Here is a 111710-nt window from a genome sequence, read left to right on the forward strand (position 1 = left end):
GGCGGGAAGACTTCATCTTCCCTGGCGATGGTAGCTCGTCGTCCTCAGGACCATAACCTGAAGGCCGCAGGGTCTAAGCCTGACAACGCAACCAATCTTCTTATCTCCCAAAACACAACAGACATGAGCCCTGTCGGCTCGCGGACTTATCCTGTAATAAGATTGGCATGAGCACGTCCTTCCTGTTTACCGGTCCTGACAACGCACCCGTGACGATCCTTCTCGCGCACGGCGCCGGCGGGGCCATGGATTCGGCGGGCATGGAGCGGTTTTCCGAGGCTCTCGCTGCGGCTGGAATGCGGGTGGTTCGGTTCGAATTCGGCTACATGGCCGAGCGGCGGCTGTCCGATCGCCGTCCGCCGCCGCCCAAGGCGGAGATGTTGATCCCGGAATATCTGGCGGCGGTGCGTGATCTTCACGCCAGCGGGCCGCTTGTCATTGGCGGCAAGTCGATGGGTGGGCGGATTGCCAGCATGGTTGCGGATGATCTCTATCGCTCGGGCGATATCGTTGGCTTGCTTTGCCTTGGCTATCCGTTTCATCCGATGGGAAAGCCGGCGCAATTGCGCACGGCGCATCTGAGCGCGATCGAGACCCCGACGCTGATCTGCCAGGGGACGCGGGATGCGTTCGGGACGCGCGAGGAGGTCGCGGGCTATGCGCTTTCGCGCACGATCGACATCTTCTGGCTCGAGGATGGCGACCACGATCTGAAGCCGCGCAAGGCGCTCTCCGGCTTTTCGGCGGCGGATCATATGCACGCGATGGCATCGCGGGTCGGCGCCTGGGCGGCTGGCCTTGGGCGTTGATCCGGCTTTTCTAAAACACTCTACGCTTGACTAACCGCGCCCGCTTCTGCATCCTTGCGTTGAAATATCAGCATGCGATCCGATCAGTGTCTGCCGAGGGGGAACATTGTGAGAGATGGTGCCGGTTGCGGCGTGTTCGTCGTTTTATTGTCCGTCTTGGGGGCTGGGACGCCTGTCCTTGCGGATGACCTCAAGATCTCCATGCCGAACTGGCCGTCCGGTCAGGCAACGGCCTTTATCCTCAAGGTCGCGATCGAGAAGGAATTCAAGCAGCCTGCTCTCGTCCAGGAAATGGGCACGCTCAACGCCTTTGCCGGGCTGGAGAAGGGGAGCGTCGATATCCACCCGGAGGTCTGGCAACCCAATCTCGCCGATGTCATCGAGAAATTCGTGACCGAGAAGGGTGTGGTCGTTCTGGCCAAGCACATGGTTCCGGCATGGCAGGGCATCTGCGCGACGCCCGCGGCGGCCGAGAAGGGGATCACTGATATCGCCGATCTCAGCGATCCCGAGAAGACCAGCCTTCTCGATACGGATGGCGACGGCAAGGGGGAGATGTGGATCGGCGCGCCGACCTGGTCGTCGACGGGGATCGAGCGTGTGCGGGCGAACAGCTATGGTTACGCCAAGACGATGACGCTTGTGGAGGCCGAGGAAGAGGTGGCGATGGCCGGCATCGACGCCGCGGTTGCGACCGGCCAGCCGGTGGTGTTTGCCTGCTATGCGCCGCATTTCGTCTTCGATCTGCACAAGATCGTTCGGCTTGAAGAACCAAAGCACGATGCGGCCAAATGGTCGTTGGCAAGTGCGACCGATCCGCTCTGGATCAAGAAATCGTCGGCCTCGACGGCCTGGGATACGGCAACCTTCCGCATCGCCTATGCGACGTCGTTCGCTAAGCAACACCCCGAGATCGCGGCCTTCCTCGAAAAGGTCGACCTGACGCCGGAGGAGGCGACGGCGATGAGCTATGCGCTTGAGGTGGAGCGGCAGGCGCCGCTCGGCTATGCCAAGGCGTGGGTTGAGCGCAATGCGGCGCGGATCGATGGGTGGGCGAAGCCATGAGGGCGCGGTCTTCTTTTATGGCGACATGCGGTGGGGCGTTCGGTTGGGTGACCCGGCGCTTGCGCAAGGGGCTGCCGTTTGTGGCGGCGGCGGTGTTGCTGGCACCCGTCATCGTGCTGGCGCAGACGCAGATCTATGACGCCAAGACGCGGACATGGGTCGACTATGACAGCAAGAAGGCCCGGCAATACTACGCGCGCAACAAGCAATCGCCGGAGGCCTTTCGCAGGCAGATCGTGACGTTCCGCACCGCTGAGCCGCCGGGGACGATCATCATCGACGGCAACCAGCATTTTCTCTACCTCGTGCAGCCTGGCGGGCAGGCGATCCGCTACGGCATCGGTGTCGGCCGCGATGGGTTCGGCTGGGCGGGGATCGTCAGGGTCGGGCGCACGGCGGAATGGCCGGTATGGACGCCGCCCGCCGAAATGGTGGCGCGTGATGCGAACGCCGCCAAATGGGCGGCTGGCATGCCCGGCGGGCCGGAAAACCCGCTCGGGGCGCGGGCGCTTTATCTCTACGCCGGCGACCAGGATACGATCTACCGCATTCACGGCACGGCCGAACCCTGGACGATCGGGCTAGACGTGTCGTCGGGGTGCATCCGGCTCAACAATGACGACGTGACTGACCTGCATTCGCGGGTGCAGATTGGCGCCAAGGTCATCGTGCTGATGCAGGGTGCCGCGCTTTACAAGGGTATCTGATCGATGGTGCCGGCACTGGCCGGGGATTGATCAGGCCTGACATTATCAACGTCTGGAGGGGACAGATGTCGAGAGAAGAATTGAAGCGAGGCGGTTGGGCTCTTCTGGCCCTGGCGGGACTGTTGTCGTTGGGCGCCTGTACACCCGCGCCGCCGCCACCTGAAGCGATGGCGCGCACAACGCTGATGACGGCGCCGGCCGATCTGCAATTGCTTTGCGCCAATGCGGTGACGAGCAGCGCCGGAGCCGGTGTCAAGGTTCTGCCGACTGGCTCGCGGCTGCAGCCTGACGGGACGTTTGCCGTTGATCTCGACGCCGGGGGTAAGAAATTCTCCTGCATCGTCGACAACAACGGCAGCGTTCGCTCGGTGGCACCTGTCTGAGCGTGGTAGGGAACGCATCGAGCCTTGGCCTGTGAAGACCAAGGCTCCGACCGCTGTCAGACGGCAGCGATTGTCAGCGTGACTTTACCGAAGCGGGGGCAGGTGGCTTCCAGCGTGATCTCGCCGGTCAGGCCCGTGGTCTCGATCCAGAGACCGGCCGTGCCGCCCTGGAGCGGGATTGTGCTGGGGCCGACGATCTTTGCCGGGCCGGTGAGAGATATCGTCACCACTTCATTCAGGAAGGGCAGCCGCTGGCCCTGCTGGTCGAGCGCGCGCAATACGACGCGGGTGGTGTCGCGTTCGCGTGCCTTCAGCCGGGTGCTGTCGGCCACTACCTGCAGCGTCGTCGGCAGCGGATCGGCGACCAGCGTCAGTTGCGCCACGGCCGCGCCGTCGACATAGCCGGTGAAGCTGCCGTCGATCCACTTCTGGCCCCAGATGCCGAGTTCGTCGGCGGTAAAGTGGCGATGGTCGAAGACGACGGGCGGATGCGGCAGGTGTGGGAAGTTCTCGTAATCCGGGCCGACGCGCTTGGTCACCGAGCCATAGGTCAGCTCGACCTCGTCGCAATTGGTCAGCACGATCAGCGGGAGCACGCCGCCGATGTTGCGCTCGCCGCGCGCCCAGAAGGTCACCGGCTTCATGATCACCTCATCGGAGGGTTCGCACTGGCTGGCATAAGCGTAAGCGGCGAATTTCGGTTCGCGGAACATGTCCATGACGCCGTGGTAGCAGATGCGGTCACCGGAGCCGAAATCCTTGTGGGTGTTGTAGTCGAACATGCACCAGCCGATGGCGCCCGCTATGTCGGGATCGCCATAGGCGGCGTTCAGCACTTCGAGGTGGCGGCGCACATGTTCGGCCTGGCGCGCTTCCTGGTCGTAGATCTTGGTCGGGTACATGTGACCACCGAATTCGGTGATCATGTAGGGCACCTTGTAGGAGAGACCGGTGCTTTCCTGCTGCGGGCGCAGCGGCGTGCGCGGGCGGTTGGCGCCCGGCAGCTCCTCGTTGCCGAGGATGAAGTCGTTCATCGTGTAGACGTCCTCAAGCAATTCGCTATCGGTGATGTAGCGAACGCCGCCGGTCGGTCGGGTGGGGTCGAGCTCGCGGGCAAGCCGGTTGGTCTCGGCGTAGAAGTGGTGGCTGTCCTGGCTCTCGTTGATGCGCACGCCCCAGATGACGATCGAGGGATGGTTCCAGTCGCGCTCGATCATCCGGCGGACGTTGCGGATCGATTCATGCTGCCATTCCTGGTCGCCGATATGCTGCCAGCCAGGGATCTCCTCGAACACGAGCAGGCCGATCTTGTCGCAGCGGTCGAGAAACCACTTCGATTGCGGATAGTGCGAGGTGCGGACCATGTTGCACTTCAACACGGATTTCATGATGTCTGCGTCGCGTTCCTGGGCGGAGCGGCCGGCGGCGTAGCCGACATAGGGGAAGGACTGGTGGCGGTTGAGGCCACGCAGCTTCAGCGGTCGGCCGTTCAGCCGGAAGCCCTCAGGCGTGAACTCGGCGGTGCGGAAGCCGAAGCTGGTCGTCAATCTGTCGGAACCGTGGCTGGTCTTCAGCTCCACCGTCATCCGGTAGAGTTCCGGATTGTCGATATCCCAGAGCGCGATACCGGTGAGACCGTTGAAATCGAGCGTGGCGTCGTCGCCTGTCGTGTCTGATGATGCGGTGGCCAGCACATTGCCATCGATATCGGCGAGCGAGGCCGTCAGCGTTCCCAGGAAGTGCACATTGCGGGGGTTAGAAAGATGGACGCGCACGGAGGCGGACTTCTCTTCCGAGAGCACATCCGTGGTCTCGATCTTGACGTTATGGATCGAGACGGGATCGGTGACCTTCAGCCAGACTTCGCGATAGATGCCGGCGTAAGTCAGGTAATCGATCGCGCCGCCGAAGGGCGGGATGGCGGGGTTCTCGCTGCCATCGATCGTCACGGTGATCAGGTTGTCGCCGCGTTGCAGGCCGTTGGTCAGGCGCGCCTCGAAGGGGGTATAGCCATCCTTGTGGGCGATGATTTCCTCGCCGTTCAGATAGACCACGGCGTCGGCCATGGCGGCGTCGAACACAAGCGAGACCTCGCGGCCCTCGAATTCCGGCATCCAGCGCAGCAGTTTCTGATAGGTGAAAGCGCGCTGATAGCTCGCTTCATCGAAATAGTTGAACGGGAGTTCGACCGCCGTATGCGGCAGGTTGACGATGACGCGGCCGTCGAAATCGCGCAGCAGGTGCTGGCCGGCACCCTCATGGAAAGCCCAGGATTCGTTATAGGGAACGATTGAACGCATGTCAGTTTCTCACGGCAGTAACGGTATCAGGGACGGAGGCGCAACGGGACGCACAAGCGGCCCGGCGCGCGTTCAATGTCAGTTTTGGCTTACGGGTACTGGGCGCCGTTGGTCGTCGTGTAAATGGCGTAGACCGATTGCGTCGCGGTTATGAACAGGCGGTTTTTCTTCTGGCCACCGAAGGTGATGTTGGAGACTGTCTGCGGAACCTTTATCTTGCCGAGAAGGGTGCCGTCTGGCGCGAAGCAGTGAACGCCGTCGGCGGCACTGCTCCAGAGGTTGCCGGCAACGTCGAAACGGAAGCCATCGGGCACGCCGTTGTCGATCGAGCAGAAGTAGCGGCTGTTGGTCAGCTTGCGGTCGTCGATCACGTCGAAGACGCGGATATGACGCGGCACCTCGTGGTTCGAGGAGCCAGAATCCGCGATATAGAGCTGCTTTTCATCCGGCGAGAAGGCGAGCCCGTTGGGCTGGATGAAGTCGGTGGCGACTGCTTCGATTTCGCCGGTTCCGGCATCGATGCGGTAGACGTTTCTGGTTTCCTGCTCGGGCTCGGCCTTGTGGCCTTCATAATCGGACATGATGCCGTAGCTTGGATCGGTGAACCAGATGGAGCCGTCGGAGCGGACGACGACGTCGTTGGGCGAATTGAGCCGCTTGCCCTTGTAGCGATCGGCGAGCACGGTGATGCGGCCATCCGGCTCGGTGCGGGTCACGCGGCGGCCGCCATGTTCGCAGGATACCAGCCGGCCCTGGCGATCGCGGGTGTTGCCGTTGACATAGTTGGATGGGGAGCGGAAGACCGAGGCGCCGCCATCGGGCACCCAGCGCATGATGCGCTCGTTGGGGATGTCGCTCCAGAGCAGGCAGTTGAGATCGGAGAACCAGACGGGACCCTCGGCCCAGCGGCATCCGGAATAGAGTTCTTCCAGCCTGGCGCTGCCCGCGATCAGGCGATTGAAACGATCATCTCTGATGTCATAAAGCGCATCTTGCGACACAGGCTGCTCCTCCCAAAGCGATTTGATCTCCTTCGTAAACGTAAACGAAGCGGCGTGCCAGAGCCCGGCCGCGCAAAAGGCCGAGGCTCCCGTATTTTTGGACCTGGCATGTTTCAGAGCGGGGCTTGCGGGTGCGGCGAGCCGTCGTAGGCACCCCAGATCGATTGGTCGAAACAGATCATCGAGCCGGTCATCAGGCCGGATTCCGACGATGAGAGATAGGCGCAGGCGCGGGCCACTTCCTCGGGGTCGACAAGACGGCCGAAGGGCTGGGCAGCGGCGGCTTCGTCCAGCCAGTTGGCGGCGGCGCCGTGGAACTCGCGTTGAATGCGGTCCTCGCCTTCCGAGGCCATCCAGCCGATGTTCAATCCGTTGACGCGGATGCGGTTGCGCAGCAGCGCGTAGGCGGTGTTCTTGGTCAGCGTTTCGAGCGCGCCCTTGGAGGTGCAATAGGCGGCGATGAAGGGCTGGCCCGCCTTGGCCGACATCGAGCCGATATTGACGATGGTGCCTTCGGTGTTTTCGCGGCGCATGATCTTCACGCTTGCCTGGATCAGGAAGAACGGCGCGCGCACGTTGATCGCGAACATGGCGTCGAAGAGTTCGGGGCTGGTGTCGAGAATGGTGCCGCGATCGGTGGTGGCGGCGGCGTTGACCAGCGCATCGACACGGCCGAAAGCGTTGTCGCAGGCCTGCACGACCTTGCTGGCATCCTCCACCTTTGAGAGATCCGCCTGGACATAGACCACCTCCGCGCCGGTAGCGCTTGATATCTCCTCGGCCTTGGCGCGGCCCTTGTCGGCGTTGCGGCCGCAGATGACGATGCCCTTGGCGCCGCGCTCGGCAAAGAGCCGGGCGATGGTGGCGCCGAGGCCCTGCGTGCCGCCGGTGACGATGGCGATCTTGCCGTCGAGGCGGCTGTGGTCTGTGCTCATATATGTTCCTCCCTATGATCTGTGACTGATGATGCGCGAATGGCCCCTCGCGACGCGAGAGGCCTATTGTCGTTGTTGCTATTGAGTGCCGTGCTGCGTGCTCAGCTCAGCTTCTTCTCCGCCTGTTTCGCCAGGGCCTCGGCGAACATCTCGTCGCTCCAGCCTGCGGCCAATGCCTCGTGCATCAGCTGCGCCTGTGTCTTCGGCGCGAGGCCGCCGACCGGCGGGTCGCGGTCGAGATTGGTGGGGAAGGAATAGCCCTCGGCGCAGGCCGCCACCGCATTGGCGATTTCGGCTTTCGAGAGCGTGTCGGAAAGCCGCTTCAGGGCCGGGAAGAGGGTGGCGCTCATGCGCTGCCGATCGACCGTTTCCATGGCGCGGCCGAAGGCGGAGGAGACCTGCAGCAGGTTGGCGACGCGCTTGATATCGGCCGAGCGGTTTGTGCCGGCGGCATGGAAGAGCGCCGGGTTGAAGAAGACGACGTCGCCCTTCTTCAACGGTAGCTGCACGTGGTTCTTCTCGAAATAGTCGCGGAATTCCTGGCGCTTGAGGGCGAGATAGCCCGGCACGTAGGTCTGGCTGTTCGGCAGGAAGAGCGTCGGTCCGCTTTCGAGCGGCATGTCGCAATGGGCGACCGCGCCTTGCAGCGTCAGCACCGGCGAGAGCCTGTGGACGTGGACGGGAAACTGCTCGATCACCTGAGAGGACTGGAAGCCGAGGTGATAATCGCGATGCGCAGATTGCGCGGCGCCACCGGGGTTCACGCGGTTGACCTGCGCGGTCATCTGGTAGCTCGGGCCGAGCCATGCCTGGCTTGCCAGCGCCACGATCGGGTTGGCGTAGTATTCGGCGAAATTGTCGGGGTCTGCGAGGCAGTGCTTTTCGAGCGAGTTCCAGATGCGGTCGTTGGCGCCGGCCTTGGCGAAGTGATCGCCGCCGCCGGTCGATGTGCGGTGCTGCTCGGTGATGATGTCGTCGAAGATCTTGCTGGCGCGGTCGATGACGCCGGTGTCCTCATAGGCGCCGGTGAAGACCACGACGCCGGGGCCTTCGGCGAAGGCTTCGCAAATCTCCGCCAGCAGCGCGCGCTTGCCTTCAGGATCGGCGATGACAGCTCTGACATTGCGGCTGTCGTAGATCAGCACATTTTTCTCGACCGCGGCGGCGTTCGGATAATCGGCGAGCGATGTCGTCTTTTCGGCCAGCGCCCGGAAGTCGTCGAGATCGCAGGCATCCTCGGTGAGCCAGACGCGGTCGGCACGCAGCTTCTGCAGATTGTCGGTTTTCATCAGATGCTCCTCCATTCCTGATGAAGGCACTATACGGCGCGGCGAGGGTCGTGATAGATCAGGAATCCATCAAAAATACATCAGATTTGGATCGGAGCCTCACGACATGGCGCATGTCTTTCTCGTCAAGGATATCGCCTTTCAAGCAGGCTTGAGCACGGCGACCGTGGACCGGGTGCTGAACGGCCGGCCGGGCGTGCGGCGGCAGACGGAACTGCGGGTGCGGGCGGCGATGGCCGAGCTCGAGAAACAGCAGACGGAGGTGGCCGCCGGCGGGCGGACGATCGCGATCGATATCGTGATGGAGACGCCGGAGCGTTTCAGCACGACGGTCCGCGCCGCCTTCGAGGCTGAAGTCGCGACCTTTCTGCCGACGGTGTTTCGCTGCCGCTTTCACTTCGCCGAGGTGATGAAGCCGGCGGAGATCGTCCAGCTTCTCGACCGGATACGGCTGCGCGGCACCAAGGCTGTCGTGCTGAAGGCGCCCGACGTGCCCGAGATCGACGCCGCCGTGTCGCGGCTGGAGGAGGCGGGCATCCCCGTGGTGACGCTGGTGACCGACCTGCCCAATTCGGCGCGGATCGCCTATGCCGGGGCGGATAACAGGGCAGCGGGCGAGACCGCCGCCTATCTGATCGGCGAGCGGTTTGCCGGCGCTCCGGGACGGGTGCTGGTGACGCTGTCGAGCGGTCGGTTCCGCGGCGAGGAGGAGCGCGAGATCGGCTTTCGCCGCATCATTCGCGAGCGATACCGTGAGATCGGCATTACCGAGATCAGCGAAGGGCATGGAACGGACGCCGCGACCGGCATTCTGGCGGCGCGGGCGATTGCGGCCGACGAGACGATCGATGCGGTCTATTCAATTGGCGGCGGAAATCGCGCGGTGCTGGCGGCTTTCGAGGCGGCCGGTCGGCCGATCCGCGCTTTTGTCGCGCATGATCTCGATGCCGATAACCGCGCGCTTTTGAAAGCCGGCAAGATCGGCTTTGTGCTGCATCACGACCTGCGCTCCGATGCGCGCACGGCGTTCCGGGCGGTGATGAGCCGCGGTGTTTCCGGGCGTATCGCGCCGGCATCCTTGTCGGCGGTGGAAATCATCACACCTTACAATATGCCGGCATGAGATTGCGGCGGGACATGACGTTTGTCAGCTTTGCCGTTCCGTCAGCCGTCAAATCACGGTAAGGCTTGCGTATCAGACAAGGTGACTATGGCATGGAATACAGTGATATCGGTACGGTTGCGACGTGGCTGACGGAGCAGGGGCTGAATGGCGCGACTGAAACCGAGTTGCTGACCGGCTTCTGCGACACCTGCCGCAGGCTTGGCCTCCCGCTCGACCGCAGCCTGGCGCTGATGGACACGCTGCACCCGGTGCATGAGGGGCGCGCCTTTCGCTGGGATAGCGAGCAGGATGTCGAGCCCGAGTTTGCTTATGGCCCGATGGGCGGCGATGGAAACTCGCTCGAAAACTGGCAGCGCTCGGCCTTCTACCATCTCTGGACAGGCTCCGAGAACGAGGTTCGCCGGCGCCTGGCGTTCGGTGATCCGGCCGATTTCTACATGCTGGATACGATGCAGGCGGAAGGGCATACCGATTTCGTCGCGATGGTGCGCAAGTTCGACAAGGCCGGCACGATCGGCGAGATGGATTGCTTCTTCGTGCATTTCGCCACGCGCCATCAGGAAGGGTTTTCCGATCATCACATGATGGTCCTGCGCAAGCTGGCGCCGGTGCTGGCGCTGGCGATCAAGTGTATCGGGCTCGGGCGTATCGCCCGCACGATCGCCGAGGTCTATCTTGGAGAAGATGCGGCGCGCCAGGTGCTGGATGGCAAGATCAGTCGCGGCAAGTCGGAGCGGATTTCGGCGGTGCTGTGGTTCTCGGATCTCGTAAACTACACGAAGATCTCCGACAGCGCCTCGCCGGAGGAAATCCTGCCGATGCTGAATGCCTATAGCGATCTCGTCATTACGGCGGTGCATGAGGCCGGCGGCAATGTGCTGAAGCTGATTGGGGACGGGGTACTGGCGATCTTCAAGGCCGACGCGCCGGCGGATGCCTGTTCGGCGGCGCTGAAGGCCGAACGGGTGTTGCACGAGCGACTGGTGACGCTGAACGACGAGCGTGCCTTCGAGGAGCGGCCGACCACCGACGTCTATATCGGCCTGCATATCGGCGACGTCTTCTACGGCAATATCGGCAGCCAGGAGCGGCTCGACTTCACGGTCATCGGCCCCGCCGTCAACGAGGTCAGCCGCATCGCCTCGCTTTGCCGGTCGGTCGATTTCAACGTGCTGATGTCGTCCGATTTCGCCGCCGCCGTTCCCGAGGCCGAGCGCGGCGCGCTGGCCTGCGTCGGGCGCTATGCGCTGCGCGGCGTGCAGCGGCCGCAGGAACTCTTTACGCTGGAGACCGCCGGCACCATCCGCTGATCAGCGCAGCACTGAAGCAATCAAATTTTACAAGACTGTCGCCTTCCTGGATTAGAGACTTATATGCTCGGGCGAAGGGGTTTTCGCGCCTCTTGACCGGATGACGCGGCGGGTCGCTGCGTTGGAGAACACTCAGTCCAACAGGAGAACGGCATGCAGATCAATCGCACAGGTTCCGCACAGTGGTCGGGCGGCATCAAGGACGGCAAGGGTCAGATCTCGACGCAGAGCGGCGCGCTCAAATCCTACCCTTATGGCTTTGCCAGCCGCTTCGAAGGTCTCCCGGGCACCAATCCCGAAGAGCTGATCGGCGCCGCCCATGCCGGCTGCTTCACCATGGCGTTGTCGCTCATCCTCGGCGAGGCCGGCTTTACTGCAACCAGCATGGAAACGACGGCGAAGGTGACGCTCGAGAGCGTCGAGGGCGGCTTCGCGATCAGCGCCATCCTCCTGACGCTGCGCGGCACGGTTCCTGATTGCGACGAGAAGACCTTCATCGAGCTCGCCGGCAAGGCCAAGGCGGGTTGCCCGGTTTCCAAGGCGCTGGCCGCGGTGCCGATCACGCTGGATGCGCAGCTAGCGTAAGCGAGTAATTTATCGATGGTTTGAGATGCCGCGGTACTTTGTGCCGCGGCATTTTTCGTTTGTGAGTGTGATGAAGACCCCTCCCCAACCCCTCCCCACAAGGGGGAGGGGCTTGCTGGGCGCGATGTCCTGCCCAAAGCCGCAACCTCTCAACTGTCACGATCTTGAGTGTTGGGCGCTGTGGGTGCCACGCGCTAGCCCCTCCCCCTTGTGGGGAGGGGTTGGGGAGGGGACTTTCTTGATCAGAGAAACCTTTCCACCCCACTCACTCCCGCAACGCAAAAGATTGACTTTCACCTCCTGATGCCTTACGACTGACGAAATTCAAAAATCGTCAGTCGTAAATCAACACGGCAGAAATCATGAGCGACACCGCCGAAAGCATTCTCGAAGCGACAAGACAGGAGAATGCGACGCGCATTCTCGACGCGGCCGAGCGGCTGTTTCGGCACTATGGCTACGCCAAGACCACGGTCGCCGATATCGCCCGCGACCTCGGGATGTCGCCTGCCAATGTCTATCGTTTCTTCTCCTCGAAAATAGAAATCCATCAGGCGATCTGCGGGCGCATGCTCGCGGCCAGTTACCAGCAGGCCTACGAGATCCGCCATCTGCCGCTGAGTGCTTCCGAGCGGCTTGGCCGTTACGTGCGCGGGCAGTACCAGATGACGGTTGAGACCATGCTTGACCAGGAAAAGGTGCACGAGATGGTGGTCGTCGCCATCGAGCGCGACTGGCATGTCATCGAGAAGCACGTCGACAGCATTCAAGATCTGCTGGCCGAGGTGATCCGCGAAGGTATCGATGCCGGCGAGTTCGTCGATCAGGATCCTGCTACCGCGTCGCGCTGCTTTGGCGCCGCCACGGTGACGCTCTGCCACCCGATCATGGTGGCGCAATGTCTTGCCAAGACCAACCGAGCGACGGTGGACGAGCTGATCGACTTCTCCATCAGGGCTTTGAAGAGATAATCGGCCCGCACGGCCGCCAACAATTCAACACACAAACATACCGGGAGTGCGAAAGATGATTTCGCTGAAGACAGTCAAGTTGCCGTCCGTTGCCAGTTTCGCGCTCCTTGGCGCTGTTTCGCTCGCGCTTTCGGGCTGCAGCGAGGAGAAGAAGGCGGAGACCAAGGAGATCCTGCGGCCGGTCAAGGTCGTGGAAATCGCCAAGGCAGGCGAGACCCGCGCGCTTGATTATTCCGGTGCGGTGAAGGCGCGCGTCGAGATGAACCTCGGCTTCCGCGTGGCCGGCAAGATCACCGAGCGCCGCGTCAATATCGGCGACCGTGTCCAGCCGGGCGACGTGATCGCGCGCATCGACGCGACCGATTACGAGCTCGCGACGAAGACGGCGGAAGCCAATCTGGCGGCGGCCGAAAAGGGCGTCGGCACGGCGGATCTCGCCAACAAGCGCGCCCAGCAGCTGTTCGACAAGAGCGTGACGGCGAAGTCGCAGCTCGAGCAGGCATCGCTCAGCTATGACCAGGCCGTCTCTACCCGCGACGCGGCTCGCTCCTCTCTCGACCAGGCGAAAAACCAGGTGAGCTACGCCGAGCTGAAGGCCGACCAGAGTGGCATCGTCACCGCGATCAGCGCCGATACCGGCACGGTCGTTGCCGCCGGTACGCCGGTCGCCACCGTCGCGCTCGACGGCGAAAAGGAAGTGCAGATCGCGGTGCCGGAGAACGACATTGCCGAGTTCAAGCCGGGCAAGACGGTCAAGGCGAGCTTCTGGTCTTCGGCCAAGCTGGTGCTCGATGGCAAGGTGCGTGAAGTCTCCGGCAGCGCGGATGCGCAGTCGCGCACGTTCGCGGTTCGTGTGAGCCTGCCGCATGACGATCGCGTCCTGCTCGGCATGACGGCGACGATCGAGGCCAGTGTCAGCAACTCAAACACCCATGTCGCCATCCCGCTCGCGGCGCTTGCCGAGAAGGACGGCAAGAAGATCGTCTGGGTGGTCGATCGCGACCAGCAAACCGTGCATGCCCGCGACGTCACGATCGCCGATTTCACCGGTGACGGCGTCAATATCGCCGAAGGCCTGAAGACCGGCGATCTCGTGGTTGCCGCCGGCACGCAGTTCATGACCGACAATCTCAAGGTCAAGCTGCCGGGCCAGCAGTCGGCATCCACTGAGACTGTGGCCGAGACCGGCGACGTCGTTCGCTAAGCGGCCAGGAGAGGGAACGGGACAATGGACAACTCCACCACCGAGAAGAAGCCCTTCAACCTGTCGCGCTGGGCAATCGGCCATCCGAGCATCGCGCGTTTCCTGTTCGGGCTGATCCTCATCACCGGCGTGCTCGGGCTGATGCGCATGGGGCAGAAGGAAGACCCCGATTTCACCTTCCGCGTCATGGTCGTGCAGGCCGTGTGGCCGGGCGCCTCGATCCAGGAGATGCAGGACCAGGTCGTCAACAAGATCGAGCGCAAGCTGCAGGAAACCCCGCATATCGACTGGGTGAAATCCTATACGCGCGCCGGTTCGGCCGTCATCACGCTGCAGATCAAGGGCGATACCAACGGGGCTGACGTCGCCGACGCCTTCTACCAGGTGCGCAAGAAGGTCGGCGATATCTCCAACGAGCTGCCATCCGGCCTGCTCGGCCCCTATTTCAACGACGAATTCGGCGATACCTTCATCAAGCTGCAATCGATCAGCGGCGATGGCTACAGCTATCCGGAGCTCAAGAAATTCGCGATCCAGGCGCGCGACATGCTGTTGACGACGCCGGGTGTCGAGAAGGCCGTGATCATCGGCGATCAGCCGGAGAAGATCTTCATCGACGTGTCCTCGCAGGCGCTGGCCGAACGCGGCCTGACGATCGTCGACCTGCAGAACGCCATCAAAGGCCAGAACAGCGTCGACCCGGCCGGTTCCGTCGATACGGGTACGCGCTCGGTGCGCATCGCCGTCGAAGGCGACGTGACCAAGGCCGCCGATATCCGCGAGCTCCGGCTCAAGGCCGGCAACCAGGTGACGCGTCTCGGCGATATCGCCACCGTCTATTCCGGTCTCGAAGATCCCTATCAGCGCAAGTACCGCTTCAATGGGCATGAGAGCGTCCAGGTCGGCGTTGTCATGGCCAAGGGCTACAAGGTCACCGATGTCGGCAAGGATGTCGAAGCGACCTACAAGCGCTTCGAGGAGTCGCTGCCCTACGGTGTTTCGGTCGATCAGATTTCCAACCAGCCGGATGTCGTCACCGATGCGGTCAGCGAGTTCATGCATGCGCTCGGCGAAGCGCTGGCGATCGTTCTCGTCGTCTCGTTCCTGTCGATCGGCTGGCGTTCGGGTCTCGTCATCGCGGTTGCCATTCCGCTGGTGCTGGCTGCGACCTTCGCCATCATGTACGAGCTTGGTATCGACCTGCAGCGTATTTCGCTGGGCGCGTTGATCATCGCGCTCGGCCTGCTTGTCGACGACGCGATGATCGTGGTCGAACTGATGGAGCGAAAGCTCGAAGAAGGGCTCGTGAAGATCGAGGCGGCGAGCTTCGCCTATTCCTCCACCGCCTTCCCGATGCTGACGGGCACGCTGATCACCACGGCCGGGTTCATTCCGGTTGGCTTCGCGGCCTCCACGGCCGGCGAGTATGTCCGCACGCTGTTTTATGTCGTCGGCATCGCGCTCGTGGTCTCGTGGTTCGTCGCGGTCTATTTCACGCCTTGGCTCGGCTACATGATCCTGAAGCAGCGCCAGCATGCCGGCGGCGCGCATCATGATGCCTTCGACACCAGCTTCTATCGCCGGCTTCGGTCGACGGTCGGCTGGGCCGTGCGCCATCGCATCATCGTGGTCGCGATGACGCTGGTGACCTTCGCCACCAGCCTCTGGGCCTTCCAGTTCATTCCGCAGAACTTCTTCCCGCAGTCCTCACGCCCCGAGATCCTCGTCGATCTCTGGCTGCCAGAGGGCACCAGCATCAAGGAAGTCGAGACGCAATCGAAGGCGCTCGAAGCAAAGATCATGGACGACAAGGACAAGAAGTTCGTCGCCACCTATATCGGCGAAGGCGCACCACGCTTCTTCCTGCCGCTCGACCAGCAGCTTCCGAACCCGAACTTCGCGCAGCTCTTGATCATGGCAAACGACGAGCCGGCCCGCGAACGGCTGATCGTCAAGCTCAGGACCATTCTTGCCGAGGACTTCCCCGATATCCGCGGCAAGGTCGACCGTCTGTTCCTTGGTCCGCCGACCGGCTGGCCGGTGCAGATGCGCGTCATGGGTCCGGATCGCCAGGAAGTTCGCAAGATCGCTGACGAGGTGAAGGCGAAGTTCCAGGAAAATCCGCTGCTGGGCGCCATCCACGACGATTGGCTGGAGCAGGTGCCGGCGATGAAGCTGGTGATCGACCAGGACCGCGCCCGTGCGCTTGGCGTCACCTCGCAGCGCGTTCGCCAGATGCTGCAGACGGCAATGTCCGGCGCGCCGCTCGACGATTTCCGCGATGGCGAGGAGACGGTGTCGATCGTCGCCCGCGAGCCGGAAGCCAATCGCTCGCTGCTGTCAGCCGTCAACTCGGTCTACGTGCCGACGGATTTCGGCGGCTTCGTGCCGGTCTCGCAGATCGCCAAGGTGGTGCCGGTTCTCGAACAGGGCATCGAATGGCGGCGTGACCGCTTGCCGACGATCAGCGTGCGCGCAACGCTGCCCGACGGCGTGCAGTCGAACGACGTGGTCATGAAGATGTATGCCGATCTGCAGCCGCTGCGCGACAGCCTGCCTGCCGGCTACAAGGTCGAGATCCAGGGCGGAGCCGAGGATTCGGCCGAAAGCCAGGCCTCGATCGCCGCCAAGGCGCCGATCATGCTCGTCGTCATCGTGCTGCTTCTGATGGCGCAGTTGCAGCACTTCGGCAAGGCAATGCTGGTGCTGGCGACCGGTCCGCTCGGGATCATCGGTGCTGCAGCAGCCCTTCTGATCTCCGGCGCGCCCTTCGGCTTCGTCGCCATCCTTGGCGTCATCGCGCTGCTCGGCATCATCATCCGCAACTCGATCATCCTGATTGACCAGATCGACCAGGACATCAAGGCGGGCATGCACCGGCAGGAGGCGATCGTCGGCGCGGCTGTGCGCCGTTTCCGTCCGATCATGCTGACGGCTTTGACGGCTGTGCTGGCGCTGATCCCGATCTCGCGCGGCGTCTTCTGGGGCCCGCTCGCCTACGCCATGATGGGCGGCATCCTGGTCGCCACGGTGCTGACGATCCTCGTTCTGCCGGCGGCCTACGCGTTGTTCTTCGGCAAGGAGCCGAAGGGCAAGGAGGATGAGGCTGTATCATCCGGTGAGGATGACGCGGTGGATCACCGGCATCCGCCGGCGATTGCGGCGGAGTGAACATGCAGACGGCGCGGTGAGAACCGCGCCGTTTTTGTTTGCAGGGATGGATTTGAGAAGGTGAGGGGTTATGTTTGCCCTCAAGCGTGCGCCGATTCCCACCCCAGCATCGCCCGCTTGCGCGTTAATCCCCAGTGATAGCCCGTCAACGCCCCGCTCTTGCCAAGCGCCCGGTGGCACGGCACCACGAAGGAGATCGGATTGGCCCCCACCGCCGCCCCCACCGCCCGCATCGCCGTCGGACGGCCTATGTCGCTGGCGATGTCGCTATAGGTGACCGCCTTGCCAAAGGGGATCTTGAGCAGGCTCTCCCAGACCTGAACCTGGAAGTCGGTACCGATCAGCACCACGCGCAGCGGCTGCTCGGACGTCCAGCGTCCCGGCTCGAAGATGCGTGCCGCGTAAGGAGCCGTTGCCTCGCGGTCCTCGACATAGTCCGCGTTCGGCCAGCGACAGGTCATGTCTTCGAGGCAGGCCGCCTCGCCGCCGATGTCGGCGAAGGCAAGGCCAGCGAGGCCACGGTCGGTCGCCATGACCAGCGCGATGCCGAAAGGCGACGGGTGGAAGCCGTAGCGGATGGTGAGACCGCCGCCGCGCGCTTTCCATTCGCCGGGAGACATGGCCTCATGCGTGACGAAGAGATCGTGCAGCCGGCCGGGGCCTGACAGACCGACCTCGAAGGAGGTCTCCAGCAAGGGCAGCTCCTCCTTGCGCAGCAGCCGCTTGGCATGATCAAGCGTGACCGCCTGCAGGAAGGCCTTGGGTGAAAGGCCGGCCCAACGGGTGAAGGTCTTTTGCAGCTGCGTCGGTGATTGATTGAGACGCATGGCGATCGCTTCCAGCGACGGCTGCTCACGGTAATCCTCGGTGATCAGCTCGATCACCTGGCGGACGGTCTCGTAGTCGGGACCATCGGGCGTGATGTCTTGGTTCAGCTTGACTACCATGTTCATGATCTTTCTCCTTGTCACAAGGAGATAGTCAAGCGGCTTCGTTGAAGCCACCCGATTCTTGCGCCTGAATTAGATGATTATCAGATTCGCTGCTTGACCGTCGCCAGCGCCCGCTTGAACGCCTTGGCAAAGCTTTCGCGGTCATCGGGATTGAGAAAGCCGCCAATATCCGTCGCCCGCCCCTGTCCGTAAATATGCATGGACAGGATGCCGATTTCGTCGTGGCGGCGCACCGAAAAGCGCGTCCAGAACGGATTGAAGTGATGCTCGACCGTGCGCCCCGAGGGCGCGATCTTGCGAACCGCGATATCGGTGCGCGACACGGTCACCATCTCGCGCGCCCTGGCCGAGCGGTAATTCAGCCGGAAGGCGCCGTAGAGGAGCAGAAAATCGAGGCCGAAGAAGAAGCCGATCGGCCAGGCGCCGGTGGCGATGAAGAAGAGGCCGTAGAGCAGGCAAACGCCGCCCGACAGCAGCAGGAGCACCCTGAACCCCTTGCGGCCGAGAGACCGGTGGGGAAAGAGCTCGGCTGAAAATACCGGCTGGTCCAAAACCGCCGGCTGACCAGCGCTGTCGGCGTTGCTTTCCATCATGGCTGCCGAGTATAGATTGTCCATGTCCAGTCCGAAACTCAAATCCTCCGCCACATCGTCGCAGCCCGAAAAACCCGTCGTTCGCCGCAAGAAAAAGGCGAGCGTCCGCTCCGTCTATAGCGAGGCCGAGCGCGAGGAGATCTTCCGCCGCTTCTCCGTGCAGCGGCCGGAGCCGAAGGGCGAGTTGGAGCACTCCAACCCCTTCACGCTTGTCGTCGCCGTGGCGCTCTCGGCGCAGGCGACCGATGCCGGCGTCAACAAGGCGACGCGCGCGCTCTTCAAGGTGGCCGATACGCCCCAGAAGATGCTGGATCTCGGCGAGGAGAAGGTGCGCGACTACATCAAGACGATCGGGCTCTATCGCAACAAGGCGAAGAACGTGATCGCCCTGTCGCGCATGCTGGTCGATGTCTTCGGCGGTGTGGTGCCGCAGACCCGCGACGAGCTGGTGATGCTCCCGGGCGTCGGCCGCAAGACCGCCAATGTCGTGCTCTCCATGGCCTTCGGCCAGGCGACCATGGCGGTCGACACACATATCTTCCGCATCGCCAACCGCATCAAGCTGGCGCCGGGCAAGACGCCCGACGAGGTGGAGGAGCGGCTGATGAAGGTGGTGCCGAAGCACTACCTCTACCACGCCCATCACTGGCTCATCCTGCACGGCCGCTACACCTGCAAGGCCCGCCGCGCCGAATGCGAGCACTGCGTGATCGCCGATCTCTGTCGCTCGCCCGAAAAGAGCTGCGACATCCCGGCGCCGCTCGTCGAGCTACCGCCGCAGGTGATCGGCGAGGCCGTCGACTAGGAAGGATCAGACCCGAACACCGAGTTCCCTACGCGACAGCAGCTTGTGCAGATGCACCATCATGCCCGCGGCAAACAGCGGCGTCAGCAGGTTGACGATCGGGATGGCCAGGAAAGCGGTGATCATGAGACCGGCGAGAAACACCGTCGGCGCATGTTTCTGGCGGAAGAGCCGCGCCTCGGCCGGTGGGCGGAAACGCATGGCGGCGAACTCGAAGAATTCCCGGCCGAGCAGGTAGCCGTTGACCAGGAAGAAGGCGACGAGATTGACGCCGGGGATGAACAGCAGGAACAGCGCCACGATGTTGCCGACGATGACGACGCCGAGGAACTTGATCGAGCTGACTACGGCCGGGCCGAGCGGCATGGCGGTGCCGGGCACGTCGTCGGGATAATCGCGCTTTTCCACGACGTCGGCGACATCGTCGAGAAACAATCCGGCGATCAATGCCGTCACCGGCGACAGCAAAAGTGCCAACCCCAACGCTAGTCCAATCCCTGCCATGATGGCGAAGACGAAGCCCAGCCAGCCTGCCCAATCGGGCATCGCGGGAAAGAAGCTGGCGATCCAGGGAAAGACGAAAGCCATGAAGGCGCTGCGCAGCGCCAGCCACAGGCCGATCAGCGCCAGGATGGTCAGCCCGAGCACTTTCCAGAACACCGACCGCGTTTCCGAGGCAAAGAGATTGGTGATGGAAAGGCGCGCCGCTTCGAGGATCATGGTGACGTCTCCGGTTGTGGCGATGATGTAGGAATCTGATCTTTGAACGGCAAGGCTGAAATTATTTCGCCGGATTGAGGGAATTGTTGTTCGAAAGCCTTTCATAATATATATTTAAATCAGCATCTAAGATTACTTGCAGGGCGCTCCGAATATTTGCGGACGCAAGGATTTGTTTCAAGCAGACAGGAAACATCACCCAAAATCGGGACAGCTGCCGTGGAAGACTTTGTTCAGAAGCTCCGCCAATACGCGAAATCCGGCACGCCCGCCGAACGTCGCATCGCAAAATATTTCACCGAACACTTGAGTGATCTGCCGTTCGAAACCGCAGCCTCGGTGGCCGATCGGCTGGACCTGAGTCCTATGACCGTCGGCCGCTTTCTGCGGGCGCTTGGCTATCAGGGGTTAGACAGCGTAAAAGTCCAGATCCGCGACGTTGCCGGCGTCTCGGCCACGCAGATGCAGGCCTCGATGTCGGAACTGCAGGTCGATGCCGCCGACGGAAAGCCGCTCGCCGTGCTGGTCGCCGAGCAGATCCAGGCGCTGCATCACATTTATCATCTCACCGGACAGCAGCACTGGAGCGACGCGGTGGCGATGATCCGCACGGCAAGCGAGGTGTTCATCGCCACCCATGTCTCGCAGGCAAGCTTCGCCACGCATTTCAGCCAGCGCCTGACGCAGGCGCGTGATGGCGTGCATGCGCTCGACGGCAGCGGAAACCGCTTCGCCGAGCTCTTCGCGCGCGTCAGCGGCGAGGGCGCGCTGCTCGTGATCATCGACAGCCAGCGCTTCAAGAAGGCCCGTCTGCTCGCCCGTATCGCCCGGCGCTACGGATACAAGGTCGTGCTCATCAGCGCGCAAAGCGCCAACTGGGTGCTCGATCAGGCCAATCTCATCCTGCCGCTCCCTCCGACCCGGCCGGGCGAACAGGACAACCTGCCGCCGGTGATCGCGCTTCTCGACTGTCTGTCCTCAGCTGTCGTCAGCGCTGTCGGTGACGAAGCCGTCGCGCGTGCCAGCCGCATGACCGAATTCAGCGTCATGCTCGGCGAAGAGCCCAACCGCTAGCAATCGAAATCTATTCCATTGCCTCGAGCTCGGCGCGATGGCGATACATCGCGAGCAGCCGCCGGTAATCCCGGTCATAAAGCGCGCGCTTGCTTTCATCGGGAACATGCACGTCGCCGCCGGGATACATGGCCGAACCCGCCGTGGCGAGGTCGGCATGCAGACCGCAGGCGACGGAGGCCGCCATCGCGGTGCCGAGAAGCACCGCCTCGTTCATCTTTGGAACCACCACCTTGCAGCCGGTCGCATCCGAATAGAGCTCCATCAGCACAGGGTTCTTCACATGCCCGCCGGCCACATGCAGCGTGTCGGGCGCGTAGCCATATTCCTTCATCCGCTCGAGGATATGACGGATGCCGAGCGCGATCGCCACGCCGGTGCGCCAGTAGAGCGCACAGAGCCCGTCGAACGATGTGTCGAGCGTCAACCCGCTGACTGCGCCGACCGCGTGCGGGTCGGCAAGCGGCGATCGGTTGCCGTGAAAATCGGGCAGCACGAAAATCCGGGCGCCGAAGGCATCGCCCTCTTCCGCACGCAGCTGCGAGATCCGCGACACGATCTTCTGGTGCAACGCCGCCGTCGGCTCGCCGCCTGCCGCATGCATCCGGACGACATGGTCGAGCAAGGCCCCCGTCGCCGACTGCCCGGCCTCGACGAGCCAAGTGCCAGGAAAAACGGCCTCATAATAGGGGCCCCACATGCCGTGGCTCGGGCGCCGCTTGCGCGAGAACGAGACGATGCAGCTCGACGTGCCGGCGATCAGCGCCAGCTGCCGTTCCAGCCGTTCCGGATCATGCGCGTCGCCGCCAAGCGTTCCGAGCGCGCCGGCATAGGCGTCGATCATGCCGGAGGAGACGTGACAGGAAGTGGTCAGCCCCAGCGCCGAGGCGGCCTCCTTCGTCAGCGTGCCGACGCTGCCGCCGACCGCAACGGTGTCGTCGGGCAGCTGCCCGCGCGCCTGCAGGTCGTCGAGGCCGATCTGCTCGAGAAAATCCTTGCGCCAGCCATCCTTGAGGTGAGCGAGATAGTTCCACTTGGACGTCAGCGTGCAGCGCGACCGCGCAAGCGAGCCGGTGGATTTCCACGTCATGAAATCGGCGAGGTCGAAGAGATAGCCGGTATTCGCCCATGTGCCGGGCAGCTTCTTCTTCAGCCACATCAGCTTCGGCATTTCCATCTCGGGTGACATGAAATGCCCGGAATGCTCCAGCACCTCGTGGCCGGTCGCCGTGCAGAAATCCGCTTCCTTCAGCGCCCGGTGATCGAGCCAGACGATGGTGTCGAAACGACGCTCGCCGCCCGTCGACACGCTGATCTGCCCGCCATCGATATCCCGGACCACAAGCGAACAGGTGCCGTCGAAACCGATCGCGCCGACGCTCTCGGGTGCGACGCCCGATTGCTCCATCGCGCGGCGCACGGCGATGCACACCGCCGACCATATATCCTCGGAATCATGCTCGGCGTGGTTTTCGCGGGGCCGGTTCATGATGATCGGATGATCGGCCTTGCCCAGCAGCTGGCCGCGCGCATCGAAGACGCCGGCGCGTGCGCTGCCCGTGCCGATATCAACAGCAACCACATGCTGAGGCATTAAAGGTCGTTCCCGTCCCGCTGATGTTTTTTCATAAGGTGGATCAAATCCGGCATGACGTCAAACGTAGCGTCGGGGGAAAGGCGGTCAAGCTCGTCGCGATAGCCGGCGAAATTGGCATGCGAGCCGCCGGTGAAGGCAAATACGGTCATGCCCGCGGCCTTGGCGGCCTCGATGCCGGCCGGGCTGTCCTCGATCACCACGCAATTGACGGGATCGACCTGCATCTGGCTTGCTGCATGCAGAAAGAGGTCCGGCGCCGGCTTGCCGTTCTTCACCATCGAGGCGCTGAAGATATTGGGCAGCCGGTCGATCAGCCCCGTGACGGTCAGCGACAGACGGATGCGTTCGACCTGGCTGGACGAGGCGACGCAGCAGGGAATATCGAGGGCGTCGATCGTATCCGCGATGCCTGTGATCGGCTTCAGCTCGGTGCGAAAGCGTGCATAGAGATCGGTGCGGATCTGCTCAAGGAAAGCTTCGCCGGGATGGACGTTATATTCCGTCTTCATCGTCTCGATCACGGTCGCGAGGCTGCGTCCGAGAAAGCGGCCATACACCTCGTCCTCGGTGATCGGCACGTTGAGATCGTTCATGGCCTTGACGAGAACGGTGACGGAGATCGGCTCGCTGTCGACGAGGACGCCGTCGCAGTCGAAGATCACAAGCCGTGTTTCAGCATCAGCCATGACACATCCAATCAGGGTTCAAGACATTGCAGGCAGAGGTGGGTGGATAGCGGCGGGGAGCGCCCGCCGCCTGATGCTTATGCCGCGAGCTTGTTGTCGAGGTAAAGCTGCAGCGTCTCGCGCGTGCCCTTTTCCCACAGCGTCTTCAGCGCATGCGCGAAGCGCTTGCGGAAGAGCTCGGACTTGGCGACCTCGCCGAAGATGTCGTCGAAGGCAAGGAACGCCATCGGGTCGTCCTTGGCCTTGATCGCGGCGGCATGCAGCCGGTCGGCGCTGGCATCGTTGAAGACGATATCCTGGCCGGTATCGGTCTTGCCGGCGAAGTAGCGGCACCACAGAGCCGAAACCAGCGACAGGCCGATCACGTCGCGACCCTGGTTCAGGTTGTCGAGCGTCGACGGCAGGATGAACTTCGGCTGGCGGTTGGAGCCGTCCTGCGCCAAGCGCGGGATGGTGTCGGCGATCTTCGGGTTGAGCAGGCGGTGCTCGATCAGCGCGAAATAGTCCGTCAGCGAAGTGTTCGGCACCGGCGGCACGATCGGGATGATCTCGTCCTTCTCGAGCTTGGCGAGGAAGGCGCGGATCAGCGGGTCTTCCATCGAATCATGCACGAAATGGATGTCCATCAGCGCCGCCGGATAGGCGATCGCCGCATGGCCGCCATTCAGGATGCGGATCTTCATGTGCTCGTAGGGCGTGACATCGGGCACGAAGGTGACGCCGACATTCTCCAGCGCCGGACGACCGGCGGTGAACTTGTCTTCCAACACCCACTGCTTGAACTCTTCGCAATAGACGGGCCAGTTGTCCTCGATATCGAAGACGTCCTTGAGCAAGTCGATCTCGCGCTGGCCGGTGGCCGGCGTGATGCGGTCGACCATGGCGTTCGGGAAGGCGACATTGGCCTTGATCCACTCGGCAAAGGCAGGATCCGACAGCGCCGCCGTGCCGACCACCGCGTTGCGGGTGACGACACCATTGTGCGGAATGTTGTCGCACGACATGACGGTGAACGGCACGAGGCCCTTGTCCTTGCGCGCCTTGAGACCGGCGACGATCAGGCCGAAGACGGTCTTCGGATCGGCGGGGTTCTTTCCGTCGGCTGCGATTGCCGGATGATCAGGATTAAACTTGCCGGATGCGTCGATGAAGTAGCCGCCCTCGGTGATCGTCATCGAGACGATGCGGATTTCGGGGTCCGCGAGCTTGGCGATGATGGTCTTGGCGTCGCCCACGGGCAGGATATCGATCATCGGCGCGGTGACGCGCGCCGAGGTCTTGTTGTTGTCCTGCTCGACGACCGTCGTCAGGAAATCCTGGGCGGCGAGCTTGTCGCGCATGGCGGCATCGGACGGCAGAATGCCGGCGCCGATGATCGCCCAGTCGTGTGCCTCGCCCTTGTTGAACAGGTCGTCGAGATAAATTGCCTGGTGGGCGCGGTGGAAGTTGCCGACGCCGAAGTGCACGATGCCCGCCTTCAGCGACGCCCGCTCATAGGCCGGTACAGCGGCTGTCTTAGCCGCGTCGGAAAGCGTTGCCAGCGATAGTTTGCACGTCATGTCTCAGTCCTCTTGAAGGTCTTCAGGGTCTAACGACCCCGGTACTGGCGCGCCGGGCACCTCGTCCGGCACGCGCTCTCTTCCCCACCCCGGATGCCTCGCTCAGATGGCGAGGCCCTGCTCGTTGAACCTGTGAATGCGGGCCTTGTCTGCGGTCAGGTAGACGGTGTCGCCGGCCTTGGCCGGGAAGCTGCCGTCGCCGCGCGCCGTCATCTGGCCAATGCCCTCGACGTTGACATGCAGGAAGGTGTCGGAGCCGAGATGTTCGGCGACCACGACCTTGCCCTTCCACTCGCCGCTCTCCATCGAAAGCTGGATATGTTCGGGGCGCACGCCGAGCGTCTGCGAGCCCTGCGGCACGAAGTTCATCTTCGGCGAACCGATGAAGCCGGCGACGAAGAGGTTGCGCGGCTTGGAATAGAGTTCCATCGGCGAGCCCACCTGCTCGATATTGCCGCGGTTAAGCACCACGATCTTGTCGGCCATGGTCATCGCTTCGACCTGGTCGTGGGTGACGTAGATCATCGTCGTCTTCAGCTGCTGGTGCAGCTCGCTGATCTCGAGGCGCATGTTGACGCGCAGCGCCGCATCGAGGTTGGACAGCGGTTCGTCGAACAGGAAGGCCGAGGGCTGGCGCACGATGGCGCGGCCGATCGCGACACGCTGGCGCTGGCCGCCCGAGAGCGCGCGCGGCTTGCGGTCGAGATAGTCGGTGAGGTTGAGGACGCGGGCTGCGTCCGCCACCTTCTTGTCGATCTCGGGCTTTGCCATGCCCGCCATCTTCAGCGGGAAGGCGATGTTGCTGCGCACGCTCATATGCGGATAGAGCGCGTAGGACTGGAACACCATGGCGAGCCGGCGTTCGGATGGCGCGCTCTCGGTGGCGTCCTTGCCGTCGATGACGATCTTGCCGCCGCTGACATCCTCAAGGCCTGCGATCAGGCGCAGCAGCGTGGACTTGCCGCAGCCCGACGGGCCGACGAAGACGACGAACTCGCCGTCCTTGATTTCGAGATCGATCGAAGGGATGACCTTGGCTTCGCCGAAGACCTTCGAAACTTTCTGAAGGGTAATGCTGCCCATGTTTCTCTCCCTTGTTTCTTATTTCACCGCGCCGAACGTCAGGCCGCGGACGAGTTGTTTCTGGCTGAACCAGCCGAGGATCAGGATCGGGGCGATTGCCATGGTCGATGCTGCCGAAAGCTTGGCGTAGAAAAGTCCTTCCGGGCTGGAATAGGAAGCGATGAACGTCGTCAGCGGCGCAGCCTTGGAAGCCGTGAGGTTGAGCGTCCAGAAGGCTTCGTTCCAGGACAGGATGATGTTGAGAAGAAGCGTCGAGGCGATGCCCGGCACCGCCATCGGCGTCAGCACGTAGATGATTTCCTTGCTGAGCGAAGCGCCATCCATACGCGCCGCCTCAAGGATCTCGCCGGGGATTTCCTTGAAGTAGGTGTAGAGCATCCAGATGATGATCGGCAGGTTGATCAGCATCAGCACCACGACGAGGCCGATGCGGCTGTCGAGCAGGCCGGTGTTGCGGAACAACAGATAGATCGGGATCAACGCGCCGACTGCCGGCATCATCTTGGTCGACAGCATCCACATCAGCACATCCTTGGTGCGCTTGGTCGGCGAGAACGCCATCGCCCAGGCGGACGGAACCGCGATGATCAGGCCGAGCAGCGTCGAGCCGAAGGAGATGATCACCGAGTTCAGGAAGTGGCTGAAGTAATTCGATCGGCTCTGCACCTCCAGATAGTTCTCCGTCGTCCAGTGGAAGAACAGGAACTGCGGCGGCGATGCGATGGCGTCGGCTTCCGACTTGAAGCTGGTGAGAAAGGTCCACAGGATCGGGAAGAAGAGCACGATGCCGATGGTCCAGGCGACCGCCGTGACGATCACCTTGCGCTGGGTTGTGATGCGTCTGGCCATCTCAAGTCTCCAGGTTCTTGCCGACGATGCGGACGAGGAAGATAGCAACGATATTGGCGAGGATGACCGCGATGATACCGCCCGCCGAAGCGCCGCCGATGTCGAACTGCAGGAGTGCCCTGTTATAGACGAGGTAGGTCAGGTTCGTGCTGCTCGTGCCCGGGCCGCCATTGGTGGTGACGAGGATTTCGGCGAATACCGAGAGCAGGAAGATCGTCTCGATCAGGATGACGACGGTGATCGCGCGCGCCATGTGCGGCAGGATGATGTAGACGAACTGCGAGAAGAAGCCCGCGCCATCCATCTCGGCCGCTTCCTTCTGCTCTTCCGACAGCGACTGCAGCGCGGTCAAGAGGATCAGCGTGGCGAAGGGAAGCCACTGCCAGGCGACGATCAGGATGATCGAAAACAGCGGCATGTTGGCGAGCCAATCGACCGGCTGCGCGCCGAACAGGCGCCAGATATAGGCGAACAACCCGTTGACCGGGTTCATGAACATGTTCTTCCACACCAGTGCTGCAACGGTCGGCATGATGAAGAACGGCGCGATCACGAGAATGCGCACGATCCCCTGGCCGAACATCGGCTGGTCGAGCAGAAGCGCCAGCGCGATACCGCCGACGATGGTGATGACGAGGACACTCAAGACCAGCACGAGCGTATTGATCAACGCATCGAAGAAGGCCGGGTCCGTCAGGAAGAATTCGTAATTGAGGAAGCCGAGGAAGCGATTGTCGCTCGGCATCAGGAGATTGTAGTCGATGAACGAGAAGTAGATCGTCATCACGAGCGGGACGATCATCCACGCGAAGAGCAGGAGCACCGAAGGTGCCATCATCATGCGCGCCGCGGAGCGGGTGTGTAACGTTGCCATGGTTCACCGTCTTTTCTGAAAGCGGATGGCTGCAAGGCCTTAGGGACAAAAAGGGCCGCCGATGCAGTTCGGGCAATTCGGCGGCCTAGGGGTGCGGCGTGCAGGCGCACGCCGCATGTCTCGGGAGGCTTACTTAGGGTAACCAGCCTTCGTCATTTCGCGGGTCGTCAGCTGCTGAGCGCTCTGCAGGGCCTGATCGACGGAGATCTGGCCGGCGACAGCTGCCGAGAACTGCTGGCCGACGGCCGTGCCGATGCCCTGGAATTCAGGGATCGCGACGAACTGGCCACCGGTGTAAGGCACCGGCTTGACGGTCGGCTTCTGCGTGTCGGCTGCCTTCATCGCATCAAGCGTCTTGGCGGCGAACGGAGCGGCCTTCTGGTAGTCGGCGTTTTCGTAGAGCGAGGTGCGCGTGCCCGGAGGAACGTTTGCCCAGCCTTCCTTGCTTGCCACCAGATCGCCGTAAGCCTTGTCGGTCGCCCAGGCGACGAACTTCTGCGCGGCTTCAGCCTTGGTAGAGGTCGCCGGGATGGCGAGGTTCCACGACCACAGCCAGTTGCCGTGGTTCTTCATCTCGCCCTTGGTCGGGAACAGGGCGTAACCGACCTTGTCGGCAACCTTCGATTCTTTCGGGTTGGAGACGAACGAAGCGGCGACAGTCGCGTCGATCCACATGCCGCACTTGCCGGTCTGGAAGAGCGCCAGGTTTTCGTTGAAGCCGTTCGAGGATGCACCGGGAGGGCCGGCTTCCTTCATCAGGTTGACGTAGAAGCCAAGCGCTTCCTTCCACTCGGGGCTGTCGAACTGGGGCTTCCAGTTTTCATCGAACCAGCGACCACCGAAGGAGTTGTCGAGCGCGGTGATGAACGCCATATTCTCACCCCAGCCGGCCTTGCCGCGAAGGCACATGCCGTAGACTTCGCCCTTCTTGTCGGTGATCTTCTTCGCCGCATCGGCGATGAAGTCCCAGGTCGGCGCGTCGGGCATCTTCAGACCGGCCTTTTCGAAGAGGTCGGTGCGATACATGATCATCGCGCTTTCGCCGTAGAACGGCACTGCGTAGAGCTTGTTGTCGACGGTCAGCGCGGCGCTGATCGCGGGCAGCAGATCCTTGGCGTCATACTTTTCCCCGAGGTTGTCGAGCGGCAGAAGCCAGCCCTGCTTGGCCCAGATCGGAACTTCGTAGTTGCCGATCGTCAGAACGTCGTACTGGCCGCCCTTGGTCGCGATATCGGTCGTGACCTTCTGGCGCAGAACGTTTTCTTCGAGCGTTACCCACTCGAGATCAATGCCGGGGTTCTTTGCCTTGAAGTCATCCGTGAGCTTCTGCATGCGGACCATGTCGCCGTTGTTGACGGTCGCGATCGTCAGCGTTTCAGCCGAAGCCATGCCCGCGAACGCCAGGACGGAGCAGGCGCCGAGCAGAAAAGTTTTAAATGTCATGATCTTCCTCCCAGAAGATGTTAGCGAGCATTCGCTTTGCTCATGGGCAATTACTCAACCACAAGCGACAAATGTCAAGCTCCAATCGTTGCTGCAGCCGCGAAACGATGAGCTATCCTGCTGATTTAAAACGAAATAAATTTTTGCCCACTAGGTGAGCAAATACTCGGCAACCTCTTCATCGGTGATCAAACCGTTGATCTGATGACCCGTAACAGCCGCCTTGATCGCCTTCATCTTGCGCTTGCCCTTGCCTATCCCGATGACCACGGAGGTCTCGCGCGAGGGGATCGGAGCGGACGCGACGCGCTCGTTGATGGGGTTGTCGAGCAGCTTGCCTTCGCTGTCGAAAATCCAGCCGCAGATCTCGCCGACGGCGCCATTGTCCATCAGTTCCATCATCTCGCCCTTCTCCAGGAAGCCGTCGACGCAGAGCGGTCCGTCGATGCCGAGTTCGCCGATACCGACGAAGGTCACGTCGGCCTGCGCGCTCATGTCGAGCGTCGAGCGCACCAGCTGCTGGGCATGCAATGTCTCGCGCTCTTCGGCAGAGGTGACGAGAACCGGCAGCGGCATCGGAAAGTGCCGCGCCTTGACGGCATCGGCCATGCTGAAGATGACGTTGTAATAGGCCGCTGATCCGTCCGGCGCGATGTTGCCGGTAAGGGAGACGATGCGATGATTGATGCACTCAATGGCCGGCAGCTGATCGACCGCGGCCTTCAGCGTTCGCCCGGTTCCGACGGCGAGAACGATCGGGTCGGTCTTCTTCAGCCAGCGTTCGATCTCGGCCGCCGCCGCCTCGGCGATGCCGACGGTCGCGGCACCCGCACCCGGATCGCTCGGCACGATATCCACCTGCCGCAGTCCGTATTTGTTGCGCACGGCGTTGGCGAGCTCAAGACAGGCGGCGATCGGGTGATCGAGCCGCACCTTGATCAACCGCTCGGCCACGGCAAGCGACACCAGCCGCTGCGCCGATTGTCGCGAAATCCCCATGGACGAGGCGATCTCGTCCTGCGTGCGCCCGGCCACATAATAGAGCCAGCCGGCGCGCGCCGCGTCATCGAGACGACCAGAAGTTTCGGACCTTTTCACCATCGACTATCCATTGCGCCCGACTGCGCCGGCTTTCGCCGGCAAAGCATGTGGTTGAAGCTATGTTCGCGCCAGATCAAAACAAAATTCGGGCAAATGTCGAGTGCATTGAGAAATTGCACAATCTATTTTAGCCTCCCTGCAAGCAGTGGATGGTGCTCAGCCCCGCCATTGCCGCGCCATCTTTGCCCGCGAAGCCTTGCTTGACCTGAGATCGAACGGCACGCTAACTATGTGCCAGAGGGAAAAATCGTGCGAATTCTGCTGGTTGAGGACGACAAGATGATTGGCGAGGCCGTGCGCGATCACGTCGCCGCATCCTTCCATGCCGTCGATTGGGTGAAGAACCTCGCCGATGCGGAAGCCGCCACGGGGCCCGTCGAATATGGATTGGTGCTGCTCGACCTCAATCTTCCCGATGGCAGCGGTGTCGATTTCCTGCGCAAGCTGCGCGGCCGTGACATCCGCACGCCCGTCATCATCCTCACCGCGCGCGACCAGATCTCCGACCGCATCGAGGGGTTGAACGCCGGCGCCGACGACTATCTCGTCAAGCCCTTCAATCTGGGCGAGCTTGAAGCCCGCATCATGGCGGTGGCCCGCCGCTACGACGCCAACCCGCATCCGGTGGTGCAGATCGGCGATATCGAAATCAACCGGCCGCAGCACAAGCTCTCCGTCGACGGTGCCTCCGTCATCCTCACCAGCCGCGAATGGGCGGTCCTAGACCTCCTGACCGCGCGCCCCGGCGCGATCGTGTCCAAGGACCGCATCGAGGAGGCGCTTTACGCCTTCGGCTCGGAAATCGAGAGCAACACGGTTGAGGTCTATGTCAGCCGCCTGCGCAAGAAGATCGGCAAGGATCGCATCCGCACGGCGCGCGGCATCGGCTACACACTCGGATCATAATGAAAAAGCGCGAACCCAGCATCACCCGCCCGCTCATCACCGCGCTGACGACTGTCATGGTCGTCTTCTGGCTCATCGCCATCGGCCTCAGCATCCGCGTGATGCAACATGAGTTCGATGAGATTTTCGACAGTGCGCAGCAGGAAACGACGGAACGGCTGCTGGCGCTGATCCTCGACGACATGGACCAGCGCGGCATCGGCGACCCGCACGGCATCGCCATGTTGAATACCGCCGCCAATCGCGAATATCTGACCTATCAGGTTCGTGATTCATCAGGAAAGGTCGTGCTGCGCTCCAATGACGCGCTTGCCGAACCCTTCCCGGCGCCCCTCGAAACGGGCTTCTACGACACCGCCACTGCGCGTATCTATACCGAGAAGACGTCCGACGGCTCCCTTTTCCTGCAGGTCGCCGACCGCTTCAAGAATCGGCGCGAAGCCGTACGCGAAAGCGCCGTCACTCTGCTCATTCCGCTGATCGCGCTTATCCCCGCCAGCATCTTCGCCATCTGGTTCATCGTCGGCCGAGCGCTGAGGCCGCTGGATTCACTCCGCCAGGATATCGGCACCAAGGACGGCGGCAACCTTGCCGAGGTGGAGAGCGCCGGTCTGCCGAAAGAACTGAAGCCGATCGCGCGCTCCGTCAACCTGCTGCTCGGACGCCTGCGTTCCGCGCTTGAGGCCGAGCGCGAATTTACCGCCAACAGCGCCCATGAGCTCAGAACGCCGATCGCCGGCGCGCTGGCGCAGACGCAGCGCCTTGCCGAGGAACTGCCCCCAGGGCCGACCCAGGCCCGCGCCCATCAGGTCGAGAGCTCGCTGGTCAATCTCGGGCGCCTCGCCGAAAAGCTGCTACAGCTCGCCCGCGCCGAGGCCGGCATCGGCGGCAGCGCCACGGCCACGGACCTTCGCCCGGTGCTCGACATGATCGTCACCGATTATGAACGCGACAGCCGCTCGCAGGGTCGCCTGCGCTACACGGCCGCGCCTGCGACAAAGCTGGTTCGCAACGCCGACATGGACGCCTTCGGCATCATCCTGCGCAACCTCATCGAAAACGCCCTGGTTCACGGCGACCCGGAGCTATCGGTCGATGTCAGCCTTGATGAGAATGGTATCGTCCGTGTCGTCAATGGCGGACCTTTGGTCGCGGAAGGCGATATCGCGACGCTGAAGAAGCGTTTCCGGCGCGGGAATACCAGCGCCTCCGGATCCGGCCTTGGCCTGGCGATCGCCGAGCGCATCGTCTCGCAAATGGGTGGGACGCTCGACCTGATGTCTCCCGCCAGCGGTCAAAACTCAGGTTTCGAAGCCCGCATCACGCTGCCTGCCTGATCAGGGTTTGGGCTTGCAAATCGCACCGAACGGTGCGAGCAGATTCTAACCGTTTGGAACAAGCAGAATACGAATGATCATCTCCTTCGATATCGGCGGCTCGGCGATCAAGGGCGGCGTTGCCCTTTCCGAAACCGAGATCACGCCGCTCGGCCGCCGCAAGACCCCCCTCGATGATTTCGGCGCCTTCGTCGATACGCTGAGAACCTTCATCGCGGAAGCCGGCGGTACGCCGACGCTGCTGTCGATCTCGATCGCCGGTGTCGTCGATCCCGATACGCAGCTGCTCACCTGCGCCAATATTCCCTGCATCCACCAGCGCACGATCGCCGCAGATCTTCAGGCCGAGCTCGGCGTGCCGGTGCTGGTCGCCAACGACGCCGACTGCTTCGCCATGGCCGAAGCCGGCCTCGGCGCCGGTCGCGGCCACCGCATCGTGCTTGGCGTCATCCTCGGCACCGGCGTCGGCGGCGGCGTGATCGCCAATGGCCGGCTGATCAACGAGGCCGGCGGCTTTGCCGGCGAATGGGGCCACGGCCCGATCGTTGCACTGCGCGCCGGCCACCCGCCGGTCGAGATCCCGCATTATGCCTGCGGCTGCGGCCAGAGCGGTTGCGTCGATTCCGTCGGCGGCGCGCGCGGCATGGAACGCCTGCACAAGACCCTCCATGGCCTCGGCTTCACCAGCGAGGAAATCATCGGCCAGTGGCTGGGCGGCGAGGAAAAGGCGACCCGCACGATCGACGTCTACATCGACCTCCTCGCCTCTCCTCTGGCGCTGACCGTCAACATCACCGGCGCCACCATCGTCCCCGTCGCCGGCGGGCTCTCCAATGTGGAGCCGCTGCTGGATGAGCTCGACAAGGCGGTGCGCCAGCGTATCCTCCGCAAATTCGACCGCCCGCTGGTCGTGCGCAGCGAATGCCGCGTCGAGCCGGGGTTGATTGGGGCGGCGCTTTTGGGATTGAAGGCGGAAGCGAAGATGGTGGGGTAGGGGTTTTCACCTCACGCTTGATCTCAAAGCTTCGATTGCTGAGTAGGAAAATGCGCGTAATGGTGGTTCATCTGTAGCCGAAAGTTAATTCTGACACTCTACCATCTTGCCGGTGGAACGTGTTTGGGAGAGGCGCATGACTGCTGATGACTTGAATTCCAGGTTGGTGCGCGACGAGCGGGTGCTATGGCGCGGTGTGCCGGCCCAGGGACTGATGTTTACCAGCCGCGACGCGCTGATGATCCCGTTTAGCGCGGTGTGGCTCTCTTTCGCGGTCTTCTGGCTTGTCATGGTTACGCGGACGGGTGCGCCGGTGTTCTTTTATCTATGGGGCGCAATGTTCGTCGGCATCGGGATTTTCTTTGCCGTTGGCCGCTTTTTCGTCGATGCTTGGCTGCGTAGCCGCACCCTCTATGCCGTGACCGACCAGCGGGTCCTCATTTTGCGGTCCGCCCCTTTTGCGCGCTTTACGTCGATCGAGTTGGATCGTCTGCCGGAACTCAATCTGGTTGGTGACGGCAACACAAAGGGTGATATCCGCTTCGGGCCATCTGTTTCTCTGTTCGGTAATCGGTCGATGGCAGTCTGGATGCCATCCCTCGATCCGACACCACAGCTGCTCGGCCTAGCCAAGCCCAAGGCGGTCTTCGATCTGATCCGCGATGCCGGGCAGAAGGCGCGGGCACGCGCCTAGATGGGCTGCCTGTGATGGAGCCGGCGGATGAGGGCGCCTCACCCGCCGACGCTTCCAATCAATACTTCGACGGAACGTACAACTCCGGCGGCAGGACCTTGCGTTCGTAATCCGGGTTGAACACGCGCTCGGGCAAGGCGATCTCCTCGTGCGGCACGTCCTCATAGGGGAACTGCGACAAGAGATGGTCGATGCAGTTGAGGCGGGCGCGCTTCTTGTCGTTGCCTTCGACGATGTGCCAGGGCGCTTCTGGGATGTTGGTGCGGGCGAAGGTTTCTTCCTTGGCCTTGGTGTAGGCTTCCCAGCGGACGCGCGATTCCAGGTCCATCGGCGACAGCTTCCACTGCTTCAGCGGATCGTGGATGCGCACGAGGAAGCGCAGTTGCTGTTCTTCGTCGGTGATCGAGAACCAGTATTTGACGAGGCGGATGCCGGAGCGGACCAGCATGCGCTCGAATTCGGGCACGTCGTTGAAGAACTGCTCGACCTGATCCTCGTCGGCGAAGCCCATGACGCGTTCGACGCCGGAGCGGTTGTACCAGGAGCGGTCGAAGAGCACGATCTCGCCGCCAGCCGGCAGATGCGGCACGTAGCGCTGGAAGTACCACTGCGACTTTTCGCGGTCCGACGGAGCCGGAAGCGCCACGACGCGGGCGACGCGCGGGTTGAGGCGCTGGGTGATGCGCTTGATGACGCCGCCCTTGCCGGCGGAATCGCGACCTTCGAAGATCACGACCACCTTTTCCTTGTGATAGGTGACCCAATCCTGCAGGCGGATCAGCTCGGACTGCAGCGCGATCAACGAACGGAAATACTCGATGCGCGGCATCGATGGCGGATGCGCCTTGCGGTAGATCTTGCGGATTTCCTCGGACAGCGCCGGCTCGGAGAGCTCGAGCTCGTAGTCTTCATCCAGCGTATCGGCCAGTTCGGCCTCGAGCCAGTCGGTTGAAGGCGTGCCTCTCATGGTGGTCATCTCGATCCCTGTTCAGATTTGTCGCTTCGGACGCTTGCGGAGCTGCCTTGCTTTGCGCCGCATGACGATATCATGAAAGCACGCAGGGCAAGGCCACTCATGGCGCCAAATAAGCAGCGTGTCATGAAGGATATATGACGCTTCGGCCGGACGCGGAGATGCGTGCGCAAAGTGGTCGGCAGGTGAGCGTGCCGCCGGCCTTTCGGATCAGCTCAGCGCGTCGGGGCGGTTGGCCTCTTTGACATGGTCGTCGCTGTGCTTGCTGCGAATGCGACGCACGGTGAGCCAGACGCCGAGGACGACGAAGGGCACGGCGGCGCCGGTCAGCGTCTCCGGCGCGATCTCGACGCCGACGCCATGTAGAAGCTTGGCGAGATAGCCGACGAGGCCGATGACGTAATAGGAGATGGCGGCGACCGACAGGCCTTCGACCGTCTGCTGCAGGCGCAGCTGCAGATGGGCGCGCTTGTCCATCGAGGCCAGGATCTCGGTGTTGAACTTTTCCAGCTCGACATCGATCCAGCTGCGCAGAAGGGCCGTGGCGCGGGCGAGCTTGCGCGACAGGTCGGCCTGCCGCTCCTCGACCGACTGGCAGGTGCGCATGGCGGGCGCCAGGCGGCGCTGCAGGAAGGCGCCGAGCGTTTCGTTGCCGGGGAGCGCCTTTTCGGCCAGCATGGCGACGCGCTCGAGTACGATGTTGTAGTAGGCGCGGCTGGCGCCGAAGCGGTAGAGGCTAAGGGCAGCATTGGCCTCGAGCTCGGCGGCGAGGCGGGTGATCTCCGACAGCGTGGCGTCGGCTTCGGCGCGCGCATGCTGCTTCATGCCCTGCGTGATGGCGGTGAAGCTCGTCTCGATCTGGCGGATCTCGGGCGACAGCGTCTGCGCCAACGGCAGGCCCATCATCGCCAGCGTCCTATAGGTCTCGATGTCGAGCAGGCGCTGGGCGAGCATCCCACGGGCGCCATCCGTCATGCCATGATCGAGCACCAGGAACTTGGTCAAGCCGTCGCCGTCCTGACGGAAATCGGTGATCACGGTCGCCTGGCTATCGGCCACCATACTCTGGCAGAGGCTGGTCGGATCGAAATTGGCGATGACGTCGGCGACATCCTCGCTATCCGGGCGGATCTCGATGCGAACGCCGGAGATGAAGGGGCCGGGTGCCGCAAAGCTGGCGCCGAAAGGATTGACCGGGATCTCGGCGCCGAATTCCGCCGGCGCCGGCGTGTCCCAGAAATAGGTCGAGAATTCCGTGTGGCGCTCCCAGCGCAGCGTGCCGCTGCCCCAGCTCATCGTGTGGTGGCTGGTGTCGGCGGCGGGCGCCGGAACGCCCTGGGCGAGCGAGAGCGCCTTCAGGATCGCCTGATCGGCGGCAAAGTTGGCCTCGGTCAGGAAGGCGACCTGGAAGATGACGCGGGAAACGGGGATCAGCGTATAGGGGCGCGAATGGATTTCGCCGAGCGCGCGGGCCCGGACATCGGCTACGGGAAACGAAAAGCTACGCTTCGACAAATCTTGCCTCCTGACTGTGCCCCCACGGCCAGCTCTTCCCTTGGCTATTATCAAATGGCCCGGCGCGTACGACGTGGCGGTTTGACGCAGAACGATCATGCGCCGGCAATTTGCGTCGTGTCGAGCCGTTTCAGTTCCGTCCGCTGCGCCGAGGTCAGTGCGAAGCCGGCAATGGCCAGCGCGTCACCTTGCCGGCAAGCAGCGCCCACCAGACGATGACCGGCTGCAGGGCGAGGCGCGGCAGATGATACCACCAACCCAAGGCGGCCGCGGTCGAGCCGAGATCGTCGATGGCGTGCTTTATGTTGGCCGGGAACACACAGACGGCATAAAGCGCCAGGCAGATCCCGGCCGAGCGGCGTAACCGTTCAGTCGTCAGGCCGATCGCGCCGGCAATTTCGCACAGGCCGGTGAACGCGATCACCTCGGCCGGGAAGGGAACCCAATCCGGGGTGATCGACAGGAACGCGGCTGGGAAGAGCAGGTGCGCGCAGCCGGCGATCATGTAGAGGCCGGCCAGGATAAATCTGCCGGTTGGGCTTTCCGCGTGGTCGGTGGAGGCATTGTCTGCGGCTTTGGTCATGCAGCGTTTACGCAAATGACCGGCGTCTGGATGATGCGACGTATGTCGCCGATGCGCCCGATGCGTCAGGCGGCGTCGGCGAGCTCGATCAGGGCGCGGGCGGCGCTTTCGTCTGTGATCAGCGTGTTGCAGCCGATCCGCTTGATGGTGGCGCTGATGGCAACCGCCCGGTGGGCGCCGCCGGAGGAGAGCACGATGTGCTTGGCCTTCTTCAGCGTATCGAGATCGACGGACATCACCCGGCTGTTGATCGAATGATCGACCGTGTTGCCGTCCTTGTCGAGGAAATTGAACATGGTGTCGCAGACGCAGCCGGCATCGATCAGCTCCTGCAATTCGCCCTTGGAGATCCATCCCTCCGACAGCGAGGTCGAATGCGGGCCGATATCGCCGCAGCTGACGATGGCGAGATCGAGCGTTTCGGCGAGCCGGTAGATGGTATCGAGACCGCATTTTTCGATGAGGTTGCGCTTGGTCTCGGTGGAATCGACCAGGAGCGGCGCGAGGAACATGTAGCACTCGGCGCCGAGCTGGCTTGCCAGCCGCCAGGTGTAGTCGATCGGGTTGGTCTGATGCACGGCGACGATGCCGCCGAGGAGCGAGACGACCTTGCAATTGTCGCGGCGCGGCGGGCGGAAGCTCGACAGCGAGGCCGTCATGGTGCGGCCCCAGCCGACGCCGATCGTGTAGTTGTCGGGAATGGCTTCGGAGAGAAACTGGCCGAGCGCCAGGCCGACACTCTTGGCCAGCGCATTCGGATCGGAGGTGACGGGTGCGGGCACCACGATCGCCTCGTCCAGGCCGTAGGCGCGTTCCAGCTTCACCGACAGTTCGACGCAATCGCCGATCGAATCGTTGATCCAGATCTGCACCTCGCTGCGCTTCATCGCCTCGTCGAGCAGCCGGATGACGGTCGTGCGGCTGATGCCGAGCTGCTCGGCGACATCTTTTTGCGTCAATCCCTGGTTATAATAGAGCCAGGCAGCGCGCAGTCTGAGCGAGGAGGCTTCCGAATAGGCGGTGTGCGTGCCGCGTTTTAGCTTGACCACATCTCCTCCAAAAGCAAAGGCGCCCTAGATCCTGCTCGAGACAGGGCATGGTTTGTCGCTGCGATAATGACCGGTGTGACACTTATGTCAATTGAAATGCACAAATGTCCTTGACATAATGGCCCTGGAATAGCGATAGTCTTGGCAACTGGTCGTTCCGTCCATTGTAGGAGGCACTGTGCGGGCATATGGCAAATCGCAGCGGTCTTGCGCCGGGGCTCGATTGCCCTTGGACGTCTTCGTTGCGGCAGCCCGAGACGGGAACGATGGGGTACTCGCCGACGTTTATGATGTAAGCCAAACGCGCGGGCACGATTTCACATATAGCGACTTCAAAGACAGTACGGGCAATCCGTAGATCACCTCATTCGCCGGGCCTCAAGTGCTCCGGCTCGCAGCTCAAGTCAAAAGGACACGCGACCATGACATCCAAGCTTGACCAACTCCGCGAGATCACCACCGTCGTCGCCGACACCGGTGACATCGAAGCCGTTGCCCGCCTGAAGCCGGTCGATTGCACGACCAACCCGAGCATCGTTTTGAAGGCACTCGGCACGCCGATGTTCGCCGATGCGATCAAGGAAGCCGTTTCCTGGGGCAAGAAGCAGGGCGGCAATTCCGAAGCCGTTGCTTCCGCCGTTGCCGACCGTCTCGCCGTTTCCGTCGGTGCAGCGCTCTCGAAGCTCGTTCCCGGCCGCGTCTCGACCGAAGTCGACGCCGACCTTTCCTTCGACACCAAGGCATCGGTTGAAAAGGCACACGGGATCATCGCCGGCTACAAGGAACGCGGCATCGAGAAGGATCGCATCCTGATCAAGCTCGCTTCCACCTGGGAAGGCATTCGCGCCGCCGAAATCCTGCAGAAGGAAGGCATCGATTGCAACCTGACGCTCCTGTTCTCGCAGGCACAGGCGATCGCGTGCGCCGACGCCAAGGCGTTCCTCATCTCGCCCTTCGTCGGCCGTATCCTCGACTGGTACAAGAAGTCGACCGGCAAGGACTTCACGCCTGAGGAAGATCCGGGCGTCATCTCCGTTCGCGAGATCTACAACTACTACAAGGCCAACGACATCAAGACGATCGTCATGGGCGCCTCGTTCCGTAGCGCCGGCGAGATCGAAGCACTGGCCGGTTGCGACCGCCTGACGATCGCACCGAACCTGCTCGACGAACTGTCGAACGACCAGGGCAAGCTTGAGCGCAAGCTGTCGCCTGAAGGTGCCAAGCCGATCTCCAAGATCGCAGTCGACGAGAAGACCTTCCGCTGGATGATGAACGAAGACGCCATGGCGACCGAAAAGCTCGCTGAAGGCATCCGCGCCTTCGCCAAGGACCTCGGCACGCTGCGCGCCATGGTCACCAAGGAACTGCAGCTCGCAGCCGCCTAAGGCTTTCGGGTACTTGAATGAGGAAAGGGCGGTGCCGGTGGCGCCGCCCTTTTTCGTTGTGGGCACCACTGTCCCTCATTCCTGTGCTTGTCACAGGAATCCAGCCACGGCGCGTCCGCGCCGTGAATGACCTCTTACGGTGCCTCTGGTAGAAAAGAGTCTTTTCGCCGCGCAGACGCGCGTCGGCTGGATTCCCGCCACAAGGGCGAGAATGAGGGAGAGTGGGGTGGCGCTTGCCGTATCAAAGCAGGCGTAGAGGGGGCGGCGATGGGCGATAGCGCCTCCCGACCTCCGCTACTCCACCGCCCAGATCCGCTTCGCATTCCCCTGATAAAGCTTGTCGCGCTCCTCGGCGCTGCAGCCGGATGTCAGCGCGTGCGTGGCCGCCACCCAGGGCGTCAACCCGCCGCCGAGTGTGCAGACGGGCCAGTCGCTGCCCCAGACGACGCGATCCCAGCCGAAGCTCTCGATCGTGTGCTCGACATAGGGGCGAAGGCTTGCGACCGACCAGCGTTCGAGATCGCCATAGGCGATGACGCCGGAGATCTTGGCGGTAACGTTGGGGCGGCGGGAGAATTCGGTGATGCCGCGATGCCAGACGGCGCTCATGCCTGACTTGATCGGCGGATTGGCGCAGTGGTCGAGGATGAAGCGGACATCGGGGTTGAGGTCGACGAGATCGAGAATGCGTTCGAACTGGTGCGGGAAGACACAGAGATCGAAGGTTAGCCGGGTATCAGCCAGCCGCGCGACGTTCTCGCGAAACAGCGGGCGCTCGGAGGTCTCGTCGGGTGCCACATGCAGCACGCGGCGGAAGCCCTTGACGAAGGGGTCGGCGAGGCATCGTTCGAGATAGACCGGAAAGCCGTCTTCTTCCGGCCGGCAGGCGGCGATGGCGCCGCGCACGAGGCTTTTGGGTTTCTCGGTGATCTCCTTGATGAAGGTCGTTTCCTGTTCGATCGCATCAGCTGATACATCGACTTCCATGTGCAGCACATTGGTGATGCCGCAGCGAAACGCGTCGCGAGCATAGTGCTCGTAGAGGCTGTCGCGGTTCAGTTCCGGCACGTCGGGGAGCCAGGGATAGTGCAGGCGATTGCGGTCGATGACGTGCAGATGTGTGTCGAAGAGCATGCGGTTCCTCCCCCTTCATGCAGGCTTATCTTGCCGTCCTCTTAGTCTTTCGCCGGATTTTTCGATTGCTGACACAGGCCTCCCCCCCGTGTCAGCGTCCGGCGTCGGACAATGTCATTGACGACATAATGAATATAATGTTTGCATATGAATGAATGCGCTGCAAGCGCCACGCATAACGGGAGGAATTATGAGCCACGGTCTGGAAGGCAAGAAGGTCGTCGTCACGGCGGCCGGTCAGGGGATCGGTCGCGCCAGCGTGGAGCGGTTCATTTCGCTCGGCGCCCATGTCTACGCCACCGACATCAACCAGGCGTCGCTTTCGACGCTCGCGGGCGCGACGACCACGGTTCTCGACGTGCTCGACGGGAACGCGGTGCGGGCCTTCGCAGAGGAGATCGGGCCGATCGACGTGCTCTTCAACTGCGCCGGCTTCGTGCATGCCGGATCGATCCTCGATTGCGAGGAAAAGGATTGGGACTTTTCCTTCAACCTCAATGCCAAGGCGATGTACACGACCTGCCGCACCTTCCTTCCCGGCATGCTCGACAAGGGCAAGGGCTCGATCGTCAACATGGCGTCCGTCGCCTCAAGCGTGAAGGGCGTGCCGAACCGCTTTGCCTATAGCGCGTCGAAGGCGGCCGTGATCGGGCTCACCAAGTCGATCGCTTCCGACTTCGTCGCGAAGGGTATCCGCGCCAACGCCATCTGCCCGGGGACCGTCGACAGCCCTTCGCTGCACGAGCGGCTGCGCGCCACCGGCGACTACGACAAGGCGCTCAGCGACTTCATCGCCCGCCAGCCGATGGGCCGCATCGCCACCGCCGAGGAGATCGCGGCACTCGTCACCTATCTCGCCGGAGACGAGGCCGGGTTCACCACAGGCCAGATCCATGTGGTCGATGGCGGCTGGACTGGCTGAGGCCATATTGCTCTTGCCGGTATCAAGCTGATATCGTTGGTGATCTCGCAGCGGCGGAGCATTTGATGGCAGAGGTTACGTCAGGCGGCAGCGGCCGTCCCCTTCGGTTGCTGCGCAAGCACGCGATCTTCGTGATCGCGGTGCTTGTCGGCCTTGCGGTCTTCTTGCTTCTGACGACGCGCGAGGTGACGGCACGCAATCTTCTGGCCGGCTGGAACGTGGCCGCGGTGATGTTCATCGTCGCCACATGGCGACGGATGCTGAAGGCGAGCGTGGCGACGATCCGCAAGCGCTCGGCCGATCTCGACTTTTCCGACTCGCTTCTGATGTTCCTGTCGATCTCGGCAGCCCTTGCCAGTATCGCCGGCATCGGGCTCGAGCTGCATCAGGTCAAGGAGGCGGCGCCCAGTGTCGCGCTCGGCCGTGCACTCGCCGCCATCGTCACCATCCTGATCTCCTGGGTCTTCCTGCACACGCTGTTTACCGTGCACTACGCGCACCGCTTCTATGGCGGCGACGACGATGGCGATGGCGTCAAGGGTGACGGGCTGAAGTTTCCCGAGGGGCTGGACGAGCCCGTCTACTGGGACTTCCTCTACTACTCCTTCACGATCGGCGTCGCCTCGCAGACGGCGGATGTGGCGACGAGTTCGACTGTCATGCGCAAGCTGACGCTGCTGCATTCGGTGCTGTCGTTTCTCTTCAATACGACCATCCTGGCGCTCGCCATCAATGTCGGCGCAAGCCTCCTTTAGAGGTAGGCGCGCGCGATAGAGCCGCTTGGCAATCTGGTGTAAGAGAGGTTTTCTTCACCTGGGGTTGTTTTGGGGGCTTCATGGGGTCGTTATCGCGCGAGAGATTGGCGGCGCTTGCCGGTTGCGATGCGGAGCAGCTGGACGCCGTGGCGCGGCTTCAGATCATCGAGGCCGGGCCGGATGGCTATGCGGCGAGCGACGTCAGCCGGCTGCGGCTGGTGCTGGCGCTGAATGCCGCCGGCATTGCGCTCGAGACGCTCGCCACCGGTCTCAGGCAACAGATCGTCTCGCTCGATTTTGCCAGCCAGCTGATGTTCGAGCCGGTCACCATGTCGGAGAGATCGCTTCCAGACGCGCTCGCCGATGCGTCGCTCGATCTCGGCCGCGTCAACGCGCTGCATTCCAGCGCCGGGCTTTCGCCGATGTCGCCGAAGCGGGCGCTGCGGGAGGATGACGAGGAGTTCATCCGGCTGATCACCGAATGCACCGGGCTCGGCGCTTCCGACGAGGGCATGCAGCGGGTGCTGAGGGTCTTCGGCCAGTCGATGCGGCGCTGCGTGGATACGATGCGCGATCTCTTCCGCGCCGAGGTGGAAGAGCCGATGCTGGCCGCCGGCCTCAGCCATCGCGAGGTGCTCGCGGCGGGCGCGGCCACGCGGCTTTCGCTGCAGCGCATCGGCATCCGCATGCTCTTCCTGCTGCAACGGCGGATGCTTGAGGAGGCCGTGTTCGACAATGTGGTCGGGCGGCTGCAGGATGCCCTGCGCGGGCTGGGTGTAGACGCCGAAGACGATCAGGCGCTGCCGGCCGTGGCCTTCGCCGATCTCACCGGTTTCACGGCACTGACGCGCGATATCGGCGATGTCAGGGCGGCCGAGAAGGCGGCGAGCTTCGAGGCGCTGGCGCAGCGTCTCGCCAATCTTGCCGGCGGGCGGATCGTCAAGCCGCTGGGTGATGGGGTGATGATGCTGTTTCCGGATGCGGAGGCCGCACTGAAGGCGTCGCTGTCGCTCGTCGCCGAGAGTGCTGCGCATCAACTGCCGGAGGTGAGAGTGGGTGTTGCGACCGGCCGGGTGGTGCCGCGCGATGGCGACATTTTCGGTCACACGGTCAATCTGGCGGCGCGGATCGCTTCGGTCGCCGCACCTTCGCAAGTGCTCGTCTGCGGCGGCACGCATGATGCCGCCACTGACGAGATTTCGGAGATGGATTTCGAGGCGCTAGAGCCGATGTCGCTCAAGGGCGTCGCCGATCCCGTATCGCTGTTTTCGGTCAAGACCGGGCTATAGGATCGGCTTCCTAGAATATTGCCTGCCCGGCCAGGAGTGCGAGCACCAGGAAGATCACGAAGATGATGAGCGCGATACCGAAGAGAACGCGCGCGATCGTCGCCGTCGCCGCGGAAATCCCGGAAAAGCCGAAGAAGCCCGCGATTAGCGAAATCACGAAAAAGATAAGAGCCCATTTCAGCATGGAGGCGTTCCTTCTAGTTGGTCCGATAGAAGACGCGCCAGAGCGAAAAAGGTTCCATATCCAATGAGATAGCGGTGACGTTTTGGGGCGTTGCGGGTTTGGCGGCGCGTTATGGCCATCAGTCAAAACCAATTAGTATTGACTAATTGATTAGTAGTTGCTATTGAATGCATATGACAGAAGCCGAGACCATCACGACAGTCATGCGCGCACTTGCCGACCCCACCCGGCGGGCGGTGTTCGAACGCATCGCCAATGCCGACGAGATCACCGTGGCGGAGCTCACCCGGAGCAGCAATGTGACCCAGGGCGCAATCTCGCAGCATGTGAAGACGTTGAAACAGGCAGGCCTCGTCAGCGAGCGGCCGGAGGGCCGCAATGTCTATTATCGGGCGCAGCCGGCCGGCCTGGAGCCGCTGGCGGATTGGATGAGCCATTACGGCGTGTTCTGGCGCGAGCGCTTTGCCGATCTGAGGGACCTCTTGAAGGAAATCGACCCATGACCGACCATGCCGACACGTCATCCATCGTCCTGGACGAGGTCTTCCCGCATAGACGGGAGATCCTCTGGAAGGCGCTGACCTCGGGCCCGCTGATCGGGCGATGGCTGATGGAGCCCAAGGGGTTCGAGGCCGTTGTCGGCAATCGCTTCACCTTCCAGACCAAGCCCGCCGGCGAATGGGACGGCACCATCCGGTGCGAGGTGCTCGAGGTCGTGGAAGGGCAGAGGCTCTCCTATGCCTGGAGGGGCGGCCACGAGAGCAACCAGGGCTACGGCTCGAAGCTGGAGACAATCGTCACCCTCACGCTTGCCGAAGCGGAAGCGGGCACGCGGTTGCGCCTGGTGCATTCGGGCTTCGTGCTGCCGAAGAACGATGCCGCCTATCGCAACATGAGCGAGGGCTGGAAGAAGGTTGTCGAGCGCCTGGACACTGTCGTCGCTGAGGAGGCGTCGCAGACGCTGCATTAAAGTCAGAGGAGGAGAATGTCATGAACGCATCCTATGCCGGCGGCTGCGCCTGCGGCGCCATTCGCTACGAGATCGCCGGCGAGCCCGTCGTCATGCTCGATTGCCAATGCCGCCAATGCCAGCGCGACAGTGGCACCGGCCACCAGTCGCACCTGACCTTCGTTGCCGCCGAGGTGACGCTGAAGGGTGAGGCATCGCAGTGGCAGAGCGTGGGCGATGGCGGTACGGTCAAGCGGCGCACCTTCTGTCCGACCTGCGGCTCGCATGTCTACCTGACATTTCCCGATATGCCGGATGTGTTCATCGTCACGCCATCCAGCCTCGACGATCCCAGCCGCTACAAGCCGCAACTGGTGGCATGGACCGCCGCCGGCCACGCCTGGGATCATCTCGATCCGGCGTTGCCGACATTCGAGGCCATGCCGCCGCGCTGACAATTCACTATCGACGAGAACGCCGCCGCTGTTGCCAACGGCGGCGTTCTCGGTCTGCATGGCATGCGTCAGCCGTGGTTGATCATCACGTGGCGGACGGCGGTGTAGTCTTCCAGTGCGTAGACCGACATGTCCTTGCCGTAGCCCGATTGCTTCAGGCCGCCATGCGGCATCTCGTTGGTGAGCATGAAGTGGGTGTTGATCCAGGTGCAGCCATATTGCAGCCGGGCGGCGGTCTTCATGCCGCGGCTGATGTCCTTGGTCCAGACCGACGAGGCCAGGCCATAGTCGCTGTCGTTGGCCCAGGTGACGGCATCCTCGACATCGGTGAAGCGGGTGACCGAGACGACCGGGCCGAAGACCTCGCGGCGGACGATCTCGTCTTCCTGCGTGGCGCCGGCAATGACTGTCGGCGTGTAGAAGAAGCCCTTTTCGCCCGAGGTCTTGCCGCCTGTGGTGATCTCCATGTGCTTGTGTTCGCCGGCGCGGGCGACGAAGCTTTCGACGCGGTCGCGCTGGCGCTTGGAGATCAGCGGGCCGATCTCGTTTTCGGCGTCGTCGGCAAGGTTGAACTTGATCGAGGAGACCGCCGAGGAGAGATCGGCCACGAACCTGTCGTAGACCTTGGCGTCGGCATAGATGCGGCAGGCGGCGGTGCAGTCCTGACCGGCATTGTAGTAACCGAATGTGCGGATGCCTGATACGACCGCGTCGATATCGGCGTCGTCGAAGACGATCACAGGGGCCTTGCCGCCGAGTTCCAGATGGGTGCGCTTGACGGTCTTTGCGGCCGCCTGCAGCACCTTCTTGCCGGTGGCGACATCGCCGGTGATCGACAGCATCGAGATTTTCGGGTGGTTGATCAGCGCATTGCCGACGCTTTCGCCGCGGCCGAGAATGACGTTGACCACGCCCTCCGGCAGGATGTCGGAGAGGAGCTTCGCCATCTTCAGCGCCGTCAGCGGCGTCTGCTCGGAAGGCTTGAAGACGACGGTGTTGCCGCCGGCAATCGCCGGCGCCAGCTTCCAGGCCATCATCATCAGCGGATAGTTCCAGGGCGCGATCGAGCCGACGATGCCGACGGCATCGCGGCGGATCATCGAGGTGTGGCCGGGCAGATATTCACCGGCGACCGGGCCATGCAGGTTGCGCACCGCGCCGGCGAAGAAGCGGTAGCAATCGACGATGGCGGGGATCTCGTCGTTCAGCACCGCGTTGATCGGCTTGCCGCAGTTCAGCGCTTCCAGCGTCGCGAAGCCTGCCGCGTCCTTCTCGATCGCGTCGGCGATTTTCAGCAGATAGCCGGCGCGCTCGCCTGGTGTCGTCTGCGACCATGCCGAGAAGGCCTTCTCGGCGGCGTCGACGGCGGCGTCGATCTGGCCGAGCGACGCTTCGGCGAGGCTCAGCACGGTTTCGCCGGTCTTCGGGTTCAGGATGTTTTCTTCGATCTCGGTGCCCGCTTCGAAGCGGGATCCAATCAGCATCGCGGTGTCCATGATGTTCTCCCTTGTTATCGATGGGGCGGGATGGGGGTATCCCGCGCTCCGGTTATTTTCCAGCTCCGGCGACCTGATCGCCGTCGCGCGTGAGGTAGTAGGCTGCCAGGATCGGCAGGAAGGTGACGAGCACGACGACCATGGCGACCACGTTGGTGACGGGGCGCTGGCGCGGGCGGATCAGCTCTTCCAGCATCCAGATCGGCAGCGTCGATTGCTGGCCGCCGGTGAAAGTAGTGACGATGACCTCGTCGAAGGAGAGCGCGAAGGCAAGCATGCCGCCGGCCAGAAGCGCCGTGCCGATATTCGGCAGGATGACGTGACGGAAGGTCTGGAAGCCATCGGCGCCGAGATCCATCGAGGCCTCGATCAGCGAGCCCTGGGTGCGGCGGAAGCGGGCGACGGCGTTGTTATAGACCACGACGACGCAGAAGGTGGCGTGGCCGAGCACGATCGTCCAGACCGAGAAGGGGATGTCGAACAGGCTGAAGGCCGAGCGCAGCGCGATGCCGGTGATGATGCCAGGCAGCGCGATCGGCAGGATGACGAGCAGCGAGATCGCCTCGCGGCCGAAGAACTTCGTCTGGCTGACGGCGGCGGCGCAGAGCGTGCCGAGCACCAGCGCGATCGCGGTGGCGATGCAGGCGACCTGCACGGAAAGCCCAAGGGCGGCCCAGACATCCGGCCGGTTCCAGGCGATGCCGAACCACTGCAGCGTCAGCCCCGGCGGCGGCCACTGGTAGCTCTTCTCCTCCGTCGTGAAGGCGTAGACGAAGATCAACAGGATCGGCAGGTGCAGGAAGAACAGCCCGCCGGCGGCGGCGATCTTGAGCGCGATCGGCGCGCGTTGGCCACGGTCAGAGCGCATCGAAGGCTCCCTGTTTCTTGGCCAGCCACAGATAGACGGCCATGATGACGATGGGGACGACGGAGAAGGCGGCAGCCAGCGGCACGTTGCCGGCCGTTCCCTGCTGCGCATAGACCGCCTGGCCGATGAAAAGGCGCGAGGAGCCGATGATCTGCGGGATGATGTAATCGCCGAGCGTCAGCGAGAAGGTGAAGATCGAGCCGGCGACGATGCCGGGCAGAGCCAGCGGAAAGAGCACGGTGCGGAAGGTCTGGCCGGGCGTGGCGCCGAGATCCGACGAGGCCTCGATCAGGTTGCCCTGGACACGTTCGAGCGCTGCCTGCGTCGGCAGGATCATGTAGGGCAGCCAGACATAGACGAAGACGAGGAAGGTGCCGATATAGCTCACCGACAGCGAGTTGCCGCCGATGACGGGCAGCGCCAGCACGCCGTCGAGCAGCCAGGCCAAATGCAGCTTGGCGAAGAACCAGGTGAGGATACCCTCCTTGGCGAGGATCAGCTTCCAGGCGTAGATCTTGACCAGATAGCTTGACCAGAGCGGCAGCATGACGCCGAGATAGAAGAGCGCCTTCCATTTTCCCTTGGCGTAACGGGCGGCGTAATAGGCGATCGGGAAGGCGACGACGGCGGAGGCGAGCGTCACCAGTGCCGCCATCAGCACCGTTCTGACGATGATGTCGAAATTGGTCGGCGACAGCAGCTGCGCATAGGTCGCCAGCGTGAATTCGTAGTTCACCAGGCCGGAGAAATCGTCGATCGAAAAGAAGCTCTGCAGCAGAAGTGCCAGGAGCGAGCCGATATAGATGATGCCGAGCCAGAGCAGCGGCGGCGTCAGCATCAGGAAGAGCAGCAGCTTGGGGCGGCGCCAGAACATGTCGGACATCCGGCCGAAGAAGCCGCCGCGTCCGGGTAGGATCGAGGTCGCCGTCTCCTCGTGGGTGAGCGCGATCGCGGTCATGCGGCGTCGTCCATGTAGTGCACGTCGACGGGCTGCCACGACAGGCGGACATCGGCGCCGACTTCGGGGACGACGACGCCGGCGGGCAGCATGACATGCAGGCGCGTGCCTCTGGCCGCAACGGTGAGCCGCGTGGCGGCGCCGAGGAAGCTGGCGTTTTCGACACGGGATTCGACGCCGTCGCCGGTGATGCGGATCGCTTCGGGGCGCAGGCTCGCCCAGCGCTTCTCGCCGCCGAGCGCGGTCATCAGGTCGGGGGCGATCACATTGGAGGAGCCGACGAAATCGGCGACGAAGCGCGTCTTCGGCCTGTTATAGATATCCTGCGGCGTGCCCTCCTGCACGATGCCGCCATCGTTGAAGACGGCGACGCGGTCGGCCATGGAGAGTGCTTCGCCCTGGTCGTGGGTGACAAAGACGAAGGTGATGCCCAGCGCCCGCTGCAGGCCCTTCAGCTCCTCCTGCATCTGCTCGCGCAGCTTCAGGTCCAGCGCGCCAAGCGGTTCGTCGAGCAACAGCACGCGCGGTTTGTTGACCAGCGCCCGGGCAAGCGCCACGCGCTGCCTCTGGCCGCCGGAGAGCTGTCCGGGTTTGCGGGCGCCGTAGCCGGGGAGCTTCACCAGCTCCAGCGCCTGTTCGGCGGCCTTGGCACGCTCCATTTTGCCGACGCCCTTGACCATCAGCCCGTAGGCGACGTTGTCGAGGATGTTGAGGTGCGGGAAGAGCGCGTAGTCCTGGAAGACGGTGTTGACGTTGCGCCTATAGGGCGGCACGCCCTCGGCGGTCTCGCCGAAAATCTCGATATGCCCCGCCGTCGGTTGTTCGAAGCCCGCGATCAGTCTCAGGCAGGTGGTCTTGCCCGAACCCGACGGCCCCAGCATGGCGAAGAACTCGCCAGGCGCGATCTCAAGATCGACGCCATCGACGGCGCGAACGGCGCCGAAATGGCGGGAGACCTTCTGGAAACGGACGGCGGGTGTCATTTTGGGGGCTCCGATCTGATGTACTCTGGGTGTGCGGGGAATTAAGACCCCACCCCAAACCCCTCCCCACAAGGGGGAGGGGCTTAACTTGGTGCACCCTCTGCGGCCATTCCGAGTCTACAGGGCTGGGCGAGGCGTTGCCGCTCTAGCCCCTCCCCCCTTGTGGGGAGGGGTTGGGGAGGGGACTTGCCACAAGCCGCGAGGGCTGCGGGGAGCTGTTACCGCCCGCCAATCACGCCGATATAATCCGACACCCAGCGGTGATAGGGCACGCACTCGCCCTGTTCGCACTTGGCGGTGGGCGTGCGCCAGAACTTGATCTTGTCGAAGTGATCATAGCCATTGGTGGCGCAGCCGGTGTCGGTCATCAACTCGTTGCCCTTGCAGGCCGCCGGAACCGAGGGGACGGCGCCGAACCAGGCCGCGGCGTCGCCCTGGACCTTGGCGGACAGCGAATGCTCCATCCACATATAGGCGCAGTTCGGGTGCTCGCTGTCGGCGTGCAGCATGGTCGTGTCAGCCCAGCCAGTGACGCCCTCTTCGGGGAAGGTGGAGGCGATCTTCTGCTTGTCCGCCTGCATCAGGTTGACCTGGAAGGGCCAGGAGCCGGAAGCGACGACGCCTTCGTTCTTGAAATCGTCGATCTGGATCATCGCGTCGTGCCAATAGCGCGAGACGAGCTTGCGCTGGCCGCGCAAGAGATCGAGGGCGGCCTTGTACTGGTCTTCGTTGAGCTCGTAGGGGTTCTTGATGTTGAGTTCCGGCTTGTGGGCCATGAGATAAAGCGCGGCATCGGCGATGTAGATCGGGCCGTCATACGCCTGGACGCGGCCCTTGTTGGACTTGCCGTCGGGCAGCGTCTCTTCCTCGAAGACCACCTTCCAGCTCTTCGGCGCTTCGCCCTTGAAGGCGTCGGTGTTGTACATCAGGACATTAGGTCCCCAGAGATAGGGAACGCCGTAATGGACGCCTGATACCGTGTACCAGGGCGCGTCCTGCAGGCGCTTGTCGACGTTCTTGAAGCTCGGGATGAGATCGGTGTTGATCGGCTGGACGCGCTTGCCGGCCACGAGGCGCAGCGAGGCGTCGCCGGAGGCGGTGACGAGGTCGAAGCCGCCTTCGTTCATCAGCGATACCATTTCATCGGAGGTGGCGGCGGTCTTGACCGAAACCTTGCAGCCGGTCTCTTTTTCGAAGCCGGTGACCCAGTCGTAATTCTTGTCGCTTTCGCCGCGCTCGATATAGCCGGCCCAGGCCACGATGCTGACGGCGCCTTCGCCCTTGCCCAATTCCTTCAGCGGCTCGGCCGCCACGACCTGCGTCACGAAGCTCAGGGTCGCAAGCGCAGCCGTGCACGATTTCAGAAGATATTTCATCTGATGTCTCCCGGTTTTGGTGCCACTTCGTGGCGTTTTGTTCCCGGCAGAAAAGGTGACGCGAAAAAGCCGCTTTCGCAAATTCATTTATCAGAATGGCGTTATCGGAATTTCCGATATCAGGCTTTGCTAGCGTGCTCGTCCGCTTCTCATTGCTTCAGCAATGCCGACGAAATCCCTTGCGGCCTGCGGCAGGCTCGAGCCCTTGCGCCAGACCATGCCGACCTGGACGACCGGAAGCGAGCCGGAGACATCGCGGCTTTCAATGCGGTCGCCTTCCAGCGACCATGGGCGGTAGACGAGATCGGGGAGCAGCGCCACGCCGGCGCCGGTTGCGACCAGACTGCGCACGGCCTCGACGGAGCGGGTGCGGAAGGCGACGTGCGGGCGGGCGCCGAGGGCCGAGAGCAGCTTGCCGGTGTTTTCCTCGATTTCGTCGACGGTCAGCATGATCAGCGGTTCGCGAGCGATGTCGGCGATCGAGATGATGTCGGCGGACACAAGCGGGTGGCCCATGGGGAGCCAGAGGCGGTAGGGCGAGGTTTCCAGGATTTCGGCCTGCAGCGCCATGCGGTCGCGCAGGTTGGAGATGACCATGACCGCGACATCGAGCTCGCCGCCGACCAGCAGATGTTCGAGATAGCCGCCATTGTCCTCGATGGCCGAGACCTCGACGCCGGGGCAGGCGCGGCGATAGCGGGCGAGCAGGTCGGAGAGCACGTAGCCGGCGACGAGCGAGGTGACGCCGATGTTGAGCGTGCCCGAGGGCTGGTTGCTGTTGTTAGAAAAGCTGGCGCGGGCATCGGAGACGCTGGCCAGGATCTTGGTGGCGTGGCGCAGGAACTGGTGGCCGTTATGAGTGATTGTAAGCCCGCGCGGATGGCGATCGAAAAGCTCGACGCCGAGATCCGTCTCCAGCTCCTTCAGCGCTTCCGTAACCGAGGATTGCGAGATCGACAGGTTCTGCGCGGCCCGCGTGATCGAGCCCTGCTCGGCCACTGCAATGAAGTATTGAATCTGGCGAAGCGTGAAGGCCATGGCATCTTAGAGCATGGCGCCCGAGGCCATTGCAAGCGTGCACCATGCTGGACCTTTTTTGGGATAAGTCTCTTTGTGGCACAAACTTCTTGCCCGCATTTAAGTATTCCGAAACGTCATTTCTCTAGCGTCCAGACCAGTTTATTGCGTTGGAGTGACTTGATGGCGGAGCAGTTGGCGTGAAGGCCTTACTGCGCATCTTCCGGCCTTCCCGGAAATTGGTGCTGATCATCGGCGGAATTGCCCTTCTCGGGGGCGTTTCCGGCGGCGCAGCGCTGTATATCGGCAAGGACACCCTGCTCGGTCCTCCCGCGGAGACCGTGAACGGCGCCGCATGCACCGACGTCAATCTCGTCACCATCAAGAAGCAGAAGCGGGTCTGGATCCGCAAGTATATCAAGACCGAGCCGACCGACGGCATGACCCGCGTCAAGACGGCGCTGAGAGTAGCCAAGGCCGTCTATGACGCGCAGAAGCCGGATCTGGTGCAGGTCGTGGTGCTCGACGCCAACGGGCCGACGCTGCGCTCCGATATCCGCGGTCGGGCGATCGGCGCTGACGTCGTCTATATCCCGCATCCCGATCCGATCGTCGAAAGCATCGAGGGCAACAAGACCTATACCGCCCGCTACTACGACGGCACGGCGGCCGCCAACGGCCTGTTCTTCGGCGAACGCGTCGACCTGCCCGAAGACGAGATCACAACGCTAAACGCATCGTTCAAGGACGTGTCCGACTGTATCGACCCTATCGCGGTTGCTGCGACCGAGGGCGGCGAGGGCAAGCCAGTTGCCAAGGGCGAAGGCGCGAAGCCGGCCGAGGGAGGACACGGCGCTGCACCGGCCGAAGGTGAGGCGGCCCCGGCGGCGGCGCCTTCAGGCGGGCATTGATTGATTGGTTGGTCGGCGGGGCCTTCCCGTCCGACAATTGCGAACAACGCGTCGGTATTTCATTAGCGGAAACACAAACAAAAAAGGCGGCCAACCCTTCCGGGTTGCCGCCTTTTCTTGTGTCCGTAACCGTCCTTAGTCAGCCTTGGCCTTGCGGGCCGGGAAGAGGATGACGTCGCGGATCGAGGGGGCGTTGGTCAAGAGCATGGTCAGGCGGTCGACGCCGATGCCCAGACCACCTGCGGGCGGCATGCCCTGGTCGATGGCGTCGAGGAATTCGTCGTCCAGCTGCTTGTCCTTTTCGCCGCGGGCATGGGCCTGCTCGAGCTGCTCGACCATGCGGCGGCGCTGTTCTTCCGGATCGTTGAGTTCCGAGAAGGCGTTGCCCAGTTCCCAGGCGTTGCAATAGGTCTCGAAGCGCTCGACGAGGCGCGGCTCGCCCGGCACTTCCTTGGCGAAGGGCGAGATGTCCTTCGGGAAGTGGGTGACGTGGCTCGGCTGGATCAGCGTGCCCTCGACCTTTTCCTCGAAGATGAAGGCGAGGCATTCGCCCCAGGTCCAGTCCTTCTCGACCTCGAAGCCGGCGGCCTTGGCGGCGGCGCGGGCTTCCTCGTCGGTCTTCATCGCGAGGAAATCGATGCCGGTCGCTTCCTTGACCGCGTCAGGCATGGGGACGCGCTTGAACGGGCCCTTGAAGGAGATCTGCTTGTCGCCGAAGGGAAATTCCGTCGTGCCGTGAACCTGCAGCGCCAGCTTTTCGAACAGGCGCTCGACGAGGTCCATGATGTCCTCGTAATCGGCATAGGCCCAGTAGCACTCCATCATGGTGAACTCGGGATTGTGCCTTGTGGAGACGCCTTCGTTGCGGAAGTTGCGGTTGATCTCGAAGACCTTGTCGGTCAGGCCCGAGACCAGCGTGCGCTTCAGGAAGAGCTCGGGCGCGATGCGCAGGTACATGTCCTGCTTCAGTGTGTTGTGGTGCGTCTTGAACGGATCGGCCGTCGCGCCGCCATAGACCGAGTGCAGCATCGGCGTCTCGACTTCCATGAAGCCGTCGTCTTCCATGAAGCGGCGGATGCCGGAGAGGATCTTCGAGCGCTGCTGGAAGCGGAGCTTGGATTCGTCGTTGCTCATGATGTCGAGGTGGCGCTTGCGATAGCGGATCTCGATATCGGCGATGCCGTTCCACTTCTCCGGCATGGGGAGAAGCGACTTGGTGAGCATGGTGATCTCTTGCGCGTTGATCGACAGCTCGCCGCGCTTGGTGCGGCGCACGGTGCCGGTCACCCCGATGATGTCGCCGATGTCGATCATGGCGAGCATCTCGCGGGCGGCTTCCGGCGTCACGTCCTTGTGGCTGAAGATCTGGATCTTGCCGCCGGCGTCATGGATATCCATGAACATGCCGGAGTTGCGCGAGGAATAGACGCGGCCGGCAACGGTGACGACATCCGTCGTCTCGATGTCGGATTCCAGATCCTTGTACTTCTCGGCCAGCTCGGCATTGGTGATGGTGCGGTGGAAATGCGCCGGATAGACGTCGCCGATCTTTTCGCGCAGCAGCTTCAGCTTCTGGGCGCGAACCTCAGTCGCGTCGGAGGAGAGGGTGGCGGTTTCGGTCTTTTCGGTCATGTCATTTGCCTTTTTCGGGCTGTGTTCGTTGCGGTTACCCCCCTCTGTCCTGCCGGACATCTCCCCCACAAGGGGGGAGATTGGCTGGGCTCACCCGATCGCCTACGCTCAATGCTTGGCGTAGACCGGACCGCTGGTCGATCTCCCCACTTGTGGGGGAGATGCCCGGCAGGGCAGAGGGGGGTACTTCAGAATGCCGACGTTAACGCCGGCACCTTCTTGTCAAATTACTTCGGCCCCACCAGCGAGGCCACGGCCTGCGCGGCCAGTTTCAGGCGCTGGCGGACGACCGAGCGGCCGAGGATGGCCATCGAGTCAAACAGCGGCAGCGAGCGCGACGAGCCGGAGACGGCGACGAAGAGCGGGGCGACGATGACCTTGAGCTTCTTGCCCATACGGTCGCCGATGGCGCGCAGTTCGGCTTCGATGGATTCGACGTTCCACTCGAGGATCTTTTCCAGATCCGGCTGCACCGTGTTCAGGATCTCGAGGATTTCTTCCGGCGGCGACTTGATCTTGGCGAAGGCGGACGGATCGAGATTGAGGTCCGACTTCAGGAGGAAGCCCATCAGCTCCGGCAGTTCGCCGAGCTTGGAGATGCGCGACTGCGACAGCGCCATGCCGGCCTTCAGGCGATCGTTCTCCATCGCCCAGGTGAGAACGCGGCTCTGGAACTCTTCTTCAGACATCTTCTCGCGGATCCACCGGCCGTTCAGCCAGTCGAGCTTCTGGATGTCGAAGATGGCGCCGGCCTTGGAGAGGTTTTCCGGATCGAACTTGCCGGCCAGTTCCTCGATGTCGAGCAGTTCCTCGCCTTCGGCGATCTGCACGAAGAACAGGCCGAGGAAGTTCATCAGCGCTTCTGGGATATAGCCGAGCGCGGAGTAATAGCTGATCGAGGTCGGGTTCTTGCGCTTCGAGAGCTTCGACTTGTCGGCATTTCTCATCAGCGAGAGATGCATAAAGACAGGCTGTTCCCACTCGAAATAGCGATAGAGCAGGATGTGCTTCGGCACGGATGCCAGCCACTCCTCGCCGCGGGCGACGTGGGTGATCTTCATCAGATGGTCGTCGATGACGTTTGCCATGTGATAGGTCGGCATGCCGTCGCCCTTGATCAGGACCTGCATGTCGACCGAATCCCACGGGATCGAGACATCACCGTAGACGCCGTCGGTGAAGTCGCAGGAGCCCTCGGTCGGGATCTTCATGCGGATGACGGAGCTTTCGCCGGATGCCAGCTTGGCGGAGACTTCCTCGGCGGAATACTTCAGGCAGAGACCGTCATACTTCGGCGGCTTGCCGGAGGCGCGCTGGGCCTCGCGCATTTCGGTCAGGCGCTCGGGCGTGCAGAAGCAGCGGAAGGCATGGCCCTTGTCCAGCAGCTCCTGGGCGTAGGGCTGGTACATGTCCTTGCGGTCGGACTGGCGATAGGGGCCGTAGGGGCCGCCGATATCGGGGCCTTCGGACCATTCCAGGCCGCACCACTTCAGCGCGTCGAGCACCTTGGTCTCGAATTCGGGCGTCGAGCGCGTGGCATCGGTATCTTCGATACGCAGGATGAACTCGCCGCCGTGCTTCTTGGCGAAGAGATAGTTGAAGAGTGCGATGTATGCGGTGCCGACATGCGGCTCGCCGGTTGGCGAGGGAGCAATGCGGACGCGGACGCCGGAAGCTGTCATTTTATGTGCCCGTCAAATAAATGCCGGACGGCTTTCTGAGGGAAAGCAACGCTCGGCCTGAAGAATGCAGATAACTGGATCAGGAAACCGGCCGGAAAAGGGCATTTCGCCCGCTTGTCCGGCCAATTGTCCGTTTGGCTGGCTTTAAGGCCATATTCGGCTGCACACGTCAAGGAAAATGCCGTCCGCGCCGTCGGTTGCGCCAGTTCGGCACGCCCATCCAGTCACGTCTCAGGTAACCGGCCAGACCCAGAGCAGCAGCGGCACGCTGACCAGGATGATCAGGAAGGAGAGCGGCAGGCCGAGGCGGGGGTAATCGCTGAAGCGATAGCCGCCGGGGCCGAAGACCAGCGTGTTGCACTGGTGACCGATCGGGGTCAGGAAATCGCAGCCGGCACCGATCGCCACCGCCATCAGGAAGGCGTCGGGCTTGTAGCCGAGCGTCTGGGCGAAGCTTGCGGCAATGGGCGCCATGACGAGCACGGTGGCGGCGTTGTTGAGGAAGGGCGTCACGGCCATGGCGGTGATCAGGATCAGCGCCAGCGCGCCGTAATGCGGCATCTGGGCTGCGAGATGGCCGAGCCAGCCGGCGATCAGCTCGCTTCCTCCCGTGGTTCTCAATGTGTCTGAGACCGGGATAAGCGTCGCGAGCATGATCAGGATCGGCGCGTCGAGCGCCTTGTAGACATCGACCAGCGGGATGACGCGGAAGACGACCATGGCGAGCGCCGCGCAGAAGAAGGACGTCGCGACGGGGACGACGCCGGTGGCGGTCGCGGCCATGGCGGCGAGCAGGATGAGGAGCGGCAGATAGGCACGACGCGAGGTGCCGAGCATGATGTCGCGCTGGGCGAGCGGCAGGCAGGCGAATTCCTGCAGGAAGGCGGGCAGGTTGCGGCGGTTGCCCTGCAGCACCAGCACGTCGCCGGCGCGCAGACGAACTTCGCTCAGGCGCTCGTTCAGCCGGTGGCCCTTGCGGGAGACGGCGAGAAGATTGACGCTGCGGCGGTTCGAGAGCGACAGCTGCCGCGCCGACCAGCCGACCAGCTGTGATTCCGAGGCGACGATCGCTTCGATCGAGATGAGGTCGTTGCGCTCGGCGGGATCGGCGATCGGCTTGCCGGAGAGTTTCAGCTTGGCGTTGGAAACGATGCGGTCGAGCGCATCGGGGCTGCCCTCGAGCAGCAGCGTGTCGCCGCTTCTGAGTTCCACGTCGGGGAAGGGCGAGAGGCGGGTGTGGCCGCGCAGGATCGCGGTCGCCACGGCGTCACCGTCGCCGAGCTTGATGAGATCGCTGAGCGGCTTGCCCTCGACGGTCGATTCCTCTGCCACCGTGGCTTCGGAGAAGTAGGCCTTGGCGTCGAGCGCTTCCTCGAGCGAGGGGTTCTCATTCTTTCGCTCAGGGACCAGCCAGTGGAAGAAGATCAGGAAGACGACGCCAACCAGCGCCAGCGTGGCGCCGACGGGGGTGAAGTCGAACATGGTGAACGGCGTGCCGGTGATCTCGCCGCGCAGGCGCGAGACGACGATGTTGGGCGAGGTGCCGATCTGCGTCATCAGGCCGCCGAGGAGGGCCGCGAAGCTCATCGGCATCAGGTAGAGCGAGGGCGACTTGCCGCTCTTGCGGGCGAACTGGAAGGCGACGGGAATCATGATCGCCAGCGCACCGATATTCTTGATGAAGGCGGAGAGGACGGCGACGACGATCAGCAGCAGCGCAAGCTGCGTGTGCAGCGTGTCGAGATTGGGGAAGAAGCGCTTGATCGCGGTATCGACGATGCCGGAGCGGGCGACGCCGGCGCTGACGACGAGCGCGCTGCCGACGATGATGACGATATCGTCGCTGAAGCCGGAGAAGGCCTTGTCGAAGGGCACGAGGCCGACGGCGATCGCCAGAACCAGCGCGCAGCAGGCGACGAGATCGTAGCGAAAGCGGTCCCAGATGAAGACCGCCATCATCAGGCCAATGACGCCGAAGGCGAGAATCTGCTGTGTTGTCATGCGTTTCCGGGAATAGAGATCGGAAGCCGGGAGATTTCCCGACCTTCGCGGATAACTGTGCCGCGCGCGATCTACTTCAATGGCTTAGGGCGGGCAAAATTCATGCGGCGTGCAGCCGCTGGGTATCGTTCGCATTGAGATTTCGGTCGCGGCCGGTATATGGACGCTGATGGGCGGACGGCGCCGCCGAGGAGTGAGCATGGGTAACGAGACGCGCAAGGGCGCAGCTAGCGGCAAGCGTCCGGATGAGAAGGCGCCCGATACGCTTGCGCTCCTGAAAGCGATCGCGGATAGCCCGCGGCGCGACAACTCCAGCTATCACGACGCCATGGCGCAGGCGCGCCAGGCATTCGAGGCGGCGGAGGCGGCCATCGGCGGTCCCGTCAGGGTCAAGACGAAGATCAAGACCAAGCGCAACGGCGACTATGTCGTGAAATGGACCTTCAAGCCGGCTAAATGATCGCCGTCAGGCGGAGCCGGGCGTGAAGCCGAAATAATAGACCATGGCCATGACCACGGCGACAGTGAAGATGATGGCGACGAACCGCGTCATGCCGCGGCGGGCTTTCTTTTCTGTGCTCTTCATACGGACCAAACCGATCGAGGGCCGATATGGTTCCGCATCCGGTTTTCGTCAGCGCTGAAGTTCGGCCAGCGCGCGTCGCAGTGGCAGGTCGGAAATCTGGATGAGACCGCTGAAGGGGATGTCCATGTCGAGCACCAGATAGATCGAGGCCGAGATCAGGAATGCGGCGATGACGAACATCGAGACGACGATGATGTTTTTCGGCGCGCGATAGCCGAAGCTCGCGAAGATCAGGATCAGCCATGTCGCCAGCATGGCAATCAGCGGCCTCGGGATGACGCCTTCGGATTGCTCGACGAGGACCCAGCGCTGCTCGACGATGCGCTGGTATTGCTGACGGGCATTGTTCAGCAGCGCAATATGGCCGGGATCATCAGGAGTGAGTAGCGCCAGGCTGTTTCCCACTTCGTTGAGGGCGAACTCGGCCGCCGGGTCGCCCTTCACCAGCGGGTCACTGGATGGCGGAACGTTGCCGAGCGCGATTTCCACATAGGTGAAAAGTCGCCGCTTGGTCTCGTTGGCTTCCAGCCCGTAGGTTCGAAGCGTCTGGTCGAAGAGAATGATCTCGGTGGCGAAGGAGTGAACGTTGCTGTCGATGCCCTCGAAGGTGTTCTTCGCCGAGTTGATCATCAGACTGAAGACCAGCGAGGTCATGACGACGAAGATGTTTGCGACCAGCCGCACGACGGCATTGGTCTCTTCCTGCCGGTGGTGGCTCGGGAGCCTGGAATAGCTGAGCATGGTGCCGATCGAGGCTGCGATCAGGCAGGCGCAGATGATGGCCGCCAAAAACACTTCCCGAGACATGCCCGATCCTCCCGCCCCAGATGGCGCCCGCGCCATCCCCTCAAAATTAGATGGTTTCGGCGATTTTGCCAGCGGGCGATTTCCGCGCTGGACAAACGGGCGCGCGGGTATAGCTTCCGCGTCGGTATTTCATGTTGGAGATTGATTATGACCGATATCTTGAGCGTGCCGGTAAAGCTCGCCGATGGCCGCGAGACCACGCTGAACGAATACAAGGGCAAGGTCGTGCTTGTCGTCAACGTCGCCTCGAAATGCGGGCTGACGGCGCAGTATGAAGGGCTGGAGAAGCTCTACGAAGACAAGCGCGAACGCGGCTTCGTCATCGCCGCCTTCCCGGCCAACAACTTCAAGGGCCAGGAGCCGGGCACCGACGCCGAGATCGTCGAGTTCTGCACGCTGACCTATGACGTCAAATTCCCGATTTTCTCGAAGATCTCGGTCAAGGGCGACGACCAGCATCCGCTCTACAAGCTGCTGACGGGCATGGACCTGCCGGCAACGGGCGAGGGCCCGATGCGCGAGAAGCTGGTCGATCGCGGTCTCGCCGAAGCCGGCGACAAGGGCGTTCTCTGGAACTTCGAGAAGTTCCTGGTCGGCCGCGATGGCAAGGTCGTCGCCCGCTTCGCACCCGATGTGACCGCCGATGACCAGCGGCTGGTGCAGGCGATCGACAAGGAACTGGCAGCCGGCTGATCTGATCAGGCGCGACGGTGCCGGCGACGAAATTCGCTCGGCGAGCACCGTTCGCGATCCTGGAAGAGCCGCGAGAAATAAAAGGCGTCGTCGAGACCGATTGCGCGCGAGATCGCCTCGATCGCGAGGTCCGACGTCGTCAGCAGCTGCTTGGCATGATCGATGCGCAGGCGCAGCTGGTAGGCCTTCGGCGATAGCCCGGTCGCGGCCGCGAAGCGGCGGCGCAGCGTCGCCGGCGACAGGCCAAATTCAGAGGTGAGGGCTGTCATATCGACCGGTTCGAACGCCCGCTGCTCCAGCGTTTCCACCACCCTCTCAATCGTCGTATCTGTCTTGGCACTCGCTGTCGCGCGGGATGCCTGTCGCGCGGCTTCGACGACGATCCGGCAAAGGGTCGCGGCCGATGCGGCGAGGCCGAGCGGATTGTCTTCGGCGAACTCGTCCTGCAGCGTGGTGAAGAGATGCCGCATTTCGCGCGGGTTTTCGAGCTGCACGATTGGTGATGCCTCGTTGATCAGGCGTTGGCGGAGCCATTCGTCGGCGAGGCTGCCCGAAAACAGCGCCCAGCGCTCGTCCCAGCTTTCGCCCGGATCCGGGCCATAGCCGTGCGCCGTCCCGACAGGGAGCCAGAAGAGCGCCGGGCCCGATATCTTGATCGTTCCCGCCTTGTCGCTCTGCAGCCAACCGTGCCCGCGCTCCACCATCACGACTGCATGCGTGGGCAGTCGACGGTTCTTGAGCCGGCTGGTGACGCGCTGGCGGCCGAAACCTGTGACGGCCAAGCTCGTGGCGCCTGATGGAGGCGAGCGATAGAGCGCGATCGTGGCGTTGCTCATGAGCGAAAAGTCCAGCCTGTTTTTCCGTCCATGGTCTTCCTCCCCGGTGCAAGCGATAAAGCACTACGATATTCGCTTGGGAGGTGATCGAAATGTCAAGTCTTGCTGTTCAATCCCGTGACGCACCCACGATCGAACTGTTCGCCGACGGCAAGCGCCTTTCGACCGCGCCGAACCGCATGGGGAGGCTGGAGGCGACGGATCCCGATATCGGGCTCGAAGCGATCAGCGAGCGCTATGAGCGGGACGGGTATGTCTGGCTGAAAGGGTTCCTGAAGCGGGATGACGTGCTGGCGTTTCGTAGCTTTGTGTTCTCGCATCTGGCGCGGTCCGGGCTGATCGAGGCGGGGTCCGATCCGGCGCTCGGGCTGGCATCTGGCGCCGAGCCCGAGAAGCAGTTGGCCGATCGCATCCTAATGGCGCTAGTGCGCTCGGCGGCTTACGAGGGATTTTGCGCGCAGCCTCGGCTGACGCGGTTCATGGACCAGCTCCTTTCCGGCATCTCCTATTTGCACAAGCGCAAGATCATGCGCTTCACCCGCCCCGGCACGCCGCCGGCGACGCCGGCGCATTACGATCTCGTCTATCTGCGCGGAGGAACGAGCCGGATCGTCACGGCCTGGATTCCGCTCGGCGATACGCCTGTCGACATGGGCGGGCTGGTCTATCTCGAGGGCTCGCATGCGATCGGCAAGCGGATGGAGGAGGCGTTTGCGGAGAAGAGCGTTGGCCTTACCCTGGAAGAGCGGATCAGTGCCTATAACAGGAACATGAGCGAGGGCGGCTGGGTGTCGAAGGACTTGCCCGATATGGCCGAGCGCTTCGATACGCGCTGGCTGATCGCCGATTACGAGGCGGGCGATGTGGTTCTGCACAGCCCCTACATGATCCACGCCGCGACCACCAACCGCAGCGCTGAACATCTGATCCGGCTTTCGACCGATATCCGCTACCAGAATGTCGAAGACGAGATCGACGCGCGCTGGGCGAACCACTGGACGCTCGGCGACATGCTCTAAAAGATGGCCTTGATGCGAAACGGGCGCGGCCTGGTGGCCGCGCCCGTTTGTCTTTAGTGCAAGGTTTCCTTGCCGGGACCGCCGCGCTTTTTCTTCTTGGCGTTGCGGGCCAGCATGTTCAGCACCTCGACGAGTGCCGAGAAAGCCATGGCGGCGTAGACGTAGCCCTTGGGCACGTGGAAGCCCATGCCTTCGGCGATCAGCGTCATGCCGATCATCATCAGGAAGCCGAGCGCCAGCATGACGATGGTCGGGTTCTTCTCGATGAAGTTGGCGAGCGGCGTCGCGGCAACCAGCATGACGGTGACGGCGGCGATGACGGCGATCACCATGATCGGCAGGTGCGGCGTCATGCCGACGGCGGTGATGATGCTGTCGACGGAGAAGACGAGGTCGAGAACCAGGATCTGGCCGATGACGGCGGTGAAGCTTGCGACGACGGCAGCGGATGCCGCGTCATTCTCATGGTCGACCGGGTCCACGGTGTGGTGGATTTCCTTGGTCGCCTTCCAGAGCAGGAAGAGACCACCGGCGATCAGGATCATGTCCTTCCACGAGAAGCCGTGGCCGAAGACTTCGAAGACCGGCGTCGTCAGCTTGACGATCCAGGCGACGGTGCCGAGCAGCGCCAGGCGCATGATCAGAGCCAGGCCGATGCCGAGCTTGCGGGCCTTTTCGCGGGTCTCGGGTGGAAGCTTGTTGGTGAGGATGGAAATGAAGATGAGATTGTCGATCCCGAGGACCACTTCCATCACCACCAGGGTGACGAGGGCCACCCAGGCGGCCGGGTCCTGCACGAGCATCATGATGTCTTGCATCTATGTATATCCCTTTGCGCCACATTAGCGGTCGCTCGAATGTAATCGCGCGCCTTTGCTTAGCAAGTAGGTCTTGGCAAGCATGTCTTGGAAGACGCGCAAGGGAGTATACGAAAGCCGACGGGGTTTTATTCCGCGATGTTAATATGCAAATCGTCGTTTGCGGGGACCGTCCCTGTGCCGGAACGGTCCTAATACTGAGGTCAGCCTTTGCTCGCGACGCCGTAGGTCGCCATGAACATGCGCACGGCGCCGTTGATGACGCGCTCGGCTTCCTGTTTCGACGGCGGCTTTTCCATGCTGCCGAAGAGGCGGAACTTGAAGAAGCTGCCGCTGGAGAGATCGAGGAACTGGGCGGCGGCGAGATCGATGTCGGAAATATCGAGCTTGCCCGCCTCGACATAGCGCACGAGATAATCGCGCAGGATGGTGCGCAGGTTTTCCGGGCCGTTGAAGAAGCGCTGACAGAGCGCCGGCATGCGATCGCGGACACCGAGCACGGTGCGCATGGCGCTGATGACCTTTTCGTCGGTCAGGTGGGCGATGAAATCCATGCCGAAGTCATGGAGACCGGTTTCCACGTCCTCGCGTTCGGCAAGGGTGGTGCGCATCGCGGCAACGAATGCGGCGCGTTCGCTCTCGATCATCGCGGCGAACAGCTCTTCCTTGTTGGCGAAGTATACGTAGAGCGTACCCTTCGAAACGCCGGCCTCACGCGTGATGTCGTTCATGCTGGCGGCGTCGAAGCCGTACTTCATGAACGCGCGGCGGGCACCGTCGAGAATTTGTTTGCGTTTTGCGGGATCTTCACCCGCTGCCCATCTGCCTCCTGCAGATGTCGATTCCTCCACGGAAACGTCGGAAAAGTCTGTCATAGCTCCTTAACCATATCCGCACATGCGAATGTTTCGTTAACAAAATCGAACCGGGTGGTTCGATACATCTTGATATGAACGTAAAAAGGCTCTATGTCAACTAAACCGAACCGTTCAGTTCGATCAGTTTTACTCGATTTACCGGTATTCTCTCATGTCGTCTAGCCAGAACGCCAATGTCACCAGGATTGTCAGCAAGCCTGCCGAAGGTGAGGCCCAGGAAGCCGTCACCGCGGAAGCCCCGCGCACGCCGCAGACCGTGGCCGCCCCGGTCGAGACGGCACCTGAGCAGAAGAAAAAGAAGCGCAGCCCAGTGCTGCCGATCCTCGGGCTGGCCCTTCTCGCCGGCGCTGCCTATTTCGGCTACCAGTGGTTCACGGTCGGCCGCTTCATGATCTCGACCGATGACGCCTATATCGAAGGCGATATCGCAACGATCTCTCCCAAGGTTACCGGCTACGTCGCCAAGGTGAACGTCGTCGCCAACCAGCAGGTCAAGGTTGGCGATACGCTGGCAACGCTCGACGACGGCGACTACAAGCTGGCGCTGGAGCAGGCCCAGGCCTCGCTCGACACCGAGAAGCTGTCGCTGCAGCGCATCGACGCGCAGATCGCCGGCGGCGAGGCGAGCCTCGACCAGGCCAAGGCGCAGAAGGTTGCGCTCGACGCTACCGTTCGCGGTGCGCAGATCACCCAGACCCGCGCCAGCGAGCTGCAGGCGAAGTCGGTCGGCACCACCGCATCGCTTGATACCGCCAACATCGCGCTCGACCAGGCAAAAGCCAATCTCGTCGGTGGCGACGCCGCGATCGCATCGGCCGAAGCCAATGTGACGCTGCTGCACGCACAGCGCCGCGAAGCCGAAGGCACGATCCGCCAGCTCGAGCTTGCCCGCGACAAGGCCGCGCGCGACCTCTCCTTCACGGTTCTCAAGGCGCCTTATGACGGCGTTGTCGGCAACCGCTCGGTTCAGGAAGGCGATCTGGTTTCGCCCGGCCAGCGTCTGATGGCGCTCGTTCCGGTCCGCCAGCTCTATATCGACGCCAACTTCAAGGAAACGCAGATCCAGCATCTGGTTCCGGGCTCCAAGGTCAATGTCCATGTCGACGCCTATGACGATCATGCGATCGTCGGCACGGTGGAATCGATCTCGCCGGCATCGGGCTCGGTGTTCTCGCTGCTGCCGCCTGAAAACGCGACGGGCAACTTCACCAAGATCATCCAGCGCGTCCCGGTTCGCATCGCCCTGCCGCAGGACGCTCTCGACACGGGTCGCCTGCGCGCCGGCCTCAGCGTCGTTGTCGACGTCGACACGCGCACGGCGCCGGATGCCGCCAAGTAAGGCGCTTCGCGCTTAACTTGGCCCGTAATATCGTCTGACGAGGTAGGCCGATGGCCGCGAGCACAACAGCAGGATCGATGCCGGCCGCGCCGGCAGCCGACACCATGGACCCCCGCAAACTCATCGCATTCTTTGCGATGGTCGTCGGTATGTTCATGTCCATTCTGGACATTCAGATCGTGTCGGCGTCGCTGGCCGAAATCCAGGCCGGCCTCAGCGCCGGCACGGATGAAATCGGCTGGGTGCAGACGTCTTATCTGATTGCGGAAGTCATCATGATTCCGCTGTCGGGTACGCTCGCGCGCATCATCTCGACGCGCTATCTGTTCGCCTTCTCGGCGGCCGGCTTCACGGCTGCCAGCGCGCTCTGCGCGACCGCGACGAATATCGACCAGATGATCGTCTATCGCGCGATCCAGGGCTTCATCGGCGGCGGCATGATCCCGTCGGTGTTTGCTGCGGCCTTCACGATCTTCCCGCCCTCCAAGCGCAGCGTGGTCTCGCCGATCATAGGCCTGATCGCGACGCTGGCGCCAACCATCGGCCCGACGGTCGGCGGCTACCTCAGCCATGCCTTCTCCTGGCACTGGCTGTTCCTCGTCAACATCATTCCCGGCATCATCGTCACGATCGTGACCTGGAATTTCATCGATTTCGACAAGCCGGAATTCTCGCTGTTCAAGAAGTTCGACTGGTGGGGCCTGGCGTCGATGGGCGTGTTCCTCGGTGCACTGGAATATGTGCTTGAAGAGGGCAACTCAAACGACTGGTTCAACGACCGCAACATCCTTCTCGGCGCCATCGCATCGGCCATCGGCTGCGTGATCTTCTTCTACCGCGCCTTCAAGGTGGATTTCCCCGTCGTCGATCTCAGAGCCTTCAGCAACCGAAACTTCGCGGTCGGCTCGCTGTTCTCCTTCGTCATGGGTATCGGTCTCTACGGCCTGACCTACATTTATCCGCTCTATCTCGGACGCATCAGAGGCTACGATTCGCTGATGATCGGCGAAACCATGTTCGTTTCCGGTCTCGCCATGTTCTTCACCGCGCCGATCGCTGGCAAGCTGTCGACCAAGATGGACCTGCGCATGATGATGGTGCTCGGCTTCGCGAGCTTCGCCGCCGGCACCTGGATCATGACCGGCGTGACCACCGATTGGGACTTCTACGAGCTCTTCATCCCGCAGATCCTGCGCGGCTTCGGCCTGATGATGTGCATGGTGCCGATCAACAACATCGCGCTCGGCACGATGCCGCCGGCGCGCATGCGCGGCGCTTCCGGCCTGTTCAACCTGACGCGTAACCTCGGTGGCGCCGTCGGTCTCGCGGTCATCAACACGGTGCTGACCAATCGCCAGGACGTGCACTACCAGCGCATCCGCGAGCATCTCGACTGGGGCAACCCTGTCGCAAGCGACCAGATCAATAACATGGCGTCGAAGTTCGACACTTATGGCATGGATGGCGCGGCCGTCGCGATCAAGCAGATGGTCGGCATGGTGACCAAGCAGGCGATGGTGATGTCGTTCAGCGATATCTTCGTGATCCTCACCGGGCTTTTCGTGGCGATGATCCTCGGCATCGTGCTGATCGACAAGCCGGCGCCGCCGCAAGGTGGTGGCGGGGGTGGCGGCGGCCACTGACGGCTCACGACAGCTTCGACGAATTCTGGCGCCGGCTTGGGAAACCAAAGCCGGCGTTTTCGCGTATATGCGATGATATCACCGGGATCGACCGCGCTTCATGTTCAAAGCTTCCGCCAGGCTCGCTGCACTTCTCACTCTCATGCTGTCCGTTGCCGTGAACCATGTGTTTGCCGCCGATCCTTCCGCCGACGAGACGCGCATCGATGTCGGCGGCTACAGGATGAACAGCCTTTATCTCAAGGCGCGGCGGCCGGATCTGCCGCCGATCGTGTTCATCCACGGCGCAAGCGCCAATCTCCACGATCCGGTATTTTCGTTTCGCGACCGGCTTGAAGGGCGCGCCGATCTTCTGTTCGTCGATCGTCCCGGCCACGGGCGCTCGGATCGCGGCGGCCCTGAGAATGCATTTCCCGACGGACAGGCCGATGCCATCGCTGATGTCATGACGAAACGCGGTATCAAGAAGGCGATCATCGTCAGTCATTCGTTCGGGGGCGCGGTGGCGGCGAGCTTCGCGCTCAGGCATCCCGACCGGGTGCTCGGCCTCGTTTTCCTGTCGCCCGCCGTCTACCCGTGGCCGGGCGGAATTGCCTGGTATTACGATGCCGCGAAGGTGCGGGTAACCGGCGCGCTGTTCAGCACCATCGTCGTGCCGCCGGTGGGGCTTGCGATGATCGACAGCGCCACGCGCTCGGTTTTCGCGCCCAATCCTCGTCCGCACGGCTATATCAGGGAAACACAGGCGCTGCAGGCGCTTGGGCCGAAGGCGTTTCGCGACAACGCCATCGATGTCGCCAATCTGCTGGAATGGACGAAGCGGAATTCGCCGCGCTATGGCCGCATCCATGCGCCGACGGTGATCATCTCGGGCGATACCGACAGCGTCGTCTCGCCTGATATCCACGCGCGCCATCTTGCTCGGGCCATCAAGGGCGCACGGCTGCTGATGATCCATAACATGGGCCACAAGTCGGATTACGTCGCGCGTGATGTGGCGGTGGCGGCGATCGAAAGCGTCGCCGGCAGGCCGCGTGATCTGAAGCGTGCGGCAGCGAGGCTCGAAGCCGAGATCGCCAACGATCGCGAAAACAAGGACCACGAAAAATAGCAGCCATCTCGACACGGAAAACACGTCGTCGAAAAATTTGATTTACGTACATCAAAAATGGCGCTAAAGGTCTCGTCAGGAGGAGCGATGAGACCTACGGTTCACGATATTGCCGCAGCTGCGGGCGTCAGCCTTGCGACTGTCGATCGGGTGCTGAACCAGCGCCCGGGCGTTCGGCACGTGACACGGGAGAAGGTCGAAACCGCCATTCGCGAGATCGGTTATGTGCGCGACGTCGCCGCCGCCAATCTCGCGAAGGGGCGGACCTATTCGTTCGTGTTCATCGTTCCCGCCAGCGACAATTCCTTCATGCACGGCCTAAACGCCGAGGTGATGGCCGCCGTTGCGCGCTCGCCGGTGGAGCGCACCGATATCCGCACCGTCGAGGTTCCTGCCTTCGATCCCACAGCCCTTGCCGCTGCACTCGATACGCTGCGCAGCGAGCGTCCCGCCGGCGTTGCGCTGGTCGCGACCGATGCGCCCGAGGTCCGCGATGCGGTCGACCGGCTGGTGCAGGATGGCGTTCCCGTCGTCACCGTCGTGTCCGATCTCACCGGCTCGCAGCGCCATCACTATGCCGGCGTCGACAATATCGCGGCCGGGCGCACGGCTGCGCGGCTGCTCGGCCGTTTTCTCGGCGGCGCCAAGGGCGATGTCGCGGTTCTCGCCGGCTCCATGCTGGTGCGCGACCATCGCGAGCGGCTGGAGGGCTTTGCGGCCGTCATGGCGGAAGAGTTTCCCGGTCTCTCCATCCTGCCCGTCATAGAGGGGCGCGACGATCCCGACATGGCGCATATGCTGGTTTCTGATGCGCTCTCCAAGCGCGACGGCATCATCGGCGTCTACAGCCTCGGCGCCGGCAATCGCGGCCTGATCCGGGCGCTGAAGGAGAAATCCGTCGACCGGGCGCTCACCGTCATCGCGCACGAGCTGACGGATCATACGCGCACGGCCCTTCTCGACGGTACGATCGACGCAATCTTGAATCAGGATGCGGGCCACGAGGTGCGCAGCGCCATCCGCGTGTTGAAGGCCAAGGCCGACGGGCTCTCGGTCATCGACGCGCAGGAGCGCATCCGTCTCGATATCTTTCTGAAAGACAATCTGCCGTAACGGCAAAGGGAGAAACACATGTATCTGGGTCTCGATCTCGGAACCTCCGGCGTCAAAGCCATGCTGATCGATGGCGATCAGAAGATTGTCGGCTCGGCCAATGGTTCGCTCGACGTCTCGCGCCCGCATTCCGGATGGTCGGAGCAGGAGCCGTCGCACTGGGTGCGCGCCACCGAGGAGGCGATCGCTGGGCTGAAGGCGAAGCACCCGAAGGAGCTTGCCGCGGTCAAGGGCATCGGCCTTTCCGGCCAGATGCACGGCGCGACGCTGCTCGATGCCGACGACAAGGTGCTGCGTCCCTGCATTCTCTGGAACGACACGCGCAGCTATCTCGAGGCGGCGGCGCTCGATGCCGATCCGAAATTCCGAAAGCTCACCGGCAACATCGTCTTCCCCGGCTTCACCGCGCCGAAGCTCGCCTGGGTCGCCAAGCACGAGCCGGAGATTTTCGCCAGGGTCGCCAAGGTGCTGCTGCCGAAGGATTATCTGCGCCTGTGGCTGACGGGAGAGCACATTTCCGAAATGTCGGATTCGGCCGGCACCTCCTGGCTCGATACCGGCAAGCGCAAGTGGTCGTCCGAGCTCCTGGCCGCGACCGGCCTTGATGAAAAGCACATGCCAACGCTGGTCGAAGGCACGGAAGAGGGCGGCAAGCTGCGCGGCGAGCTGGCCTCGCAATGGGGCATCACCGGTTCCGTCGTCGTTGCCGGCGGGGCAGGCGACAACGCCGCATCCGCCTGCGGCATGGGCACCGTCAGCCATGGCGCGGCCTTCGTGTCGCTCGGCACGTCGGGCGTGCTCTTTGCCGCCAACGGCTCCTATCTGCCGAAGCCGGAAAGCGCCGTTCACGCCTTCTGCCACGCACTGCCCAACACCTGGCACCAGATGGGCGTCATCCTGTCCGCCACCGATGCGCTGAACTGGCACTCGCATGTGACGTCCAAGTCGGCGGCGGAGCTGACCGCCGAGCTTGGCGAAACGCTGAAGGCGCCATCGGGCGTCACTTTCCTTCCCTATCTCTCCGGCGAGCGCACGCCGCACAACGACGCCGTCATCCGCGGCGCCTTCATCGGGCTCGAGCATGAGAGCAGTCGCGTGGTGCTGACCCAGGCGGTGCTCGAAGGCGTGTCGTTCGCGATCCGCGACAATCTCGAGGCGCTGCGCTCCGCCGGCACCGATATCGCCCGCGTCACCGCCATCGGCGGCGGTTCGCGCTCGCGCTACTGGCTGGCCTCGATCGCAACCGCGTTGGGCGTCCCGGTCGATCTGCCCGCCGACGGCGACTTCGGCGCCGCCTTCGGTGCCGCGCGGCTTGGGCTGATCGCGGCGACCGGGGCTGACCCGGTGGCTGTGTGCACGCCGCCTGAGACGGATGGGACGATCGAGCCGGATACGGCGCTGAGCGGAGCGTATGAGGAGGCTTACGGCCGGTATCGTGCGCTTTATCCGGCGATCAAGGCTTTGGCGCATTGAGGGCGGACGGAAGCTTGCACTGAGTTTGTGGCCCCCTCATCCGACCCTTCGGGCCACCTTCTCCCCGCTGGGGAGAAGGGGAGGTTAGCGCAAGGGGCCGCCTCGAGTCTCTTCTCCCCAACGGGGAGAAGGTGCCGGCAGGTCAGGTGCAGCTTGCTGCACCTGGGATGAGGGGGCCACACGGAACACCATCACTTTTTTAAACCACACCCAAGGAGGAGTACCCCATGAGCACCGGATTTTTCGGCGATATCCAGAAGATCAAGTATGAAGGCCCGGACAGCACCAATCCGCTGGCCTTCCGCTATTACCAGCCGGACGAGATCGTTCTCGGCAAGCGGATGGAAGACCATCTGCGTTTCGCGGTCGCCTACTGGCACACTTTCACATGGCCGGGCGGTGACCCCTTTGGTGGGCAGACGTTCCTGCGTCCGTGGTTCGAAGACACGATGAAGGCTGCGAAGCTTAAAGCCGATGTTGCCTTCGAATTCTTCTCGCTGCTCGGCGCACCCTATTATTGCTTCCACGACGCCGACGTGCGCCCCGAGGGCAAGAACTTCGCCGAGAACACCAAGAACCTGAATGAGATCGTCGACTACTTCGCAGAGAAGCAGGCTGCCACCGGCACCAAGCTGCTCTGGGGCACGGCGAACCTCTTCTCCAATCGCCGCTTTATGTCGGGTGCGGCAACCAATCCCGATCCCGATGTCTTCGCCTTCTCCGCCGCGACCGTAAAGACCTGCATGGACGCCACGATGAAGCTCGGCGGCGAGAACTACGTTCTGTGGGGCGGTCGCGAAGGCTATGAGACGCTGCTCAACACCGACCTCAAGCGCGAGCTCGACCAGATGGGCCGCTTCCTCAACCTCGTGGTCGAGTACAAGCACAAGATCGGCTTCAAGGGCCAGATCCTGATCGAGCCGAAGCCGCAGGAGCCGACCAAGCACCAGTACGACTACGACGTCGCCACCGTCTACGGCTTCCTGAAGAAGAACGGCCTCGAAAACGAAGTGAAGCTCAACATCGAGCAGGGCCACGCGATCCTCGCCGGCCATTCCTTCGAGCACGAGCTGGCGCTCGCAAACGCGCTCGGCATCTTCGGCTCGATCGACATGAACCGCAACGACTACCAGTCCGGCTGGGATACCGACCAGTTCCCGAACAATGTTCCCGAGATGGCGCTGGCTTACTACCAGGTTCTGGCAGGCGGCGGCTTCACCTCCGGCGGCACCAACTTCGACGCCAAGCTGCGCCGCCAGTCGCTCGATCCGGCCGACCTGCTGATCGGTCATATCGGCGGCATGGATTGCTGCGCCCGTGGTCTGAAGGCTGCCGCCAAGATGATCGAAGACAAGGCGCTGTCGCAGCCGCTCGCCAACCGCTATGCCGGCTGGGATTCCGCCGAAAGCCAGAAGATGCTGCGCGGCGAATATTCGCTGGAGCAGATCACCGCCCGCGTCGAGAGCCAGGACATCAACCCGCAGCCAAAGTCCGGCCAGCAGGAACTGCTCGAAAACGTCGTCAACCGCTACGTCTGATAGTCGGCGGATTGTTGAAACAAAAAGGCCGGGGAGCATTCGCTTCCCGGCTTTTCAATTGCGCTATCGGCTCAGGCCTCAGAACACCTGGCGCAGGATGATGAAGAGCACGAAGGCGATGGCGATGGAGGCGGGCAGGGTCAGGATCCAGGCCATCAACATGTTGCGCACCGTCGACCATTGCAGGCCGGAGCCGTTCGCGGCCATCGTGCCGGCGACGCCTGACGACAGAACGTGGGTGGTCGAAACCGGCAGGCCGAGATGGTCGGCGGCGCCGATGGTGACCATGGCGACGACTTCGGCGGCTGCCCCCTGGCCATAGGTCAGGTGGGTCTTGCCGATCTTTTCGCCGACGGTGATGACGATACGCTTCCAGCCGACCATGGTGCCGAGGCCAAGCGCGATGGCGACGGCGATCTTGACCCAGAGCGGAATGAACTTGGTCGCGTTGTCGACCGCCTTGTGATAGGCACTCACCGCCTGCAGGTCGGCCGGCTCCATGGCGAGCAGCTTTTGCTTGTCGATCAGCTTCAGGGCTTCGCCGATCAGGTAGATGTCGTTGCGGACGTTGCTGACCAGATGCGTGGGCACGGCCTCCAGCGTCGGGAAGGCGGCGACTTCGGCGCTTGTGGCATGGATGAACTGCTGAAGTGCGGGTGTCGTTGCGTCCGTCCAGACCTTGTTCTTCACGGCGTTGCTGACCTCGACGCGGAAGTCGCCGGCTGCAGCACCCGGCTTCACATATTTGCCGAGGGCTGTTTCCACCTGGGCCGACGCGCTCTTGTAGGCTTCGAGATAGTTGACGTCAGGCGTGCGGTTGAGCGCGAAGGCGGTGGGGACGAGGCCGATCAGGATCAGCATGATCAGGCCCATGCCCTTCTGCCCGTCGTTCGATCCGTGGGCGAAGCTGACGCCGGTGCAGGTGAAGATCAAAAGGCCGCGGACCCAGAGCGGCGGCGGGTTGTTGCCCTTCGGCTCCTCGTAGAGCGCCTTGTTGCGCACCAGCACCTTCATGACCAGAAGCAGGACGGCCGACAGGCCGAAGCCGATGAGTGGCGAGATCAGCAGCGACAGGCCGATGTTGGTGGCCTGCGACCAGTCGACACCGCTGGTGGCGCTTCCGGCCGGGGCCAGGAACTGGTTGGCGAGGCCGACGCCGATGATCGAGCCGACAAGCGTGTGCGAGCTCGAGGACGGCAGGCCGAGATACCAGGTGCCGAGGTTCCAGAGGATGGCGGCGATCAAGAGCGCGAAAACCATGGCGAGGCCGGACCCTGAGCCGACCTGCAGAATGAGCTCGACCGGAAGCAGCGCCAGGATGCCGAAGGCGACCGCGCCGCTCGACATCATGACGCCGAGGAAATTGAAGAAGCCCGACCAGATGACGGCGAGTTCGGCCGGCATGGAGCGGGTGTAGATGACTGTGGCGACGGCGTTGGCGGTGTCGTGGAAGCCGTTGACGAATTCGAAGCCGAGCGCGATGAGCAATGCCAGGCCGAGCATGATCCAGGGAACGGCAGCAACGCTGGTGAGATCGCGCCCGAGCGCGTAACCGACATAGCCGAGACCGGCGACAAGCAGCAGGATGATCGCTGGAAGGAACCACTTTTTCGAACCCGACCCGTGCAGCGGGTGGTTCTCGTGATCCCGGTGGATAGTCTCGTTGGTGATGTCAGCCATCTCAGTTCCTCTCTCAGAAGCCGTCCCTTCGAGTTATGCCTGCTGCGTGAACCTCTCATGACAATCGTCAATTCCATGTGCCGGCATGGCACGCGATGTCGCATTGCGGCTGACCGCGATCTCGGCTCTATTGCGCATAGAAATCAGCATGCATGATCGGGAGGATCACATGAGCTTGCCTTTCCAACTTGCCGCCTGCGCCGAGATGATCTGGCGCGACCGACCGATCGAATGGCGGGCCTCCAGGCTGAAGGAGATGGGCTTCGGCGTCGGGCTGTGGAACTGGCCGGAGCATGATCTCGCAAAGCTCGAGGCGACGGGCGCCAACTTCACCATCATGAACGGCTACCTCACCGGGCGGCTGACGGATGACGAGGGGGCGGCGGAGCTTTTGAAGACGGCGCGCGAGACGGCCAAGGTCGGCAAGCGGCTCGGCGTGCAGCGTCTCAACCTGCACGGAACCGGGCTGGGCGATGGCGGCCTGCCGGTGCAGCCGATCGAGGTGGTGACCGGCCGGATGTGGCTGAAGGCGCGCGACACGCTCGCCCGCATCGTCGACATGGCGGAGGAAGAAGAGGTGGTCTTCACGCTCGAAAACCTCAACCTTGATGTCGATCATCCGGGCGTACCCTTCGGCCGCGCGGAGGACACGCTGGCGCTGGTCTCAAGCATCGATCACCCGCGCCTGCGGCTCAATCTCGACCTCTATCACGCGCAGATCGGCGAGGGGAACCTGATCGAGCTCTGCCGCAAGAGCCTGCCATGGATCGGCGAAATCCAGGTCGCTGACGTCCCCGGCCGCATGGAGCCGGGAACGGGCGAGGTCAACTGGAAGGGCATCGCGCGGGCCTTGAAGGCGATGGGCTATGCCGGGCCTGTCGGCATGGAGGCGTTTGCATCGGGCGATCCCGAGGCGGCGCTTGCGGCGTTTCGCGAGGCATTTACGGTTTAGCGGCGGCCTTTGCCTCTCGATCGGTGTGCGCCGGCACCTTTGCCGTCAGGCCGATGCCGAGGGCCTTCATGACGGATAGCGTCGTCTTCAGCGTCGGGTTGCCCTCGGCGCTGAAGGAACGATAGAGCTGCTCACGGGAGAGCCCCGTCTCACTGGCGATCTGGGTCATGCCCTTGGCGCGCGCAACGACGCCCAGCGCATGGGCGATGTAGGCGGCGTCCGCGGTCTCGAACGCTTCCTCGATAAATACGGCAATTGCTTCGTCCGATGTCAGATCATCGGCCGGATCGTAGTGGGTGAATTTCTCAGCCATTGTTCTCATTCCATTCGCTGAGCAGCCGTTTCGCCTCGGCGATATCGCGCTTCTGGCTGCCTTTGTCGCCACCGCAAAGCAGGATGATCAGCGTCTTGCCATCCTGTTTGAAGTAGATGCGGTAACCTGGTCCGTAATGTATCCTCAGTTCGCTGATCCCGTCCTCGACCGGAGCGGCATCGCCGGCATGGCCGAAAGCCAGCCTATCCAGCCGTGAAGCGATCAACGCCCTGGCGCGCTCGTCTTTCAAGCGCGCCCGCCATTTTCGAAAGGTCTCGGACTGCCTAAGTTCGAACATAGGGATTGTAGTTTTAAAACGACAATCCGTCAATGATCCGCGCCTGGCGAGGGTGAAGCTTACGGAATCAACCGGTCGGCCCGCAGCTGCTTGAACAGGTCGAAGAATGCGTCGTCGGTGGGCTGGTAGTCGAGGAAGCCCATGCGGCGGCTTTTCGACATGTCGGTGACCACCTCGATCGGCCGGCCGAGGTCGGCGTCGGTGTGCCAGGGCGAGGACAGGCGGTTGAGATCAGGCTCGGCGAGGCCGTGGCGCCTGGCGATCTCGCGCCAGAGGTCGGCGTCGTCGGCCATCTGTTGTTCCAGCGGGCGGACCACGCCGTCGAAGGCGACCGGTTCGATGCCGAACCACTCGGCGATCCGGCCCCACATCCAGCTCCAGCGGAAGACGTCGCCGTTGACGACGTTGAAGCCGTGGTTGGCGGCGGCTGGCGTCGTCGATGCCCACTCGATGTGGCGGGCGAGCAGGCGTGCGTCGGTCATGTCGGTGAGGCTATCCCACTGCGCGGCAACGCCGGGGAAGCGGAAGGGGCGGCCGGTTTCCTTGCAGATGCTGGCATAGACGGCGAGCGTCGTGCCCATGTTCATGGCGTTGCCCACCGCCTTGCCGACGATGGTGTGCGGACGGTGAACGCTCCAGGTGAAGCCGTCGCGGGCCGCCGCCGCGAAGACCTCGTCTTCCTGCGCGTAATAGAAATTATCGATGTCGAGGCGGGACTGCTCCTCGCGAAACGGCGTCTGCGGCAGGCTGCCCTTCCCATAGGCTTCGAAGGGGCCGAGATAGTGCTTGAGGCCGGTGACCAGCGCGACGTGGCGCACCGAGCCCGAGGGCCTGACGGCATCGAGCAGATTGCGGACCATGGCCGAGTTCACACGGATGTTCTCCGCTTCCGTCGGCTGCCGCAGCCAGGTGGAAATGACGATGTGCGTGGGGGCGACATCTGCAAGTGCTGATTTGAGCGATGCGGGATCGAGCAGGTCGGCGGCAAGCGGCTGCACGCCGGGCGCCTGTTGCGGCTTGCGCGCGAGGCCGAAGACCTGCCAGCCCTTGCCACGCAGAAGTTCCGCCGTGGCGCTGCCGACGATGCCGCTTGCGCCTGCGATCAATGCCTTGTTCAAATGCCTGTCTCCTGATGTTCTTCTGGACGTTTCTCGGGCTGTTTTTCCGCATGTAGCCATTTCGATCGTTTGCCGCTAGAAGGCACCCATTCGAGACATAGACACCCTGAGGTAACCACATGCGAGCCGGCTCACCCGATCACGAATGGCGCGAGGATTGCGCGCCGCGTCGCGTGCTGGAGATATTTTCCAGCAAGTGGACGAGCATGATCCTGCATGTCCTGGACACGCGGCTCGACGGCTGCGCGCGCACCGGCGTGCTGCAGCGCAGCCTTCCCGGCATATCGAAGAAGATGCTGACGCAGACGCTGCGCGACATGGAGGCGGACGGGCTGGTGACGCGCCGTGTTTATGGAACGGTGCCGCCCGCCGTGGATTATACGCTGACGCCGCTCGGCAAGCGGTTCGTGGAGCCGATCGAGCTGCTTTACGGCTGGGGCCGGGCCAATGCGGATGCGCTCGACAGCCTGGCCGAAAGGCGTGCGGAGAAGGACTGAACCTGTCCCTGCCGCCCATGGCCGCGTCCGCGCTCTATACCAACATATAGGGCATTTCATACCTCGGTTGCCTGTCGGTCTCTTGGGGCGCGCGCTAGCTTTCAAGGTGAGCATTCGCGCTCCCTTGCAACCGCCAATCGAGAGGCCCTCATGTCCGATGATACCAATCACCAACGCCGCCGTTTCCTTGGCGCCGCCGCCTTCGCTGCCGCCGCTGTCGGCATCGCCGGCACTGTGCGTGCGCAGACGGCGGGAGCGGGAAGTGGCGCGCTTGCGTCGGTCAAGCCGGGGACGAATACGTCCTTTCCGGCGTTGAAGCAGGTCAAGACCGGTGTGCTCGATATCGGCTATGCGGAGCTCGGCCCAGCCAATGGACCCGCCGTGCTGTTGCTGCATGGTTGGCCCTACGACATCTACAGCTTTGTCGATGTCGCGCCGGTTCTTGCCGATGCCGGCTATCGCGTGCTCATCCCCTATCTGCGGGGCTATGGGACAACGCGGTTCCTGTCTTCGAAGACACCGCGCAACGGTCAGCAGGCGGCGATCGCCGTCGACATGATCGACTTCATGGATGCGCTGAAGATCGAGCGCGCGGTTATCGGCGGTTATGATTGGGGCGGGCGGACGGCGAATATCACGGCGGCGCTCTGGCCGGAGCGTTGCAAGGCCATGGTCTCAGTCAGCGGCTACCTGATCGGCAGCCAGGCGATCAACGAGAAGCCGCTGCCGCCGAAGGCGGAACTCTCCTGGTGGTATCAGTTCTATTTCGCCACCGAACGCGGACGTGCGGGATATGATGCCAACAGGCACGATTTCGCCAAGCTCATCTGGACGCTCGCCTCGCCGCAATGGCATTTCGACGACGCCACCTTTGATCGCACGGCGAAAGCCTTCGAAAATCCGGATCATGTCGCGATCACCATTCACAATTATCGCTGGCGGCTCGATCTCGCCAAGGGCGAGAAGAAATACGATGCGCTGGAGCGCAAGCTCGCGAAGCTGCCCGATATCGGCGTGCCGACGATCACCATGGAAGGCGATGCCAACGGTGCGCCGCATCCCGATCCTGCCTCCTACGCCAGGAAGTTCACCGGCAAATACGAGCATCGGACGATTGCCGGCGGCATCGGACACAATCTGCCCCAAGAGGCGCCCGCGGCCTTCGCCCAGGCGATCATCGATGCCGATAAGCTTGCGTGAGTGGCTGCCATGACAGGGAAAATCATGCTGCTTGCCGCCGCCACGGCTGTCGGCGCCACCGTTTTCGCGATCGGCTCGCTCGCCGACGAGACACCCGCCGCCAAGCCGGTCTCGCCGATCTACGGTGTCGCCCTTCCCGAGGGCTACCGGCAGTGGGCGTTGATCGCGCCGGCGCTCGAGGATGCGCCTCTGAACGAGCTGCGCGTGGTCGTCGGCAACGACATTGCCGTCAAGGCCTATCGCGACGGCACGTTTCCGTTTCCTGATGGCAGCGTGCTCGTCAAGCTCGCCTGGAAGCGGACGCCATCGGCCGAGTTCGCACCTGCCTCTATTCCTGGTGCGGCGACGACGGTGCAGGTCATGGTCAAGGACGCGAAGAAATACGCCGCCTCCGGCGGCTGGGGATTTGGAAGGTTCATCAACGGCGTTCCAGCCGACCAGGCCCAGCACGAGACCTGCTTTGCCTGTCATGAGGCGCGCGTGAACAATCACGACTATGTCTTTACGCGCTATGCGCCGTAGCCGATATCGCGTTTTGCGCTAGCGCTTCGACCACTGCTTCGACGGCGCCGAGACCGAATTGCGGACGACGAGATCCGGCTGCAGCAGGATCTCGGTTTCCGCCGGATGGCCGTCGCCGAGAAACTCCAGGAGCAGGGCCATGGCCTGCTTGCCGATCGCGGTGCGCGGTTGGCGCACCGTCGTCAGCGGCGGCGACATGAAGACGGCCTGGGGGACGTCGTCGAAGCCGGTGACGGAGAAGTCGCGGGGGATGTCGTAGCCGCGGGCGTTGAGGCCGATCATCACGCCGATCGCCGTCTGGTCGTTGACGCACATGAAGGCTGTCGGCAGCGTGTCGCGCATGAAGAGCTGCTCGACGGCGTGGCGGCCGCTTTCGAGCGTGCCGTCGCCTTCGAGAATGATACGCTGACCCTTCGCGACGCCGGCCGCGTCCAGCCCCTCGTCATAGCCCTGGCGGCGCCTGGAATAGGCGAGCCTCGTCTTGCTGTCGCCGATGAAGGCGATCTTTCGGTGACCTTCCGCCAAAAGCAGGTCGACCGCCTTGCGCGCACCCTCGATATCGTCGACGCCGACATAGGGAATGCCGCCGTTGAAGACCGGCTCGAAGACGCCGACGCTGGGTGGCAATCGTGCCGTCATCGTCTGGTGGCCGAAGGGCAGAATGCCGGTGAAGAGAATCAATCCGGCGGCTTGGTTTGAATTCAGGAATTTGAGATATTCGAGGCCGCGCTGGGCGTCGTTCTGCGTATGGCCGATGAGAATGCCGTAGCCATGGGCGCGGGCCTCGTTCTCCAGGCCGATCAGAATGTTGGAAAAATTGGGGTCGCCGATGTCGGGAGCCACGACCAGGATCATGTTGGAACGGCCGAGACGCAGGCTGCGGGCCATGGCGTTCGTCGTGTATCCCGTGATCGCGATCGCCTGGTTGACCTTCAGCCGTGTCGAGTTGGCGACCTTCTCCGGCGTATGGATCGCCCGCGACACGGTCGCGATCGAAACCTCGGCGATCCGGGCGACATCCTCGATGGTTGCGGGCGTGGAATTCGACACTACGTCCTGCCTTGGGGCTCAATTCGCGGCGACACTACACAGACTGAAGGATACGTCAAAGGGCGAAGCCGAGAGAACTTCGTGATACGATGATGTAAACCTTTACATCGCACATGTAAAGGTTTACACAAGGGTCAAGCGGGTGGGAGTCCGCAGGGGAGGACATCATGAGTGTGGAGATTGTCGAGGCGGCGCCGGTGGTGTTGTCGGCCCGGCGCATATGCAAATCCTTCAATGGGGTGCAGGTCCTCTTCAGCGTCAATTTCGAGCTGCGCGCTGGCGAAATCCATGCGCTGATGGGCGAAAACGGCGCGGGAAAGTCGACGCTCGTCAAGGTGATGTCCGGCTTCGAGCAGCCGACCTCGGGCGAAATCATTCTCGACGGCAAGCCGGTCGTGCTGCCGCCGAATGGCGCGGCAGAGGCGCTGGGCATCGTCATCATCCACCAGGAATTCAATCTCGCCGACCATCTGACCGTCGCCGAAAGCCTGTTTCTCGGCCGCGAGGTCACGCGCTTCGGCGTGCTCGACCGCAAGTTCATGCGGGCCGAGACGCGCAAGGCGCTCGATCTGCTCGGCTCGCATGTCGATGAGAACGCGCTGATCAGCACGCTTTCGATCGCCGACAAGCAGATGGTGGAGATCGCCAAGGCGATCAGCCGCGATGCGCGCGTGGTGTTCATGGATGAGCCGACGGCGGTGCTGTCGCGCGAAGAAACCAATTTCCTGTTCAAGCAGGTGCGCAAGCTGCGCGACAAGGGCACCAGCTTCGTCTTCGTGTCGCACAAGCTCGACGAGGTCATGGAGTTGACTGACCGGGTCACGGTGTTGCGCGACGGGCAGTGGGTGAAGACGGCGCCGACGGCGATGCTCGACGGTGAATCGATCGCGCAGCTGATGGTCGGGCGCGAACTTTCCAGCCTCTATCCGACCAAGAATGAGCCTGATGTCGACGAGGAGATCGTGCTGAAGGTCGAGGGCATCTCGACCGGCTATGTGCAGGATGCGAGCTTCGAGGTGCGCAAGGGCGAGATCATCGGCTTTTCCGGCATGATCGGCTCCGGCCGCACGGAGCTGATGGAGGCGATCGCCGGCCTGCGCGGCCGTACCGCCGGCGAGGTGGTCATCCGTGGCGAGAGTGTTCAGTCGGGCGACGTGCACGCGGCCAATCGCGCCGGCCTCGCCTACATGACCAAGGATCGCAAGCACAAGGGCCTGCTGCTCGGCTCCAACATGCTGGCGAACCTGACGCTGCAATCGCTGGGTCAGCATTCGCGGCACGGCTATCTCAGCCCGAGCAGCGAGGCTGCAGCGCTGGCGAAAGCACGGCGGCGCTTCGATATCCGCGTCCGCGATGCCAATATCGTGGCCGGGCGCATGTCCGGCGGCAACCAGCAGAAGCTGCTGCTCGCCAAGGTCATGGAGACGGATCCCGAGATCATCATCATCGACGAGCCGACGCGCGGCATCGATGTCGGCACCAAGCAGCAGATCTATCATTTCATCTCGGCACTGGCGCGCGACGGGCGCTCGATCATCGTCGTCTCCTCGGAAATGCCCGAGGTGATCGGGCTCTGCACCCGGGTGGCGGTGATGCGCGAGGGGCGGATCGTCGGCGTGCTTGAGGGCGACGAGATCTCCGAGCAGGAGATCATGCGCTATGCGGCGGGCCTGAAGAAAAAGGCCGCCTGAGGCGGTCGCAAGAGATAACCGCCGTTACGGCGGACCAAGAGACAAAATGCCTGCAGGCATGACGGGAGGATGGCTTTGGATATGAGTGCGAACGACGAGACCAGTCAGATCAGACGGCGCTCCTGGCGGGATATCGATCTCAGGGCGGTCGCGCCGTTCGCGGCGCTTGCGTTGCTGCTTGTTGTCGGCGCGCTGGTCAATCCGAATTTCATCGGCATTACCAACCTCGCCAATGTCGCGACGCGCAGCGCCTTCATCGCCATCATCGCTGTCGGCGCCACCTTCGTCATCTCGTCGGGGGATCTCGATCTCTCTGTTGGGTCGATGGTGGCCTTCGTCGCCAGCCTGATGATCCTGTTGATGAATTCCGGCCTTATTGCCGATCCGGCCTTGATGCTCGCGGTCGCCGTCGTCTTCACCATCGTTGCCGGCGCGCTCTGTGGGCTGGCGAACGGGCTGATCACGACTGTCGGCAAGATCGAGCCGTTCATCGCCACGCTCGGCACCATGGGCATCTATCGCGGCCTGACGACTTGGCTCTCACAGGGTGGCGCGATCACGCTGCGCTCGGCCGAACAGCAGTCGCTCTATCGACCCGTCTATTTCGGCTCGATCGCCGGCGTGCCGGTGCCGATCATCGTCATCCTCGCGGTCACCGCGGTCGCCGCCTTCATTCTCTACCGCACGCGCTATGGCCGCCATGTCACGGCCGTCGGCTCGAACCGCGACGTGGCGCGCTATTCCGGCATCGCCGTCAACAAGGTGCGCACCATCGCCTTCGTCATCCAGGGGCTTTGCGTGGCGATTGCCGTGCTGCTCTACGTGCCGCGCCTCGGCTCAACATCGGCAACCACGGGCATCCTGTGGGAGCTGCAGGCGATCACCGCCGTCGTCGTCGGCGGTACGGCGCTGAAGGGCGGGGCAGGGCGCGTCTGGGGCACGATCTGCGGCGCCTTCATTCTGGAGCTCGTCGGCAACATCATGCTGCTCTCGAACTTCATCTCGGAATATCTGATCGGCGCCATCCAGGGCTCGATCATCATCATCGCCATGCTCGTCCAGCGGTCGCTGGCGCGCAGGTAGCAAGGGATTGGCCGGGTCGGCGGGGCGCCCGGTCTGAAGGTTCGCAAGCCCTGGGGTTTAATGGGAGGAAAACAGACATGCGTAAGACACTATTCAGTTTGGCGGTCGTGACGGCGGCGCTGCTCGCCGGCGTCGCTCACTCGGCGGACAAGAAGACCATCGGCGTATCGATCCCGGCGGCCGACCACGGCTGGACCTCCGGCGTGGTGTTCCATGCCGAGCGCGTCGCCAAGCTTTTGATGGCCGAGCACCCTGACCTCACCGTCATCGTCAAGACCTCGCCGGATGCCGCAAGCCAGGCAAACGCGGTGCAGGATCTGGCAACGCAGGGCATGGACGCGCTGGTCATCCTGCCGTCCGATCCGGATCCGCTCGTCAATGCGATCAAGGAAGTCAAGGACAAGGGCACCTTCGTGGCGCTGGTCGACCGCGCACCGAGCACCAACGACGACAGCGTGCGTGACATCTACATCGCCGGCAACAACCCGGCGCTTGGCGAAGTCGCCGGCAAGTACATCAAGGAAACGACGCCGGACGCGCAGGTCGTCGTCATCCGCGGCCTGCCGATCCCGATCGACCAGCAGCGCCAGGACGGCTTCGACAAGGGCATCGCCGGCTCCAACGTCAAGGTTCTCGACCGCCAGTTCGGCAACTGGAACCGCGACGACGCGTTCAAGGTGATGCAGGACTACCTGACCAAGTACCCGAAGATCGACGTGGTCTGGTGCCAGGACGACGACATGGCCGTCGGCGTGCTGCAGGCGATCGAGCAGGCCAAGCGCACCGACATCAAGTATGTCGTGGCCGGCGCCGGCTCCAAGGACATGGTCAAGAAGGTCATGGACGGCGACAAGATGATCCCCGTCGACGTTCTCTATCCGCCGGCAATGGTTGGCACCGCCATGGAACTGACGGCCGCGTCGCTCTATGACCAGGTTCCGGTTCGCGGCACCTACATCCTTGACGCCACGCTCGTGACGAAGGACAACGCCAAGGACTTCTACTTCCCGGATTCGCCGTTCTGATCCTTGTGAATACGAGGCGCCCGCTCGAAAGGGCGGGCGCCTTTATTGTGGCGGCAGGCCTGCCTTGGCGAGGTCGCCGACAAAGCGCTCGATGAAGGTTTCGCTCATCGCCGGCTTGAGGCCGAAATAGAATTCACGTCTGGCATCATCAAGCGTCATGCCCGGCCGGAAGTTGTAGAGCTCGCCGATCGCGCGGCGTGCCTCCTCGATCTTGCCCTGCCGTCCCTGGATCGCCACCAGCGCCATCGCCGGCCAGAAGGTGACGTTCGGCGAGCGCATCGATGCGCGGGCGGCGTCGGCCGCCTCGTCGAGCTTGTCCATCTGGTAGTTCGCGAAGGCCATCATGCTGTGAAAGGTCCAGAGATGCGGGTCGCGCGGGCTGAGACGAAAGGCTTCGCTGAATTCGGGCATGCCCTCCTCAGGGCGGTCGGCATAGCAGAGCGCCTGGCCGAGCGCGAAATGCGCCTGGGCAAAGCTGTGGTCCAGTTTCACCGCATGACGGAGATGGGCGATCCCTGCCTCCGTGGCGCCATCGAGCGCAAGCGCCCGGCCGAGTGCCAGATGCGCGGCGGGCTCCTTCTGATCGAGCGTGATCGCCCGTTCGGCAAGCTCGATCGCCTCGCATATGCGCCCGGAACGCTCCTCCAGCGAGCCATACCAGCCGAGCTGGATGTGGACGTAAGCCAGCCGCGCCTGCGCCTGCGCGAAGCTCGGATCGATGGCGATTGCCTGCTCGAACAGCTGTTTGGCGGTGTTCAACTCGTCGATGGTGAAGCGATAGAGATGCCAGAGGCCCTTCAGATAGATTTCCCAGGCGGTCATGTCGACGATCGAGCGGCCGCGCAGTGCCGCGAATTCGATGGCGCTCAATTCGGGCTCGATGGTTCCCGTGATCTCGGAGGCGATCTCGTCCTGGAGGTCGAAGATATCGGCCAGCATGCGGTCATAGCGCTCGGCCCAGAGCAGCGTGCCCTCGCTTCCATCCAGAAGCTGCGCGGTGATGCGGATGCGGGTGTCGGAGCGGCGGACGCTGCCTTCGAGCACGTATTTGACGCCGAGATCCTCGGCGACGCGGCGGGCATCGACCGCACGGCCCTTGAAGCTGAAGGACGAGTTGCGGGCGGCGACCAGCAGCCAGCGACAGCGCGCCAGGGTGGCGATCAGCTCGTCGGTGAAACCGTCGGAGAAATGCTCCTGCCCCTCGATGCTCGACATGTTGGCAAAGGGAAGCACGGCGATCGACGGGCGCTTGCGCTCAGGCGGCTGGCTCGGGATCGCCCGGTCCGGGATCTCCTCGTCGAGGCCATCCGTCTGGGTGCCCGGCGGAAACCAGCGCCACACCCTGACGGTCTGTTCGATGTTCTTCAGCTTGCGATTGCCGAAGTCGGTGGCCTCGAAATCGAGCGCCGTGCCGATCTGGTCGCGTACCTGCTGCGACAGGCAGATGCCGCCTGCGGGAGCCAGTGCCTGCAGCCGCGCGGCGATGTTAACGCTCTCGCCGAAGATATCGCCATCCTCGGTCAGGACGTCGCCGACATGGATGCCGATGCGCCAGATCATCCGGCGGCCGGGCACGACATCGTGATTGTCGGCAAGAATGGCCTGTTGGATTTCCATCGCGCAGCGCAACGCGTCAACCACGCTGGAAAATTCCGCCAGCGTGCCGTCTCCGACGAACTTCACGACATGTCCGCGGTGCCTGTTGATGGTGGGGACGATGGTCTCGGTGTTGTGGCGTTTCAGCGCCGCGAAGGTCCCCGCTTCGTCGAGGCCCATCAGCCGGGAGAAGCCGACAACATCCGCATCCAAGATTGCCGCCAGCCGCCGCGTCATGGACCACCCTCCTGGTCGACCAAGAGTAGCACGCGGTGGCGGGAAGTCCACAAAGATGCACTGCCGCATGAGCGCCCGAGGAATGGTGGTCAAGAAATGCGGTACGTACGTCTTGCGGCTAGGTGCCCGACATGGTTTAGTCGCAACCGTCCATTTCCGCCCATCGGGGCAGGATTTGCATTCTCGCCAAAATCGGCTTGCAGAGTGCAAATCGCGTGTTAGAACTACACCAGAAACGTTTACGGTCATCATTCAGGGAGGAATTGACATGAAAACGATCAAGGGCCCAGGCTTGTTCCTCGGGCAGTTCGCGGGCGATGCCGCACCTTTCAACTCGTGGGATTCGATCACCAAGTGGGCAGCCGATATCGGCTACAAGGGCGTGCAGGTTCCGACCTGGGCGGGCCAGCTGATCGACCTCAAGAAGGCTGCATCATCAAAGGACTATTGCGACGAGTTCGCCGGCGTGGCGCGCCAGAACGGCGTCGAGATCACCGAGCTTTCGACCCATCTTCAGGGCCAGCTGGTCGCCGTGCACCCGGCCTATGACGAAGCCTTCGACGGCTTTGCGGCACCCGAAGTGCGCGGCAATCCGAAGGCGCGCCAGGAATGGGCCGTCGAGCAGGTGAAGATGGCGCTGACTGCTTCCAAGCATCTCGGCATCAAGGCGCATGCGACCTTCTCCGGCGCGCTCGCTTGGCCGTTCATCTATCCGTGGCCGCAGCGCCCGGCCGGCCTCGTCGAGACTGCCTTCGACGAACTCGCCAAGCGCTGGACGCCGATCTTGAACCATGCCGACGAAAACGGCGTCGACATCTGCTACGAGATCCATCCCGGCGAAGACCTGCATGACGGCGTCACCTTCGAGATGTTCCTCGAGCGCGTGAAGAACCATCCGCGCGCCAACATGCTCTACGATCCCTCGCATTACGTGCTGCAGTGCCTGGATTACCTGGATAACATCGACATCTACAAAGACCGGATCAAGATGTTCCACGTCAAGGATGCCGAGTTCAACCCGACGGGTCGCCAGGGCGTCTATGGTGGCTACCAGGGCTGGGTCGAACGCGCCGGCCGCTTCCGCTCGCTCGGCGACGGCCAGGTCGATTTCGGCGCGGTGTTCTCGAAGATGACGGCCAACAACTTCGACGGCTGGGCCGTGGTCGAATGGGAATGCGCGCTGAAGCATCCGGAAGACGGTGCCCGCGAGGGTGCCGAGTTCGTCAAGTCGCACATCATCCGCGTGACGGAGAAGGCGTTCGACGACTTCGCGGGTAGTGGTACGGACCAGGCAGCCAATCGGCGGATGCTGGGGATTTAACGAGGGCTTTGAGGGTGTGGGGGTAGGCGGGCGTTGTGCTTGCGGCCCCCTCATCCGACCCTTCGGGCCACCTTCTCCCCGTGGGGGAGAAGGGGAGGTTGGCGCAAGCGGCTAACCCCGAGTCTCTTCTCCCCAACGGGGAGAAGGTGCCGGCAGGCGGATGAGGGGGCCACGCGGCATAACGCCAAACCGGACCCTCACGCAAATACAGCACAATTTTGGAGGAACACATGGCAATCGAAGCATCAACGGAACACACGCGCGAGCCGCGCATCCGTCTCGGCATGGTCGGCGGTGGCGCCGGCGCTTTCATTGGCGCGGTGCACCGCATCGCTGCCCGTATCGACGATCAGTATGAGCTGATCGCCGGCGCGCTGTCGTCGACGCCGGAAAAGGCGATGGCGTCTGGCGCCGATCTCGGGCTCGATCCGACCCGCACCTATTCCAGCTATCGCGAGATGGCGATCCGCGAGGCGAAGCTGAAGAACGGCATCGAGGCGGTGTCGATCGTCACGCCGAACCACGTGCACTATGACGCCGCCAAGGAGTTCCTGCGCCGCGGCATCCACGTCATCTGCGACAAGCCGCTGACCTCAAACCTCGCCGACGCCAAGAAGCTGAAGAAGGTGGCCGACGAGAGCGGCGCTCTGTTCATCCTCACGCACAATTACACCGGTTATCCGATGGTGCGCCAGGCGCGCGAGATGATCGCCAATGGCGAGCTCGGCGATATCCGCCTGGTGCAGGCCGAATATCCGCAGGACTGGTTGACCGAAGCCGTCGAGCAGCAGGGCGCCAAGCAGGCCGTGTGGCGCACCGACCCGGCGCAATCGGGTGCGGGCGGTTCGACCGGCGATATCGGCACGCATGCCTATAACCTCGCCACCTTCGTTTCCGGCCTCGAGCTCGACAGCCTTGCCGCCGATCTCGACAGCTTCGTCGAAGGCCGCCGTCTCGACGACAACGCCCATGTGATGATGCGCTTCAAGGCCAAGGGCTCGGAAAAGCCGGCCAAGGGCATGCTCTGGTGCAGCCAGGTGGCGCCGGGTCACGAGAACGGCCTGAAGGTCCGCGTTTACGGCACCAAGGGTGGCCTGGAATGGGTACAGGCCGATCCGAACTATCTCTGGTTCACGCCGTTCGGCGAACCGAAGCGCCTGATCACCCGCAACGGCGCCGGCTCCGGAGCCGCCGCCGCCCGCGTCTCGCGCATCCCATCGGGTCACCCGGAGGGTTATCTTGAGGCGTTCGCGACGATCTACACGGAAGCCGCGCATGCCATCAACGCGCACAAGAAGGGCAACGCGGTCGACAAGGCCGTGGTGTATCCGACGGTTGATGACGGCGTGAAGGGTGTCGCCTTCGTGGATGCCTGCGTGGCGTCGTCGAAGCGGAATGGGGCTTGGGTTAAGGTGTAAGATAGCTCAGGCAGAGTCCGCGGCCCCCTCATCCGCCTGCCGGCACCTTCTCCCCATTGGGGAGAAGAGACTCGGAGCAGGCGGCTTGCTCCCCCTCTCCCCTCGGGGAGAGGGTAGGGTGAGGGGGCTACTTGCTCCGTCACCCACGTTTTATCAAGCCGCAACCACACCCTGCTTGCGCTTCATCATCGCATCGACGCTGAACGGACCAGCGCCGGCAGCGACGATGTAGAGGAAGACGAAGCAGAAGAGGATGGCGGCGACGCCGCCGTTTTGGGCGGGGAAGAAGCCGCGCGAGGCGTGGCCGATGAAATAGGCGAAGGCCATCAGGCCGGAGAGGACGAAAGCGGCGGCGCGGGTCTGGAAGCCGACCAGCACTAAAAAGCCGAGCGTCAGTTCAAGTAGGCCGGCAATCCAGGACATCGACCCGACATCGGGCACGCGCTCGGCAGCGGGGAAATGCAGGATCTTCTGTGTCCCATAGCTGAAGAGCACGAGCGCGGAGACGATGCGCAGCAGGCTGAGCAGGGCCGGCTGTAGGGCGTGGATCGAAGCGGACATGAAAGACCTTTCTTTAGGAGTGACTGTTCGAAGCCTTTAGCCACGGTCCCGGCAATGACAATTCACGAGTTTTGACTTTGGCGTTATTGGCCGCCTGCCGGCGATGGGCGGCTCAGATGTAGAGTGCAGCCATCTTGCGCCAGGCGCTGGCGCGGTGGGCGCGGCCGTCCCAGACATGCAGCTGGTGGCCGACCTGCTTGTCGGACAGAAGCCGGCTCAGATAATGGTTGTTGTCGAGAAAGGGATCGGCATTGCCGATCGTCATGACGATCTCGACCTCACGCAGCTTGTCCAGCTGCCAGCCGTGATGGAGCCCCGGCAGGAAATGCGTCGGGGTGTGGAAATAGACGGCGTTGTCGTAATAGCCGTCAAGCAAGTCGCCGAAGGCTTCGACCCTCAGCGTCAGGTCGTAACGCCCGGAGAAAGCGACGAGCTTGCGGAACAGATGCGGGTGGCGGAAGACGAGGCTGGCCGCCTGGAAGGCGCCGAGGCTGCAGCCGTGCACGATGGTGCAGTCGTGCCCGTTTCTGGCGGCCATCAGCGGCAGGACTTCGTGGAGGATATAGTCCTCGAAGGCCTGGTGGCGGTGGATGCGGTCGGCCGGGTGGCGGTCGAAGCCGTAGAAGGTCTCCGTGGCCAAGCCCTCGATGCAATAGAGCTGCAACTGGCCGGCTTCGAGCTTGTGGGCAAGGCTGGCGACAAGGCCGATCCGTTCATATTCCCAGAAACGACCGTCGCGCGTCGGAAACATCAAGACCTTGGCGCCGGCATGGCCGAACACCAACAGCTCCATCTCGCGATGCAGGCGCGGGCTATGCCAGCGCAGATATTCCCGGTTCATGAAGCTTCAAAAGACCTCGCAGCTTTTCGCGCAGAGCAAAATTCTGTTCCGTCATTCCAGGATAGTCGAAATGTCCGGCGTCGAGGATGAAGATTTCATTATATTTTGACGGCGGTACCGCGTTGGCCACGGCGAACTGGCAGGGCGGGGCGACGGCCGGATCGAAGAGGGCGACGGCCACCAGCATCGGCACCTTGATGCGCGTCGCAGCGGTCGCAGCGTCGAACAGGCGCAGGTGATCGAGCACGTCGGGATGGGTCTTCTGGTAGGTCTGCACGGAATCGGCGCTGCCCACCGTCGGTAGCGTGAGCCACTGCTTACGGTCGCCGAAGGTGGGAACGATCAGGTGGCCGCGATCGATGCGACTGTCGAAGGGGATCGCCAGCGCCCCCAGTCCGCCGCCGAAGCTGCCGCCGATATAGCCGATGCGGTTTGCGAGCCATGGATAAAGTGCCTGCAGCGTCGAGACGGCGATCCAGAGATCCTCGACGCAACCGCCGATGACGTAGTCGTCGGGGTTGTCGATATTGTGGAGCACATGGCCGGGCGCTTCCGGCGGGATCGGCGCCTGCGCGCTCCGCGACATGCCGCGCGCACAGGGGAAGAGGATGGCGGTCTGCTCCACCGGCAGATCGAAATCCGGCGCATCGCGGCCGCCATAGCCATGGCCGACGACCAGCCCGCGCCGCACCGGCGCATCGCGCGGCAGGAGCAGCCAGCCGCCGATCGTGACGTTGTCCGTCGAGGTGTAGGTGATATCGAGCACCTGCCAGGCGGGGTGGGTGAGACTGCTTTGCTTCAGCGTCGGCCGCGGGTCGATGGCGAGCGCCCGTTTGTACCGCTTTTGCCAGAAGGCGTCGAAGCCCGGGGGAGCCTCGGGCGGGACGATGGCGCGCAGCGTGTCGAGCGTCATGCCGTAGGTGGGGTCGAAGGGGAAGGGGTGCGTCTTGGGGATGGTCATGGGGGAGTTGTTTCGTGGAATTGGGGGGATTGCAAGGCGGGGTGCGTTTCTGGGTTGGAGAAAAAGACCTCTCCGCATCAGGCCAAAATTCCCCTCCCCAACCCCTCCCCACAAGGGGGAGGGGCTTGCTGGGCGTGCCCTCTTCGCCAAACCGACGCCTCTCAACAGCCGGGACTGACATGAGGGAGCACGGAGCATGCCACGTATTAGCCCCTCCCTCTTGTGGGGAGGGGTTGGGGAGGGGACTTTCCATGAGGGGTTGGGGGGAATTTTTATGAAAGGCTGGGGAGGGGCTTTACACCCCACCCGCCTTGATTTCACCGCACCACCTGCCTAGATTGCAGCCATCCGCAATACCAACAGGACGGTGCACCATGGATTTCAACCCGATCGCAATGCCGCTTTGCCTTGCCATACGGGAAACCCATGTCCATGCCTGCATCCATTACCCTTTCCAATCTTTCGTGGTCCACGCCTGACGGGCGGCCGCTTTTTTCCAATCTCGATCTGAGCTTCGGGGCCGAACGCGCCGGGCTGGTCGGCCGCAATGGCGTCGGCAAGACGACGCTTCTGAGGCTGATCACCGGTGAGCTCGTGCCGCAATCCGGCAACGTCGCCGTCAGCGGACGGCTCGGTGTGCTCCGGCAGACGGTGCAGGTCGATGCCGATCAGACGGTGGCCGATCTCTTCGGTGTGCGCGATGCACTCGATGTCGTGGCGCGCGCGGTTCTCGGCGAAGCCTCGGCCGATGAGGTCGCTTCCGCCGACTGGACGCTCGAGGTCCGGCTTGCCGATGCGCTCGAGCGGATGGGCTTCTCAGCCGAGCCCGATACGCTGCTCACCTCGCTGTCGGGCGGCCAGCGCACCCGTGTCGGGTTGGCGGCGTTGATCTTCAGCGAACCGGATTTCCTCATCCTCGATGAGCCGACGAACAATCTCGATCGCGACGGCCGCGAGGCGGTGATCGCTCTCATCGAGAGCTGGCGGGGCGGGGCGCTTGTGGTCAGCCATGATCGTGTGCTGCTCGAACGGATGGATGCGATCGTCGAGCTGACGACGCTTGGCGCCAAACGCTATGGCGGCAATTGGAGCGCGTTTCAGGCGCGCAAGGCGATTGAGCTCTCAGCGGCCGAACACGACCTTGCCGATGCCGAAAAGCGGGTGGCGGATGTCGCTCGCAGCGCGCAACTCTCGGCCGAGCGGCAGGCGCGCAGCGACAAAGTCGGCGCCAAGAAAGCGGCGCGGGGCGATATGCCTCGTATCGTCGCCGGCGGCCTGAAGCGGGCGGCGGAGAACACCAGAGGGGACAAGGTCAGGCTCGGCGAGAAGCGGCGCGAGGAGGCGATGGAGGATGCCAGTGCGGCGCGCGAGCGCATCGAGATCCTGCAGCCGTTTTCCGCGAAGCTGGCGTCGACACATCTGCCCGCGTGGCGGGTGGTGTTGCGGCTCGATGGCGTGACGGCCGGATACGAGCCGGATCGGCCCGTGATCACCGATCTCTCCTTTGCGATCACGGGGCCGGAGCGGGTGGCGGTTGAGGGGCCGAACGGTTCGGGCAAGACGACGCTCTTGTCGCTCGTCACCGGGCAAATCGCGCCCTGGGCGGGAACGGTCTCGGTGCCCGTGCGCCTTGCGGTCTTCGACCAGAGCGTCAGCCTGCTCGACCGGTCGCTATCGATCGCCGAGAACTTTCGCAGGCTCAATTCCGGTGCGAACGAGAATGCCTGCCGCGCGGCGCTGGCGCGGTTCATGTTCCGAGCCGATGCCGCCCTTCAGCTGGTTTCGACGCTGAGCGGCGGGCAGCTGCTGCGTGCCGGCTTGGCTTGCGTGCTGGGCGGTGCGGAACCGCCGCCGCTGCTGGTGCTCGATGAGCCGACCAACCATCTCGACATCGATTCCATCGCCGCCGTGGAGGCGGGACTTGCCGCCTATGACGGTGCGCTCCTTGTCGTCAGCCACGACGCGGTGTTTCTTGAGCGGATCGGCATCACGCGGCGGCTGTTGCTGCCATCGGGGGAGGATGTGCTCTGAGCGCGCGCGTTCCTATCTGCAACGTTACAGATTTGACATTTCAAACCTATACGTAGAGTAGAGAGCAGCCGGAAGCGTGATACAGCCACCGGCCGAGTTTGGAGGATTTGAGTTTGACGATTGATGCAAAAACGCCCGCCGCGAAGATTGATGCCAAGGCCCTGGCCGCCCGCTTTCCCGGCGATTTCACCTTCGGCGTGGCGACGGCAGCCTTCCAGATCGAGGGCGCTTCGAAAGCCGATGGGCGCAAGCCGTCGATCTGGGATGCCTTCTGCAACATGCCGGGCCGGGTCTTCAATCGCGACAATGGCGACGTCGCCTGCGATCACTACAACCGCCTCGACGAGGATCTCGATCTCATCAAGTCGCTCGGCGTCGAGGCCTATCGCTTCTCCATCGCCTGGCCGCGCATCATCCCCGATGGCACCGGGCCGGTGAACGAGAAGGGGCTCGATTTCTACGATCGCCTCGTCGACGGCTGCAAGGCGCGGGGTATCAAGACCTTCGCGACGCTCTACCACTGGGACCTGCCGCTGCTGCTCGCCGGCGATGGCGGCTGGACGGCGCGGTCGACCGCCTATGCCTATCAGCGCTACGCAAAAACGGTGATGTCGCGTCTCGGCGATCGCCTCGACAGCGTCGCGACCTTCAACGAGCCGTGGTGCATCGTCTGGCTCAGCCATCTCTATGGCATCCACGCGCCGGGCGAGCGCAACATGCAGGCGGCACTTCATGCCATGCACTACATGAACCTCGCCCATGGCCTCGGCGTCGAGGCGATCCGCTCGGAAGCGCCGAACGTGCCTGTCGGCCTCGTGCTCAATGCCATGTCGGTCATCCCGGGTTCCGACAGTGCTAGCGACCAGGCGGCCGGCGAGCGGGCGCACCAGTTCCACAACGGCGCCTTCTTCGATCCGGTCTTCAAGGGCGAATATCCGAAGGAGTTCCTGGAGGCGCTCGGCGACCGCATGCCTGTCGTCGAGGAGGGTGATCTCGCGATCATCAGCCAGAAGCTCGACTGGTGGGGGCTCAACTATTACACGCCGCTGCGCGTCGCCGACGATCCCAAGAAGACCGGCGATTTCCCCTGGACGGTCGAGGCGCCCCGCGTCAGCGACGTGAAGACCGATATCGGCTGGGAGGTCTATGCGCCGGCGTTGAAGCATGTGGTGGAAGATCTCTACCGCCGCTACGACCTGCCGGAATGCTACATCACCGAGAACGGCGCCTGCGACAATACCGGCATCGAAGCGGGCGTGGTCGAGGACAGGATGCGGCTCGATTATTACATCCAGCATCTCGATGTCGTCGCCGACCTCATCAAGGACGGTTATCCGATGCGCGGCTATTTCGCCTGGAGCCTGATGGATAATTTCGAGTGGGCGGAGGGCTATCGCATGCGCTTCGGCCTCGTGCATGTCGATTACGACACCCAGGTTCGCACGGTGAAAACGAGCGGCAAGTGGTATTCGGAGCTCGCCGCGCAGTTCCCGAAGGGTAATCACAAGAGCGCCTGATCGCCTCGGTTCGAATTGTCTATGCGGCAGGTAGATTTTTTCCTGCCGCATCGCACAAATAAAAAAACATCCCTGTCCGGTTTCAACCACCGGCGGCATAAGTTGCAGCAACAGGAAAGGCAAAACGTCTTTCTTTCCCGCCCGCAACGAAAGCCGTGTCCATGCCTCGCACCCGTGATTGTCTTCGAATGTGCCGCCCGATTGGCTAATCGGCGCGATAGCGGTTATAGAACCGCCAGTTTTTGAAGACCAACATACGCGAGCATGAAATGACACTCCAACACCAGGCCCAACAAGACGCTGCCCAGGGCGCGTCCGGCGGCCATTCCGGGCGAGAGCCAGAGGGCGCGGCGGGGGCGATCCCGATGGTCGCCTTTGAAGGCGCCGGCAAGCGCTACGGGCCATCAGGCGAGGGCGGTTTCACCGCGGTCGAAAAGGTCGATCTCACCGTGGCGCGTGGCGCCATCACCGGCATCATCGGCCGCTCCGGCGCCGGCAAGTCGACGCTGATCCGCATGGTCAACGGGCTGGAGACGGCAACCTCGGGCAAGGTGCTCGTCGATGGCGTGGATGTCGGCGGGCTCAGCGAAGAGGGGCTTCGCGGCCTGCGCCGCCAGGTCGGCATGATCTTCCAGCACTTCAATTTGCTTTCCTCGCGCACCGCCTTCGACAATGTGGCCCTGCCGCTGGAGATCGCGGGTGTGGACAGGCAGACGATCCGCGCCAAGGTCGGGCCGCTGCTCGATCTCGTCGGTCTCGGCGACAAGGCCGGCAACTATCCCTCGGAGCTGTCGGGTGGCCAGAAGCAGCGCGTCGGCATCGCCCGCGCTCTGGCGACCGATCCGAAGCTGTTGCTCTCCGACGAGGCCACCTCGGCGCTCGATCCGGAGACGACGCAGTCGATCCTCGAACTCCTGAAGCGCATCAATGCCGAACTCGGGCTTACCGTTCTCCTCATCACCCACGAGATGGAGGTGGTGAAGACCATCGCCAGCCATGTCGCGGTGATCGATGCCGGTAAGATCGTCGAGGCCGGCCGCACCTTCGACGTCTACACCAATCCGCAGCACCAGACGACGCGCACGCTGCTTGCCTCGGCGCTGAAGCTGCCGGAATGGCTGCGTTCGGGCATCAAGGCGCAGCCGTCTTCGGGCGACCGGGCGCTGGTGCGGCTGGTCTTCTTCGGCGAAACCGCCTTCAAGCCGCTCACTGGTCGGCTGGTCGCGGAGCTCGGCTCCGACGTCAATATTCTCGCCGGCGCGATCGAGGAGATCGGGGGCGAGCCCTTCGGTTCGCTGGTCGTGTCCTATTCGGCCGATCCAGACGTGATCGCGCGTGCCGACCGCTTCTATGCGGAAACCGGTCTCAAGACGGAGGTGCTCGGTTATGTCGCCTGATATGATCTACAACCTCCTCTCCAAGGCGCTGATGCAGACGCTGCAGATGGTGTTCGTCGCCGGCATCGTCGGCTCGATCATCGGCCTGCCGATCGGCGTGTTCCTGGCCACATCGGGCAAGGGCGAGCTGTTTCCGGCGCCGAAGACCAACCGCGTGCTCGGGCTCGTCGTCAACGCCGCGCGCTCGACGCCGTTCATCATCCTCGTCGTCGCCATCGTGCCCCTGACGCGCCTGTTGACGGGCACGTCGATCGGCACCTGGGCGGCGATCGTGCCGCTCACCATCGCCACCATCCCCTTCTTCGCGCGCCTGGTCGAATCCGCCATCCGCGAGATCGACAAGGGGCTGATCGAGGCTGCCCGCGCCATGGGCGCCACGCCGTTCCAGATCGTCTTCAAGGTGCTGTTGCCTGAGGCGCGGCCGAGCATCCTGATGGCGCTGACGATGACCATCGTCAGCCTGATCGGCTACTCGGCGATGGTCGGCGCCGTCGGCGGCGGCGGGTTGGGCGATCTCGGCATCCGCTACGGCTACCAGCGCTTCAATCCCGAGATGATGGTGATTGTCGTGATCGTGCTGATCGTTCTCGTGCAGCTCGTCCAGAGCGCCGGCGACGGGCTCGCCCGCCGCTTCGACAAGCGCAACCGGAAAAACTGACGCTTTAACAACAAACCATAATTCAACACAGGAGACACCCATGAAGAAGTTCATCATCGCAGCCGCGCTCGCTGCCTTCGCGGCCGGCTCGGCACTGGCCGAAGACATCAAGGTCGGCGTCACGCCGGGCGAGCACGCGCAGATCATGGAAAAGGTCGCCGAGATCGCCAAGACCAAGGGTCTCAACATCGAGATCGTCGAGTTCTCCGACTATGTCGTGCCGAACCAGGCTCTCAACGATGGCGACATCCAGGCCAACTCGTTCCAGCACCAGCCCTACCTCGACAACCAGATCGCCGACCGCAAGTTCGATCTCGTCAGCATCGGCACGACCATCACCACGCCGATGGGCGTCTATTCCAAGAAGGTGAAGAGCCTCGACGAACTGAAGGAAGGCGCCACCGTCGCCATCCCGAACGACCCGACCAATGGCGGCCGCGCGCTGCTCGTTCTCGCCTCCAAGGGCCTGATCAAGTTCAAGGACAATCCTGGCGTCAAGGTCACCGTCGCCGACATCATCGAGAACCCGAAGAAGATCGACTTCGCCGAAATCGACGCCGCGCAGCTGCCGCGCTCGCTCGATGACGTCGACGCCGCCGTCATCAACACAAACTACGCCATGGAAGCCGGCCTGCACCCGAAGACCGACGCCATCGCCATCGAGAGCGAAAAGTCGCCTTACGCCAACGTGATCGTTGTCCGTACCGCCGACAAGGACGCACCGTGGGCCAAGACGCTGGTCGAATCCTACCACGACGAAAGCATCCGCAAGTTCATCAACGAACAGTTCAAGGGCGCCCTGATCGCGTCCTGGTAAGAGCTGCTCTTATCCTTACACGACATGAAGCGGTCCGGCCTTGCCGGGCCGCTTTTTCGTTGGGGCGAATCGTCGGATGCCGTAGACCAGTGGGATGGACGCCAAACCGCTCTTTCTCTATGCGCTCTGCGGCAGCCAGCGGAAGGTCTCGACCAATCGCCGGCTGCTCACGACCTTGCGCGATCACGCGCCGGAGGGTGTCGCGATCGAGATCTGCGATCTCGTCGGCGATCTGCCGATCTTCAATCCCGATCGCGAAGGCGAGCATACGCCCGATATCGTCGAGCGGTTGGGGGCGAAGATGCGCGCGGCCGATGGCGTCATCGTCGCCTGTCCCGAATATGCGCACGGTCTGCCGGGCGGGCTGAAGAACGCGATGGACTGGTTGGTGTCGCGCGACGAGGTGCCATTCAAGCCCGTGATGATCGCGCATGCATCGCATCGCGGCGACTTCGCGCTGGGCCAGTTGACGGAGGTCTTGAAGACCATGTCGTTCGATATCGTCGAGGAGGCGCATCTGCGGATAGGGTTGCTCGGGAAGGACGATGCGGCGCAGGCGACGGTTCTGGCGGCGGCCGTGCGAGACGGCGTTATTTTGAACGCGCTTGCAAAATTCTGCACGCACGTTCGTAAGGATGCGCTTTATAAGTAGATTTGAATAATTTTATCCGATTGAAATACAATCATTTTTTTCGCTCTTGCGTTCGCGTCGCTGATGCGAGAGTGCTTAATCGTTCAATCGTGTTTTAACCGTTTTTTGAAGGCTTCCCGGCAGTATTCCCGCACAGGGAGAATACATGTCGTCGATCTTCAGCAAACGAAGCGCGATTCTGGGAGCTGGTCGCCACACAACCGTGGCCGGCGTCCTGTTTTCGTTTGCCGTTGTTGTCGTTGTCGTGACGCTGATGGTGCTGAACGCGCTTGATCACGTGGCGCAGAAATCCAACGTGCTCGATGACGAGCGCTCGCGCGAGACCGTTTCCGGCGCGCTGCAGAATTTCGTAGCCCAGCTCGGCGCCACCCTCAACGACTATGCCGCCTGGGACGATGCCGCGACCAATGTCTATGCCACTGATGGCATGGACTGGACCGTGTCGAACTACGGCGAGATGTCCGTCAACAGCGCGCTGTTCGACATGGCAATCGTGATCGACGACGACAAGACGCCGATCATGGTCTATCGCGACGGCAAACCGATGGCGGGCAGCCTGCAGGAGTTCTTCTCGCCGGCGCTCTGGGCGCTGTTCGACAAGGTGAAGGCCGCAGGCGCGCAGGACCTTCCCGAGGCATCCGGCTTCATCAGCACGAAGTCGGGAATTGCCGTCGGCGGCGTGGCGCTGGTGCGCGAAAAGTCCGGTGCGCTCGCGGCCGCGCCCGGCAAGCACCGCTATCTCATCTTCATCCGCCATCTGGACGCCGCCAAGATCGACGATATCGGCAAGACCTATGTCATCGGCGGACTGCGGCTCGTCGGCGCCGATCAGGCCGCCACCTATTCCGTGCCGATCGAGGATACGCTTGGCGCGTCGCTCGGCAAGCTGATCTGGACCTCGCGCGCGCCTGGCGATGTCGGCTATGCCGATGTGCGCAGCCAGGTGGTGCGGGCGATCTGCCTTGTCGGCCTGTTTTTCGTCGTGCTGCTGATCATCGGCTGGCTGGCCGGGCGCCGGCTGAAGAGCGAGGAGATCATCGCGCGCGAGGATGCGTTGCGCGACCGGCTGAGCGGACTTCTGAACCGCGACGGCCTGCGCGTCTCCGTCGATGCGATGGTGACGCTCGCCAGGCAGTCTCAGGATAATGTCCAGCTTCTCTATCTCGACCTCGACGGTTTCAAGGAAGTCAACGATTCCTACGGTCACGGCACCGGCGACCAGCTGATCCGGGCGGTCGCGGCCGGGCTGAAGGTGCTGATCCCCGAGGGCGCCGTGCTTGCCCGCATCGGCGGCGACGAGTTCGCCATCGTCTTTGCGTCACAGCAGGGGGATGCGGCAGCGTTGCAGCTCTCCGAGCATATTCTGGATTTCCTGGCCGAGCCGCTGGAAATCGGCCGCCGCGTGGTCGTCATCGGCGCCAGCATCGGCATCGCGGTTTCGCCCGCGGGTAGCGTCGATCGCGAGGAGCTGGTGCGTCGTGCGGATCTTGCCATGTACAAGGCCAAAGAAGCCGGTCGTGCGCGCATGACGCTCTACGATCCCGCCATGGATGCCGATCGCGAGGAGCGCAACGCGCTGGAACTCGATCTGCGTCAGGCGATCGAAGGCGGCGACCTGACGCTTGCCTACCAGCCGCTGATCGGCGCCGACAGCAACGAGATGGTCGGCGTGGAGGCTCTGGTGCGCTGGAACCGGTCGGGCCACGGGCCGGTGTCGCCCGATGTGTTCATCCCGGTTGCCGAGACCAGCGGTCTCATCGAGGCGCTCGGCCTGTTCGTGCTGCGCAAGGCCTGCGAGACGGCCAAGCAGTGGCCGGAGCTCAAGATCGCCGTCAACGTCTCACCCGGCCAGTTCCGCAACCCCGCCTTCACCGATTACGTGCGCTATGTACTGCGCCAGACCGAGATCGAGGCCAAACGGGTGACGCTCGAGGTGACCGAGGGTTACATGATCCAGAATCCGAAGCGGACGCGCCAGGCGATCGAGCAGCTGAAGACGCTTGGCGTGAAGATCGCGCTCGACGACTTCGGTTCGGGCTTCTCGTCGATCGGCTATCTCCGCCAGTTCGGCTTCGACCGCATCAAGATCGACCGTTCGCTGATCATGGATATCGAGCACAGCGAGAGCCAGCGCGAGATGCTGAAGGCGACCGTGGCGCTGGCCAGCTCGCTCGACATTCCCGTCACCGCCGAGGGCATCGAGACGCCGGAGCAGGCCGATATCGCCTCGCAATTCGGTTGCGATACGCTGCAGGGCTTCTTCTTCAGCAAGCCCGTCTCCGCCGAGGATATCACCGAGCGGCTGATGGAAGCACGGGCGCGCAAGACCAGCGGGCGGCGCGTCAGCGCCGCCTGATCAAGTCCCTATATCGCCCCCTTGGATGATCTCAGGTGCCAATGTGCTTCTGGCCGCGCTTCTTGGCGAGCGCGATCTGCAGCTGGCGCTGGCGGTAGCGCAGCCGGTCTTCCTCGGTGCGGCTGTCGTAGCAATGGCTGCAGGACACGCCTTCCTCGTATTTCTCCGAGGTGATCTCTTCCGCGGTGATCGGATTGCGGCAGGCGTGGCAAAGCTTGTGGTCGCCCTCCTTCAACCCATGCTCGACCGAGACGCGCTCGTCGAACACGAAGCAGGCGCCTTCCCACAGGCTCTCTTCCTGCGGCACTTCCTCGAGATATTTCAGGATGCCGCCCTTGAGGTGGTAGACCTCGTCGAAGCCCTGCTCCTTCATGAAGGCAGTGGCCTTCTCGCAGCGTATGCCGCCGGTGCAATACATGGCGATCTTCGGCTTGTTGTGCAGGCCGGTGTTGTTCTTCACCCAGTCCGGAAACTCGCGGAAGGTCTTGGTGTTCGGGTCGACGGCGCCCTTGAAGATGCCGATCGCCGTCTCGTAATCGTTGCGGGTGTCGATGACGATCGTATCGGGATCGGAGATCAGCGCGTTCCAATCCTGCGGCGCGACATAGGTGCCGACGATCTTGTTGGGGTCGATGTTCTCGACGCCCATCGTCACGATCTCTTTCTTCAGCTTCACCTTCATGCGCACGAAGGGCATTTTCGACGCGCGGCTTTCCTTGTGCTCCAGGCGGGCGAATTCCGGCATGGCGCGCAGATAGCCAAGCACCGTCGCGATCCCCGCATCCGGCCCGGCGATCGTGCCGTTGATGCCCTCATGGGCAAGCAGCAGCGTGCCCTTGACGCCATTGTCCTCGCACAGCTGTTGCAGCGGCGCGCGCAGGCTTTCGAAGTGCGGCACGGAAACGAAATGATAAAGGGCCGCGACGAGGAAAGGGCTCGTCGCCTGTTGGGTCGATGTGTCGGTCATGCGGCTGGAAATACAGCTTTCGGCGACCAAGCGCAATCGCCTGCAGGTGCGGCTAATATTCAGCCGCCAAAGGCGATCCAGAGCATCTCGATGCGCATCGCCTCGTCATCCGCATCCGGGCCGAAGATGCGCTCGGCGCGATCCAGCGCATCGTGGCGACCCTGCTGCTGGTGGAAGATGATGGCGTAGAGCAGGTGCGCGAGGTCGTCGGCATTCTCGAAATGGTGATGCTCGGTTTCGACCAGCTCACACAGCAGCTCAAGATCGTTGATGCGCCCGAGCAGGTCGACCAGCGTGCTCGCCGCCTCGTATTTCGCGTTCATGGCGGTCGGCCAGAGTGGATTGAGTAGCTTGTGATAGGCGCGGTAATCCTGCGTGCGCTTGCGCAGCGTGTGAAAGGCTTCGGCCGAGACATGCCCCTCGCAGGCGGCCAGCGCCTTGCGCGCCTTGCGCACCGTGGTGTCCCACCCATGCGCCAGAAGCCGCCCGTGCCTGCGGTGCCCGCCCTTGAGGTTGACGTCCTGAACGGCCGCGATCGCCCGCTTCAGCGCCGAGATGGTGTCCGAGACGACCTTTTCGGGATCACGGCGGGCGGCAATCAGCCGGTCACGCCGGGCGGTGAGCGCCACGACGATGCGGCCGAGCGCCTCGGCCTCGTCGCTGTCGCGGGCGCGTTCATGGAGATAGGTGGCGGTCTCGACCAGCGCCGCCGCATCGCGAAGGGAGGACAGCGAGCGGGCGATGCCGCGCAGCCTGATATTCTCGCGGGCGGAAAATTTCGGCACGGCGCTCGCGACCAGGCGGTAGAGCGAGCGCACCCGCTTCAGCCGCTTGCGTGCCTCATGGATCGCGTGGTCGGTGCCTTGAGGCCGCGTTTCGAGCACATCGATCGCATGGCGCAGCTGGCGTCGCGCGAGCTTGTGAAACTGTGATTTGAAGGACCGGTCAGGCCGTATGCTGAAGGGCATGCCGGTCGTGCTCAAATTCGGTTGCCAATGCCTGATTTGAGTATCTGAAATCGCCGGTGACCTCGCGGCCGAGCCAAGCGGGAAGCGCCGGCCGTTCGGCTTCCGACCCCATCTCGACCTCGGCGATGACGAGGCCGCGGTGCTGGCCGGCGAAAACGTCGACCTCCCAGACGTAGCCCTCATAGGGCACGCGGTAGCGGGTCTTTTCGATGACGATGCCGATCGCCGCACCAAGCAGTTCTTCGGCGTCGGTAACCGGGATTTCGTATTCGAATTCGTCGCGGGTCATCTTGCTGCGACCGATCTTGGTGGTCAGCCGCGCGCTCTTCTTGTCGATGATGCGCACGCGTACCGAACGGTCGTCCATCGACGCGATATAGCCCTGTCTGAGGACAGATTTCGTCTCGACGCCGGAGCGCCAGCCATCGCTGCGTACCAGGAACTTCCGCTCGATCTCTTTTGCCATGACCGATGAACCTCTTTGACGACGGCCGGTACGCTAGCGCAATTTAGCTGAGGTTGATACCCATTCCGTTCCAAAGATGGTTGCGGTCTCGACAAACTTTAGCGGTAGGTCTATTCCGTTGCCGGAATTAAATCGTTTCAAAGGAACCACGGCCATGGGCGAAAAGACAGAAAAACTCCTTTCCATCCTGAAACTGCAGCCCGTTGTGCCGGTCCTGATCGTCGACGACGTCAAGTCGGGCGTTTCGCTGGCGCGGGCATTGGTCGCGGGTGGTTTGAAGGCGATCGAAATCACCATGCGCACGCCGGCAGCGCTGGACACGGTTCGCGCCGTGGCCGACGAGGTCGAGGGTGCCGAGGTTGGCGCCGGCACCATTCTCAACGCCAAGCATTGGGAAGCCGCGGTTGCCGCCGGCTCCAAGTTCATCGTCAGCCCCGGCACCACGCAGGAACTGCTCGACGCGGCCCGCGATTCCTCCGTGCCGCTTCTGCCGGGTGCCGCGACCGCCAGCGAAGTCATGGCGCTGCGCGAAGAAGGCTACCAGGTGCTCAAGTTCTTCCCGGCCGAGCAGGCCGGTGGCGCGGCCATGCTGAAGGCGTTCTCCTCACCGCTCGCTGGCACGCTGTTTTGCCCGACCGGCGGCATCTCGCTGAAAAACGCTATGGATTACCTGTCGCTGCCCAACGTCATCTGCGTCGGCGGCTCGTGGGTTGCGCCGAAGGAACTGATCGCTTCGGGCGACTGGGCCGGCATCACCAAGCTCGCCGCCGAGGCGGCTGCGCTGAAGGGCTGAGACGGCTTTCTCCTGACATTTTTGTGATCCGCATGGTGCGGGCGGCCTTGCCGCCCGCATTTGTATTCGTGCCGGGCGTACCTATCTTCCGTTTTAGCTTAAAAGGGAGACAATCAGGTATGTTCGACGCGAAGAAGCTTCTTGAGCAGTTTCTGGGATCGCAGATTCCGGGTGTGGGCGGCAGCGTTCGCGATCGGGCGGGCGGCGCGATCGAGATGGCCAAGAACAATCCGTGGAAGGCAGGGGCCCTTGCGACCGCCGTGCTCGGCACCAAGACGGGCCGCAACATCGCCGGCAATGTCGCGACGATCGGCGGGCTCGCTGCCGTCGCCGGGCTTGGTTATCTCGCCTACAAGAACTATCAGTCCGGCAAGTCGCCTGAGGCCGCACCGCAGCCTGCCGCCACGACCGGCCAGCCGATCGCGCTGCCGCCGCCGGATTCGGCCTTCAGCCTGGAAGGGCCGCAACTCTCCAATGATTTCGCCCTGACGCTGATCCGCGCGATGATCGCCGCCGCCAAGGCCGATGGCCATATCGACGATGCCGAGCGCGCCAACATCATGGAAAAGGTGCGCGAAGTCGATCTCGGCTCGGAAGCCGAAGCCTTCCTGCGCAACGAACTCGCCAATCCTGTCGATATCGATGATCTCGTAGCCGCCGCGCGCACCGAGGAGCAGAAGGTCGAGCTCTATACCGCGACGCGGCTGACCATCAATCCCGACACCCGCGCCGAACGCGGCTATCTCGACCTGCTCGCCGGCCGCCTCGGCCTGCCGGACGCGCTGCTCGACCATATCGACGCGACCGTGTCGTCAGCCAAGGTCACGGCCTGAGCCGAAAAAGGCTTGCCGTTTGACGATTGGCAAGCCTGCCATCAGGGCCAGTTGCCTTTCGTCGGCGGCTGGCCTAAGCCCTTCTCCTCACCCGCAGGAGATTTTCGCATGGCCGACCCCAGATCCGAACGCCGCTCGCCGGCGATTGCCGCGGCCATCATCCTCGTCTGCGCCGGGCTGGTCATCTATTTCCTGCCGTCGGTGGTGCTGTGGATCGGCAATTACTCGCCGACGCTGGCGATCATCGTCGGGGTGTGCCTGGTGATGGCGTTTTTCGCGGTGTTCTGGTTGCGGGCTCGGTATCAGCGTCGGCGGGGTGGGTGAGGTTAACTCACCAACTACCCACCAAATCCCACACCCTGCAGCGACGCGCCGAGCAACAGCGCGCCCATCACGATGACAAGCAGCGCGCCCAAGAGCTCGATGCCGTTGCCCACCCATGTCGAGACGCGCGAGCCGTGGCCGGCAAGCCGCATGGCGGTGCCCTTGGCGGTGACGGCAAGGGTTGCGAGGATGGCGACGGTGATGGCGGTGCCGAGCGACATGGCGAAGACCGAGAGTACGCCGCCGAGATAGAGGCCATTCAGCAAAGAGAACGTCAGAACCAGCAGCGCGCCGGAGCAGGGGCGCAGGCCGACGGCGACGATCGCCGACCAGGCCTCGCGGATGCTGAATTTCTCCGCGCCGAGCATCGCCGGATCTGGCATGTGCGACTGGCCGCAGGTCTCGCAAGCCATGCCTGAAATGAACTTGTGGCCGGCCTTGGCGGCCTGGGTTTCGCCGAAGGCGTAGGAGCTGTTTTCGCCGCGCTGGTCGGCGTCCTGCCAGTCGAGCATCATGCTGACGGGGCCCGATGCCAGCGCTTCCTGCCCCGGCTGGAAGGCCGGGATGATGGCGCGCAGCTTGCGCAGCAAGAGCCACAGGCCAAAGAGGATGACCATGACGAAGCTTGCGATCTCCATCGCCTGCGTGGCCATGGTGAGCGTGATGCCCGAGCCGCGCAGTACCAGCCAGGCGCCGCCGACAAGCAGGATCGCCACCACTCCCTGGACGAAAGCCGATATGAAGGAGATGACGACGCCGCGCTTCAACTCGATCTCGTTGGCGATCATGTAGGAGGAGATGACGGCCTTGCCATGGCCGGGGCCGGCGGCGTGGAAGACACCATACGCAAAGGACAGGCCGACCAGCGTGCCGAGCTGCCAGGGATCCTCGCGCATCGCCTTCAACGCGTTGGTCAGCGCGCGATAGAAGGCCTGCTGTTCGTGATTGATGTAGAGAAAGAGCGGCGCCAGCGGCCCGCCGGAGGGCTGGAAGCTCGGCTCCGCCGTGCCGATGCCGAGCGGCGATTGCGCATGCGCGGCGGCGAGGCCGGTCACGAGCAGCAGGCCGGCGGCGTATAGCAGGAGGGTGGGCTTGCGCCTCAGCATGTGACGTCCAGCTTGGTGGCGAAGAGCTTCGACATGTTGGTGCCGGTCGGATCGTTGAAGAAGGCGTCGGTCAGCGATTGCTTGTTCTGCGAGATCACCTGGTCGGCATCGGGCCTGACCACCTGGTGCTTGCAGGCCTTGAAGGCGTCCCCGACGAGGATCATCTCCTTGTCGGTCGGAAAGTCGATCGAGGTGTAGAGCGTCGGATCGTAGACGCCAAAGGTGAGGTTGCCCTTGAGCGGCATCTTCTCGACCGGCTTGACGGCGAAGAACATCAAGAGCTGGCCGTCGCGGTAATCGACATGGATGATGTCGGGCTTCTGAACGGTGATGTTCTTCCCGTTCATCGTCAGGTTCATGTAGTAATCATAGTCGGCCAGGGAATCGCGGACCGTCTTGCCGACTTCGGCGAGCTCGTTCGGCTCCAGCTTCAGATCGGTGTTCTTGTCAAAATCCATGACGACAGAGGAGGTGAAGACCTCGTCGAAGCGCCAGACGTTGCGGAACTCCGCGATATTGCCGTCATCGCCGGCGACCACCTCGAGGCGGGCCTCCACGAAGATATGCGGATGCGCGAAGGCTGCGGCGGGCACGAGCGTCAGAAAGCCGGCCGTCAGTAAAGTCGATATCTTCATGCGTCCGCTAACTTCATCTCTAGAGTTCGGGCCAAGTTCGGTTGCCGGAAAGGCGATAAATCCGGGTGGGGCGGCCCAAATCAGTTGCTGCGATCTTGCCGGAAAATGGGACCGAATTGGGACCGGATTTCCGCGGTTCCGGCTTAGGGGTGCTTCTTGAACCAATTGTGAAGATAGTCGACGAAAATGCGCACCTTGGCGGGCAGGTAACGGCGGTGCGGATAGACGGCGTAAATGCCGCGATCGGTGGCGATATAGTCGTTGAAGAGTGTCACCAGCTCGCCGCTCTCGATCGGCTTGCGGGCGATGAAATCGGGAATGAAGGCGATGCCGATGCCTGACAGGGCGGCGCGTAGCGTCGCATGCGGGCTGTTGACCTCGATCGGGCCGGAGACGGCGACGGCAAACGAGGTGCCGTCAGGGTTCTGGAAGCGGATGCTGCCTTGGTTGCGCGAGTTGGTGTCGATGATGAAGGGCACGTTCGAGAGATCGGCCGGGTTCTGCAACTGCGGATGACGCTCCAGAAACTCCGGCGTCGCGCAGAGGTGGATGCGGAAATCCGAGATCTTGCGGGCGATCATGCCGGAATCCTCGAGCTTCGTCACGCGGATCGCAACGTCGAAGCCTTCCTCGATCAGGTCGACGAAGCGGTCGTCGGCGGAGATTTCCAGCTGCAGGTCCGGGTTCTCTCGGGCGAAATCGATCAGCGACTGGCCGACATCGGCATCGACATAGGTGCGCGGCACCGAGATCTTCAGCTTGCCCTTCAGCTGCGCGTTGTTCTCGCGCACGAGATCGGCAAGGTTGTCGATCTCCTTCAGGATGTCGGAAGCGGTGCGATAATAGGTGTGGCCGGCCTCGGTCATCGAAAACTGGCGGGTCGTGCGGTTCAAGAGCAGCGCGCCAAGCTCATCCTCGAGCTCGCGGACGTATTTCGACAGCAGCGCCTTGGACCGGCCGGTCTTGCGGGCGGCAGCGGAAAAACCCTCGGCTTCGACGACGTCGATGAAGGCGCGGATGCGGGTGAGGGTGTCCATGAGTGCTTTGCGGTCCTGATTTATATCCGGAATATCAATCAGATAATCCTAGAGCAAAGGCAAGCGCGACGTTCATGCGGCAATAGGTCCACGCAAGTGGGCTGGCGTTTTTCGTTTTTTTGCGCAACCCCAAAAAAACTCTTGATTATGACGGCGAATATTCTTATCTCGACCTCAGCCCAAAGTCGCACGTGCCCATGGGTGTCCGCCGAACCCTCGAATTGGTGAGGAAATCGGTAAGGTACCTGGAATTAACCCCTCCAGTCGCTATTCCGGCCAACCGGAAAATGCGAGGACGCCTGAAGCAACGACGGTGCGGGCCTTTTTGTTCTCTCCCTGCTTTCCATCAGCGGGGGTTACTGAAGAGGCACACCTTCATTGCCGGAAGTGCGGTAGGGAATCCCCTCCAATCCATGGCAGACAAAGCCGAATCCATGTCGCTTTCGCGGCGTTGATTCATCATTCGCGCATTCGAGCGCTTGCTAAGGTTCCGGGGTCTCCACCGGCTGGTTCCTATGCGAGTGATCGGCTGCCCTTTGTCCTCCGGTTTTTCCGGAGCTCTGGAATTGAAAAGGGAATCGATATGACCACTCAGCGCATCCGCGACTTTCTCGCAACCCGACGTCCCGACGGTCCCTGCCTTGTGGTCGACCTCGACGTCGTGCGCGACAATTTCTCCGCTTTCCGTCACGCCATGCCGGACAGCGCCATCTACTACGCCGTCAAGGCAAACCCGGCTCCAGAAGTCCTGAAGCTGCTCGCCGACATGGGCTCCAACTTCGATTGCGCGTCCGTCGCCGAAATCGAAATGGCGCTCAACGCCGGTGCGACCGCTGCCCGTGTCTCCTACGGCAACACGATCAAGAAGGAACGCGACGTTGCCCGTGCGCATGCGCTCGGCGTCAGCCTCTTTGCAGTCGACAGCCACGAGGAAGTCGAGAAGATCTCGCGTGCCGCTCCCGGCGCCCGCGTGTTCTGCCGCGTTCTGACCGATGGCGAAGGCGCTGAATGGCCGCTCAGCCGCAAGTTCGGTTGCGTGCCGCAGATGGCCGTCGACGTTCTCGTCTACGCGCATCAGCTGGGCCTCGAGTCCTACGGTGTGTCGTTCCACGTCGGTTCGCAGATGACCAAGGTCGATGCCTGGGATTCGGCTCTTGCCGATGCCAAGCGCGTCTTCGTTCAGCTGGCCAAGCAGGGCATCCACCTGCAGATGGTCAACATGGGCGGCGGCTTCCCGACCAAGTACCTGCGCGACGTTCCGTCGGCGGAAGCTTACGGTCGTGCGATCTACCAGAGCCTTCGTGACCACTTCGGCAACAACCTGCCGAAGACGATCATCGAGCCGGGCCGCGGCATGGTTGGCAACGCCGGCGTCATCAAGACGGAAGTCGTGCTGATCTCGAAGAAGTCCGACAACGACGCCGCTCGCTGGGTGTTCCTCGACATCGGCAAGTTCGGCGGTCTGGCCGAAACGATGGACGAAGCCATTCGTTACCCGATCCGCACCGAGCGCGACGGCGACGAAATGGAGCCCTGCGTCATCGCCGGCCCGACCTGCGATTCCGCTGACGTGCTTTACGAAAAGAATCTCTACCCGCTGCCGCTCACTCTTTCGATCGGCGACGAAATCCTGATCGAAGGCACCGGCGCCTACACGACCACCTACTCGGCGGTCGCGTTCAACGGCTTCGAGCCGCTGAAGGCCTATATTATCTGATACCGCCGGCCCCGCAGCCAGCCGGGGCGGCACCCTCACAATGATCTGACGATACCGTTTGAAACGGTTTTGAGTTCGGGAGGCCACGATGGCCGCTGTTCTTGATTCTGTCCGCGCATTCTTTGCGCATTCTGTTTTCACCATCGACGCCGAAAATGCCGGCGATGTCGTTGCGCGCGAGAACCTGCTCGATCGCGCCATGGGCCCGAACCGCCGCCGCAAGTCGTCGGAAAAGATCCGCCGTGGCCGCGTTCCGGCCGAAGGCCTGGCACTGGTTGCGCGTGATCGCGACGGTCACGTGATCGGCACCGTGCGCCTGTGGAACGTCGAAGCCGGCGTCAATGCCGATGGTACTGCCATCGACGCGCTGCTGCTTGGGCCGCTGGCTGTCGATTCCAGCTTCGAGGGCAAGGGTGTCGGTTCGGCGCTGATGCGCGCCGCCATGCTGGAAGCCAAGACCCGTGGTCACGGCGCAATCCTGCTTGTGGGCGACGCCCCCTATTACGAGCGTTTCGGCTTCTTCGCCGCAAAGGCTCAGCATCTCGTCATGCCTGGTCCGTTCGAACGCTCGCGCTTTCTGGCGCTCGAGCTGGTCGAGGGCTGGCTTGACGGCGCGGCCGGCATGATCGTCCCGACGGGGCGGATGCTGGCCAGCGCGCCGATCCGCAGGGCGGCCTGAATCAGGCCTTGTCCGGCAGAGCCTCTCCCCAAAAGGGAGGGGCTTTTTTGTTTCATTTCCAGTTTCAGGAAATCAGTTTGAAGGGGCGCCGGAAGAGCCGGCGGACTATTATCCCCTCTGTATTCGCTTCGCCGTTTTCTAGCGGCGCTTATTTCACGACGCTGGCGTCAACCAGCTGTGTCCCGGCAGTCTGTACGATATTGTCCGGTATGGCGGCGATGAAAAACATCGTGAAAGCATAGACCGCGAATATGGTCGCTGCGGCTGTGGCCTTAAGAATCATTCATGCACTCCTAGTTCTCTGGTATCTAATGTGAGCGCAAAAGTCGGCTTTCCCAAGAGTTTTCTGAACGCCAGATGAACAAAAAACTGTGACGGTAAATTTTAACGATATTTTAGCAACACTGCAGCTTCGCCTTTATGGGGAAGAAATTCACTTTTCGTTCTAATAAAATGCAGAAAAAACAATCATATGGATGAAAATATGGGCGAGAATCATCCCCATGGCGTAGGGTCGGCGCATCATGAACGCGTCATCGAGCAGGGAGCCGGGTTCATGAACCGGTTCGGTCTCCGTTCATAATTCGGCGCTTGATGACGGTCGCGAAAGGTCGAATCGGATGCCGTCAGGGCAGATGATTCGTCCGGGGACGCCAGATCGAGAGACGCTCCTGTCGGTCTGATGAAGCCGGAAAGCCTGAAACGATCGGGCAGGCGGACCAGCCTGACACTTACTACTCAATACCTCGACCGCCTGCCTTCTCCCTTTTTCACCGCCGTGGGCAGCCCGCGCGCGGATATTCGTGCTGCCCGCCGATCGGATGACTTGCCGCCGGCGCGATTCCGTAGGAATGTATTTTAGTTATCACTAAAACGTGAGGGCGAACTTATGATACGGTCTCTACTTCTTTCCCTTTCCTGCGCCTGCCTGCTGTTGCTTGCGGGCGCGTCGACTTCCTTTGCAGCAATCAAGACGGTGACGGCGAAGCCGACGGTCGAGTCGATGGCGCCGGGCGAATCCGTTCTCTTCGACGACAAGAAATGTCCGGCGGGGATGATCGCGAAATTCACCAAGGCGCAAAAGCGAACCCAGATGAACCGAAAATGCGTGCATCAATGATCTTGAGCCAAGGGCGATCATAAGGTTTCACATCCATGTGAGTTTGAAGGGGCGGCCGATGATTTGATCGGCCGCCCGTCATAGATAATGGCGCATGATCAAGCGCCTCGCACTTCTCTTCATGCTGTCGCTCACGCCAGCCGTCGCCTTCGCGCAGCAACCGAGCCCTGTGACCACGCTGCTTGATGGCGGCGCGTCGCGCGAGGAGCTGCGGCCGCTGAAGGCTGTCGTCGTCGCCAGGGATGGCGAGATCATCGCCGAGCATGGCTATCGCGGCCATTCGACCAAGGAATCCGTCAACATCAAGTCGGCCTCCAAGTCGATCATCTCGAGCCTTGTCGGCATCGCCATCGGCAAGGGCCTGCTCGAGGGACCGGACCAAAAGATCGCGCCGATCCTGAAGGCCGACCTGCCCGACAATCCGGATCCGAGGCTCGGCCAGATCACCATCGGTAACCTGCTCTCGATGCAAGCGGGGCTTGGTCGCCTGTCCGGTCCCGATTACGGGCGCTTCGTGTCGTCGCGCAACTGGGTGCGGTTCGCGCTAGCGCAGCCGTTCGCCGATGCGCCGGGCGGGCAGATGCTCTATTCGACAGCCTCTACGCATCTGCTGTCGGCGATCCTGACCAAGGTCGGCGGGAAATCGACGCTTGCCCTGGCGCGGGAGTGGCTAGCGCCCGTCGATGGCTTTCGCATCGGCGCATGGGAGCGGGATCCGCAGGGGATCTATCTCGGCGGCAACCAGATGGCGATGACCGCCCGTTCATTGCTTGCCTTCGGCGAGCTCTACCGCAATGGCGGCAAGGCTCCAGATGGCACGCAGGTCGTTCCCGCCGATTGGGTCGTCCAGTCCTGGCAGCACCGCACCAATTCGCGCTTCTCGGGCGATGACTACGGCTACGGCTGGTTCTCGCGACAGATCGGTGGCGAGCAAGTGCATTTCGGCTGGGGTTATGGCGGCCAGATGCTCTATATCGTGCCGTCGCTGAAGCTCACCGTCGTGATGACGTCCGACGAAAACGGCCCCTCGGCGAGAACCGGCTACCGCGATGCGCTGCACGGGCTTCTCTCCGAGATCATCGCTGCCGCACGCCCTGTCTGAGCGGGCTTTTCAGCGCATTGGTTAAAATGCGACCAAGCGTTCCAATCAAAACGCAATAGCGATCTCGTAACGT

The 111710-nt window shown here is 62.8% G+C and carries 106 protein-coding genes; 56 read left to right on the forward strand and 50 right to left on the reverse strand.

Features of this window, described 5'->3' with window-relative positions:
• Window positions 1–167: 167 nt before the first annotated feature.
• From ACIQUB_RS18215 to ACIQUB_RS18230, 4 genes are all read left to right on the forward strand, one after another.
• Window positions 168–809 carry an alpha/beta family hydrolase gene (locus ACIQUB_RS18215; protein ID WP_113239366.1) on the forward strand — a complete coding sequence of 214 codons (642 nt, stop codon included), beginning with the start codon at window positions 168–170 and terminating at the stop codon, window positions 807–809.
• Between the two features lie 147 nt (window positions 810–956).
• A complete protein-coding gene (locus ACIQUB_RS18220; protein WP_113239367.1) occupies window positions 957–1874 on the forward strand; it encodes a glycine betaine ABC transporter substrate-binding protein in 918 nt (305 codons plus the stop codon).
• A gap of 17 nt (window positions 1875–1891) precedes the next feature.
• Complete coding sequence (locus ACIQUB_RS18225) at window positions 1892–2581, forward strand: L,D-transpeptidase (RefSeq protein ID WP_402931497.1); 690 nt, start codon at window positions 1892–1894, stop codon at window positions 2579–2581.
• Window positions 2582–2646: 65 nt separating this feature from the next.
• Complete coding sequence (locus ACIQUB_RS18230; protein WP_402931237.1) at window positions 2647–2964, forward strand: hypothetical protein; 318 nt, start codon at window positions 2647–2649, stop codon at window positions 2962–2964.
• 56 nt (window positions 2965–3020) lie between these two features.
• Here ACIQUB_RS18230 and ACIQUB_RS18235 read toward each other — a convergent pair whose 3' ends face one another.
• From ACIQUB_RS18235 to ACIQUB_RS18250, 4 genes are all read right to left on the reverse strand, one after another.
• Complete coding sequence (locus ACIQUB_RS18235) at window positions 3021–5264, reverse strand: glycoside hydrolase family 2 protein (RefSeq protein WP_113239368.1); 2244 nt, start codon at window positions 5262–5264, stop codon at window positions 3021–3023.
• A gap of 89 nt (window positions 5265–5353) precedes the next feature.
• Window positions 5354–6265: an SMP-30/gluconolactonase/LRE family protein gene (locus tag ACIQUB_RS18240; RefSeq protein ID WP_113239369.1), complete on the reverse strand. Its 912-nt coding sequence runs from the start codon at window positions 6263–6265 to the stop codon at window positions 5354–5356.
• A 113-nt stretch (window positions 6266–6378) separates the two neighbouring features.
• Window positions 6379–7200: an SDR family oxidoreductase gene (locus ACIQUB_RS18245; RefSeq protein WP_113239370.1), complete on the reverse strand. Its 822-nt coding sequence runs from the start codon at window positions 7198–7200 to the stop codon at window positions 6379–6381.
• A 101-nt stretch (window positions 7201–7301) separates the two neighbouring features.
• Window positions 7302–8489, reverse strand: coding sequence for a phytanoyl-CoA dioxygenase family protein (locus tag ACIQUB_RS18250; RefSeq protein WP_113239371.1), 1188 nt, complete (start codon window positions 8487–8489; stop codon window positions 7302–7304).
• Window positions 8490–8595: 106 nt separating this feature from the next.
• On the opposite strand from ACIQUB_RS18250, the gene ACIQUB_RS18255 reads away from it, so the two are divergent.
• From ACIQUB_RS18255 to ACIQUB_RS18280, 6 genes are all read left to right on the forward strand, one after another.
• Window positions 8596–9612, forward strand: coding sequence for a LacI family DNA-binding transcriptional regulator (locus ACIQUB_RS18255; RefSeq protein WP_113239372.1), 1017 nt, complete (start codon window positions 8596–8598; stop codon window positions 9610–9612).
• 92 nt (window positions 9613–9704) lie between these two features.
• Window positions 9705–10925: an adenylate/guanylate cyclase domain-containing protein gene (locus tag ACIQUB_RS18260; RefSeq protein WP_113239374.1), complete on the forward strand. Its 1221-nt coding sequence runs from the start codon at window positions 9705–9707 to the stop codon at window positions 10923–10925.
• A gap of 153 nt (window positions 10926–11078) precedes the next feature.
• Entirely contained in the window at window positions 11079–11510 is a 432-nt protein-coding gene (locus tag ACIQUB_RS18265; protein WP_112822232.1) for an OsmC family protein, read from the forward strand.
• 362 nt (window positions 11511–11872) lie between these two features.
• On the forward strand, window positions 11873–12481 hold the full coding sequence (locus tag ACIQUB_RS18270) for a TetR family transcriptional regulator (RefSeq protein ID WP_113239711.1): 609 nt from the start codon (window positions 11873–11875) through the stop codon (window positions 12479–12481).
• A 55-nt stretch (window positions 12482–12536) separates the two neighbouring features.
• A complete protein-coding gene (locus ACIQUB_RS18275; RefSeq protein WP_113239712.1) occupies window positions 12537–13685 on the forward strand; it encodes an efflux RND transporter periplasmic adaptor subunit in 1149 nt (382 codons plus the stop codon).
• A gap of 24 nt (window positions 13686–13709) precedes the next feature.
• On the forward strand, window positions 13710–16856 hold the full coding sequence (locus tag ACIQUB_RS18280; RefSeq protein WP_402931242.1) for an efflux RND transporter permease subunit: 3147 nt from the start codon (window positions 13710–13712) through the stop codon (window positions 16854–16856).
• Between the two features lie 80 nt (window positions 16857–16936).
• Here ACIQUB_RS18280 and ACIQUB_RS18285 read toward each other — a convergent pair whose 3' ends face one another.
• Both ACIQUB_RS18285 and ACIQUB_RS18290 read right to left on the reverse strand, forming a co-directional pair.
• Window positions 16937–17809 (reverse strand): methylated-DNA--[protein]-cysteine S-methyltransferase, encoded by an 873-nt coding sequence (locus tag ACIQUB_RS18285; protein WP_402931243.1) that lies wholly within the window; start codon window positions 17807–17809, stop codon window positions 16937–16939.
• Window positions 17810–17889: 80 nt separating this feature from the next.
• Entirely contained in the window at window positions 17890–18402 is a 513-nt protein-coding gene (locus tag ACIQUB_RS18290) for a DUF2244 domain-containing protein (RefSeq protein ID WP_113239365.1), read from the reverse strand.
• A gap of 22 nt (window positions 18403–18424) precedes the next feature.
• Between ACIQUB_RS18290 and nth the strand changes: the two genes are divergently transcribed.
• Window positions 18425–19207, forward strand: a complete 783-nt coding sequence (gene nth / locus ACIQUB_RS18295; protein WP_113239363.1) for an endonuclease III — start codon at window positions 18425–18427, stop codon at window positions 19205–19207.
• 6 nt (window positions 19208–19213) lie between these two features.
• Here the strand turns inward: nth and ACIQUB_RS18300 are convergent, their stop codons facing one another.
• The gene (locus ACIQUB_RS18300; RefSeq protein ID WP_113239362.1) at window positions 19214–19927 is read right to left on the reverse strand and encodes a sulfate transporter family protein; all 714 of its coding nucleotides are present in this window, start codon (window positions 19925–19927) and stop codon (window positions 19214–19216) included.
• Between the two features lie 219 nt (window positions 19928–20146).
• Between ACIQUB_RS18300 and ACIQUB_RS18305 the strand changes: the two genes are divergently transcribed.
• Window positions 20147–21001, forward strand: a complete 855-nt coding sequence (locus ACIQUB_RS18305; RefSeq protein WP_113239361.1) for a MurR/RpiR family transcriptional regulator — start codon at window positions 20147–20149, stop codon at window positions 20999–21001.
• Window positions 21002–21011: 10 nt separating this feature from the next.
• Here ACIQUB_RS18305 and ACIQUB_RS18310 read toward each other — a convergent pair whose 3' ends face one another.
• The 8 genes from ACIQUB_RS18310 to ACIQUB_RS18345 form a co-directional block, all read right to left on the reverse strand.
• Window positions 21012–22595: an FGGY-family carbohydrate kinase gene (locus ACIQUB_RS18310; RefSeq protein ID WP_113239360.1), complete on the reverse strand. Its 1584-nt coding sequence runs from the start codon at window positions 22593–22595 to the stop codon at window positions 21012–21014.
• Window positions 22595–23284 (reverse strand): HAD family hydrolase, encoded by a 690-nt coding sequence (locus ACIQUB_RS18315; protein ID WP_113239359.1) that lies wholly within the window; start codon window positions 23282–23284, stop codon window positions 22595–22597. The genes ACIQUB_RS18310 and ACIQUB_RS18315 overlap by 1 nt, the downstream gene beginning before the upstream one ends.
• Window positions 23285–23361: 77 nt before the next feature.
• A complete protein-coding gene (locus ACIQUB_RS18320) occupies window positions 23362–24843 on the reverse strand; it encodes a mannitol dehydrogenase family protein (protein ID WP_018902444.1) in 1482 nt (493 codons plus the stop codon).
• Window positions 24844–24945: 102 nt separating this feature from the next.
• A complete protein-coding gene (locus ACIQUB_RS18325) occupies window positions 24946–25926 on the reverse strand; it encodes an ABC transporter ATP-binding protein (RefSeq protein WP_047509790.1) in 981 nt (326 codons plus the stop codon).
• Window positions 25927–25944: 18 nt separating this feature from the next.
• The gene (locus ACIQUB_RS18330; RefSeq protein WP_047509791.1) at window positions 25945–26775 is read right to left on the reverse strand and encodes a carbohydrate ABC transporter permease; all 831 of its coding nucleotides are present in this window, start codon (window positions 26773–26775) and stop codon (window positions 25945–25947) included.
• A 1-nt stretch (window position 26776) separates the two neighbouring features.
• A complete protein-coding gene (locus tag ACIQUB_RS18335) occupies window positions 26777–27649 on the reverse strand; it encodes a carbohydrate ABC transporter permease (RefSeq protein WP_047509793.1) in 873 nt (290 codons plus the stop codon).
• A 129-nt stretch (window positions 27650–27778) separates the two neighbouring features.
• Window positions 27779–29092, reverse strand: coding sequence for a sugar ABC transporter substrate-binding protein (locus ACIQUB_RS18340; RefSeq protein ID WP_113239358.1), 1314 nt, complete (start codon window positions 29090–29092; stop codon window positions 27779–27781).
• Between the two features lie 150 nt (window positions 29093–29242).
• A complete protein-coding gene (locus ACIQUB_RS18345) occupies window positions 29243–30193 on the reverse strand; it encodes a sugar-binding transcriptional regulator (protein WP_113239357.1) in 951 nt (316 codons plus the stop codon).
• 249 nt (window positions 30194–30442) lie between these two features.
• Here ACIQUB_RS18345 and ACIQUB_RS18350 point away from each other — a divergent pair, with 249 nt between their 5' ends.
• From ACIQUB_RS18350 to ACIQUB_RS18365, 4 genes are all read left to right on the forward strand, one after another.
• Window positions 30443–31099 carry a response regulator gene (locus ACIQUB_RS18350; RefSeq protein ID WP_113239356.1) on the forward strand — a complete coding sequence of 219 codons (657 nt, stop codon included), beginning with the start codon at window positions 30443–30445 and terminating at the stop codon, window positions 31097–31099.
• The gene (locus ACIQUB_RS18355) at window positions 31099–32436 is read left to right on the forward strand and encodes an ATP-binding protein (RefSeq protein ID WP_113239355.1); all 1338 of its coding nucleotides are present in this window, start codon (window positions 31099–31101) and stop codon (window positions 32434–32436) included. The genes ACIQUB_RS18350 and ACIQUB_RS18355 overlap by 1 nt, the downstream gene beginning before the upstream one ends.
• A gap of 73 nt (window positions 32437–32509) precedes the next feature.
• A complete protein-coding gene (locus tag ACIQUB_RS18360; RefSeq protein ID WP_113239354.1) occupies window positions 32510–33430 on the forward strand; it encodes an ROK family protein in 921 nt (306 codons plus the stop codon).
• Between the two features lie 136 nt (window positions 33431–33566).
• Window positions 33567–34124, forward strand: a complete 558-nt coding sequence (locus ACIQUB_RS18365) for a PH domain-containing protein (protein WP_162737606.1) — start codon at window positions 33567–33569, stop codon at window positions 34122–34124.
• 58 nt (window positions 34125–34182) lie between these two features.
• On the opposite strand, the gene ppk2 is transcribed toward ACIQUB_RS18365, so the two are convergent.
• From ppk2 to ACIQUB_RS18385, 4 genes are all read right to left on the reverse strand, one after another.
• Complete coding sequence (ppk2, locus tag ACIQUB_RS18370; protein WP_402931250.1) at window positions 34183–35100, reverse strand: polyphosphate kinase 2; 918 nt, start codon at window positions 35098–35100, stop codon at window positions 34183–34185.
• A 207-nt stretch (window positions 35101–35307) separates the two neighbouring features.
• A complete protein-coding gene (locus tag ACIQUB_RS18375; protein ID WP_113200042.1) occupies window positions 35308–36612 on the reverse strand; it encodes a DUF3422 family protein in 1305 nt (434 codons plus the stop codon).
• 154 nt (window positions 36613–36766) lie between these two features.
• A complete protein-coding gene (locus tag ACIQUB_RS18380; protein ID WP_113239351.1) occupies window positions 36767–37195 on the reverse strand; it encodes a DoxX family protein in 429 nt (142 codons plus the stop codon).
• A 65-nt stretch (window positions 37196–37260) separates the two neighbouring features.
• Entirely contained in the window at window positions 37261–38244 is a 984-nt protein-coding gene (locus ACIQUB_RS18385; RefSeq protein WP_047509771.1) for a sugar-binding transcriptional regulator, read from the reverse strand.
• Between the two features lie 422 nt (window positions 38245–38666).
• Between ACIQUB_RS18385 and tal the strand changes: the two genes are divergently transcribed.
• Complete coding sequence (tal, locus tag ACIQUB_RS18390) at window positions 38667–39632, forward strand: transaldolase (protein WP_112944196.1); 966 nt, start codon at window positions 38667–38669, stop codon at window positions 39630–39632.
• 294 nt (window positions 39633–39926) lie between these two features.
• Here the strand turns inward: tal and ACIQUB_RS18395 are convergent, their stop codons facing one another.
• Entirely contained in the window at window positions 39927–40766 is an 840-nt protein-coding gene (locus ACIQUB_RS18395; protein WP_113239349.1) for an amidohydrolase, read from the reverse strand.
• Window positions 40767–40956: 190 nt separating this feature from the next.
• On the opposite strand from ACIQUB_RS18395, the gene ACIQUB_RS18400 reads away from it, so the two are divergent.
• The 3 genes from ACIQUB_RS18400 to ACIQUB_RS18410 all read left to right on the forward strand — a co-directional run bounded on the left by ACIQUB_RS18400 (window position 40957) and on the right by ACIQUB_RS18410 (window position 43732).
• A complete protein-coding gene (locus tag ACIQUB_RS18400; protein ID WP_113239348.1) occupies window positions 40957–41688 on the forward strand; it encodes an SDR family oxidoreductase in 732 nt (243 codons plus the stop codon).
• Between the two features lie 65 nt (window positions 41689–41753).
• Window positions 41754–42443 carry a DUF1345 domain-containing protein gene (locus tag ACIQUB_RS18405; protein ID WP_026283635.1) on the forward strand — a complete coding sequence of 230 codons (690 nt, stop codon included), beginning with the start codon at window positions 41754–41756 and terminating at the stop codon, window positions 42441–42443.
• Window positions 42444–42523: 80 nt separating this feature from the next.
• Entirely contained in the window at window positions 42524–43732 is a 1209-nt protein-coding gene (locus tag ACIQUB_RS18410; protein ID WP_402931255.1) for an adenylate/guanylate cyclase domain-containing protein, read from the forward strand.
• 10 nt (window positions 43733–43742) lie between these two features.
• Here the strand turns inward: ACIQUB_RS18410 and ACIQUB_RS18415 are convergent, their stop codons facing one another.
• A complete protein-coding gene (locus ACIQUB_RS18415) occupies window positions 43743–43916 on the reverse strand; it encodes a DUF1328 domain-containing protein (protein ID WP_018902004.1) in 174 nt (57 codons plus the stop codon).
• Between the two features lie 173 nt (window positions 43917–44089).
• Between ACIQUB_RS18415 and ACIQUB_RS18420 the strand changes: the two genes are divergently transcribed.
• Genes ACIQUB_RS18420 through ACIQUB_RS18430 form a run of 3 tightly spaced genes read left to right on the forward strand, consistent with a single transcriptional unit; the run spans window position 44090 to window position 45320 of the window.
• Window positions 44090–44419, forward strand: a complete 330-nt coding sequence (locus ACIQUB_RS18420) for a metalloregulator ArsR/SmtB family transcription factor (RefSeq protein ID WP_113239346.1) — start codon at window positions 44090–44092, stop codon at window positions 44417–44419.
• Window positions 44416–44886, forward strand: a complete 471-nt coding sequence (locus ACIQUB_RS18425) for an SRPBCC domain-containing protein (protein WP_113239345.1) — start codon at window positions 44416–44418, stop codon at window positions 44884–44886. The genes ACIQUB_RS18420 and ACIQUB_RS18425 overlap by 4 nt, the downstream gene beginning before the upstream one ends.
• Window positions 44887–44906: 20 nt before the next feature.
• The gene (locus tag ACIQUB_RS18430) at window positions 44907–45320 is read left to right on the forward strand and encodes a GFA family protein (protein ID WP_113239344.1); all 414 of its coding nucleotides are present in this window, start codon (window positions 44907–44909) and stop codon (window positions 45318–45320) included.
• Between the two features lie 68 nt (window positions 45321–45388).
• Here ACIQUB_RS18430 and ACIQUB_RS18435 read toward each other — a convergent pair whose 3' ends face one another.
• The 6 genes from ACIQUB_RS18435 to ACIQUB_RS18460 all read right to left on the reverse strand — a co-directional run bounded on the left by ACIQUB_RS18435 (window position 45389) and on the right by ACIQUB_RS18460 (window position 52039).
• Window positions 45389–46816 (reverse strand): gamma-aminobutyraldehyde dehydrogenase, encoded by a 1428-nt coding sequence (locus ACIQUB_RS18435; RefSeq protein ID WP_113239343.1) that lies wholly within the window; start codon window positions 46814–46816, stop codon window positions 45389–45391.
• Between the two features lie 52 nt (window positions 46817–46868).
• The gene (locus tag ACIQUB_RS18440) at window positions 46869–47684 is read right to left on the reverse strand and encodes an ABC transporter permease (RefSeq protein ID WP_113239342.1); all 816 of its coding nucleotides are present in this window, start codon (window positions 47682–47684) and stop codon (window positions 46869–46871) included.
• Window positions 47674–48642, reverse strand: a complete 969-nt coding sequence (locus ACIQUB_RS18445) for an ABC transporter permease (RefSeq protein ID WP_113239341.1) — start codon at window positions 48640–48642, stop codon at window positions 47674–47676. The genes ACIQUB_RS18440 and ACIQUB_RS18445 overlap by 11 nt, the downstream gene beginning before the upstream one ends.
• Window positions 48639–49625, reverse strand: a complete 987-nt coding sequence (locus ACIQUB_RS18450) for an ABC transporter ATP-binding protein (protein WP_113239340.1) — start codon at window positions 49623–49625, stop codon at window positions 48639–48641. The genes ACIQUB_RS18445 and ACIQUB_RS18450 overlap by 4 nt, the downstream gene beginning before the upstream one ends.
• Window positions 49626–49843: 218 nt before the next feature.
• Window positions 49844–51001, reverse strand: a complete 1158-nt coding sequence (locus ACIQUB_RS18455; RefSeq protein WP_047509745.1) for an ABC transporter substrate-binding protein — start codon at window positions 50999–51001, stop codon at window positions 49844–49846.
• Window positions 51002–51130: 129 nt separating this feature from the next.
• Complete coding sequence (locus tag ACIQUB_RS18460) at window positions 51131–52039, reverse strand: LysR family transcriptional regulator (protein ID WP_113239339.1); 909 nt, start codon at window positions 52037–52039, stop codon at window positions 51131–51133.
• Window positions 52040–52218: 179 nt separating this feature from the next.
• Here ACIQUB_RS18460 and ACIQUB_RS18465 point away from each other — a divergent pair, with 179 nt between their 5' ends.
• Window positions 52219–52929, forward strand: coding sequence for a hypothetical protein (locus ACIQUB_RS18465; RefSeq protein ID WP_113239338.1), 711 nt, complete (start codon window positions 52219–52221; stop codon window positions 52927–52929).
• A 135-nt stretch (window positions 52930–53064) separates the two neighbouring features.
• On the opposite strand, the gene lysS is transcribed toward ACIQUB_RS18465, so the two are convergent.
• The 3 genes from lysS to ACIQUB_RS18480 all read right to left on the reverse strand — a co-directional run bounded on the left by lysS (window position 53065) and on the right by ACIQUB_RS18480 (window position 58244).
• Window positions 53065–54561 carry a lysine--tRNA ligase gene (gene lysS, locus ACIQUB_RS18470; protein WP_113239337.1) on the reverse strand — a complete coding sequence of 499 codons (1497 nt, stop codon included), beginning with the start codon at window positions 54559–54561 and terminating at the stop codon, window positions 53065–53067.
• A gap of 227 nt (window positions 54562–54788) precedes the next feature.
• On the reverse strand, window positions 54789–56243 hold the full coding sequence (gltX, locus tag ACIQUB_RS18475; protein ID WP_037179559.1) for a glutamate--tRNA ligase: 1455 nt from the start codon (window positions 56241–56243) through the stop codon (window positions 54789–54791).
• A 231-nt stretch (window positions 56244–56474) separates the two neighbouring features.
• Window positions 56475–58244 (reverse strand): SLC13 family permease, encoded by a 1770-nt coding sequence (locus tag ACIQUB_RS18480; protein WP_113239151.1) that lies wholly within the window; start codon window positions 58242–58244, stop codon window positions 56475–56477.
• A 199-nt stretch (window positions 58245–58443) separates the two neighbouring features.
• Here ACIQUB_RS18480 and ACIQUB_RS18485 point away from each other — a divergent pair, with 199 nt between their 5' ends.
• Window positions 58444–58704 (forward strand): hypothetical protein, encoded by a 261-nt coding sequence (locus tag ACIQUB_RS18485; protein ID WP_245206306.1) that lies wholly within the window; start codon window positions 58444–58446, stop codon window positions 58702–58704.
• Between the two features lie 174 nt (window positions 58705–58878).
• On the opposite strand, the gene ACIQUB_RS18490 is transcribed toward ACIQUB_RS18485, so the two are convergent.
• Window positions 58879–59637 (reverse strand): DUF4239 domain-containing protein, encoded by a 759-nt coding sequence (locus tag ACIQUB_RS18490; protein ID WP_113239150.1) that lies wholly within the window; start codon window positions 59635–59637, stop codon window positions 58879–58881.
• Window positions 59638–59784: 147 nt separating this feature from the next.
• On the opposite strand from ACIQUB_RS18490, the gene ACIQUB_RS18495 reads away from it, so the two are divergent.
• Window positions 59785–60330 carry a glutathione peroxidase gene (locus ACIQUB_RS18495; RefSeq protein WP_112944179.1) on the forward strand — a complete coding sequence of 182 codons (546 nt, stop codon included), beginning with the start codon at window positions 59785–59787 and terminating at the stop codon, window positions 60328–60330.
• A gap of 5 nt (window positions 60331–60335) precedes the next feature.
• Here ACIQUB_RS18495 and ACIQUB_RS18500 read toward each other — a convergent pair whose 3' ends face one another.
• The gene (locus tag ACIQUB_RS18500; protein WP_113239149.1) at window positions 60336–61166 is read right to left on the reverse strand and encodes an AraC family transcriptional regulator; all 831 of its coding nucleotides are present in this window, start codon (window positions 61164–61166) and stop codon (window positions 60336–60338) included.
• A 92-nt stretch (window positions 61167–61258) separates the two neighbouring features.
• On the opposite strand from ACIQUB_RS18500, the gene ACIQUB_RS18505 reads away from it, so the two are divergent.
• On the forward strand, window positions 61259–62185 hold the full coding sequence (locus ACIQUB_RS18505; RefSeq protein WP_113239148.1) for a phytanoyl-CoA dioxygenase family protein: 927 nt from the start codon (window positions 61259–61261) through the stop codon (window positions 62183–62185).
• A gap of 53 nt (window positions 62186–62238) precedes the next feature.
• On the opposite strand, the gene ACIQUB_RS18510 is transcribed toward ACIQUB_RS18505, so the two are convergent.
• Together ACIQUB_RS18510 and ACIQUB_RS18515 are read right to left on the reverse strand one after the other, a co-directional pair.
• A complete protein-coding gene (locus ACIQUB_RS18510; protein ID WP_112532920.1) occupies window positions 62239–63003 on the reverse strand; it encodes a TerC family protein in 765 nt (254 codons plus the stop codon).
• Window positions 63004–63206: 203 nt separating this feature from the next.
• Entirely contained in the window at window positions 63207–63878 is a 672-nt protein-coding gene (locus ACIQUB_RS18515; protein WP_018901986.1) for a TetR/AcrR family transcriptional regulator, read from the reverse strand.
• A gap of 154 nt (window positions 63879–64032) precedes the next feature.
• Here ACIQUB_RS18515 and ACIQUB_RS18520 point away from each other — a divergent pair, with 154 nt between their 5' ends.
• The 6 genes from ACIQUB_RS18520 (at window position 64033) to xylA (ending at window position 72098) form a co-directional block, all read left to right on the forward strand.
• A complete protein-coding gene (locus tag ACIQUB_RS18520; protein ID WP_018901985.1) occupies window positions 64033–65220 on the forward strand; it encodes an HlyD family secretion protein in 1188 nt (395 codons plus the stop codon).
• A gap of 50 nt (window positions 65221–65270) precedes the next feature.
• Window positions 65271–66863, forward strand: coding sequence for a DHA2 family efflux MFS transporter permease subunit (locus ACIQUB_RS18525; protein WP_402931264.1), 1593 nt, complete (start codon window positions 65271–65273; stop codon window positions 66861–66863).
• Window positions 66864–66963: 100 nt separating this feature from the next.
• Window positions 66964–67974, forward strand: a complete 1011-nt coding sequence (locus ACIQUB_RS18530; protein WP_113239128.1) for an alpha/beta fold hydrolase — start codon at window positions 66964–66966, stop codon at window positions 67972–67974.
• An 87-nt stretch (window positions 67975–68061) separates the two neighbouring features.
• Window positions 68062–69087, forward strand: coding sequence for a LacI family DNA-binding transcriptional regulator (locus tag ACIQUB_RS18535; RefSeq protein WP_113239127.1), 1026 nt, complete (start codon window positions 68062–68064; stop codon window positions 69085–69087).
• 18 nt (window positions 69088–69105) lie between these two features.
• Entirely contained in the window at window positions 69106–70560 is a 1455-nt protein-coding gene (gene xylB, locus ACIQUB_RS18540; RefSeq protein WP_113239126.1) for a xylulokinase, read from the forward strand.
• A gap of 227 nt (window positions 70561–70787) precedes the next feature.
• Window positions 70788–72098 carry a xylose isomerase gene (xylA, locus tag ACIQUB_RS18545; RefSeq protein WP_047509719.1) on the forward strand — a complete coding sequence of 437 codons (1311 nt, stop codon included), beginning with the start codon at window positions 70788–70790 and terminating at the stop codon, window positions 72096–72098.
• Window positions 72099–72176: 78 nt separating this feature from the next.
• Here the strand turns inward: xylA and ACIQUB_RS18550 are convergent, their stop codons facing one another.
• Window positions 72177–73778: an inorganic phosphate transporter gene (locus ACIQUB_RS18550; protein WP_402931268.1), complete on the reverse strand. Its 1602-nt coding sequence runs from the start codon at window positions 73776–73778 to the stop codon at window positions 72177–72179.
• Between the two features lie 169 nt (window positions 73779–73947).
• On the opposite strand from ACIQUB_RS18550, the gene ACIQUB_RS18555 reads away from it, so the two are divergent.
• Window positions 73948–74730: a TIM barrel protein gene (locus ACIQUB_RS18555; RefSeq protein ID WP_113239130.1), complete on the forward strand. Its 783-nt coding sequence runs from the start codon at window positions 73948–73950 to the stop codon at window positions 74728–74730.
• Here the strand turns inward: ACIQUB_RS18555 and ACIQUB_RS18560 are convergent.
• Genes ACIQUB_RS18560 through ACIQUB_RS18570 form a run of 3 tightly spaced genes read right to left on the reverse strand, consistent with a single transcriptional unit; the run spans window position 74720 to window position 76459 of the window.
• On the reverse strand, window positions 74720–75043 hold the full coding sequence (locus tag ACIQUB_RS18560) for an addiction module antidote protein (protein ID WP_113239124.1): 324 nt from the start codon (window positions 75041–75043) through the stop codon (window positions 74720–74722). The two genes, ACIQUB_RS18555 and ACIQUB_RS18560, sit on opposite strands and share 11 nt — an antisense overlap.
• Window positions 75036–75341 carry a type II toxin-antitoxin system RelE/ParE family toxin gene (locus ACIQUB_RS18565; protein ID WP_113239123.1) on the reverse strand — a complete coding sequence of 102 codons (306 nt, stop codon included), beginning with the start codon at window positions 75339–75341 and terminating at the stop codon, window positions 75036–75038. The genes ACIQUB_RS18560 and ACIQUB_RS18565 overlap by 8 nt, the downstream gene beginning before the upstream one ends.
• Window positions 75342–75400: 59 nt before the next feature.
• Entirely contained in the window at window positions 75401–76459 is a 1059-nt protein-coding gene (locus tag ACIQUB_RS18570; RefSeq protein ID WP_113239122.1) for an SDR family oxidoreductase, read from the reverse strand.
• A 119-nt stretch (window positions 76460–76578) separates the two neighbouring features.
• Here ACIQUB_RS18570 and ACIQUB_RS18575 point away from each other — a divergent pair, with 119 nt between their 5' ends.
• The 3 genes from ACIQUB_RS18575 to ACIQUB_RS18585 all read left to right on the forward strand — a co-directional run bounded on the left by ACIQUB_RS18575 (window position 76579) and on the right by ACIQUB_RS18585 (window position 78678).
• Window positions 76579–76956: a helix-turn-helix domain-containing protein gene (locus ACIQUB_RS18575; RefSeq protein ID WP_113009217.1), complete on the forward strand. Its 378-nt coding sequence runs from the start codon at window positions 76579–76581 to the stop codon at window positions 76954–76956.
• Window positions 76957–77106: 150 nt separating this feature from the next.
• Window positions 77107–78156 (forward strand): alpha/beta fold hydrolase, encoded by a 1050-nt coding sequence (locus ACIQUB_RS18580; protein ID WP_113239121.1) that lies wholly within the window; start codon window positions 77107–77109, stop codon window positions 78154–78156.
• Between the two features lie 9 nt (window positions 78157–78165).
• Window positions 78166–78678, forward strand: a complete 513-nt coding sequence (locus ACIQUB_RS18585; protein WP_113239129.1) for a cytochrome P460 family protein — start codon at window positions 78166–78168, stop codon at window positions 78676–78678.
• 18 nt (window positions 78679–78696) lie between these two features.
• Here ACIQUB_RS18585 and ACIQUB_RS18590 read toward each other — a convergent pair whose 3' ends face one another.
• On the reverse strand, window positions 78697–79728 hold the full coding sequence (locus ACIQUB_RS18590) for a LacI family DNA-binding transcriptional regulator (protein ID WP_112532929.1): 1032 nt from the start codon (window positions 79726–79728) through the stop codon (window positions 78697–78699).
• A gap of 167 nt (window positions 79729–79895) precedes the next feature.
• Between ACIQUB_RS18590 and ACIQUB_RS18595 the strand changes: the two genes are divergently transcribed.
• The 3 genes from ACIQUB_RS18595 to ACIQUB_RS18605 all read left to right on the forward strand — a co-directional run bounded on the left by ACIQUB_RS18595 (window position 79896) and on the right by ACIQUB_RS18605 (window position 83527).
• Window positions 79896–81419, forward strand: coding sequence for a sugar ABC transporter ATP-binding protein (locus ACIQUB_RS18595; protein WP_113239120.1), 1524 nt, complete (start codon window positions 79896–79898; stop codon window positions 81417–81419).
• An 81-nt stretch (window positions 81420–81500) separates the two neighbouring features.
• Window positions 81501–82502: an ABC transporter permease gene (locus ACIQUB_RS18600; RefSeq protein WP_018901969.1), complete on the forward strand. Its 1002-nt coding sequence runs from the start codon at window positions 81501–81503 to the stop codon at window positions 82500–82502.
• 77 nt (window positions 82503–82579) lie between these two features.
• Window positions 82580–83527 (forward strand): substrate-binding domain-containing protein, encoded by a 948-nt coding sequence (locus tag ACIQUB_RS18605; protein WP_037179586.1) that lies wholly within the window; start codon window positions 82580–82582, stop codon window positions 83525–83527.
• Between the two features lie 42 nt (window positions 83528–83569).
• Here the strand turns inward: ACIQUB_RS18605 and ACIQUB_RS18610 are convergent, their stop codons facing one another.
• Window positions 83570–85360, reverse strand: coding sequence for an adenylate/guanylate cyclase domain-containing protein (locus ACIQUB_RS18610; protein WP_113239119.1), 1791 nt, complete (start codon window positions 85358–85360; stop codon window positions 83570–83572).
• A 268-nt stretch (window positions 85361–85628) separates the two neighbouring features.
• Between ACIQUB_RS18610 and ACIQUB_RS18615 the strand changes: the two genes are divergently transcribed.
• Complete coding sequence (locus ACIQUB_RS18615) at window positions 85629–86681, forward strand: sugar phosphate isomerase/epimerase (RefSeq protein ID WP_112944163.1); 1053 nt, start codon at window positions 85629–85631, stop codon at window positions 86679–86681.
• 230 nt (window positions 86682–86911) lie between these two features.
• Window positions 86912–88099: a Gfo/Idh/MocA family protein gene (locus ACIQUB_RS18620; RefSeq protein ID WP_113239118.1), complete on the forward strand. Its 1188-nt coding sequence runs from the start codon at window positions 86912–86914 to the stop codon at window positions 88097–88099.
• A gap of 153 nt (window positions 88100–88252) precedes the next feature.
• Here the strand turns inward: ACIQUB_RS18620 and ACIQUB_RS18625 are convergent, their stop codons facing one another.
• The 3 genes from ACIQUB_RS18625 to ACIQUB_RS18635 all read right to left on the reverse strand — a co-directional run bounded on the left by ACIQUB_RS18625 (window position 88253) and on the right by ACIQUB_RS18635 (window position 90462).
• Window positions 88253–88660, reverse strand: a complete 408-nt coding sequence (locus ACIQUB_RS18625; RefSeq protein WP_113239117.1) for a DoxX family protein — start codon at window positions 88658–88660, stop codon at window positions 88253–88255.
• 112 nt (window positions 88661–88772) lie between these two features.
• On the reverse strand, window positions 88773–89501 hold the full coding sequence (locus tag ACIQUB_RS18630; protein WP_209191735.1) for an esterase family protein: 729 nt from the start codon (window positions 89499–89501) through the stop codon (window positions 88773–88775).
• On the reverse strand, window positions 89473–90462 hold the full coding sequence (locus tag ACIQUB_RS18635; protein WP_402931278.1) for an acetylxylan esterase: 990 nt from the start codon (window positions 90460–90462) through the stop codon (window positions 89473–89475). The genes ACIQUB_RS18630 and ACIQUB_RS18635 overlap by 29 nt, the downstream gene beginning before the upstream one ends.
• Before the next feature lie 432 nt (window positions 90463–90894).
• Between ACIQUB_RS18635 and ACIQUB_RS18640 the strand changes: the two genes are divergently transcribed.
• From ACIQUB_RS18640 to ACIQUB_RS18670, 7 genes are all read left to right on the forward strand, one after another.
• Window positions 90895–92493: an ABC-F family ATP-binding cassette domain-containing protein gene (locus tag ACIQUB_RS18640; protein WP_113239408.1), complete on the forward strand. Its 1599-nt coding sequence runs from the start codon at window positions 90895–90897 to the stop codon at window positions 92491–92493.
• 113 nt (window positions 92494–92606) lie between these two features.
• Entirely contained in the window at window positions 92607–94010 is a 1404-nt protein-coding gene (locus tag ACIQUB_RS18645; protein WP_402931281.1) for a GH1 family beta-glucosidase, read from the forward strand.
• A gap of 365 nt (window positions 94011–94375) precedes the next feature.
• On the forward strand, window positions 94376–95407 hold the full coding sequence (locus ACIQUB_RS18650) for a methionine ABC transporter ATP-binding protein (RefSeq protein ID WP_113239405.1): 1032 nt from the start codon (window positions 94376–94378) through the stop codon (window positions 95405–95407).
• The gene (locus tag ACIQUB_RS18655) at window positions 95397–96065 is read left to right on the forward strand and encodes a methionine ABC transporter permease (protein WP_018901958.1); all 669 of its coding nucleotides are present in this window, start codon (window positions 95397–95399) and stop codon (window positions 96063–96065) included. The genes ACIQUB_RS18650 and ACIQUB_RS18655 overlap by 11 nt, the downstream gene beginning before the upstream one ends.
• A gap of 40 nt (window positions 96066–96105) precedes the next feature.
• Window positions 96106–96882 carry a MetQ/NlpA family ABC transporter substrate-binding protein gene (locus ACIQUB_RS18660; protein WP_047509683.1) on the forward strand — a complete coding sequence of 259 codons (777 nt, stop codon included), beginning with the start codon at window positions 96106–96108 and terminating at the stop codon, window positions 96880–96882.
• A 94-nt stretch (window positions 96883–96976) separates the two neighbouring features.
• Window positions 96977–97534, forward strand: a complete 558-nt coding sequence (locus ACIQUB_RS18665; protein ID WP_113239403.1) for an NADPH-dependent FMN reductase — start codon at window positions 96977–96979, stop codon at window positions 97532–97534.
• 145 nt (window positions 97535–97679) lie between these two features.
• Entirely contained in the window at window positions 97680–99890 is a 2211-nt protein-coding gene (locus ACIQUB_RS18670; protein ID WP_402931284.1) for an EAL domain-containing protein, read from the forward strand.
• A 31-nt stretch (window positions 99891–99921) separates the two neighbouring features.
• Here ACIQUB_RS18670 and ACIQUB_RS18675 read toward each other — a convergent pair whose 3' ends face one another.
• The 3 genes from ACIQUB_RS18675 to ACIQUB_RS18685 are packed head-to-tail and all read right to left on the reverse strand — an operon-like array spanning window position 99922 to window position 102291.
• The gene (locus ACIQUB_RS18675; protein WP_026283627.1) at window positions 99922–100857 is read right to left on the reverse strand and encodes a rhodanese-related sulfurtransferase; all 936 of its coding nucleotides are present in this window, start codon (window positions 100855–100857) and stop codon (window positions 99922–99924) included.
• A 59-nt stretch (window positions 100858–100916) separates the two neighbouring features.
• A complete protein-coding gene (locus ACIQUB_RS18680) occupies window positions 100917–101825 on the reverse strand; it encodes a CHAD domain-containing protein (RefSeq protein ID WP_113239406.1) in 909 nt (302 codons plus the stop codon).
• Entirely contained in the window at window positions 101803–102291 is a 489-nt protein-coding gene (locus tag ACIQUB_RS18685) for a CYTH domain-containing protein (RefSeq protein ID WP_113239399.1), read from the reverse strand. The genes ACIQUB_RS18680 and ACIQUB_RS18685 overlap by 23 nt, the downstream gene beginning before the upstream one ends.
• A gap of 154 nt (window positions 102292–102445) precedes the next feature.
• Here ACIQUB_RS18685 and ACIQUB_RS18690 point away from each other — a divergent pair, with 154 nt between their 5' ends.
• From ACIQUB_RS18690 to ACIQUB_RS18700, 3 genes are all read left to right on the forward strand, one after another.
• Window positions 102446–103084 carry a 2-dehydro-3-deoxy-phosphogluconate aldolase gene (locus ACIQUB_RS18690; protein ID WP_018901951.1) on the forward strand — a complete coding sequence of 213 codons (639 nt, stop codon included), beginning with the start codon at window positions 102446–102448 and terminating at the stop codon, window positions 103082–103084.
• Window positions 103085–103203: 119 nt separating this feature from the next.
• The gene (locus ACIQUB_RS18695; RefSeq protein WP_111564905.1) at window positions 103204–103917 is read left to right on the forward strand and encodes a tellurite resistance TerB family protein; all 714 of its coding nucleotides are present in this window, start codon (window positions 103204–103206) and stop codon (window positions 103915–103917) included.
• Window positions 103918–104025: 108 nt separating this feature from the next.
• Window positions 104026–104241, forward strand: a complete 216-nt coding sequence (locus ACIQUB_RS18700; protein ID WP_111564904.1) for a hypothetical protein — start codon at window positions 104026–104028, stop codon at window positions 104239–104241.
• Between the two features lie 14 nt (window positions 104242–104255).
• Here the strand turns inward: ACIQUB_RS18700 and ACIQUB_RS18705 are convergent, their stop codons facing one another.
• The 3 genes from ACIQUB_RS18705 to ACIQUB_RS18715 form a co-directional block, all read right to left on the reverse strand.
• Window positions 104256–105347 (reverse strand): nickel/cobalt transporter, encoded by a 1092-nt coding sequence (locus ACIQUB_RS18705; protein WP_113239397.1) that lies wholly within the window; start codon window positions 105345–105347, stop codon window positions 104256–104258.
• Window positions 105341–105982 carry a DUF1007 family protein gene (locus ACIQUB_RS18710; protein ID WP_113239395.1) on the reverse strand — a complete coding sequence of 214 codons (642 nt, stop codon included), beginning with the start codon at window positions 105980–105982 and terminating at the stop codon, window positions 105341–105343. The genes ACIQUB_RS18705 and ACIQUB_RS18710 overlap by 7 nt, the downstream gene beginning before the upstream one ends.
• A 143-nt stretch (window positions 105983–106125) precedes the next feature.
• On the reverse strand, window positions 106126–107019 hold the full coding sequence (locus ACIQUB_RS18715) for a LysR family transcriptional regulator (protein WP_113239394.1): 894 nt from the start codon (window positions 107017–107019) through the stop codon (window positions 106126–106128).
• A gap of 583 nt (window positions 107020–107602) precedes the next feature.
• Between ACIQUB_RS18715 and odc2 the strand changes: the two genes are divergently transcribed.
• Together odc2 and ACIQUB_RS18725 are read left to right on the forward strand one after the other, a co-directional pair.
• Window positions 107603–108736 carry an ornithine/lysine decarboxylase gene (odc2, locus tag ACIQUB_RS18720; RefSeq protein WP_113239393.1) on the forward strand — a complete coding sequence of 378 codons (1134 nt, stop codon included), beginning with the start codon at window positions 107603–107605 and terminating at the stop codon, window positions 108734–108736.
• An 88-nt stretch (window positions 108737–108824) separates the two neighbouring features.
• Window positions 108825–109415: a GNAT family N-acetyltransferase gene (locus ACIQUB_RS18725; protein WP_113239392.1), complete on the forward strand. Its 591-nt coding sequence runs from the start codon at window positions 108825–108827 to the stop codon at window positions 109413–109415.
• Window positions 109416–109563: 148 nt separating this feature from the next.
• Here ACIQUB_RS18725 and ACIQUB_RS18730 read toward each other — a convergent pair whose 3' ends face one another.
• Complete coding sequence (locus ACIQUB_RS18730) at window positions 109564–109698, reverse strand: hypothetical protein (protein ID WP_018901941.1); 135 nt, start codon at window positions 109696–109698, stop codon at window positions 109564–109566.
• 606 nt (window positions 109699–110304) lie between these two features.
• Between ACIQUB_RS18730 and ACIQUB_RS18735 the strand changes: the two genes are divergently transcribed.
• Window positions 110305–110535, forward strand: a complete 231-nt coding sequence (locus tag ACIQUB_RS18735; RefSeq protein WP_113239391.1) for a DUF6719 family protein — start codon at window positions 110305–110307, stop codon at window positions 110533–110535.
• A 94-nt stretch (window positions 110536–110629) separates the two neighbouring features.
• Entirely contained in the window at window positions 110630–111637 is a 1008-nt protein-coding gene (locus ACIQUB_RS18740) for a serine hydrolase (protein WP_113239390.1), read from the forward strand.
• The last annotated feature ends 73 nt before the right edge of the window (window positions 111638–111710 follow it).

It is taken from the genome of Rhizobium sp. NPDC090275 (assembly GCF_044772225.1).
In the GTDB taxonomy this organism is placed as follows: domain Bacteria; phylum Pseudomonadota; class Alphaproteobacteria; order Rhizobiales; family Rhizobiaceae; genus Rhizobium.

Excerpts from the sequence above, each read along its gene's own strand:
- ACIQUB_RS18625 (WP_113239117.1), bottom strand. The coding sequence starts at position 88,660 with ATGTCCGCTTCGATCCACGCCCTACAGCCGGCCCTGCTCAGCCTGCTG.
- ACIQUB_RS18715 (WP_113239394.1), bottom strand. The coding sequence starts at position 107,019 with ATGGACACCCTCACCCGCATCCGCGCCTTCATCGACGTCGTCGAAGCC.
- ACIQUB_RS18445 (WP_113239341.1), bottom strand. The coding sequence starts at position 48,642 with ATGACCGCGATCGCGCTCACCCACGAGGAGACGGCGACCTCGATCCTA.
- ACIQUB_RS18670 (WP_402931284.1), top strand. The coding sequence starts at position 97,680 with ATGTCGTCGATCTTCAGCAAACGAAGCGCGATTCTGGGAGCTGGTCGC.
- ACIQUB_RS18580 (WP_113239121.1), top strand. The coding sequence starts at position 77,107 with ATGTCCGATGATACCAATCACCAACGCCGCCGTTTCCTTGGCGCCGCC.
- ACIQUB_RS18650 (WP_113239405.1), top strand. The coding sequence starts at position 94,376 with ATGGTCGCCTTTGAAGGCGCCGGCAAGCGCTACGGGCCATCAGGCGAG.
- ACIQUB_RS18560 (WP_113239124.1), bottom strand. The coding sequence starts at position 75,043 with ATGGCTGAGAAATTCACCCACTACGATCCGGCCGATGATCTGACATCG.
- ACIQUB_RS18315 (WP_113239359.1), bottom strand. The coding sequence starts at position 23,284 with ATGGCTGATGCTGAAACACGGCTTGTGATCTTCGACTGCGACGGCGTC.
- ACIQUB_RS18660 (WP_047509683.1), top strand. The coding sequence starts at position 96,106 with ATGAAGAAGTTCATCATCGCAGCCGCGCTCGCTGCCTTCGCGGCCGGC.
- ACIQUB_RS18530 (WP_113239128.1), top strand. The coding sequence starts at position 66,964 with ATGTTCAAAGCTTCCGCCAGGCTCGCTGCACTTCTCACTCTCATGCTG.
- ACIQUB_RS18700 (WP_111564904.1), top strand. The coding sequence starts at position 104,026 with ATGGCCGACCCCAGATCCGAACGCCGCTCGCCGGCGATTGCCGCGGCC.
- ACIQUB_RS18290 (WP_113239365.1), bottom strand. The coding sequence starts at position 18,402 with ATGATGGAAAGCAACGCCGACAGCGCTGGTCAGCCGGCGGTTTTGGAC.
- ACIQUB_RS18520 (WP_018901985.1), top strand. The coding sequence starts at position 64,033 with ATGTCGTCTAGCCAGAACGCCAATGTCACCAGGATTGTCAGCAAGCCT.
- ACIQUB_RS18550 (WP_402931268.1), bottom strand. The coding sequence starts at position 73,778 with ATGGCTGACATCACCAACGAGACTATCCACCGGGATCACGAGAACCAC.
- ACIQUB_RS18250 (WP_113239371.1), bottom strand. The coding sequence starts at position 8,489 with ATGAAAACCGACAATCTGCAGAAGCTGCGTGCCGACCGCGTCTGGCTC.
- ACIQUB_RS18345 (WP_113239357.1), bottom strand. The coding sequence starts at position 30,193 with ATGGTGAAAAGGTCCGAAACTTCTGGTCGTCTCGATGACGCGGCGCGC.
- ACIQUB_RS18505 (WP_113239148.1), top strand. The coding sequence starts at position 61,259 with ATGTCAAGTCTTGCTGTTCAATCCCGTGACGCACCCACGATCGAACTG.
- nth (WP_113239363.1), top strand. The coding sequence starts at position 18,425 with ATGTCCAGTCCGAAACTCAAATCCTCCGCCACATCGTCGCAGCCCGAA.
- ACIQUB_RS18335 (WP_047509793.1), bottom strand. The coding sequence starts at position 27,649 with ATGGCAACGTTACACACCCGCTCCGCGGCGCGCATGATGATGGCACCT.
- ACIQUB_RS18455 (WP_047509745.1), bottom strand. The coding sequence starts at position 51,001 with ATGAAATATCTTCTGAAATCGTGCACGGCTGCGCTTGCGACCCTGAGC.
- ACIQUB_RS18665 (WP_113239403.1), top strand. The coding sequence starts at position 96,977 with ATGGACGCCAAACCGCTCTTTCTCTATGCGCTCTGCGGCAGCCAGCGG.
- ACIQUB_RS18535 (WP_113239127.1), top strand. The coding sequence starts at position 68,062 with ATGAGACCTACGGTTCACGATATTGCCGCAGCTGCGGGCGTCAGCCTT.
- ACIQUB_RS18510 (WP_112532920.1), bottom strand. The coding sequence starts at position 63,003 with ATGCAAGACATCATGATGCTCGTGCAGGACCCGGCCGCCTGGGTGGCC.
- ACIQUB_RS18635 (WP_402931278.1), bottom strand. The coding sequence starts at position 90,462 with ATGACCATCCCCAAGACGCACCCCTTCCCCTTCGACCCCACCTACGGC.
- ACIQUB_RS18360 (WP_113239354.1), top strand. The coding sequence starts at position 32,510 with ATGATCATCTCCTTCGATATCGGCGGCTCGGCGATCAAGGGCGGCGTT.
- ACIQUB_RS18610 (WP_113239119.1), bottom strand. The coding sequence starts at position 85,360 with ATGACGCGGCGGCTGGCGGCAATCTTGGATGCGGATGTTGTCGGCTTC.
- ACIQUB_RS18340 (WP_113239358.1), bottom strand. The coding sequence starts at position 29,092 with ATGACATTTAAAACTTTTCTGCTCGGCGCCTGCTCCGTCCTGGCGTTC.
- ACIQUB_RS18270 (WP_113239711.1), top strand. The coding sequence starts at position 11,873 with ATGAGCGACACCGCCGAAAGCATTCTCGAAGCGACAAGACAGGAGAAT.
- ACIQUB_RS18605 (WP_037179586.1), top strand. The coding sequence starts at position 82,580 with ATGCGTAAGACACTATTCAGTTTGGCGGTCGTGACGGCGGCGCTGCTC.
- ACIQUB_RS18365 (WP_162737606.1), top strand. The coding sequence starts at position 33,567 with ATGACTGCTGATGACTTGAATTCCAGGTTGGTGCGCGACGAGCGGGTG.
- ACIQUB_RS18555 (WP_113239130.1), top strand. The coding sequence starts at position 73,948 with ATGAGCTTGCCTTTCCAACTTGCCGCCTGCGCCGAGATGATCTGGCGC.
- ACIQUB_RS18255 (WP_113239372.1), top strand. The coding sequence starts at position 8,596 with ATGGCGCATGTCTTTCTCGTCAAGGATATCGCCTTTCAAGCAGGCTTG.
- ACIQUB_RS18735 (WP_113239391.1), top strand. The coding sequence starts at position 110,305 with ATGATACGGTCTCTACTTCTTTCCCTTTCCTGCGCCTGCCTGCTGTTG.
- ACIQUB_RS18515 (WP_018901986.1), bottom strand. The coding sequence starts at position 63,878 with ATGACAGACTTTTCCGACGTTTCCGTGGAGGAATCGACATCTGCAGGA.
- odc2 (WP_113239393.1), top strand. The coding sequence starts at position 107,603 with ATGACCACTCAGCGCATCCGCGACTTTCTCGCAACCCGACGTCCCGAC.
- ACIQUB_RS18330 (WP_047509791.1), bottom strand. The coding sequence starts at position 26,775 with ATGGCCAGACGCATCACAACCCAGCGCAAGGTGATCGTCACGGCGGTC.
- ACIQUB_RS18395 (WP_113239349.1), bottom strand. The coding sequence starts at position 40,766 with ATGCTCTTCGACACACATCTGCACGTCATCGACCGCAATCGCCTGCAC.
- ACIQUB_RS18400 (WP_113239348.1), top strand. The coding sequence starts at position 40,957 with ATGAGCCACGGTCTGGAAGGCAAGAAGGTCGTCGTCACGGCGGCCGGT.
- ACIQUB_RS18325 (WP_047509790.1), bottom strand. The coding sequence starts at position 25,926 with ATGGGCAGCATTACCCTTCAGAAAGTTTCGAAGGTCTTCGGCGAAGCC.
- ACIQUB_RS18215 (WP_113239366.1), top strand. The coding sequence starts at position 168 with ATGAGCACGTCCTTCCTGTTTACCGGTCCTGACAACGCACCCGTGACG.
- ACIQUB_RS18285 (WP_402931243.1), bottom strand. The coding sequence starts at position 17,809 with ATGAACATGGTAGTCAAGCTGAACCAAGACATCACGCCCGATGGTCCC.
- ACIQUB_RS18320 (WP_018902444.1), bottom strand. The coding sequence starts at position 24,843 with ATGACGTGCAAACTATCGCTGGCAACGCTTTCCGACGCGGCTAAGACA.
- ACIQUB_RS18415 (WP_018902004.1), bottom strand. The coding sequence starts at position 43,916 with ATGCTGAAATGGGCTCTTATCTTTTTCGTGATTTCGCTAATCGCGGGC.
- ACIQUB_RS18310 (WP_113239360.1), bottom strand. The coding sequence starts at position 22,595 with ATGCCTCAGCATGTGGTTGCTGTTGATATCGGCACGGGCAGCGCACGC.
- ACIQUB_RS18500 (WP_113239149.1), bottom strand. The coding sequence starts at position 61,166 with ATGAGCAACGCCACGATCGCGCTCTATCGCTCGCCTCCATCAGGCGCC.
- xylB (WP_113239126.1), top strand. The coding sequence starts at position 69,106 with ATGTATCTGGGTCTCGATCTCGGAACCTCCGGCGTCAAAGCCATGCTG.
- ACIQUB_RS18565 (WP_113239123.1), bottom strand. The coding sequence starts at position 75,341 with ATGTTCGAACTTAGGCAGTCCGAGACCTTTCGAAAATGGCGGGCGCGC.
- ACIQUB_RS18680 (WP_113239406.1), bottom strand. The coding sequence starts at position 101,825 with ATGCCCTTCAGCATACGGCCTGACCGGTCCTTCAAATCACAGTTTCAC.
- ACIQUB_RS18725 (WP_113239392.1), top strand. The coding sequence starts at position 108,825 with ATGGCCGCTGTTCTTGATTCTGTCCGCGCATTCTTTGCGCATTCTGTT.
- ACIQUB_RS18685 (WP_113239399.1), bottom strand. The coding sequence starts at position 102,291 with ATGGCAAAAGAGATCGAGCGGAAGTTCCTGGTACGCAGCGATGGCTGG.
- ACIQUB_RS18595 (WP_113239120.1), top strand. The coding sequence starts at position 79,896 with ATGAGTGTGGAGATTGTCGAGGCGGCGCCGGTGGTGTTGTCGGCCCGG.
- ACIQUB_RS18450 (WP_113239340.1), bottom strand. The coding sequence starts at position 49,625 with ATGACACCCGCCGTCCGTTTCCAGAAGGTCTCCCGCCATTTCGGCGCC.
- ACIQUB_RS18410 (WP_402931255.1), top strand. The coding sequence starts at position 42,524 with ATGGGGTCGTTATCGCGCGAGAGATTGGCGGCGCTTGCCGGTTGCGAT.
- ACIQUB_RS18280 (WP_402931242.1), top strand. The coding sequence starts at position 13,710 with ATGGACAACTCCACCACCGAGAAGAAGCCCTTCAACCTGTCGCGCTGG.
- ACIQUB_RS18420 (WP_113239346.1), top strand. The coding sequence starts at position 44,090 with ATGACAGAAGCCGAGACCATCACGACAGTCATGCGCGCACTTGCCGAC.
- ACIQUB_RS18690 (WP_018901951.1), top strand. The coding sequence starts at position 102,446 with ATGGGCGAAAAGACAGAAAAACTCCTTTCCATCCTGAAACTGCAGCCC.
- ACIQUB_RS18575 (WP_113009217.1), top strand. The coding sequence starts at position 76,579 with ATGCGAGCCGGCTCACCCGATCACGAATGGCGCGAGGATTGCGCGCCG.
- ACIQUB_RS18430 (WP_113239344.1), top strand. The coding sequence starts at position 44,907 with ATGAACGCATCCTATGCCGGCGGCTGCGCCTGCGGCGCCATTCGCTAC.
- ACIQUB_RS18245 (WP_113239370.1), bottom strand. The coding sequence starts at position 7,200 with ATGAGCACAGACCACAGCCGCCTCGACGGCAAGATCGCCATCGTCACC.
- ACIQUB_RS18225 (WP_402931497.1), top strand. The coding sequence starts at position 1,892 with ATGGCGACATGCGGTGGGGCGTTCGGTTGGGTGACCCGGCGCTTGCGC.
- ACIQUB_RS18355 (WP_113239355.1), top strand. The coding sequence starts at position 31,099 with ATGAAAAAGCGCGAACCCAGCATCACCCGCCCGCTCATCACCGCGCTG.
- lysS (WP_113239337.1), bottom strand. The coding sequence starts at position 54,561 with ATGACCGAAAAGACCGAAACCGCCACCCTCTCCTCCGACGCGACTGAG.
- ACIQUB_RS18630 (WP_209191735.1), bottom strand. The coding sequence starts at position 89,501 with ATGAACCGGGAATATCTGCGCTGGCATAGCCCGCGCCTGCATCGCGAG.
- ACIQUB_RS18740 (WP_113239390.1), top strand. The coding sequence starts at position 110,630 with ATGATCAAGCGCCTCGCACTTCTCTTCATGCTGTCGCTCACGCCAGCC.
- ACIQUB_RS18405 (WP_026283635.1), top strand. The coding sequence starts at position 41,754 with ATGGCAGAGGTTACGTCAGGCGGCAGCGGCCGTCCCCTTCGGTTGCTG.
- gltX (WP_037179559.1), bottom strand. The coding sequence starts at position 56,243 with ATGACAGCTTCCGGCGTCCGCGTCCGCATTGCTCCCTCGCCAACCGGC.
- ACIQUB_RS18495 (WP_112944179.1), top strand. The coding sequence starts at position 59,785 with ATGACCGATATCTTGAGCGTGCCGGTAAAGCTCGCCGATGGCCGCGAG.
- ACIQUB_RS18585 (WP_113239129.1), top strand. The coding sequence starts at position 78,166 with ATGACAGGGAAAATCATGCTGCTTGCCGCCGCCACGGCTGTCGGCGCC.
- ppk2 (WP_402931250.1), bottom strand. The coding sequence starts at position 35,100 with ATGACCACCATGAGAGGCACGCCTTCAACCGACTGGCTCGAGGCCGAA.
- ACIQUB_RS18425 (WP_113239345.1), top strand. The coding sequence starts at position 44,416 with ATGACCGACCATGCCGACACGTCATCCATCGTCCTGGACGAGGTCTTC.
- ACIQUB_RS18480 (WP_113239151.1), bottom strand. The coding sequence starts at position 58,244 with ATGACAACACAGCAGATTCTCGCCTTCGGCGTCATTGGCCTGATGATG.
- ACIQUB_RS18710 (WP_113239395.1), bottom strand. The coding sequence starts at position 105,982 with ATGAAGATATCGACTTTACTGACGGCCGGCTTTCTGACGCTCGTGCCC.
- ACIQUB_RS18655 (WP_018901958.1), top strand. The coding sequence starts at position 95,397 with ATGTCGCCTGATATGATCTACAACCTCCTCTCCAAGGCGCTGATGCAG.
- ACIQUB_RS18235 (WP_113239368.1), bottom strand. The coding sequence starts at position 5,264 with ATGCGTTCAATCGTTCCCTATAACGAATCCTGGGCTTTCCATGAGGGT.
- ACIQUB_RS18525 (WP_402931264.1), top strand. The coding sequence starts at position 65,271 with ATGGCCGCGAGCACAACAGCAGGATCGATGCCGGCCGCGCCGGCAGCC.
- ACIQUB_RS18705 (WP_113239397.1), bottom strand. The coding sequence starts at position 105,347 with ATGCTGAGGCGCAAGCCCACCCTCCTGCTATACGCCGCCGGCCTGCTG.
- ACIQUB_RS18490 (WP_113239150.1), bottom strand. The coding sequence starts at position 59,637 with ATGTCTCGGGAAGTGTTTTTGGCGGCCATCATCTGCGCCTGCCTGATC.
- ACIQUB_RS18730 (WP_018901941.1), bottom strand. The coding sequence starts at position 109,698 with ATGATTCTTAAGGCCACAGCCGCAGCGACCATATTCGCGGTCTATGCT.
- ACIQUB_RS18675 (WP_026283627.1), bottom strand. The coding sequence starts at position 100,857 with ATGACCGACACATCGACCCAACAGGCGACGAGCCCTTTCCTCGTCGCG.
- ACIQUB_RS18485 (WP_245206306.1), top strand. The coding sequence starts at position 58,444 with ATGGGTAACGAGACGCGCAAGGGCGCAGCTAGCGGCAAGCGTCCGGAT.
- tal (WP_112944196.1), top strand. The coding sequence starts at position 38,667 with ATGACATCCAAGCTTGACCAACTCCGCGAGATCACCACCGTCGTCGCC.
- ACIQUB_RS18300 (WP_113239362.1), bottom strand. The coding sequence starts at position 19,927 with ATGATCCTCGAAGCGGCGCGCCTTTCCATCACCAATCTCTTTGCCTCG.
- ACIQUB_RS18620 (WP_113239118.1), top strand. The coding sequence starts at position 86,912 with ATGGCAATCGAAGCATCAACGGAACACACGCGCGAGCCGCGCATCCGT.
- xylA (WP_047509719.1), top strand. The coding sequence starts at position 70,788 with ATGAGCACCGGATTTTTCGGCGATATCCAGAAGATCAAGTATGAAGGC.
- ACIQUB_RS18275 (WP_113239712.1), top strand. The coding sequence starts at position 12,537 with ATGATTTCGCTGAAGACAGTCAAGTTGCCGTCCGTTGCCAGTTTCGCG.
- ACIQUB_RS18265 (WP_112822232.1), top strand. The coding sequence starts at position 11,079 with ATGCAGATCAATCGCACAGGTTCCGCACAGTGGTCGGGCGGCATCAAG.
- ACIQUB_RS18460 (WP_113239339.1), bottom strand. The coding sequence starts at position 52,039 with ATGGCCTTCACGCTTCGCCAGATTCAATACTTCATTGCAGTGGCCGAG.
- ACIQUB_RS18380 (WP_113239351.1), bottom strand. The coding sequence starts at position 37,195 with ATGACCAAAGCCGCAGACAATGCCTCCACCGACCACGCGGAAAGCCCA.
- ACIQUB_RS18440 (WP_113239342.1), bottom strand. The coding sequence starts at position 47,684 with ATGCGCTCTGACCGTGGCCAACGCGCGCCGATCGCGCTCAAGATCGCC.
- ACIQUB_RS18435 (WP_113239343.1), bottom strand. The coding sequence starts at position 46,816 with ATGGACACCGCGATGCTGATTGGATCCCGCTTCGAAGCGGGCACCGAG.
- ACIQUB_RS18615 (WP_112944163.1), top strand. The coding sequence starts at position 85,629 with ATGAAAACGATCAAGGGCCCAGGCTTGTTCCTCGGGCAGTTCGCGGGC.
- ACIQUB_RS18600 (WP_018901969.1), top strand. The coding sequence starts at position 81,501 with ATGAGTGCGAACGACGAGACCAGTCAGATCAGACGGCGCTCCTGGCGG.
- ACIQUB_RS18260 (WP_113239374.1), top strand. The coding sequence starts at position 9,705 with ATGGAATACAGTGATATCGGTACGGTTGCGACGTGGCTGACGGAGCAG.
- ACIQUB_RS18230 (WP_402931237.1), top strand. The coding sequence starts at position 2,647 with ATGTCGAGAGAAGAATTGAAGCGAGGCGGTTGGGCTCTTCTGGCCCTG.
- ACIQUB_RS18695 (WP_111564905.1), top strand. The coding sequence starts at position 103,204 with ATGTTCGACGCGAAGAAGCTTCTTGAGCAGTTTCTGGGATCGCAGATT.
- ACIQUB_RS18640 (WP_113239408.1), top strand. The coding sequence starts at position 90,895 with ATGCCTGCATCCATTACCCTTTCCAATCTTTCGTGGTCCACGCCTGAC.